Here is an 81,855-nt window from a genome sequence, read left to right as displayed (position 1 = left end):
ACTCGCCTTTGAGCCCGCGCAAGGGATCCGCTGTTTTGGTATCGAGACGGGGGCCTGCCAATTGCAGGTCGCGGGCAAGTCCGCGCCAATATCGCTAGTCGCCGGCGACGTGGCGCTGATGACGGTAGGGGGAGCGGTGCTCCAATCCTCCGACGCGGCAATACCGGTTGATGCGTTTGCTCTGATGACAAGTGTACGGGCCGGGCAGATCGTCGTCCTGAACGGAGGTGGCGAATGTCGCGGGCTAGGCGGCTTTTTTGGGCTTGGCGGGGTCCAAGCCAAAACGCTGCTCGACGCCATTCCAGCGATGATCCACGTCGGTCCTGGTGCAGGCCGAGAGGCATTACTGACCGGGATGCGACGTCTGATGATCGAATTGAGCGATCCTCAGCCAGGCAGTGCTCTTCTGGCGGGCCATCTTGCTCAAGCACTACTGGTCGAGGCTCTACGTGAACATCTGAAAAGCGGTCAGTCTACCAGTGGCTGGTTAGCAGCGCTTGCTCATCCCAATTTACGGCATGCCATGGCCGCGGTGCATAACGACGTCGCACGTCATTGGTCGATTGGCGACATGGCCCGGGCGGCGGGAATGTCGCGATCAAGCTTCGCCTCGCACTTTGAGAGGGTCACTGGCGCAACGCCAATGGCCTATCTGACCCGCTGGCGCATGATGCTGGCGTCAGAACTTCTAATTAGCACCGGCATGTCGCTGCCTGCCGTTGCGGCTTCGGTAGGTTATGAATCGGAGAGCGCATTCGGGGCTGCTTTCAAGCGTATCACCGGTCATTCGCCACGCAGGGCCGGGAAGCAACCTCGCAGCTTGCTGTCCGCGCCTAGGCCTTAGAACCAGAAGTTCGAACACCAAGGAGTACGGAGGCGAGCTGGAGCATGAAATCCGGTTGGAAACCATGGTATCGTTCGTCCTTTCAGATCTTGAAACGATCTGCGGTCACGCCGGAGGCTGCGCATAGGAGCGTAGTTCATCGACGATCGAATGCCGCGACGGGCGCCAACCAAGCTCGAGCACGGCGCGTTGGCCGGAGACTACCTGATCGCATGCGATCGCATCCGCGAAGCTTCCTAGCACCTGCCGAGCTTCCTCCAGTGGCCATTCCGCTAACTGGCCCCCGGCACCTGCTCCCTCGCTGGCGGCCCGTGCAATTTCGATCAGCGGAATAGCGGCGCCGTGAGCCCCGTTGTAGATCGATGCGGCAGGCGCCTTCTCGAGCGCGAGCAGATAAAGGTCCGCTAGATCGTCGGCATGGATGCACGTCCAACGATTCTGGCCGTTGCCGACGTAGCGCGCAGCCCCATGCTCCTGGGCTGAGCTGAACATCATCATCGTGGTCCAAGCATGATTGCCATACACCCAGGCAGGACGGAGAATGATGCCGTGCACGCCACCTGCAGCAGCTTCGAGAATTTCAGCCTCGAGCCTCTGGCGGAAGCGCACCATCTCGAGTGGATGCAATGGGCTGTGCTCGGTCGCGGCCGTATCGCCGGTGGCACCGTACAAGAAGCAGCCGCTCGTATACAAAAAGCGCTTGGTCGTGCCGCGCAACGCATCGAGGATCGCTCGAACTGCGACCTGATCATAGGCCGCACTATTCTGGTCGTTCGGCGATGCGGCGTGAACGACGGCGTCGACGCTGTGGACCGCGTTGACGATGCTATCTGCATCCTCCAGATCACCATAGGCTGCCTGATAGGCCATGCCATTCAGCTTGGCCGCGCTTGCCTCTGAACGCGCTAGCCCGACGACGTCGTGCCCCGCCGTGGCCAATCGACGTGCGACCGCACCACCGATCAATCCCGTAGCCCCCGTTACCAAAACACGCATGTCAGCACCTCATTAGCTCTATGCCAAGAACTAGAGCGGAACGGTGGGCCTGCGTGAAATCACGAGAAGTGATACGGTATGATCGGTTTGGTCGATGACGTCAGGCCGACGCTGCGATCCGGGCAATACAGTCGCGCAGCCATACCGTGGCCGGGTGATCATCCACCCGACGATGCCACATCATCGCTAGCGAAAAGTCGGACACCGCGATCGGTGGCTCATGGACGACGATGCCCAAACTGGCCGCAGCGAACCGCTTGGCGACCCGCGAAGCGAGCGTAGCGATGAGATCGGTCTCGGCGACGACGAACGGGGCAACCAGGAACTGCGGCAGGCTTAGCACGACGCGGCGCGTCAGCCCGAGCACGGCGAGCTTACGGTCCACCACCCCTGTGCGGTCCCCCTCCGGCGATACCAGGAGATGGGGGGCCGCCGCGAACGTCTCGATGTCGGCATCTTTTGCAAAGGCTGGATGGCCGGGGCGCGCAATGCAGGCAAAGCCTTCCCGAAGGAGCAGGCGTGTCATAATGCGTGCCGAAGTGTCGACGGGGACGCTGAGTGCAAGGCTTGCCTCGCCACTGTCGAGGAGGTCGACGACTTCATCCTTGCCGAAAATGCCGCGGATCCGCAGCTCAAGACGAGGCGCCTCAACCGCCAGCCGTGCCAGCAGGGGAGGTAATAGGACAAAGGCAGCGTAGTCAGTCATTGCGATCGTCACGATGTGATCGGCTAACGCAGGATCGAAGCCATCATCTTGCAAGACCGATTGCATGAGCTGGAGCGAAGATGAGATCGGGCCTGCTATATCATCAGCCCGCGGTGTCGGCAGCATCCCCGTTGGCGACCGTACGAACAATTCATCGTCGAACACCTCGCGCAATCTGGTGAGTGCACCGCTCATGGCAGATTGGCTTAGGCCGATGCGCTGGCCAGCACGTGTTACGTGGCGCTCCGCATACAGGGCATCGAACGCCTTTAGCAGATTCAGGTCAAAGCCCGCTACATTCATTCGAGAGCCATAGGAGAATGAGGTCAGCCGGGAAAGCGATCGGAAATAATCTTGATCCCGCCCTTCTGTAAGAGAACGGCCTACCGGGGGCGGAAGCCAGTCCCCGTTGCTGTGTTCGCTGCGATATGAACGAACGGCTGAAGTTGGGCAGCCGGGAATAGCTCGCAAACGTCCACAAATGGGTCTCCTCGGCGGAAGGACAAGGCGGCTGCCCTCGCCCAATCGCGGACATTTCGACGACCCGGGGGTGACCGCGTCCTAACGGCCGGTTAGGTGAGAAGGCTAGTGGCGATCGGAAGTCGATCAGCCGCAAGGAGAGCCCGCATGCTTTTTCACACAATGGTCGGATCGAACGATATTGAACGGTCGAAGCGCTTCTACGACACGGTGCTCGCCACTTTGGGGGCAGGCGAAGGGACGCGGAACATTGCCGACAGCGGCCATACACGGCTGATCTATAATAATGGCAACGGAACCAATTTCATCGTCAGCCAGCCGATTAACGACGAACCGGCAAGCGTCGCCAACGGCAGCACCGTCGCCTTTTCGTGCAACTCGCTTGAACAAGTGAAGCAGCTTCATGATACCGCGGTCACCAACGGTGGCACCTCGATCGAAGCCCCGCCCGGCCCGCGTAATACGGCATCGCTGGGGACAGTCGAACTTGCCTATTTTCGCGACCCAGACGGCAACAAACTATGCGGAATTCATTTCCCTGCCTGATCTGTCCGGCACGGGTCCGCTTTTGACCCTAGCGGACCCGGATTTTGCGATCGCGCGAATGTCCGCTTTCCTCCGAATGCCGGACAACCGGTCGGCCAGCTCGGCTAAGTATGCTCCCAATTGCGAACTGAACGAATGGCAGAAGCTGGGAAGCGGGTAGGGCATCCGGAATGACCGGTTGTGGGTCCTTCCTCCAACGCCGTTTGAACCATCGCGCCGATAGGCTTTCTGGATGCTGGGCTGTTCTCGGGAGCTGATCAAAAGCCTACGCCTGGAGGCGTGCGGCGATCAAAGCTTCAACTTTTGGGCAGTTGCGTTTGAAGGGCGCTTCTTCGGTGCCGAAACCAGTCGGCCACTTTCCGCTATCAGAGAAGAGATTGTGTCCCTCGGCGTGGTGATGTGTGTCGCAGAGATGTTGGATCAAATGTCGCTGATTTCGCCGCGCGACCTGTATGCCATCCGGCCCCGTCACCATGTCGTTGTATGACGGCCGCAGCGTATGGTGCACGTTACAGGCAGGAAGATTGCAGCCGTCGCGCTCGCACTCGGTACCCGCAGGAATGTATCTCCAGCCGGTGCGTTCAGTTGAAATTTCTTCCTGATCCATGGCCGGTATCTCGGCAAGGAGGTGTTACGATTTTCCTAAATTAACAACGCTTTGGTACGTTGGAGATAAATGTGAACGAGAGTCCGCTTCCGAGAAGTGGGCATCGCACTGCGCGTGACCGGGATTGGGTCAACGTGCCGCTTCAGTCGCAAGCGGCATATTAGCCGAGTGCGCAACCTCGAAAACCAGAAAACCCGCGCTAACGTTATGCCGGTGCGACCCCGTCCGCGCTGACCAGTTCGGCACCGACAAGTGTGCCGATCAGCCTTACCCGCTTCTCAACTAGGTCCACAGGCGTACGCTGCAGTTCAAGTTCATAGCGTCCGCCTGCGTCGCGTCGCAGGTAGAAGGCGCCCCCATCCCGAAACAAAGTGCCGGTTTCGTCGATACGGGTTCCAATTTTAATACCGAGCTTCCCGATCCTGATGCGACCTTTAGAATTGGATTAGCGATCATGTTCATGGCGCTTGCGATCGGCTTTACGTGCGCGGCTGATCAGCCGTCCTTCTCGGCGCGCTTGCGATCAGCCTTTTTCGCGCGACGGATGGCGGCGGCATGCTGACGGGCGCGCTTCTCCGAAGGCTTCTCGTAGTGCTTCCGGAGCTTCAGTTCGCGATAGACCCCTTCGCGCTGCAGCTTCTTCTTCAGGAAGCGAAGTGCCTGATCCACGTTGTTGTCACGTACGATGATCTGCATGCTGGCTTTCTCAAGATGTCGTTTAGCGCCGAAGACGCAGCTCGCTCTATGGTCCGGGGCCCTTCAAGCCAAGACCGGATGCGCCGTACCGGTGCCTATCATTAACGTGGATCGGCAACGTGAACAGATGTCTGAAGTTGGGGATCGTAAAAGCACAGCTGGACGTCGCCTTCTGGGTCTTGGCCGCCTTCCCAAAACGCCGTGTCTGAAAGTGCCTTACGTCTTCGCAACTCCGTCTATGCGGTACGGCTTCCGGAAAGGCCAACTGGGGACGGTTTCAAAAAACGGCTCCTAGCGGGGCATCAATGCGCTAGACGCCACCCACTCTCGCCATCGGTTCTCATATGGAATGCGCTCCTGCGACGGTAGCCGGTTCAGCCGACGTTGCGTCAGAAACCATGCAACCCCTAGTATTCCGGTCGCAGCAAAGGAGCGCTGGATATGAAACGTCGAAAGCTGATCCAGACAATTGCCGGCATCATGGCTGTAAGCGCCTTCGCGCCAGCGGCTTTGGCTAAGGCCACTCATTCCGGCAGGCTTCTGTCCATCAACGGCAGGCAGCTTTGGATTGACGACAGCGGACCACGCGATGCACCCGCACTCCTCTATGTCCATGGCGGGCCGGGCATCGGAGCGCTCGACTTCGAACAGTATATGAAAGGCCCGCTTCAAAATCAGGTGCGCTTGATCAGCGTGGATCAACGCGGCGTTCTGCGATCCTCCCCCCTGCCTGCGAGAGCAAAGGTGACAGTGGATGACCTCATCGCCGACTTCGAGGCGATCCGGTCCGCGTTGGCGATCTCCCGTTGGCAGGTACTAGGGCACAGCTTCGGCGGTATGGTCGCCCTTCGCTATGGACTGGCCCATCCGCAGCGGGTGGAACGGCTGATACTGGAATGCCCTTCGATCGATCTAGCCAGTTCGTTTCGTTGGCTCTGCTCGGCAGCGGCGCAATCGCTCAACGGTCACGATGTCGCCGCGGCCGTTCGAGCGGAACGACTGGCCGATCCGGCAACCCCGTTCGACGACGAGTTCATCGAGACGATGGATCGAACTCTGGCGGCGTTAGGCGAGCGTCGCCAGGACCTTTACGTTCGCGCCACCAAAAACCGCGACATCTTTTCCCGGCTCGCTGCGACGTCAGATTTGCCGGAAGCCCGCTGGTCGCAAGGTGCAGTTCCCGGCAAAGCTTTGCTGACGGAACCATCGACCCGGAAACCGATGCTGTCGTCAATCGCACAATGGAAGAAACCGATGCTGTTGGTGCGGGGAGACGGCGACCATGTCACGAGTCCCCAGGAGCTCGCCGCGGTCCAGCAAGCCCGAGGCAAGATCGTCACCGTACCCGACGCAGGTCATTTCGTGCATGTCGAACAGCCCGCCGTCTTGGCCAATTTGATCGTAACTGGTCATCGCTGACGCAACGGGAGGCTAGTAGCGGCTTTCCAAAAATTCGCTTACTTCTAAGGAAAGGTGGCGGGTAGCGGGCAGGCCCGCGGGTCAGCACTTCCTCCGCCGCCAACATGAATCGATGGCGGAAGGTGGGGAGCCAAAAATAAGCCGGGAATGACCGGATGTGAGTCGTAGAGGTTGAAGGGCAGAGGATCCGCGTCCGCCCACCTGGCGCCATTCACTTAAGGAGCTGGCGTAGTCATAAGCGGACCATCGTTAACGGTTGGGTCCCGTAGGTATGTCTCTCATCAATCGGTTCGAACTCTCGGTGCCCTTCATCCAAGCGCCGATGGCGGGGGTCGCCACACCTTCGTTGGCGGCAGCCGTATCCGAGGCAGGAGCCTTGGGGTCGATCGGCGTGGGCGCGACCGACGCCGCCGGCGCACGGGCGATGATCGAGGAGGTGCGCAGCCGCACGACCCGCGCGTTCAACGTCAACGTCTTCGTCCACGCTGGCGCAAAGGCCGATCTCGCACGGGAAGCGCAATGGTTGGATTGGCTTGCCCCGCTGTTCGCCGAGTTCGGCGCAGAACCCCCGACGGCACTCAGGACCATCTACAAGAGCTTCGCGGATGATCCCGACATGGTGGCGGTACTGCTCGACCTCGCGCCGCCAGTGGTCAGCTTCCACTTCGGGTTGCCGTCCACCGACGTGCTCTCGGCGTTGCGAGTGCGCGGTATCTACCTCATGGCGACCGCAACCAGCCTCGACGAAGCCCACGCGATCGAAGCGGCGGGGATCGACGCGGTGGTCGCGCAGGGGATCGAGGCTGGCGGGCATCGGGGTGTCTTCGACCCCACCGCGCCCGACGACGCGCTCGGCATGTTCGCGCTGACCCGACTCCTCGTGCGCAAGACCAACCTACCGGTCATCGCAGCTGGCGGGATAATGGACGGCGCCGGCATTGCCGCGGCGCTCGACCTGGGCGCATCGGCAGCGCAACTGGGAACTGCCTTTGTCGCGTGCCCGGAATCGGCCGCAGACGATGCATACCGGGCGGCCCTTACCGGTGAGGGCGCTTACCACACCGTCCTTACTTCGCTTATTTCTGGTCGACCCGCGCGTGCGCTGGCCAACCGGTTCACGGCTCTGAGTCAGTTGGTCGATGAACGCCGGCCGCCTGATTATCCTATCGCCTATGATGCGGGAAAGGCCTTGCACGCGGCTGCCAAGGCGCAAGGCGAGCACGGTTTCGGGGCGCAATGGGCAGGGCAAGGTGCGCCGCTTTCTCGTGCCATGCCGGCAGCAGCCTTGGTCAGGGTGCTGCGAGAGGAATTTGAATTGCGACGGATGAGAGGCTCGGTGGAGCGTTGCAACGTTCCTTGATCGGAATGGCCGTTTCCCCACTCGAAGCCTTCTAAGTAGGCCGTCCAGCGTACGGAATAGGGCCGTACGGTCGAGATGAACCAATGGCCGAAGTTGGAACACAAAAAATGGGTCGTGGATGGCCAGGAATGGGTCCTAACGGCTGTTTGTCGATCCATCGTGCCGCCGGCCAGCCGGGGTTCTTACAAGCATGCGTGCAAAGAAATCTTTCTGATACGCGGGCGAGCAGCTACCGTCGTCTTAAACACATACCGTTTAACACGAGTAGCTTTGCCTCATGGATGATCGACGATCCTGCCTGATGGGCGGCGGTGAGGCTGGCGCGTTGCTGCGGACGATTGATTGGGTGAGTAATCCGCTCGGGCCAGTGGAGAAGTGGCCCGTGTCGCTGGCATGCGCAGTCCGTATCGTCCTTGGCTCCGAGTTTCCGATGATGCTCCACTGGGGGCAGGAGCTGATCACTGTATACAACGATGCCTACGCGCCCAGCCTGGGGCGTAAGCATCCCGGCAATCTTGGGCGACCCGCGCGTGAATGGTGGGGGGAGATGTGGGATCAGCTGACCCCCATCTTCGACAAGGTGCTCGCAGGCGGATCCTACTTCGTCGAGGATGCGCGGTACACGCCTGACCGGTCCGGTATGCCGGAGGACGCCTACTTCACCCATTGTCACAGCCCTTTGTATGATGATGAAGGGGAGGTCGCTGGCATCTTCCTGGTAGTGACCGAGACGACACGCCGGGTGGCAGCGGAACGAATGCTGCAGGAGAGCAACAGGCGGCTTGCGGTCGAGAACGCGGCATTCCGGGCCAGCGAAGCGCGGCTGGGCGCTCTCGTGACTGCCTCGTCCGAGGTGCTCTACTCGATGAGCGCTGACTGGGGCGAGATGCGACAACTGTCCGGCGGATCGTTTCTCGCCGACACCAGCACCGCCAATCCGAACTGGCTGGCAGAGAATATTCCTGCCGACCAGCATTCTCTCATTCAGGCGGCGATCCGAGAGGCAATCGAGGGCAAGTCGCTATTCAATCTGGAACATCGCGTCCGCCGTGCGGACGGCGGTACTGGCTGGACGCTGTCGCGGGCGATGCCGCTGTTCGACGCAGATGGCGGAATCACCGAGTGGTTTGGCGCCGCTTCGGATGTCACGGAGCGCAAACGTCTTGAGACTGAGCTCCGGGATCGAAACGAACAACTGGCAACCGACGTCACGCTACGGACCGCAGAACGCGACAGGATGTGGGAGACATCTCCCGACCTACTGTTGGTGATCGACTTCGAAGGCGTGTTCCGAAAGGTGAACCCCGCATGGAGCGTCATCCTCGGGTACAGCCCTGAAGAGCTGGTAGGCCATCACGTCAACGAGTTCGTGCTGCCCGAGGATCACACGAAGACGGTGAAAGCCTACAGCGCTGCCACCTCTAGTGTGCAGCCGGCGCTGGAGAACCGATACCGCCACAAGGACGGTTCGCTTCGCACGATCTCTTGGGTTGCCGCTCCAGCTCATGATCTAATCTACGCTACCGGCCGCGACGTTACCGAAGCCCAGGAAGCCGCGAAGGCGCTTCGGCGAGCCGAGGAACAGCTTCGCCAGGCGCAGAAGGTCGAGGCGGTGGGACAGCTGACCGGGGGCGTGGCACACGACTTCAACAATTTGCTCACGGTGATCCGCGGTTCTGTGGATTTGCTACGCAGGCCCGGTTTGTCGGACGAGAAGCGTGAACGCTACGTCAGCGCCATTGCTGAGACGGCGGACCGTGCGACGAAGCTGACGAGCCAACTGTTGGCGTTCGCTAGGCGTCAGGCGCTCAAGCCGGAGGTGTTCGACGTCGGCGATAGCATACGCGCGTTGGCGGGCATGGTCGGTACACTGGCGGGATCAAGGATCACCATAGCCACCGAGCTTGGCGAACGCCGCTGTTTCATCAATGCAGATCGAAGCCAGTTCGATACCTCGATCGTCAACATGGCAGTGAATGCTCGTGATGCCATGTCGGGAGAAGGCAAGCTAACGATCGCGGTTGCACAGGTCACGGGGATGCCGGCCCTGCGGACCCATCCTGCTGTTCCCGGCGAATTTATTACCATCTCAATCACCGATAGCGGCACCGGGATCCCCGAGGACAAGATCGACCGTATTTTTGAACCCTTCTTCACGACCAAGAGAGTCGGTGAGGGGACGGGCCTCGGCCTGAGCCAGGTATTTGGGTTCGCGAAGCAATCCGGGGGCGACGTTGTCGTGGAGAGCACGGTAGGTCATGGAGCAACCTTCACGCTATACCTGCCGCGCGCGGTGGAGCCGGAAGCCCTAGAAACAGCCGTTAACAATGAAGCGGTGCAAACAATTGGAGAGGGGGCCTGCATCCTCGTCGTCGAAGATAACGTTGAGGTGGGTACGTTCGCTACGGCGGCTTTGGGTGAACTTGGCTACGAGACCGTTCTGGCGATGGACGGCCCCAGCGCTCTTGTGGAGCTCGGGACGAATGGAGAGCGGTTCGACGTCGTCTTCTCCGATGTCGTGATGCCTGGCATGTCAGGAGTTGAGTTGGCCCAGGAGCTTCGACGTAAATACCCGGCGCTGCCGATCATTCTGACCAGCGGCTATAGCAACGTTCTTGCCAAGAATGGGACCGACGGCTTCGAGTTGCTGCACAAGCCATATTCGATCGATGAGCTTTCCCGTGCGCTGCGCAAGGTTTCCGACCGACGGAAGCGTAGCCTTTGATCAGACGCTCCGCGCTCGCGGGGTCGTCGATCCCCGTGCTCCCCTCGACCGACGGGCCCGCCTTCCCTTGTGGGTGATCACGTACACTTAGGAGTCCAGCAGGCCGGTTTCGGGCGAAGCAGTAGCTGAATGAGCGGCAGCTTCCGGGAAACGCAGCATGGCGCCTGAATGACGGCAATTGGGTCTTTGGAAACTCGCGTTTCGCAGCGGTTACGTCCAAAGTCGGAAATCCTTTCCAGAGATGCTGTATCTAACAAGCGGACGTTTTTCTGCCTCTTAGTCATTTACGGGACAAAACGTTCAGGCCGCTGTTGAAAGACCTTCAGCCTTGCACTTGGCAGCAACTAGTACGGCAAGATCGGCACGAGAGACTGGTCGTCCGATTAGGTAGCCTTGGATCGTGTCGCAGCCGGCTGCGACTGAGAAGTCGAACTGCTCTGGCGTCTCGACACCTTCAACGGTCGTGGACATGCCGAGGCACTTAGCCATGGTGATGATGGCTTGGACAATGGCCGAACTCTCTGCATCGTCAGGGACCTGGCGTACAAACGACTGATCAATCTTGATTTTGTTAAAAGGAAACTTGCGTAAGTAGCTGAGCGACGAATAGCCGGTGCCGAAATCGTCCATCGAAATGCTGACTCCCAGTGCCTTAAGCTGGTTCAGCGTTTCAAGGGTGCCGGTCTCATCAGACAAAAGGACGCCTTCGGTCACTTCCAGTTCCAGACGCTCTGGAGCCAGACTACTAGCCTGAAAGGCTTGCACAATGTGAGAAACTAACGAGTGATCGCGGAACTGAGCTGGCGACAGATTGATCGCGACGCTCATGCTCCCCGGCCATGTCGCCGCTTCGGTGCAAGCTGTCCTCATTACCCAGTTACCGAGCGGAACGATAAGACCAGTTTCTTCGGCGATGCCAATAAAATCGCTCGGTTGCACCAAGCCGCGGTCGGGGTGATTCCAACGCACCAGAGCCTCAGCTGAGGTGATACTGCCCGTCCTGGCGTCGACCAATGGCTGATAATAAAGCTCCAACTGCCCTTCGGCGAGCGCCAGCCGAAGCCCCGTCTCAATGGCCCGACGCTCGCGCATCTGCTCATTAAGCGAGACATCGTACCGTCGAAAGGCTCCCCGACCGCTTGCTTTTGCAGCATAGAGAGCGAGGTCGGCATTACGCATTATCTCTGCTGGATCGTCACCGTCGTCTGGTGCGATTGCTATGCCGACGCTTGCCCCCAGGTGGATCGCTTGCCCGTTAAGCATGAATGGGCGTGAGCCGACGATATCAACGATGCGTGTTGCCAGCGCTGCGGCTGCATCGGCCTCGTCGGTAGTCAACTGTAGGATCGCAAACTCGTCGCCGCCAAGCCGCGCGATGATATCGTTATCGCGCAGGGTCGACCGCAAGCGATCTGCAACCATGCCAAGCACGATGTCTCCCGCTGGGTGACCGAGGGTGTCGTTGACAGCTTTAAAACGATCCAGATCGAGCATCAGCACTGCGCAGGACCGATCACGGTTGCGACGCGATGCGGTGTGTAGCGCGAGATGATCAAAGAAGCGCGTTCGATTGTCTAGGCCGGTTAGCGAATCCGTAAACGCAAGCAACCGCATCTTGGCTTCTGTCTTCAGACGCTCGCGCTGATCCCTGACGGCTATAACGGTCTGGATTTTGTGTCCCAGTCCAACCTCACGCCGAAGAACGCGGACTGGCACGTGCTTGCCTTCGACGCTGATCAGATCAATCTCGCGCTCTTCGCGTTCTGGCATGCTTGATACGTCGAGGCCGGGGAGCAGGGAGCTGACCGCAAGCCCGGTCAAAGCACCTGGTTCGTGCCCGGATAGAAACTCGATGCTGTCGTTTGCGGTGACGATCACGTCATCTTGGCAGATCAGCAGCCCTTCAAGCGCAACATCAGCCAGCTCGCGAAGCCGCCGCCTATCCTGTCGCAGGCGAACTTTCGCCGCAAGATCAAACCGCCAGCCAAATACGGCCAACACAATAAGAGCAAGCGATACACCTGCGACAACGGGCGTTATCGCTTGGGGAGAAACAGCGTTCTCAGGGAATTTCACCGCCGCATTTGAGTTAAGGGTCATGGCCGCCATGCCACAGAAATGAAGTACGCCGATCGACAGCAGTAGCAGCGGTGCCGCGGTGGAGCGTATCCGCCTATTCCGGCTTCCTACCGCCACCATTGCGAAGCCGGAAACGGGAAGGCTTAGGATGACTGAGGGGACCACCAAGCCCAGATCCCAAGCGACCGTGCCCTGAACAAGATACGCCGCTTGCCCGACATAGTGCAGCATTGTCACGCCAACACCCACGATCAGCCCTGCGATAAATTGCTGCCATTGCTGGCGTGAGCGGATTGATATCCACACACCGGCGCCAATGCCGACGATTGCGCAGGTCAACGATATGGCTGTTAACACGGGCTCAAACGCGGCGGGCATCCCTGGCTTGAACGCGAGCAGGACAATAAAGTGTGTTGCCCAAGCGGTGCTTCCGCTCGCGACGATGCTGACCAGACCCCAGCTAGTTTTGGCGGAGCCACTAGCACGGGCGGCATGGTGGCCAATCGCGAAAGAAGCGTAGATACCAGTCGCGCAGACGAGGGCAGCAACGATCATCAAACGAGTGTCGTGCATCCCATAAATACAGTGAATGACGGCGAGCAAAGAGGCGGGCATCTAGCCGAGATAACGTGAATATCTTAACGAAACCGTGATGCAGGGCTAACCTGCAAATCAGCTAATTTCCCCTTGCGGCCAAATGCGTACGGACGGCTGCCCGCCCGTTTAGGTGGTAAAGGCGGCTGATCAAGACGTCCAAAAAACGCCCCTTAACCAGATGAACGAATGTCCAAAGGTGGGAGGCGGTGAAGTGCAAGTGAATGTCCACTTATGGGTCTTGTCGGCCGCAGAGCGGACCGGCGGTTAGCGCCTAATACCGGAAGATTATCCGCATTAGGGCGGAGCCTAGTGGCGGCGAACAAGACCGCCATGCTCGCCGCCTGTCGGTTAAGCAGGCTCGGCTACCTTTGGGGGCCGACCACGCTTCGTGGTCGATGCAGGGGCCTCGGACTTGGCAGAAGCTTTCTGCCCCGGCTTTCTACCCAGACCAATCTTCTTCGCCATATCACGACGCATTGCCGAGTAGGACGGTGCAGTCATGGGGTAATCGTCCTTCAAACCATAGCGCGCACGATATTCAGCGGGCGTCAGGCCGTTGGTAGAAAGATGCCGCGTAAGCGTCTTGTAGGGCTTTCCGTCGATCATCGAAATAATGACATCCGGATTTGCCAGCGACTTCCGCGCAGTGACCGCAGCAGTAAAATCAGGAGCGGCTTCCTCAGCGGCAGCTTCTGCCGGCACAGCCGAAAGACCGATCACTGCGTCATGCATCGACCTCAAGAATGCCGGGACATCCTCCGCCGACGTGCGCGTATTCGGGTTCGACAGCCATGCCATCGTCAATTCGGCCGCAAGCTCAACAGTGTTCGTAGTTTCATCAGTCAATTGGAATTCCTTTCAAAGGGGGGGTAGCGAGGACATTGTAAACACATCCTGAACATCACAACCTTTCCAGTTGATTGTCAGTCGTTCCTAAAACATCCGAAAGCCGATTTAGGTTGGCTTTTTTGCCCAGCCACTCTCGCCCAATTGTGGACATTGAGAGGGATTGTCATGGTTGCGATTGGCCTATGCATCGGCGCGTCAGGGAGGCGGTTTAGTGGCGGAAAAGTCCTATTTTGATAGCACGCCGCAAGAGAATTATGCGCTGTTTTTGAACGCTTTGGCCGGTCTTGAAGACGATGCTGGAGCCGAGAGCTATTCGCGGGAGGGCATTCACTTTCTCCGCAGAGCTCTGCACGAGTTCTGTTCAGATTATCGCGTGCGGCACGGCAGCTAACCACGAGCTTAGGACGTTCCGTGGGCTAATTTAGGTGCCGAAGAACCGCCGTTCAACCAAATGAACGAATGTCCGAATGTGACAGGTAGAGAAGGGCGTCTGAATGTCCGGGTATGGGTCTTCCCGTCCTAGAAAGCAGCCGGGCGGCTAGCGCCCAATTGTGGACATTGACCAAAGCCGCGAGTTGGCCACAAAGGCACTATGGATGCAGCCGACGCGTTTCGAAATAGAATGGGTGCTGTGGCAGCAGTGCTGGTCGTCATCGGTGTTATGATGGTCGGCGTTTATTCGCTGCTTCACCCGCTTCCGCCTATTTCGGCGAGCTACGCTGATGGAACCTACCAGAATGATGATTGTGGCACGCTGGAACTGCGAAGCGGAGCCATTCATTTCAGGTCATCAAGCGTAAGCTATACGCTGGAGCGTCAAAAACATGGTGTATCAGCGGTCACCCCGCACTTCCTCGGAGTCGAGATAGATAGGGCCGGATGTCACGTGGTTTATGACCCCTCTAGCTATCCATTGTTCCTTTCCTTTGGCCGCAACATCCCGCCGCAGTCGGTATCGCTCAAGCAAGTCGGGCACGACTCAGTGTACGTTTTTTACAGGTTGAATAACCGAATTGCAGGTGTGGATCGGCCTGCGCAACGCCCATAAGCAACGACCGCTTCCCACCACCTCAAGCCTTTCCGACGCATCCGTGCCGATCAGATCGCCCGGAAGCCGACCGGCGGCTATCGGGAAGAAAAGCAGCCGGACGGCTCCCGCCCAATTGCGGACATAGCCGGACGTGCTAGGCTTGGCTCCACAGGGGGCTTCATGACACTCTATCAGCGGTTTCGCATCTGGGTCGACGAGGTTCAGTCCGGAAGCCTCTACGCGGGCAAGCTGCTATATGTTGCTGGTGCGTTCCCGCTATTCGCTACTCCGCTTTTTGGGAACTGGTGGCGCATTCCGGGCGTCGCGATCGCGGTTGGATGGATGGCCTTTCTGCTTTGGAGGCTGTGGCTGATGGCGAAAACTGGTTTGGTCGCCAGTGACGTGCCGCAGGGCCGCTTGATCGAGAAGACGGAAACGGTTCCTACCGACGAGGCGATCTCGAACGGCAGCTAACCACCAGATTGCGACGTTCGGCCGCGACGAACGCGAACACCGAGGCCGAAAGCCGACTGTCCGCTTGGGGCTCTGAAGCGGACGGTCCGGAAACGCCCACTTACGGACATTGCCGTCTATTCGGCTTCCTCGTGTGCATCAGCCTTTGCGCGATCAGCGTTTGCACGCGCCTCTGACGGTCCTGTCTTTATGTCATTCATATACCGCTTGATTTGAGGAATGCTCCCAAACCAAATGACAAGTAGCAGGGCGGGAATGAGCAACAGCGGAAGGTAGCTATCCATTCAAACCCTATAGCATGTGAACGACCGCTCTCCACCACTTTCCCCGTTCCCGCTGGCGATCGACGTTGGATTAAAGCGACCCGTCGGCTCTCGCCCATTTGCAGACATTACGCATCCGAGTACCGTGCCGCTACGGAGGCGAGTCACATGGGACGTTTGTTGTCGATAGCGGTGGGAATGGCGCTGATAGCACTGCTGCCATCGCCGCTCAGTGCTCAAGACAATCCACGTCTTTTTGATGTCTTCAGCATTCGTGCGACCACTGGAGGCTACTACCTCCGTACGGTCTCTCCCAAAGGAGATCGGATCAACGCCACATGTCAGTCAATTCACAAAGGCGCATGGGACTTTGCCGTAGAGGTCTATCCCGCCGGTGGTGCGATTGTGAAATCGGGAACATCACCGGCCCTTAAGTTATCTGGAACGTGGGCATACCCACTCCGGGCTCAAGGCCGCAGTTATTTCCTATGGGCTGCCCCCAATTCTGCGGCGTTTGCGCTATTCCTACAACGGGTGAGCGGTATGGGATGGGGTCAGAACTTCGTGTCCCGTGAGCTCAACGTCGACTTCCAAAGCCATGGGTCAGACGACGCCGGGACAATCGCCGCTTTCGCGCACCTCTGCCGCTTACCGGGCGTCTCGCCCAACGCCTACTGAGAGACCGCGCGCACCCAAACGTCCGGTTTCCACCACATTGCGACGTTCAGCGGTCAGATGTGTGGAAAACCCGGCCTCGATCCCCACTGTGCGACAAACGGGTGTTTTCGGACACCCAAGCAGACCTGTCGGCGCTTAGCGTATATCTGGGCCCGTTCTATGTACCGACCCCAGGTGGGCGAGATTGCGGATCTGGTGGAACAGGATCCGCTCGTCATCGCCGACGACAGATATGCGACGCTGCGCAAGTTCGCCCCCCTTTTGATAGAATTTACATCCCCCTTTATATACCAAATCATAGATTGCATTTAGTATCGGAATTTTCATGATTTACCGCCATGCTGCTGCTACTTGTATTCTTATCGTTTGCAGCCCCTGTTATGGGAAAGATGCGGAAGTAATAAGTTGGAGTAAAAAAGATATAACCTATGAAGTATACAAAAAAGATGCCGTAGAATGTGCTAAGGTTGGGTATTATCGCGATGTTTCCAAAGATGAGCCCGCTAAGAAGTTTCTAAGAGGATTTCGCACAGCAGATGAAGCGATAAATCAGGCGGATATGGGAGGAGCCAGTGTTGATAAGTGGCGTAACTCAATACTTATAACCCAGCCAGATAGAAGCATGCGGGAGGTGCAAAATATCCAGGTAGATGCAGTAGAAAATTGCTTGTTGCAAAAGGGGTACAAGCAGTTTCTTCTAAGCAAAAGTCAAAGGCATGATTTAAAGAAATACAAATATGGATCTGAGGAACGTCGAAATTACCTGTATAGTCTCTCTATTAAAAAGTAATCTTTCGTTGCGGCCGTAGGAGTGGCAGCCCTTGCCTACTGTGTTGGGGGGCTGTCCCGACGGGGAGTACCGGCTTGGAGCGCATACCGTGGTCAAGAGCGACGGTCTCGTTAGGCTTTCCGACGGGCAGATCGCAGCCAGCGTCCTCACGAGCATCGAGGCATTCGGAACGGATCCCCATGCAGTAGCCGATGATGAGCATGCGGATCATCAGCTCGGGGTCGATCGATGGCCGTCCCATCTCGCTGTAGAACGGCTTGAGATGGTCGCGGATGCCCGACAGGTCCACGAACCGGTCGATCGAGCGCAGCATGTGGTCCACCGGCACATGCCGCTCCAGACTGAAGCTGTAGAACAGCGCTTCCTGCGCTACCGTCCGCTCGCCCATCATCGGCCCGTCTCCGCTCACCTTGCGAAGATCGAATCAGACCACCGACACTACGGCAAGGCCGACTTTTTCAACACAATCGCTCAGTTGCAGACGGTCCAATTTCCGCACAATATCGTAAGATGACGCCGCCAAGTAACGATAGGCCACCCTCGCAGAAGCGCATTGGCGGACGTGTCAGGGTGAGGTTAGAACGCGCGAATGATGCTGCGCGACTATTCGAAGCACACGGTTTCGCGCCGATCTACGTCGAGCATAGGGAAGACGGCGACGTTTTTTTCTGGTTCGGGAAAGAGGCAGATGATGTCCTTTACCGCATAGCTACCTGCATCCCGCGTGAGTTTTATGCCGTCCAAAGGGTTGTGGTCGGCGACAGTCCGCCCTTTTCGCCGGGGGCCGGGAACGTCAGCTAGCCACCAATTCCGGACGTTCCGGAGCCGATCGCGTTGAATGACCGCTTACGCCCACTTACGGACATTGCCGTCTATTCGGCTTCCTCGTGTGCATCAGCCTTTGCGCGATCAGCGTTTGCACGCGCCTCTGACGGTCCGGTCTTTATGTCATTCATATACCGCTTGATTTGAGGAATGCTCCCAAACCAAATTACAAATAGCAGTGCGGGAATGAGCATGCGAACGACCGCTCTCCACCAGTTTAGGTCCTACAGGCGGCTAATCTAAACGCCCAAAAACTGCCGTCCAACCGGATGAACGAATGTCCGAAAGTGGGAGGCAGGAAAGGGCACTTGTATGTCCACTTGTGGGTCTGGCCGGAAGCTGTAGGGCAGGGTGCCTTCGCCCACACCCGGACGTTCAGGCTGGCGATCCGGGCTCCCGATAACGGCCATTCGTTAAGCGCAATCGTTCCCGTTTTTCCGTCTCCGATTAGCCATTTCGGGAAAGAGCAATCGGGAACAGATTTTGGGAAAGGGGGTGCCCCGGACGGCTCTCTGTCCGATTGCACGGGCGACTGTCCCGCTGTGGGTTCCTCTGTGAGAATGCGCCGGTGATCCATACAGCCGTTCAATCGGAACGCCCGTAGGGGTGTTTGCTTCTACTCCTGGTTTTGCAGGATCGCTTGAGCGACGATATCAACCAAGTGATCAGCGCGCGAAGCGAAGGCGGGTTGATCGCCAAGCCAGCCCAGCGCGCCGATAATCCCGAAAAGATCAATTCCATCAAAATCCGGGCGTGCGGTTCCGTCTACCTGAGCCCGTTCGAGTAGACGCGCCCCCGCGGCCCGCAAGCTGGTGCAAGAGGCGTGAAGCGCAGAGTCGGCGTCATCCAACGCAGCCGCCATCACGGCAACAACGCCGTTGTAGCTCCGCACGAAGGCGACGGCGTCAGGGAGCCATAGAGCCAAGGCTTTAGCAGGCGCCATGCCGTTCCCAAGATCAGCAGCTTTGCGCGTCAACTCATCAAGGCTGGTGCGCAGCAGCGCCTCCAGCAGCGCCTCGCGCGTTGGAAAATGCCGATAGAGCGTGGCTAACCCTACGTCCGCTCGTCTGGCGATATCGCGCAGCGATGCATCCGCACCCTGCTCGGCAATCACGCCGCGCGCGACGGTCAGCAAGTGGCTGTAATTCTTCTGGGCGTCGGCGCGCATAAGCCTCATCTTGACAAACGGATCACCGCTACGGATATGTGTAGCACTGCCACGCTTCGATAGTCCCTTTTCTCGATGTTGGAAACCGTCATGAACAACGCCCTCCGCTACAAGCTCTTTGGTCAGCACACCGGATTGCGCGTGTCCGAACTCGTCCTCGGCACCGCCAATTTCGGGACGGCCTGGGGTCACGGCACGGATCCTGACGAAGCCCGCCGCATCATCGACACCTACGCTGATGCGGGCGGCAACTTTCTCGACAGCTCAAATGGCTACCAGGACGGTCAGTCCGAGGAATTCATCGGCGACCTGCTGACCGGGCGGCGCGACGAATTCGTGCTGTCCACCAAATATGCCGTGAAGACGAACGCGGCCTCGGGCATCCTCGCCACGGGCAACAGTCGGCAAGCGATGGTGTCGTCAGTCGAGGCAAGCCTCAAAAGGCTTAAGACCGATCGGATCGACCTATACTGGGTTCATGTCTCGGACGGCGTGACGCCGCTGGAAGAAATCGTGCGCGGCTTTGACGACCTCACGCGGGCGGGCAAGATCCTTTATGCCGGGCTCTCGAACTTCCCCGCATGGCGGGTAGCGCGGGCTGCGACGATCGCCGAGCTTCGCGGCGTCGTTCCGATCGCGGGCATCCAGGTCGAGCATAGTCTCGTCCAGCGCGCGACCGAGCAAGAGTTGATTCCCGCCGCGCAGGCCCTCGGGCTTGGCGTCGTCGCCTTCTCGCCTCTGGGTGGCGGCGTGCTGACCGGCAAATACCGTGCCGGCAAGGCGCAGGACAGGCGCGACGAGGCCTGGGCCGGTGCGGGCTTCCAGCCCGAGAACAGCCCGCAGCGTACGGCCATCTTGGATACGCTGATCGTGGTCGCTGACGAAGCAGAGGTGACACCCGGAGAGATCGCTATCGCCTGGGTCGCCGCGAAGGGTTCGCTGCCGATCATCGGGCCACGTACGCTTGCACAACTCGAAGCGAATCTCGCAGCGGCGAACGTTACGCTGTCGGCCGAGCATATCACCCGGCTTGATGCGGTGAGCGCGATCCCGCCTGTCTACCCGTACACGGTCCTCAACGAGCGTCGGATACAGGACCTCATCACGGGCGATATGATTGATAGGATCGATATGCCGGCTGGCCCCGTCGCTTAAGGACTGCATGAGTATTGATGTCGTCGCTACGATGACTTGCGTTCATCAGACCAGACAGTCCTTTTGCGGATAGAATCCCTGGCGTGAAAGCCGCTCTCTCACCAGTCGCACCACCGAATGGCGTGGCGTCTCGGTAGGGAGCGCCTTTCTCTGAATACGATCGTTCACGAGTAGGTCCCATTGGGGGGCGTTGGTCCCGAACTCCGATCGATAGAAACTACACAAGGGTATGAGCCTAGGAGTTAGCGCCTTTCGCCAGATAATGGTGAGCGTTGTTGGCATCCATTCCTCCCCCTCCTAGGGCCGACGTGTGTTACTGGGGTGGCACACATCTTGCTAACCCCAAGCGCGACCCTCGCGGACAGGCGCGGGCGTCTACGGGAGCAGGATATGATACCGACCAACACGAGCAGGGTTTTTGCGGCTGGACTGCTGATTGCATCTCTCTCGATCGGAGCCGCGGCTGCGCCACCGCGCACCAGGACAATAACCGACGACTACAGGGCACGATATGACGAGCGTCGTCATGTTTACTGTATCAAGTTCTTTGCTGACCTACCCGCCGCCATGCCTCAACCGGGCCCATCCAGAGATATATGCAAATCACAGGCTGCTTGGGCCAAAGAGGGGGTCCGAGTGAGCCGCGCCGGTCGATTTACGCCGTCCTAGTAACGGTCCTGACGCGGCAAATGCTGTGAGAGAGATTGGGGGGCACGCAAAGCTTTGATGTGCTAAAATCTGAGCGGCTTAGCTGCCTTCCCAAAATTCGATCCCAGGGGAATGCCTCAGCCGTCTCGCTAGGCGTTCTCTGGGAGATGCCGGGGCGCCTATCGTACGTTTCCGATCGTTCTCCCGCCAGCCGATCCCGGACGAGTGGCTTATGATCGGCCGCTTGGAGCTTAACGCGGGAAGGAGTATATTGCGGGTATGACGAAGCCCCATGCCACATCCACTAGCACGGTCGTCCGCGACACGAAGACAGGCCGGCTTGTCACGGTTCTAGGCGCTGGCGCGCTCAAGGGTCTGCCGCTGAGGAAGGGCGTTGACCTGACGAAGCCGATCGCCTCGCAGGCACTGAAAGGTGGCAAGCCTCGCCGACTGACCACTGCTAAGTCGTAACCGCTTGCCAGGCGTCCTTCTCGACACGCACACCCTCTATTGGCTCGTAACCGGCAACGATCCCCTCACAGAAGAGTCGTTGGTAGCGATCGGCGATAGCCAAGAGTCCGGCGCGCTTTTGGCGTCGCCAATAACGGCATGGGAACTGGCGGTCGCTTCGCAGAAGAACCGGGTGGCCGATCGTCCGCACCTTGGCGATGATGCGCCGGATCAATGGTTTCGCGATGCAGTCGCGGTTACGCGGGCGCGGGTAGTGTTAATCCACCAACGGATAGCCATAGAGGCAGCCAAGGTCGCCGTCGAAACTGGTCATAGAGACCCCGGCGACTGCTTTCTGATTGCAACAGCCCGTGTTCGGAAGGTGCCGTTGGTCACGCGCGACGGGACAATTCGCGCAATATCAGCCGATCGGCCTGATTATCTAACTGTTATCGTTTGCTGATCCGCACGATGAAGGCGATCGGCATAGCCACCTGGCTGTCTCGATAGACGTTCGTTTTTGGGAAGCCCCCCGCCGGGCTATGCTAGAACCGCAAGATTGGTCGAGCGCGTCATGTCTGTGAGCGCCTAGCTGGCGTCGCCACGGAGGACAGGACGATGAAGGCGGCGCTTTCCCACTACCATGCCCGGATGCAGCGGGTGCTGGATCACATCGACCGGCACTTGGATTGCGATTTGGACTTGGACGCGGTGAGCGGGGTCGCGGCCTCCTCGAAGTACCATTTCCACCGGCAGTTCACGGCAACCTTCGGGCTGTCCGTGCATCGCTACATCCAGCTCGCCCGCATGAAGCGGGCATCCCACCGGCTGGCCTATCGGGACGCGCAGAGCGTCACCGACATAGCGATGGATGCCGGTTACGATGCCCCGGATGCCTTCGCTCGCGCCTTTCGGCAACGGTTCGGGCAGTCGCCGTCGTCGTTCAGGAAAGCTCCCGCTTGGGAGCCGTGGCTTGCGGCCTTCGGGCCTCTCGACAACGCGAGGAGCAAGCTCATGCAAACCACCTATACCCCTGACGACGTAACGATCCGCGACGTGGCCCCGACGCCGGTGGCGATCATGGAGCATCGCGGCGACCCGGCGACGATCGGTGCGACCATCCAGCGGTTCATCGCTTGGCGCAAAGCAACCGGGTTGTCGCCGAAGACCAGCCCGACCTTCAACGTCTTTCACTCCGATCCGCGCACGACGCCTCCGGCCGAATACCGCATGGTCCTGTGCGCCGCCGCCGATCGCCCGATCGAGCCGCATGGTGAGCGGATCGAGGCCGGCACCATTCCCGGCGGACGCTGTGCGGTGCTGCGCGTCGTCGGCAACACCGACAATCTGGAACCTGCCGCCCTATACCTCTACCGCGATTGGCTACCGGCCAGCGGCGAGCAAGCGCGGGACTTCTCGCTCTACTGCCAGCGCGTCACCTTCTTTCCGGAGGTGCCGGAACATGAAGCGATCGCGGAACTGTTCCTGCCGCTGAAATAGATTGGTGCAGGGGCGGCATGGCTCCGTAGCGAACAGGCCGCCCTTTCCCAAAACTCGATCCCTTTTGGAATGAGGGCCGGCGGTGTCAGGGGATACGCTGACCAATGTCGATCCGGTTGCCTTCAGGGTCGGCAAATACAAAGGCGCGCTGGCCGTATTCCTTGTCCATCAGCCTCTTGATGATCCGGACGCCTTCAGCTTCGCAGATTGAATAGAGCGCCGCCACGTCGCTCACGAACATGTGCATCACGTTAGCGGTCGAGGCATGGTGGTCCGGCTTCCGGCTCAAGTGGATTTCAGCCTGATCCTTCTTCATCACCATGAACCCGACTGGATCACCGTTCTCGAACACTTTCATGAAGCCCAGGATGCGCGAATAGAAGTCGTGGGCGGCGTGGATATCTCGCACGCAGATGCCAGGGGCGGTTCGGCCAAACGCAACGTCGGATATGGAGGGGGACACCATCTTCTCTTCCTCGTAGGGCAGTGGCGGCGATGCGCATGCCGGGTCAGGAGCAGTGTCCGTTTGTCGAGCGTGAAGAACGCCCGGTAGATTGTCAATGCATACGCCGTTGCGCCCCCGTCTTCCCAATATTCGATCCTTTTGGGGATGCGCCAGACGTGTCACCGAGCCTTCCAAATCGCAAACGGCTAGCCGAGACGGAGCTAGCTTCGCAGATGCGCCGCGAACCCGGTCAGTGCGGGTGCGGCGGCCTCCTCCCGTAGTTCCATGGAGGGGATGGTATAGTCGCCGGCGTTCTGTCGGCGGTATGGAATAGGCTCGTCGGTGAACAGCGCGCGCATCCGGCCGCGCAACTGGCCGGATGTCGCGCGGAACCCGTCGTCGTCCATTCGATCGGCCTGGTAGATGATGAACGGCGGCAGTACGTCGTAGCCCGGATAGAACAGCACACCGTGGTTGATCGGGAACAGCAGGTCGTCGATCGGGCCGTTGATGCCGCGCGCACCGTAATGCGACGCCCAGCCGCCGGCGGTGACGATCAGCATGGCGCGCTTGCCGGCCAGCCTGCCCTCGCCGTAGCGATCGCCCCAGCGCCGGTCGCTATGCTCGCCCACGCCATAGGCGAAGCCGTAGGAATAGATCCGGTCGATCCAGCCCTTCAGGATCGCCGGCATCGAGAACCACCACAAAGGGAAGGCCAGGATCAGCGCGTCCGCCCACATGAGCTTGTCCTGCTCCGCGACGACATCCTCGCTCAGCGTGCCATAGGCGAACGCCGCGCCCGACGTGGCGGGCACGCGCAATCGTTCGGCGGGGTCGAGGCCGGGAAAGTCCTGCCGGTCGACGACGGCCTTCCAGCCGAGGACGTGGAGGTCGCTGACGCGCACGTCGTGCCCGTCGGCGAGGAGCTGGTCGACCGCGATGTCGCGCAGGGCGTTGGTCAACGAGGCCGGTTCGGGATGGGCGGAGACGATCAGGATGTTCATGGGCCACTCGCAAGGTTGGTGTCGTGCCAAGCTAGTCGTCCCGCCATTAATGCTGTAGCCGGATGGAGCGGATAGGACAGTTCCGGATGGCGGATAGATCGGGCGTGACCCTCGAACGGATGCGGACCTTCGTCAGGGTCGCGGCTCGCGGCAGCCTGTCGGCGGTCGCGCGCGAGCATGGCGTCGGCCAGTCGACGGTCACCCGGCATTTAGCCGAACTGGAACAGGCGCTGGGCGTCTCGCTGCTCAGCAGGACGACGCGGCGGATCAGCCTGACCGAGGAGGGTGCCCGCTACCACGCCGAAGCCACCACGATCCTCCGGCTGGTCGATGAAGCCACTGACGAGGCGCGCAGCGCCGGAGGTGCGCCGGCTGGCCGGGTCCGGCTATCCTGCACCGCGGCGCTGGGCGTGCTCCATGTCGTGAAGGGCCTGTCCGCGCTCCAGGACCGGCACCCGCGGATTGCGATCGACCTCGGCCTGTCGGACGTGCGGATCGATCTGGTGCGCGAGGCGGTGGACGTGGCGGTCCGGCTGGGGCCGCTGAACGACAGTTCGCTTCAGTTGAAGCGCATCGGCGTCTCGCGCCGCATCTTGGTCGCGTCGCGTGGCTATCTCGCGGATCACGGCCATCCGCGGGACGCCAATGACCTCGCGCGCCATCAGGCGATCCGCATGAGCAACGTCGCCGGTAGCGACCGGCTCACCCTGCGCGGCGCGGGCACGGATGTGCGGTCGGCGTCGTTCACCGGGCGGCTGACGGTTGACCACGGGCTGGCGGCGCGGGAGGCGCTGATCGTCGGGTGCGGCATCGCGGCGGCGCATTTATGGCTGGTGGACGACCTGCTGGCCTCGGGCGTGGTGGAACGAGTGCTGCCTGACTTTGAGCTGGAGCCGGTCCCCGTCTCGGTCCTGTTCGTGCCGGCGCGGGCGCGGATCGCGAGGGTGCGGCTGGTGATCGATGCGCTGGCTGTGTTGATCGGCCAGATTCCCGGTATCGACCAAGGTGCATGAAGGACGGTGACAGCCAAATGGGCTGATTCCCAATTCGCCATCGTTTTCGAGAAAAGCGGCAGCTTGGCAATGTCGGCTATTGCCGCCTGCCTTCCCGAAAGCGGTCGGACTGGAATCCTTCCCCTTCACGACATCCACGACGGACTATTTTGGGCAAGCGCAGTCAGCGCGGGGGTGAACGAATGTCTGAAGTTGGGAAGCGGGAAAGGGTGCGCGAATGTCCAATTGTGGGTCATGAGAGCCACGGTTCATGCCGGGAATGTGATACTCGAAATCACGAACTCAGCTTAGCTTGACGTCTGCTCACGCCGAAAAGTCGCCGTTCCCGGCGCTTTTCCCGCGTTCCCTACTTCCGACATACATTTATCGGTCCGCGCCCTACAGCGCCGCGGGGATGGCAGAGATTGGGAACGAAGCTTTCACTCCCAACAGCCTTCCAAATGGCGGCCTTTGCCGATAGCGGACATCCGCTCGTTTTCCATTTGCGATAGATGCGCAAACATTCGCGGAGCAGTAGCGGTATGGCTGCTACTGATCCCGTTCGCGCGAACCGCCGCGGCGTTGCCGTTTTCGGGCGAGTCCCTTAGTCCTGCCAAGCCGAAGTACGAATGACCCCACAGAAATTACCGCGATGAAAATGCGGTTCCTTGTCCGCAATGACGTCCGCGTTGACATTGCCAAACGTCGTATCCGGTCGGTGCTTGTTGCCATCGTAAAACGCTTGGATGATGTCTTCCTTGAACGTCTGAGGACGCGGAAAGTTTAAAACCACAGCGTCACGTTCGGCGTCCGAATAGTCGGAATATGCCAGCCCGAGCACATCCATCTCGACGCCCGCCGTCACCAGCGCAACCACTGGATGCATATGCTGCGGAATGCCCGGCGTCGTGTGCAGCGCGATTGCCGTCCAGACGGTAGAGGCATCCGCCTCGGGAACGCCATGGCTGCGCAGGAAGTCGCGTGCCGCGTGGGCACTATCGACCTCGAACCGCTCATCGGCGCTGGAGCGGCCGGCGACCAGACCGATGTCATGGAACATCGCACCGGCATACAGCAGTTCGCGATCGAAGCGCAGACCGCGATGGACACCCGCGATCGCGCCGAAATGAAAGACCCGGCTCGAGTGGTTGAACAGCAGGTCACTTTCGGTATCGCGAATGAATTCGGTGATCGCGCGAGCCAGCTTGGTATCGGGTCTCGCGGCAGCAGAATCGATGATGGCCATTTGCTGAATCCTTAGCTTGAGGACGGTACGGATCGACGGTGCGCGGCAACGGCTTCGGAACGGTCGACCGCCGGGAGCAGCCGCCGCACGGTGCGGCTTTGGCGGCGTCAGGTAAAAATGCTGCGATGCGCCGGCTTCGCCGGGTCGGGCGAAGAGAACAGGCCACGGACGACGGCCTCATACTGTTCCTCCGATGTCTGTCGGCGGGCGTCGAGGAGGGGTCGGACGTCCTCGGTAGGAACGTACCGCAGGCGGTCCAGGCCGTCGGTGGCTGCCTCGAAGACGGCAGCGGCGACTTTTTGAATGGCGTCGGGGTCGGCGCCTCCCGCCATGCCGCCATAGATTTGCGAGATGTGCTCGAGAAACGGGTAATAGTCGGCGTCGATCGGTACGACGCTCCCCTCGGTTCCCGAGCGTGTGACGAAGCCCGTGCTGGGTGCCCCGCCTGGCTCGATAAGCTTCACGCGTATTCCGAGCGCCGCCAGCTCATACGACAGCGCCTCGGAAAAGCCTTCGACGGCGAACTTGGAAGCGCTGTAGGCCGATGCCATCGGCGCGGCGAACACGCCGGCGCCCGAGCTCATATTCACGATCGTGCCTGCGCGGTTCTTGCGGAAATGCGGCAGAATCGCTCGTGTGACGTCCATCATGCCGAATAGGTTGACGTCAAATTGCCGCTGGATCGCCTGGCGCGATACGCCTTCGAAGATGGCGAACAAGCCATAGCCGGCATTGTTGACGAGCGCGTCGATAACTCCGAACCGTTCGATACCAGCCGCGATCGCGAGATCGATGGAATAGTGATCTTCGACATCGAGGCGGGTCACCAAAGTTGTATCAGTCGATTCCAGATGGGCAGCCTTGGCGGTATCGCGCATGGTGGCGACGACATTCCAGCCACGCTCGCCGAAGAGCCGGGCAGACGCCAGCCCGAAGCCTGACGAACACCCGGTAATGAGAACTGTTTTTGCCACGTTCGGCTCCTGATGTTAGATGTGAGAATCGCTTGAGACGCCGGCGCTTGGCGCAACGGCCGTCTCTCGAGTCCCGGATGACGGTATCGCTTTCCGACAACGCCGCGATCGTTTCCGACCGCCGCGAGCCATCATTCGGTCATCTTGACGAAGCCCTGCTGAACGAGCTGCGTCGTCCGCGCCATGGCGTCGGTATTGACCTTGATGTCAGGGAGCAGGTCGGCGTTGACCCAGCCATGGGCCTTTGCCGTGGCGCCACACAGTTCAACCCGGACACCGCGCTGAACCAAGCCCGCCAAGAGCCCTTTGTAGGGATTGCCGGTGGCGATGTTCCGGTTCCCGTCATAGGCCTGGTCGTGGAGCGTGACATGGCCAGCATTGGTGTGAAAGACGGCGACCAGATCCGATCTGGCACCCCAAGTCGCAGCATCGTCAATGATCAGTTGGAGATGAAACAACGAAGCGGGCAAGTCACCTTCGAACGCGAGCGCCCCAATGCTGAAGACTATGCTCACATCCGTAAGCTTGACCGGAATATCAATATGAAGCGTGCGCGCCGGCGTGGTCATAGGGAAATCCTTATTGGGGCGATGTGCCTGATGTGGATAATTTGATCGTCGGGGTGAGCGGTCGGGAGGGGGGGCGACGCATCAGCCCCGACGATCTCCCTCAGCCCTGTCGGGCCTCGGAACTCAGGAACAGGGTCTTGGCGCAGGGAACGCTACCGTCATGAGCAGCCCCCCATCTGAGGAAAACTTAAGCCCGCAGGCTTTTCAGACCCCGCGAAAGACGAGCGCGGTGAAGAGCTTGCCGCTGATGACGGACTGGCCCCATTTCGCGTCCAGATCCTTCGTTGGCGTGGCGGCTTGAGCCTGTTCGACCGTAAGGCCCTTGCGCTTCAGCGCTGCCACCCGGTTGCGGATCGTCACCAGCATGTCGCGAAAGGCGGTCTGTGACTTCAGATCGCCAACCGGGCCATGGCCGGGCACGATGATGGTGTGCGCCGTCGCCATCGCGATATTGGCGTTGGCCGAAGCGATCGCGCCGTCGATGCTGCCGCCCCCGACATAATCGATGAACGGATATTGTCCGTTCCAGAAGGTGTCGCCGGTCGAAAGCACATCGGCCTTCACAAAATAGACCGAGATGTCGCCATCGGTATGACCGGCCCTGTAATGACGGATGCGGATGGTCTCGCCATTCTCCTGCAACGTCCTGTCGCCCTTGATGACGATGTCGGGAAGCTCGGCGACGGGCTTCGGCCGGAACGTGTTGCCCCATTCGACGACTCGGATCGTCTCCTTCAGGCGTTTCAGCGCAACCGGGTCGGCCATGATGCTCGCGCCCTGAGCGTGTACCCAACCGTTGCCGTCGGCATGGTCCCAATGCCAATGGGTATCGACCGCCAATCGGATCTTGCCTGGGCCGATCGAGCGCAATGCATCGAGGATCATCGCCCGCGAGACGGCGATGCCGGTGTCGACGAGAAAAAAGCCCTTGGGTCCGGCCAGCGCGGTGATGTTACCGCCGGAACCATCGAGCATGCTGATGCCGCCGCGCAGCGTATGGACATTGATCGGACCGGCCTTCGCCGCGGCGTTGATCTGGCTGAACGGCGTCGAGACAGGCGTCTTGGCCGGCGCGACATGGGCGAGCATGAGAACGGGAAAGGCGAGAGACAGCGCAACGACAATGCGTTTGGTGCGCTGGGGATCTAGAGGGCTTTTCATGGTATATCCTTGGTTCCGGCAGAAAGCCTGCCGCATCGGATGAGGTTCAGACGCCGCACCAGAGGAGGCAGCGATCAGCTTGGTCTCAGCCTCTGCAATCGTTCGAGTGCCTCGCGAATGCCGGCGCCGTAAGCGGGGTCCGCACGTGCGCAGTTGGCGACATGGCGGTCCTGCACCGGGGGAGTCGCCCCACTGATCGCCCGCGCAGTGTTCGCGAACAGCGCCGCCTGCTGGCCAGCGTCCATCATCCTGAACAGGTTTCCGGGCTGCTCGAAATGATCGTCATCGAGGCGGTGATCCCAGTGCGCGGCGGCACCGTGTATCTCGACCGGCGGTTCTGCGAGATCGGGCTGGTCATGCCATTCGCCGCGGCTGTTGGGATAATAGCTCGTCGCGCCACCCATGTTGCCGTCGGTGCGCATCTGGCCGTCACGGTGATAGCTGTGGAACGGACACTGCGGCGCGTTTACCGGAATGTGGTTGAAGTTGACGCCGAGCCGGTAGCGCTGCGCATCGGCATAAGCGAACAGCCGGGCCTGCAGCACCTTGTCGGGCGAATAGCCGATACCAGGAACGATATTGGCGGGCGAGAACGCCGACTGTTCGGTGTCAGCGAAGAAGTTCTCGGGATTGCGGTTCAGCTCCATCACGCCGACCTCGATCAGCGGGAATTCGCCGTGCGGCCACACCTTGGTCAGATCGAACGGATTGAAGCGGTGTGTGGCGGCCTCCGCGCCGGTCATCACCTGGATGTACAGCGTCCAGCGCGGGAACAACCCGTCCTCGATGCTGTCGTACAGGTCGCGCGTATGCGTCTCGCGGTCGCCGGCGATCAGCGCGCCGGCCTCGGCATCGGTCAGATTCTCGATGCCCTGTTGCGTCTTGAAGGTGAACTTGACGAACGTCCGCACATTGTCGGCGTCGATGAAGCTGTAGGTGTGGCTGCCGAAGCCGTTCATGTGGCGGAAGCTGCGCGGAATGCCGCGCTCGCTCATGGTAATCGTCACCTGGTGCAGCGCCTCGGGCATCAGCGTCCAGAAGTCCCAATTATTATCGGCGCTGCGCAGGCCGGTGCGCGGGTCGCGCTTGATCGCGTGGTTGAGGTCGGGGAAGCGCAGCGGATCGCGCAGGAAGAATACCGGCGTGTTGTTGCCGACGAGATCCCAGTTGCCCGCCTCGGTGTAGAATTTCAGGGCGAAGCCACGAATGTCGCGCTCGGCGTCGGCCGCGCCGCGCTCGCCGGCAACGGTCGAAAAGCGGGCGAACACCGGCGTGCGCTTGCCGATCTCGGAAAATAGCGCTGCCTTGGTGTAGCGCGTGATGTCGTTGGTCACGGTGAAATGACCGTGCGCGCCGCCGCCCTTGGCGTGCATCCGGCGCTCGGGAATGACCTCGCGGTGGAAATGCGCGAGTTTCTCGAGCAGCCAAACGTCCTGCAGCAGCGCGGGTCCTCGCGGACCTGCGGTCTGGATGTTCATGTTGTCGATGACCGGGGTGCCGGTCGCGTGGGTCAGATCGTTCGTCGGCTTGGCGTCGGTCATGGCTATGCTCCCACAGCGCCGTGGCGCCGTATCAGGTGTCGGCGGTGGACCGAGCGAGCGAAGCCGATGCTCCGCCCGCCCCGCCTGCTCAGCTGCGGATGAACGCCAGGATGTCGGGGTTCAGCACGTCGGCATGGATCGTCGCCATGCCGTGCGGATAGCCGGGATAGGTCTTGATCGAACCGTTCTTGAGCAGCTTGACGGCCATCCGCCCGGTCGTGTCGATCGGGCAGATCTGATCGTCCTCACCGTGCAGAATCAGCACGGGCTGATCGATAGATTGAAGGTCGGCGGTGAAATCAGTGTCGGCGAACGCGGTGATGCAGTCATATTGCGCCTTGATGTCGCCGACCATCGCCTGCCGCATCCAGTTCTCGGAGACCGCGGGCAGAACCTTCGCACCAGTGCGGTTGGAGCCGTAGAACGGTCCGGTCGCGAAACCGTTGTAGAAGTCTGCGCGGTTCGCTGCGGTGCCAGCGCGGATGCCGTCGATTGCCTCGGGTGGAACACCGTTGGGGTTGGTCGCTGAGCGCGACAGCCGTGGCGGGATCGCGCCGATCAATACCGCTTTGGCGACGCGGCCGCCACTGCCGTACTTCGCGACATAGCGGATCGCCTCGCCACCGCCGGTGGAGTGGCCAATATGGATCGCATCGCGCAAGCCGAGATGTGCCGTCACCGCTGCGACGTCGGCGGCATAGGTGTCCATGTCGTTCCCCGTCGATGCGGGGCTGGAGCGGCCATGGCCGCGACGGTCGTGCGCGATGACGCGAAAGCCCTTGGCCGAGAAATACATCATCTGAGCATCCCAGTCGTCGCCGCTGAGCGGCCAACCATGATGGAAGACGATCGGCTGACCGGTGCCCCACTCCTTGTAGAAGATCTCGGTGCCATCCTTGACTGTGATGGTGGTCATGGTTTTTGCTCCTGGGGTGCGTCGGGGCAGGGAAAGGGCCGGCTGTGCCAAGGCCATGCCAGCGACCGCAGTGGCGCCGAGCAACACGTCGCGGCGTGAGCCGATCATGGTAGCGACAGAGGCTCGATCGGCGTTGTTCGGCATTTTCCAAGCTCCGAAAGATTTGCGACGATCATGCCGCCGCCAATCTCCTATCGTGCTCACCCCGCCGGGGATCGAACGCCCGTGCTATTCTGGAACAATACGGCTGTTTTCATTGGTCGGCGCGCTGGGCACGTTGCCACGACCCGGGGGGCGTACCGACTTGGCGTGCGAACAACCGGCCAAGATGGCTCTGATCGGCAAAGCCGCATGAGATGGCAATTTCGGCCAAGGAAACGTCGGTGTGTCGAAGCATATCCTTCACCCGCTCGACACGATGCCGTTGAAGCCAGGCAAACGGCGACAGCCCAGTGGATGCCTTGAACGCGCGCGAGAAATGACTGGGGGATAAGGCGCAATGCTGTGCGAGGTCGGCCAGCGAGATGTTCGTGCCGAGGTCGTCTCCAAGGGCCTCTTTTGCTCGGCGAACCTGCCAAGGGGCAAGGCCGCCGCCGCTTGCTCGCCGCGCTGACATGCCACCGTATCGCACAGCCACATGGGACAACAACGTCAACATAAGATGCTCCCGCACAAGCCGATGATGCACGTCGGGATCGGAAAGCAAGTGGAGGATGCTAGATTCCAGACCAACCAGCACGGGATCATGCGTCGGGTCCCTTGTTTGGGTGGCAATCCAGTCGATTGGCGGCACATCGTTGGCGTTTTCGAGGGCCATGAGAGCGGGGCGCGGAATATGAATCAGAAGGAAGTCGAAGCTGCCGCCGACATGCGCCCGCGTATCAACATGAAGATCGACGATCCGAAACGTTGATTTCGGCTCGGCAGCCATTTCGCTGTGCCGACCGTCGTTCCAGACCTCATGGCTCGGCAAATCGCGCAGCTGGTAGGCGATAGCAAAAGCGTCTTCAGCATTGGCGCGCAGATGGATCTCAGGACCTAAATCAAGTGAGTTCGCCCGGCTTATGATCATATTCGATCCGCCGATGCTCGTCACGAGGGAAGGGATAGATCCATGGAAGGTCTTTATCGGTCCTGGTAGAGATTTCATCAGCCAACCTTCCCGATCATCGTCTTCATACTCCAGAATAGGAGCTGAAGGTCGGACAATTGCCCGTCACATACTTCCACCAATAAAAAACCGACGTTGATGTGGAAACGCGGCTGCAGCGGACCGCTCACGCAAGAGACCACGATCGCGGAACGCGATTTCTAGCGCTCACGCCTCCCAGATCGTTCCGGGACCGGTGAGGACGCGATACCCATTAGCACGAGTCAGGCGCGGTTAGCCAATTCCCGCCATCGCGCTTCCTGCCCGAAAAGGTGCCGTCAATCTCCGCCGAGCTTACGCTGACATTTCCGACACTGCATCGGAACGGCGATACTTGGGTCGAGAGCCGCCGCCCTGCCGCGGCAGCCTTAAACGGCTACTTCGGACACTCTGGCGCTTTTCGAAAGCGACGGCTGGTTCAAGTGCCACGCGAGAACCCAGATTTGCTACTTTAGCGCCCAAACACGGCCGTTCCGCTTCACCAAGATCACGACATTTGTCAGTGGGTGGCCGGGATAGCAAGCTGGTCGTTCGCGACGATGAACGAGCGTCCGAAGTTGGGGAGCGGGAAGGGTGGGCTGAATGTCCGATTGTGGGTCTTCCCGTCGCGTGAGCGGCCGGGCAGCTTTTACCCCACGCCCTGTCGGAAAACACACGGTAGTCGCCAATCGAGGTTGTCGACGGCGTTTTGTGACGATTCAGGAGCTGCTGTCCTAAATCACCTGTTTGTCGGCACCGGTGTGCGCAGATCGACAAACTCGATGACGGCACGCTCGAAGGTATTGGGCTGGTCCAGCATGACGAAATGAAAGCTGTCGTCGATGCGTTTGAAGCGGACCTGCGGCGTCGAAGCATAGGCGTTCTGGAACGTGGTATCGATGCTGGCCGGTGGAACACCGTACAGCTTGTCATAGGCATAGATGACCTCGACCGGCGCTGTGATCCGCTTGAGTTCGGAACGAAGATCGGCGGTCATCAACTCGTAGGTGGCATCGGCCACGGTCTTGCGGTCCGAATGAACACCTGCGGCGATCACGGCGGGGCGCGCCACTTCGGTCTTCACCAGGCGATCGATCACGGCGCTCTGCATAGCATTGGCCTGATCGGTCGGCGTAGCCATCATTGCATCCCGGAATGCGACAGCCCGAGGCGTCACAGCTGCGACGGTCGCTGTGGGACTGAACAGCAAACTGTAGAAAGGCAGAGCGTCGGCGATCAGCAGTCGGCCGATTTCCCCTGGATGACGCGCCCCCAGCATCAACGCGACCTCGCCACCCAGCGAATGGCCGATGATGACCGGTGCCTTGATACGTTCGCGTCGTATGTAGGCAGCTATCGCTTCGGCCGATGGAGCCGCCACGCGGTTCCCCGGATTGGCAACTGCCGGTGTTCCCGCAAATCCTGCGATCTGAACCAGGTGCAGCCGGTGCGTCTGCTTCAACTTGTCCGCTAGACCGGACCAGATCTCGCGTGAGGACGCCAGTCCAGGGATCAGGATAACATCCGGCCCCTTGCCCTCGACCACGACCGATATACGCTCCCGGGCGGCAGAGGTGATTGGTCGCGCGACGGACTGCGCAAGCGATGCCGATGGCGAAGACAAGGCGATCCCGATCGCCGCGAGCATGGTTCGCGTGCGCATGTTTCTTCTTCCTGGTGTGACGGTTACGGTTGAAAGACGTCTTCGATCTTGAGGCCGAACACAGCGGCGATAGTGAAGGCGAGCGGCAGACTGGGGTCGTACCGGCCGTTCTCGATCGCATTTACCGTCTGTCGCGAGACCGAAAGCGCCTCGGCGAGATTGCCTTGGCTCCACTCGCGTGAGAGGCGGAGTTCCTTGATGCGGTTGTTCACCGGTAGCGGCGCTGGGCAACGACCATGCCCAAGCCCCACAACGTCCCCATGATCGGCCACACGGCGAATGCTCGCAGGTGTGGCAATCCAGCCCCTTCCGCAAAACCCCATCCGAACGTGATGAGGGCGGTGCCGAGGAAGGAGATCGCGATGGCGTCGAACTGGATGCGGCGCTGCATCTCGTCCATCCGCCACAGCCCGCGCAGGATCGCCCACGCGGCGGCGATCATTCCGATCATCGGAACGAGGTTTATAGCAAGCTTCAGATCACCGACCGGCTGTATCACGCGCTCGGCCGTATTGGCCCCGACCAGCAGGACGGCGTACAGAATGAACGCTCCGCTAAGCTCGAGAAGATATTGTTTTGATCGAAACATGGGGAATGCCTCCTGTAAAACACCTTTTACAGCCTGGCGATCACCTGTCAAATACCCTTTCCATGCCAGAGAGCGTTTGCTTCATCGCAAAGGGCACAATCCGTAAGCGTATATCTGTGCGCGTTTTATGTAGCAGGCCTGCCGTCATCTAGACCGAGTTATGATAATGACGGGCGCGCTTAGAGTGACGCAAAACACACGATTTTCGCTGGCATTGCCCAGGCAAAGGACGCCGTCATTAATCAGGGCTCAGCGTGTGCGACAAACCCTGTCGCTTTGCCCAAGTAGGCGGAAACTCGATTTTGAAGGTTTCCCGTCACTCCCGATCGTTAGCGCAGAACTCGGTCTCTTTTATCTAAAACTCCTTATGAACGAACCGAGCTTGCGTATCGTGGCGGTATCTCGCTGAGCGCGGCCGGAGCAATGCTGGCGGTTGCGCTGCTTCTCGTTTGGTCTTGGCTCCGCCGAAAAGCTCCTCGGGGCTTGGGCGGTCTCTTGCCTGAATACCCATGGACGTAAGCGACGGTCTGTTCGATACGACCGGCAAGGAACGGCACGGCGCGTGCTAGCCGCTCGCATACTCGCTCGACAGCGGCCCTCGGAGCTCGAACCCTGTCGTTTACCGAATGGGCACTACCTTGGCGCCGGCCGCGACGGCAACGTCCTTCCACGCGCGGTCCGCAGTATAGGCCGGTACGCCCAAGCGCTTTGCAAGCGCCAGGCAGAACCGGTCGCCCAAGGAGAGCCCTGCCGAACTGGTGACAGCCCGAAGTACGCCGGCGTCCCAGCCAAGCGCATCGTCCGCGGCCACGACGGCGTAGGGCAGCGCTCCAAGCATCGCCCGGACTTCCTCGATCGGAGCGCCCAGATGGACGAAATGGCTCACCACCTCTGCCTGGTTGAACACACCGACCGCCGCGTCTGCCACGACCCCAGCCACCTTACTTGCTCCACGCTCCCCCTTAAGCAGAGCGATGACCGCAGAGGCGTCGAGCACCGCGCTAGTCATTCGCCGCTGTCCGCGCGCCGGTTGGCGAGAAAGGCGTCGACCGACGCATCGGGATGGCTCGCATACTTCTTCGCGATCGCCTGCGCGCGCGCCACGGCTTGGGTAACGGTACGCAGCACGACGCCTTCGTCCGTTTCCTCGAGTAGGACCGCTCCGCCGCCTTCAAGTCCCAAGCGTTTGCGAATGGCTGCCGGCAGGCTCATGCGTCCGTTGGCAGTGATGTTCACTTGTAGCGTCATCGGGCAGGTAATCTCATTTTTGGCACAGAAGGCCGTCTTTACCACATTTTTTTCAAACGACACAGTAGGGTCGATGGTTCCCGCCCGGCGTCAGCTGGCACGTGTCTTAATTAGCGATAACACTGATTCCCGCTAATTACATGCTGGCGTCAAATTGGCTGATCGGTTAGCGTTTTTGGCGGATCACGCGCCGTCGCCTCCGCGCCGATGCCGATTGGTCGAGTGCGCAGCGTAGGAGGTCGGTTTGGCCGATGAGGATGATATTGCTGATGCGACGCGCGTCGATCGCGCGGACTTGGATAGCATCGTTGCTGATGCGCTGGTCGTCGTAGATCGGGTTCAGTCGCTCGAGCCGTATCTCCCGCAGCTTGCGCCCGACGATCGCGAACGGGTCGACGACTATGTCCGCCGGGCCTCGGCCGACGCGACGCTCCGCGCTTACAAATCGGATTGGCGTCTGTTCTGCGCCTGGTGCCAGGAAAGCGGTTATCGGCCGCTTCCAGCGACGCCGGCGACGGTCGCAGCGTTCCTGACGCTGCTTGCCGAGAGCGGGTTCAGTCCGCAGGAGCTTCGCCGGACGAAGCGCGGGACGGTGCTGCCGCGCAAGGAGCCGGTGCCGCTCGGCCGCGCGACGATCGGCCGGCGGCTCGCGGCGATCGTATTCGCACACCGAGCGGCTGACATAGAGCCGCCCACCTCGCAACCCGACGCATCACGGCTCGAGCGCGCGATGCGCGGCATCCGGAAGGACAAGAAAGGTGACCTGCCCGGCAAAAAGCGGCCCGCCGACGGCGATGTGCTGCGCGACATGGTGCGCGCGATCGTCGGCAAAGATCTGCGCGGCTACCGCGACCGCGCACTGCTCGCCATCGGAATGGCGGGTGCATTCCGGCGTTCCGAGTTGGTGGACATCACCGTCGGGCGCGTCAGTGAGGACAGTCGCGGGCTCCTTGTTCGGATCCCGGCATCGAAGACCGATCAAGAAGGCAAAGGCCACACTGTTGCGATCCCCGATGGGCGGCGGCTCGAGCCAGTGCGGCATTACCGCGCCTGGTTAGAGACTGCCGGGATCACCACCGGTCCTGTGTTCCGCAAGCTGACGCCGCAAGGCCGGCTGACCGATAAGCCTATGAGCGCGCAAGGCGTGGCGCTGGTGGTCAAGGCGGCCGCGGTCGCCGCCGGCTACGCGCCGGAGTTGTTCTCAGGCCACTCTCTCCGCGCTGGGTTCCTTACCGAGGCCGGTCGCCAGAACGCCAATCTATTTAAAATGAAGGAGCATAGCCGGCATTCATCTTTGGAGATGGTAGCGGAATATGTGCGGGACCATGAGCGGTTCCGCGAGCATGCGGGCGAGGGATTCCTGTAACTACGACCCACACCCGGACGTTCAACCCGCAGATTGCCTGCCAAACTTCGGCCATCCGTTCATCGCCTTGCGAACAGTTCCACCACGCTAAGCGGCGCCTCCGATCCAAAAGCGCTGGCAGGTTGCGGTCGCTCAGCTCGATGGTACAAGTGCAACGCGGAAACAGATTGCGCTCGTCTAGTCCTAATTCTCGGTCCAGAACATCGCGGCGGCGCTTGTGCTTCGCAAGGCGCGAGGCCGACCGCTGCCAGCTGTTACCGGATGCCTACTGCCGCCTGTGTTCGAGAGCCGCTATTGCGGATGCCATGGCAAGCGATTTTGAATATGACCTTTCGGCGGCTCTTCCCACGCTGAGGCAGCGCGGCGGGCAGGATGACCTGGTCACCGCGATCGAGCGGGCCTTATCGGTGGCCTCGGCTCATCAGGATTTAAGCGACGCTGCCGATGCGCTCCAGCTGTTGGGTATGCTTACCAAGGGTGACGGCCATGGCGGACTAACCGGAGCGGAGCTCTCGACCGCGGCAGGATGCCTGTTCGCACAGGCCGTCATCCTCTACGCGCGAGCGACCGAGACGAAGCCGATTGAGCGGGAGAAGTGGTTTGGGCGCGAGAAGCTGAAGGGCGACGGTCGCGAGCTCCATCTCGAAGCGATGGAGTTGCGTAATCACGCGCTGGCGCATTTTGGAAAGGCAGCCGATATGGCCGATGGGCCACTGGTCAGGGAGGCGCTGGTGATGCGACGAGTCACCGAGGGCGTGGGGATCGCCTTTTATTCGGCACGCGCGCAGAACCGTGCCCAGTTCGCCCGCCGCCTTATGGGTCTCGTTGAACATGTCCGGTCAATGGCATATGACGCCACCCAAGCGCGTTATGTGGAGCTTGGCACCGTGTTGTCAGCTGCATCGCGGCGGGATGCCGGCGTCGCCGCGCTCATGCGCCGCTACCGCTTTGACCCCGACGCGTTCTGTGCCGTGCCAGGTTGGATCGACGCTTTCGAGGGCAAGCCTGACGCTGGCGCGTTCAACAGCTACGGTGTGATCGAGAAACCGGACGAGTGATGGCTTCCGCATACATCCCGCCGACCTGTCCTATCCTTGAGTTCGACGACGGTCCGCAATGGCTGCCGAGCTTGGTTGCCCAATTCGGCGACCTCCTGCCCGCTGACGCAGGCGAGCAGCTTAGGAAGGCTAATCCTGAAGGCCCCATCAGCGCGCGGTTCGCGCTGTATGAACTCGCCAGTAAGCGCCGACTGTGGGAGGCGACGCGAACCTGGCTGCTGGCGCGCGAAGTCTTCGCGTATCACGGAACCCGGATCAACGAGGCGCAGCACCGCTCCATCGAGCGTGAGGGTCTGCGCCCGCTCGTTGCGGCTGAACGGGTCCCGGCGATCGCAGCCTTTCTAGGCGAACATCGCCTGTGGCCCGAGATTGGCGGTCGCGTTGCCGAGGCGATCGAGTTCGTCTCGAGCCGAGCCGGCAATCGCGAAGGCATGGTCTACGGTCTATTCTCGAGGAGCGGCCTCGTCCGCGGCTGCAACCACTACCTGGTCGAAGGATCGGAGTTTGATCACCACGTCGCCAACTATCTGCTCGGCGACATCTGCCATGATGAGAATCGACGCCGCGGACGGGGTACGCTAGTGCAGTTTCGCCTCACCGGTGCGGAAGCGATTGATGCCGCCAACCCACGCGGCGAGATCGGTGATGAGCCCAACCTGCTGGCTGAGCTGATCGGGGCGGTCGCGTGGTGGCTTGTCACCGGCGACGACGACACGGCTGCGCAGGAGGAAGGCTGCGGTCTCATGCGATACGAGGCTATCCCGCCGGATCGGATCTCGGCCTTCATCGACGTGCCTGACGAGGAACTCTGGCCGCATTACGACAATCGCGCACACTGATTGGAATATTGCTCAAGTGGAGTTGAGAGCCCAGCTAGTGACCTTGATGATCGCAAAAATTATGGCGGCAGCATGATTGTTCGAGAATATGCTTCCTGCGACGAGTGCGGGACCGTCCATGTGCTCAGGATCGGGATGGGCGCTGAGCCGGTCCAGGCCCATCATTTCTAGTGTCGGAACTGCGGCCAAGAGATGGGAATTCTGATCGAGGAAAAGGTCGGCATGTCGTTCGGGCCGAACGCTGCGCGGGCGGCGCGCGACGACAGCGGTCCGGTGGTCAATCTCCATCCGAGCTTCGTGTTTCCTAAAGATCAGATCAGTAGCGCCGACGCCTTTCCCAGCATCGAGCTCGGCCGCAAGCTTGTCGATTCGATGCTTGCGGCGCGTGCGCGCGTGGGCCTGCCGGACGACCTCCCAGCCTTCTCTGCTGACGAACCTCGAAGAGCGCGCATCACGGAGGAATGGCCGCAACTTCTGGCGGCTTGGTCCCTCACCCGCAACGGCAAGTTCGATCTAGCCCAGAAGCGGATGGAAGCTTTCGTTGGTACAGCCGGCTATGAAGATACCCCCAACTCCATCCAAGATTGGATCTTCCAGTTCATCGGCGACCTGACCCGCCCCTATTACGAGCGCCTTTGGGAAGGACTGTTCGAGCAGCTCAGCGTCGCGGTTCAAAAAGACGATTTCGAGCGCTTCGTCGTCTATTACGGCGCTGAATTGAGTGCAACGCATGGGCGGCGCTACTTCGAAATCTGCAAGGCATATCTTAGCGCCTTCTCCGAATTCTCGCAGGTGCATCAGCTCGTTGCATCGGACATCGCCGTTGACGATCGCCATGTTGCGGCATCGTCCAACTTCGATCTTACCCGCATGTTCTACGGTAATGCGTTTGAGGCGTTCGGCGACAATATCGAGGTCGTGACGGCAGTGAATAACCTAATCGAGGATCGCCCATTCGACCGACTGCGCTCGATTACCTTTGACGCTTATCGGACGACCGACAAAGCCGGCCGCGCCAAGGCCTTCGCCGACAATCCGCCACTGGCGATGGTTGCAGCAGAGTTCGACAATCAGCTACGCAACGCCTCGCACCACGGCGGCATGACGTTCGATCGCGCGTCGGGGATGGTCGAGTATCGCGCCGGTAAAGGCGGTCAGGGCGACGTCAACACGATCAGTTATGCCGCCTACCTCGCCCGCAGCTCTCGCATGTTCATCCAGTTGATGTTGATTTTCCGGCTCGAGATGCTGATCGCTAACAAATTTGGCGCGCGCCTGCCGGTTTAAGATCGTAGCAGGCGAGCAGCGGCTGCTGTCGGGTTACCAGGACGGCATCTTAAATAAACGGCCGCTCTCGCCCTCGTCGTGCAGGAGCAGCACGATCTCATCGTCTTCAAATAAGGGCTGGTCGGCAGGCCGCTTCGGCAGATCGGAGTCGATCAGCGTGACGATCGATTGGATCCCCATGCCCGTGTAGCGCCGCAAGACGGAGATCAGCACCTCCTTTTTGCGGTCGTCGAGCGACTCAAGTACTCCATCATGATAGGCGAAACGAGGAAACGCCTCACCCAAGTGCGCGCGGATCAGCGCGAGGTCGAACGCGACGCAGAGTAGCTTGCGGTAGCTATGCCCACGATCGGCGCTGGTGGCGTTGCCGGCTTCATCGAGCAGCTCGGCCTTGAATTCCAGATGGCCCATCCGATTGACCGAGACGTTAAGCAACGCTTTGCTGTCGATGACCTCTTCTACGATTTCATTGAAGTAAAGCCTGATCGCGGAGAAAAGGCTGTCGGCATTCGCGCTCTTCGCCTCAACGTCGGCTTCGATCGCGCTTTGCAGATGGATCTTCTCCTCCTGCAGCGAGCGGATGTCGGTCCGCAACTGCTGCAGGCGGTGAACGAAATCGCGCTGCCGCTGAAGCGACTGGATGTCGGCCCGCAGCGTGACCAGCTCGCTGCTGAACCGCTTGTACTTCGCAAAGCTGTCGGTCTCGCTGAGAAACGCGAGCATCTCGGCCCGGCGCTTGCCCAGGGCGGTGAGCTCGGCGTTGACCGCCTTCAGCTCGACGTCGATGTCTGCCCTCTCCTCGACGAGATAGCCTTGGCGCTCTTCAGTGATTGCCCTGTTGAACTCGATCAGCTGCTGGAAGTCACGCTTGATCTGCCCCCCGAATAGAACGCCGGCCTCTTCGAATAGCTCGGCGGCCTCATCGGGATTGAAGAGGATCTGATCGTCCTGCAGCGAGGCAGCGATCTTCTTGCGGTTGGCCATCAGCGAGTAGCGGCGAGCATTGAGCACCGCGATCCGCTCGTCGACCTTATCGACCAAGAGCTTACTCTCGGATTTGTCCTCACTACGAAAATCGAAGCGGTCGAGCAGCGCCTGCTTCTTCTCGACTTCCTGCGTTTTCAGTAAGAGAATGCCGTCGATCTTGCCAGCGTCCTCGATGTTCCCACCCCCAAGCTCCTGCCGGATGGTCGCCGATTTGCTCTCCATGTCGTCTAGCGCCGCTTCCTTGGCATAATGCTCGCCGATGAGGGCGGCATCGAAGCCCAATATATGGGCTAGAAACGGCTTCCAGTCGGCATGCGAGTTCGCGAAGCGCCGAAGTTGGAACACGTCGCCAAAGTCTTCCTGCGAGCGAAGGAAGTAGCCGAGCCCCTTTCGGTAATGCCACGGCTTTAGAGCGCGCCAGTCGAGATAGCTATCGAGGAGTTCCCGCGCCCGCTCGAATGGGACGTCGAGATGGTCCCAGTCGCGATCAGGCAGGGCGGAGAAATCCTGATGACGTACGACATGCTTCTTGAAGGCTATCCGGCTATGCCCAGCGACGGCGCGGCGCACCGTGACGTAGCTGCCGTCGAGCAACTCCACCTCAAGAAAGAAGACGAACTCTCCGAACCGATCCTCATGCCGGAACAGGAAGAAGTTCTGATCCCTGCCGGCGAGAAAACCAAAGTCGAGCAACCGACCGAGCGTCGTCTTACCAAGGTTGTGTGTGTCCCGATCCTGATTCTCCGGCAAACGGATCTCCGCCAGAACCACATTCAACTCGGGCGTAAACTCGACCGCGGCGAAACGGTCTGGCTGGTCGGTGTAGAGCTTAGACGGTTTCATTCAGACCAACATATTCGAACGAGTCCGTCTTCGGATGGTAGATGACCAACCCAAGTAGAAACAGGAAATTGAGCGAGGGCAGGAATAGCACGTCGCCTCCCGACACGCTCTTGCGCGCGTAGGCGTGCAACGAGCTATAATCGACAAGCCGCTTCGCCTTGAGTCGCTTCAACAAAAGCATGGCGACGTTGACGACCGTGCGGTCGGGATGCGCATGCTTGCTAGGCCGTAACATCGTCCGCTCCGAGGCCGATGTCGCAGTTCCAATACATGTAGAAGACGACCGCGCGGGTTAGCCGCTTGTGCTGCCGCAGCACCGGGTCGCGATCGAACAGCAGGTCAACCAGGTAATTCATCACCGCGTCGAAGTTTTGGTACTCCTTGCGCTTCGCGATGATCTTCAGCTCGAATTCGTCGACTGCCGTCTCATAGGCCTTCAGGATATGCTGGTTCTCGGGTGCGGCGAGAAAGGCGCGGATCTGTGCGGTGTCTTTCAAGTAACGCCGGCGCTGAAGCTTCGCATATTCCGGCGTCATCTGGTTAAGGACGTTCTTCACCTCATAGGGTGTGCGCGCCTCCGGCGGCGCGTCGATCGTATCCTCGATCAGCGCGCTGTGCGTGGCGAACGCCTCGACCACCTCCGCCAACTCGTCGGGCGACACGATCAGCGGTGAATCGACTGGATCGAGGTATGCGAGCTTGGCGGCTTCCGGGAATTGCTTCAGCCAAGATTCGAGTTGCTCGATGCCGCACAGATAAATCGAGCCCTCGGGCAGGCAGGTCGTTTCCGCGAGATAGGCCGTGATCGCCTGCTCGGCATTGCCAGCGAGCTTGCGATTCGAGAACAGCATATAATGATCGAGCTGCCCGGCCTCGCGCAGTTTTTTGACGCGCGGCACCTCTTCGCCGATCACCGTATTTTCGGATTTGGTGCTGTAAAACTCGGCTTCGGAAAAGCTCTTGTTGTAACCGTTGGTATGCTTCGCCTGGACGATTACGGTGCCGACCCATGGACCCGCGGTGCTCGGAAACAGCTGCGCGGTTCCGACAAACTTAGCGTCGCGGCCGCCATCCGGACCCTTTGCAAAGCCCTTCACGCCGACGCCGAGCAGATAGCGGCAGAGGAGAACGATTAACGTCTCAAACTGATCGTCGCCTAGGTCTTCATACCGGTACATCATCCCACGACGCGCAGCGCTGGGGGATTCTCGGGCTTACCCGCCTCGCAAAAATGATCGCCCGCGCGCTCCATAGATCGTCCTTCTATCCGAACCGCACGCCGCGCCAAGCGTCGAATTGGGCGATTGCAGTGACCAACCTTGGGCCTGCCTAGATGCCCGCGGCCTCGGCACCCCTTCTATAGATGCCGGGTGACGGGTGTCGGGTCCGGATGATGCGTCCGGCGAAACGGCCATGACGATCCGGTCCAGCCAACCGATCAAGGACCAGCCGCGTGCCCGGCCCACTCGGTCAGGCGCTGATCCTGCTGCAGCCGCAGCCGACGCCAGCTCAGCCCCTCGAACGCAAGCTCGCTGGTGCACCCGGCGGAAACGGGCAACGCCGCCCGCACCTCCCGCTCGAAGCGAGCCTCGAGCGCCGGGCTGTCCCGCCACGCGGCCTCCCACCATTCGATGATCGCGTGGCGCGACCCGGCGAGCGCCAACGCGCTGGGCAGCAGGTCGCGCTTCTGCCGCTGGTTCACCGTCCGGTGAGCAGGCATGAGGTTCCAGAGATCGCCACAGGACCACGCAGACCACGGCAGACAGTGGTCAATGTCGAGGGTGTCTGGCGTGAGGTCTCGATGTGACCAGACGCAGCGGACCGCGCCACCCGTCGACAGCCTCGCGATGGCCGCGTCCCTCGCGACCTTGACGCTGCGCGCGGGTTCGATCCAGGCCAGCGCCGCCTCGACGGCCCCGGGGCCAACAGTGTCGCCCCGCCTCTCGAGGTAGCCTCGCACCATCCGTGCCCACTCCGCCGTGAGAACCGGATCGATCCACGAACCCAGCCGCTGCATCGCGCGCCAGACATGACCGGGAACGCCAATGGTGCCGAATGCCGCGAGCGTATCGGCGTCAAGCGCCAGTTCCACGCCCGGCCTGAAGCCTGCAGCCGATGCCGCGAACACGCGTTCGGTCGAGTTGGGATAACGGGTGAAGTTCGCCGGCATCGTGGCGATCGTGCGCGAGGCATCTCGAAGCGCTCCCGCCACGGCCACCGCGCGCGCGCAGGAGAAAGTTGATCCGACCCGGAGGTCGAGGGGCGCGAAGTCATCGGCGAGAAGGGCCCGGAAGCCGAACTTCGCGAAGCCGAGACCGTCCGGGCCGGCGTTGCGCGGCATCTGGGGGAGGCCGCCGCGCACCAGCGGCAGATACATGCGCACCCAGTTCAGCGCGACCGCGCCCAACGGCAGCTCGACCACGTCCTCGCTGGGATGCGGCCGCGCGAGGCCCGGCGTGAGATCGGCGACCTTCGCCACCGCCCTCAGCAACCCGAGCTTGTAGGTAGCGGACTTGTCATCGTTGAGGATAATGCCGCGCAGGAGAGGCAGCGCGCCGGCGCCATCGTCTGGCAGCGAGAGCGCAACCGTGATCCAGTGGACTCCCGGTCGGCGGCGGGCATCTCCCTCGCGCCGTTCCACTCGCACCACCGATAGCCCATATCCGCGCGCCAGACCCTCAATCTCCCCGAGAGAGACCTCGTGCATCGGCCGGTCGGCCGGCGCAGGGCCGAACCGCAGCGTGACCACCATCAGACCACCGGGCTTCAGGAGCGTCGCCAGCTTGCGGAAGGCGCGCTGGCGTTCGCCGGGCGAAACGTGCTGCCACACGGCGGACAGCAGCACGACGTCGAAGGACAGTCCGAGGGCGTGCGTGGCGTCGAGCGCCGGCAGACGGTCGTCGACCCAGCGCACTCCCGCGTCGCGGTGGAGCCGCTTTCCGGCCTCGCGCATGCCGGCGGCCGGCTCGGCCGCGACGACCTCGAACCCGAGCCCGGCAAGCCAGACCGCGTCCCTGCCCGAGCCGGCGCCGACATCCAGGGCGAGCCGGTCCCGCCCCGCCGGAAGCAGCGAGGCGAAGGTCGCGCGGTAGCCGGTCGGATCAAGCGCCTCGTACTCGGCCGCAAGCTTGGCGGCGCGCAGGTCGTATACGGAGATAGGATCGTGGTCGCCGACGCTCATCCCAAGACGTGTCGAGCAAGCCGTTCTCAGACGCAACAGATGTCGTCGGGAACCCCGACTGAACCGCAGGCGGATTAGGTGAGAGCGACGATTTAAGGGAAGAAGTTGACATCGAAGCGGCCCCGTCATCCATTCACCGGATGGGGATGATAACGAACATCAAGTCGATGCAGGGCCTGGGCATCTATGCCGACCGAGGTGCGAAGGCGCCCCCGCTCCAGTTCCGTCGATACAATTTGGTCTACGGCTTCAACGGGTCGGGTAAAAGTACCCTTTCGCGGCTGTTCCCCAGCCTGCAGGCTGGCGAGCCCCATGCGAAATTGCCGGAAGGCGCGGCGTTCGAGGTGTCGCTCGACGATGGGACCGCCTTTGGCTGCCCGTCCAATCCGAATGGCCTGGAGCAGCGCCTGCTGGTGTTCAACTCGGACTACATCGAGCAGAATCTGCAATGGGCCGCGGGCCGTGCGAACCCGGTGTTCTACATCGGCGCCGACCAGGCGGAGGCAGCCAACGAGCTGACTAAGATAGAGGGGCAAGTCGTCACCGCCGAGGCGGACCGCAACGTGGCGGCGGCAACCGAGAAGGCAGCGGAGAAGACCTTCGCTAACTTCAAGAAGGAACGGGCGAAGTCGGTCGCCTCCCGCCTTCACCTCGGGAGCCGCAAGTACGAGGCGCCGGCGCTGGCGAAGGACTACGAGAAATGGAAAGGCGACGACCGCCCGAAGCTGAGCGATGACCAGCTGAAGGCCGCCGAGGACACGCGGCGGCTAGACGAGCCGATGCCGCGCCGCGAGGCGCTCACGTTCGACGAGGCCACCATCGGGACGGCCTACCGCTTCATATCCGAGGTCTGCGGCCAGTCGCTGGCGATGGTGGCCCTCGACGAGGTGCAGCGCTACCCGGACATGCTGCTCTGGCTGAAGCACGGACACGAGTTCCACGAAGCCCAGAGCATCGAGGACTGCCTCCTTTGCGGCAACGCCATCTCCAGTGAGCGGCGCGCCCTCCTCAGCTCCGCCTTCGACGACCGGGTCGACCAGTTCGTGGCCCGCCTCGCGAAGACGTCCGATCGGTTGAACGAACTCGTCACGACAGTCACCGGTCTGGAGGGCCAGGTCCCGGCATCCGACGACCTCGTCACGGAGCTGCGGGCGCAGTTCAAGGTCGCCCGACAGACCACGCTCGCGGACACGGCGACGCTCGTCGCGCAGCTTTGTACCCTGCAGGCCGTCCTCGCGTCCAAGCGGGAACGGCCCGCAACGCCTGCCGACATGACCGGCGTCGTCTCCGAGGCAGACGTGCTCGACACGGCAGGGAGGATGGGAGCCGGGGTTTCGGCGATCAACGCTGGGATCGCCGCCCACAACCAAGCTGTCACCGACTTCAAGAAGCATCAGGAGGAAGCCGAGACGTCCATCTGCCGGCACTTCATCGCCGACTGCCGCGAAGATTTCGCCAAGAGCGCGAAGGAGGTCCATGACGCGACTGCGGATGTTCTTCGCCGAACCGAACAACTGGAGGGGCTCAGGAAGTCCGCTCGGGACCTGCGCGAGCGGATCAGGACCCATGGCCCGGCCGCAAATGTAATCAACAAGCTGATCGCGGCCTATCTCGGCCACGGTGAGCTGACGATCAACCCGGTCGACGATGGCTACCAGCTGCAGCGACATGGCACGCCGATCAGCGGCGTCCCGAGCGAAGGCGAGAAGACGGCCATCGCCATCTCCTACTTCCTGTCGTCCATCGAGGCGGACAACCGCAAGTTGAGGGACGCGATAATCGTCGTGGACGATCCCGTCTCAAGCCTTGACACAAAGGCCCTCAACTTCGCCTGCTCCCTCGTGCGAACACGGCTAGACAAGGCCGGCCAGGTATTCGTCCTGACGCACAACCTGCAATGCATGAACGAATTCCGGAAGGGCTGGAAGTGGAAGGCCCGGCCACCCGAAGGCAAGGATCCGTCAGCGACGTTCCTCTTCATCGACGTCACCATGCCCGAAGGGCAGACGCGCCGATCGTCGATGATCGTCGAGATGTCGAAGCTACTGCGCGAATACGATTCCGAATACCACTTCCTCTTTAGCCATGTCCCACGGTTCGTCGAGCAGCCAGACGCCTACGACGACCACGGATACATGATCCCCAACGTGCTTCGTCGGGTCCTCGACGTATTCCTCGCATTCAAGTGTCCGGGCGGGTCAGGGCTTCCCAACCAACTCGACAAGCTGTGCGCCGACCATCCGGATCTTGATCGCGATCGTCTTGCCGCGCTCGAACGACTGGCCCAGGTGGAATCCCATTCGGACAACCTTGACGACCTACTTTCGTTCTCGACGATGACGTTGGAGGAGACGCGTGCCCGCCGCCGGCGCACTCTTCGCCATGATGGACCATGTCGACGCCAACCATCTCAAGAACCTGAAGCGCCTCTGCCGCCTATCTGCAGCCAGCGCGACGGGCATCCAGTCGAGCTGACCCAGAAAGTTGGTCGACCGGCCCACCGTCAGATTGCGAACCATGTTGTCGACGGCAACGCGGTAGAACTCGGCTAGCACCCCCATCGCCGCGTCGGTTTGCATCGATGCCTCGGTACCAGCCGAGCCACCAGCTATCGCAAGCGGCGCTGCGCTATGCGCCGCTCCTCCTCAGTGAAAATACCATCCCAGCGCGGCTCGAGCACGAGCGACTCCACCGCGAGGTCGATGCGCTCTAGCAACGCGAGGCGCGCGAACCCCTCGGACGGCGGAAGCTCCAGCAACCTGCGGGCAGTCCCGATGCCGCCGAGCCGGTCGATCATCTGGAGCATGCCGGTCGGATGATAGTCCAACGCCGCGCACTGGGCGTAGATGTCACGGAGAGCGTCGGTGAACTCGCGATCCAGCGAGGCGGCGTTCCGCGCCGTGGCGGCGGCCGCGCGCGGTGCCGGAGTGCCGCCCTGTAGGACCACCGCGAGCTTCGGAGCGTTGCCCTTCAGCCAGTCTACCAGTGCGGCCATGGCGTCCAGTCCGGCCACGACGGCGTCGCGCTGCGAGGCGAACGGGGACTGCGGGTCGATCCCCGGCGTCCGGGCACGGATCGCGAGCGACTTTCCCGCCTCCTCGGCCGAGTAGGGCGTTCCGGCCAGGATCCCGGAGGCGCGCGCGGCCGGCGCTAGGTGCGCCAGGCCCGAGAACTGGGCGTTGACCCATTTCCAGGAAACCGCGTTCCCGAACTCGTGCCGCAGGGCCGGGACCGGCAGCCCCGGCAAGGTAAGCCCCTCGAATATCCGCGTGATGGCCTTGGGCCCGTCCGTCGATGGGCGCACACGCAGGGCCGGCAGGCGTTCGCGCGCGAGCGCCGCATAGGCCTCGGCGAAGTCCCGCTTCTCCGGAACGGTCCGGGCGATCCAGGCGGTGGACACACGCTTGCCGCATAGAGCCTCCAGCAGCTGGACGCGCACGGCGAGCCGAGCATCGACCTCGACGGGAACGTCCTCGCCACGACGCGCCTCGAGTGCGTCAGCGATGTCCTCAATCGACACGCTGGCGTCGAAGGTCGAAGCGTCGAGCAGGGTGCAGAGCCTGCCGGCTGGCGCGACCAGCACCGACGCGGCCCGTCTAGCGCCCAGTTCCGAACGGGCCGCCGCCACCTCCGCCGCATAGGCCTCAGCCTGGCCGGGCTGAAAGTCGGCCGTGACCTTGCTCTCGATCAGGACGCGCGCCGTTACCGCACCGGTCGGATCGAACCACCCGATCTGAACGTCTGTCTGCCGGCTGTCCTGGAGCCGGGTCGGCGACTTCTGCAACCTGACCTCGCAACCTTCGGGAGCATCGAACCGCGCGGTGAGATGCCCGAGCAGCCAGCTCCGGAACTCGGGCGAGGCGTGCAGCTCCTCAACGAGGAAGTTGTCGAGGTCGCGCTCGCGGACCCGGTCCCTGAACAGCTCGTCGCTCATGCGGTGCCGCCTCCGGTCCGCGCCGCCGGGCTGACGTAGCCGCCATCCGCCTGGTCGACGATCCCGCAGTCGGAGGCGAGTTCCAGCAGCGTGTAGAGGCGGTCCGGCGTGGGATTGGATTGTCCCGCGCCACGCAGGGCGATCCAACCGCCCTCGTCGAGCACGATCCGCAACCGCTGCGTGTCATCGCCGCTGCGACCTACTGCCCAGTACACGTGCTGGCCGATCAGGAGCTCCGACACGATCAGCTCGCAGGCGTCCCGCATCGGCAGACCGGCGGCGCTTCGGAAGCGTGCCGAAAGACGTGTCAGCGGCAGCCGGTCGGGCTGACCTGCGAAAAGGTCCTCGGCCTCGTCCATCGCCCTGCAGATGGCGATCGCTGCCCGAAGGCCGGATGCGCAGAGGGCGGGGTCGTCCCACTGGCGGGATCCCTCGATCGCGTCGAGCAACGCCACCGGCGACACCACCGCGTCATCGCCCTCGTCACCACGGTCCCGTCGATCCAGCCACTCCCCGAACGGCAAGTCGGGAGAAGCGCCGAGCGCCTCGAGCAGCCAGTCCACAAGCTCGTCGAGCGTCACCGGTCGATCCGACGCCATCGCCAGGACCCAGTTCAGGAGCCCCTCCAGCGACAGCCGCATCAGCTGGCGCGTCTGCATGGCACGCCACAGGCGCGCGGTCGGCCATTCCGACCACTCGCGGTCGGACCGCGCCGCGAGCAGCCTCAGCTGGCCGGTGTCGAGCGGTCCGGTCGCGGCACCGAGGATCGATCCGACAAGCTCCACGATCCGGGCGCGGGGCGAGACGCCACCCGATCCGACAAGCGCCAGGCGCCCGACCTCGGCTTCCGCCGGGGTCAGATCCCGCATGTCCCATAGCGGATGCCAGTCGACCATGAGGTCAAGTGGCACCCAGCCGCACTCCAGCGAGGCGAACGCCTCATGGCCAAGCGCTGGCGCCAATCTGGCGTCGAGCGCGAGGACCGCCGGCATGACCTCGTCTACCGGCGCGAACAGCCCGCCCGACGATCTGAGGAAGCCCATCCCAAGCCCCTCTTTCACCGAGGGACCATACGAGACCGGGGACATGAGCGAGCCTTGGTCGCGCCGCCGGAGGTGCCAGTCCTCCCACTCGGGCGTCGAGAAGTCGTAGCCCTGCTTTGCGACGACGCGTGCCTGCAGACCCTCCACACCCGGAAGGCTAGAGAAGTCCCCCGCCATCAGCTGGCCCGTCTGGAAGATGACCTCGATCCGGTCGGTGAACCGCCGCCCGACCGGCACGGGTAGCGACTGCAGCCCGGCGCGCTCTGCCAACCGCGCTGCCTGCCACCACGCCCACGCCATTACCACGTAGGGGCGCAGCCGCCACGCCGCGTTGTTGAGGCCCGGGATGCAACGGTCCATCATGTCGAAATTTAGCTGCCTCAACCCAAGCGGATCCACGCCCCCGGTCTCGAGCGGCAGGATCGGGACCGGGCGCGGACGATCGGCAAGGGCGATCACATCGTCCAGGTCCTGGAGCGTGCGGATCCGCGACATCAGAGATTCCGATCCAGAACGACGACGCTCGAGCAGCAGTTTTGCGCAGCGACCAGACCGATGGCGCGCAGCCGCTGGATGTCGGCCTCGGGCAAGCCGATGCTGCACTTGGGACAGGACGTGTGCCATGGACCGGCGATCGGTATGCGGGCGGCGAAGCCGTCCGCGATCCGCCGCCGGATGCGGTCCATCTCCGGCTCGCGGTCGAGACAGGGCAGCGGCGGCGGGGCCTCGCCGGCGCGGATCGCGGCCAGCAGGACCGGCAGCTCCTCAAGGACGGAGCGCTCGCCCTGGACCTCGGCCACGAACGCCTCGAGCGCCTCGCGGCCCGCCGTGGCTTCGGCAACCAGGCCGCTGACGACCGGCGTCATCGCGTCCATGCAAGCGTCAAGCGCATCTTCCACCGGTCCGACCATCGCCGCGATCCTGCGTCGCGCGCGGATCGGCGAACGCGCGGCCATCGCGTCGATCAGCACCAGCGCCGTCGCGAGGGAGCGGAGCTCCGCGCGTTCCGGGTCGCAGCGCAGCCTGGGCGACGCGAGCGTCGTCCACCACGAGGCGAACTCCGAGACCCTCGCGGCGTCGGGGCGGCGAGCGAGCACACACAGGCCGAGATCGGCCAAGCGGTGGAGCTCCGTCTGAGGATCATCGTCGATCCTCGAGGCGAAGGCCTCCCGGATCACCTCGAACACCTTCTCGGTCCGCTCCGGCGGCGGCGCGGCCGGACGACCGCCAGCCCCCGCGTCCTCCGCATCGCCGGCGGCCGAGCCGCCGCCGCCAGTGCCGCCGCTCACAAGGCTGCGGCGCACCGCTGCGATCAGCCGGTCGATCGCGCTGGCGCCCCAGCCGGCGAGGTGGGGGGGTGTCCCCTCGGCGCGTGGCCGCACATCCAGTTCCGCAAGCGACACGCTCCGGTCGTCAACCACGCGATGGGTCGGGCGGACGGCGGAACCGTTGCTCCACGGCGCGGCCGTCTCGTCGGGGTGCCGGGCGAAGTACTCCAGCACGCCGGCGAGATCCTCGTCCTCCGCCGAGCCGCCGACGACCCGGATCATGCTGCCGGCGCTCGAACCCCATCGGCGGTTCAACTCGAGCAGATCGGGGAAGGTCACGAAACCGGCGACACGCCGCCCATCGCGCGACAGCGCAAGGATAGCGCGCCGGCTGCCGAAGCCGATCTCGTCCCCTCCGCGGATCTCGACCGAGAAGCGGCGGTCTGGCCCAACCTCAAGATCGCCCAGCTCGCGGAACTCCCCCGTCGCGTCGAGACGCGCCGACCAGGTGCCCTGGGCGTCGGCACCCATCACGATCCCTGACAGGTTACGGCCGACGAGATTCGCAAGCAGGATCGCGTCGTCGCTTCCGGACCCCTCCGTCTCGACCACCGGAAGCGGAGGCAGCGAGCCGACGAACGCCCGCACCGGCGTGCGCTCAGGTCCCGCGCGCACGACCGCGAGCTCGACGTTCACTGCTCGGGAAAGCGCCGGTCCGCTCGCGTTCACACTGCCGCTCACGGTCAGCACGCGGTCGCGGCAGATAATCTCGATGAGCTTGGCATGCATGGGACGCTGCCGCGGCTCCTCGTTGAGGCCCTCGACGACGACCCGGTCCGCTCGGGGATCGTGTGCGAAGTCGTAGTGCTGACCGGCCAATGCCAAGGCGGTGGACACATGGACCGCGAACCGCTCCAGCCCCAGCCCGTCGGCCAGTCTGCGGACCGCGCCGGCTGACCCGAAGTATGGCGACGCGACGAGAAGCCCGGTTGCCCCGCCCGCGGCGTCCGCCATCTCCACGAGCTGGTCCGCGATTGGCCGGTCGACGCTGTGGAGGAGCCGCACGTCTGACCCGCCGCCCATATCTCCCGACCGCCGCAGCGCGCCCGCCCAGGACGCGGCGATTCCTGCGTTCGGGAAGTCGAGGCGGGGCGACGTGGCAAGCGCCTCGAGGAAGTCGGCCATGTCGCCGAACGCCCGCGGCGACGTGCGCGGACTGAGTATCTCGCAGAGCTCGAGGTTGCGCCCCCAGCCCCCGAACGTGAGGTTCCCCGAACCGATCACGAGGCGCGGACCATCCTCGCCATCGAGCAGGACGAACTTCGGATGGAAGCATCCGCCGGGCGCGCCGATCGCGTCCACGGCGTAGGTCCGGCCAACCTCGCGCGCCCCGGCCTCGCCGAGCGAGGCCGCCACACCCGACACGTCGGCGAGGATCCGGATGTCGTTGGCGCCGACCCGACGCAGCGCCCGCAGCGGTGCCGCCTCGAAGAACCCAAGACTAAGTGCATAGGTGCCAAAAAGCGCCCGCGTCCAACGCCCGGCCCGGACAACGTCCAGCGGATGCGCGGTTGCAGATGCAGCCTCAGCAGCCGTCACCACTTTATTGGCACGTCGATGGATCCCCCCCGTACCGCGGCCTCGCCTGCGACGCACCGATCGTGACCCACGCGGGCGGATGAGGCAAGGCCGACGAGGAAACCTCAGCCCAGAGGCGCCGGGATGCTCGACGGCTGAAGATAGCTGAAGATGATAATAGGGGGCGAGAGTTATGTGTACGAAGCCAAGCGACGTGTCGGCCTTTTGTGTTGATGGTCCGACTAACGGTCGAGCCAAGTGAGTCACATCGGCAGAATCGGACGCCAGGACTTTCGGTATCCTGCAGCGGATCCCTTTTTCGACGGAGACGACTGCGTCGCGACCGCCGTGCTGCTGGACCGAGTTAGGGCCTCGCCAACGATAATGCCGTGGACCGCCTTGCCGGCGCTGTACGCGGCGCTATCGTCCGGCAATGTCAAAACAACGCATGGTGTCGGCGACCATCCTCGTCGGACGACCTGACCTCATCGATCTCGGCGACGACGTCGACTACGTCGAGCTTGACGAGGCCCTCGAGGCCGCGGCCTCGTCCGCCACCGAGATCACAATCCTTGGCGGCTTCTACAGTGTCGAGCCGATCATCGCGCTGTGCAAGCAGGTCAGACGGTCCAGGCGTAGCGCTTGCAAGGTCAGGATCGCCGTCGGGATCGAGGCGAAATCGGCAATCCCAGCGACCTGGGCAGACATGCGTCGGCTGAGGGACAAGCTGCTCAAGAGCGGCTTCCGGGACGTCGTCGTGGCGGTAGTGAGAAGCTCGCCGGTCCACTTCCATACCAAGCTCTTCCGGTTCCTCAATACCACCCGACCGGTTTGGTTCGTGGGCTCCGCCAATCCGGGAAGCACCCGCCACGAACTCATGGTCCGGCTATCCGGCCGGCACGAGGCGCTGTCGGCATACGTCGCAGCCGTATTCGCCAAGGCCGTCGACGTCGCGCTGTCGCCCCCGGCGGCCGAGATCACGACGCTGCGGGACTTTTTTATGGCGGGGCTGCTCTGCCACAAGCCGCCGGCGCAACGACTGTTCACGTTCGACGCGTTCCGGTTCGACGCCCGGCATCACGAGCGGCTCGCCGAGGCGCTCGCGGGATCGTCCGCCGTCAGCCATGCCAATCCGCGGACGCAGGGATTCGGCTTCGACTTGAGAAGCCCGTTGCAGATCGCGGACGTTGACGACGACCTCGACGGTGACGGCCCGTCCGGCAGTCGGGTGCAGATTCGACCATACTCGATCGACACGGTGTTCGGATGGTGGATGCCCCAGGCCTACGGCGACTACGTCCGCGGCAAGGTGGCGCAGGACGAAGCCGCCAGGGAGCGGCGTCTCGCGGAGATCGGCGCCACGCTGCGGACGCCCGAAGGCGAGCGTTCCGTGCGCGAGGCCTTCGCCAGCCACGTCGAGACGTTGGGGAGGTTCCTCGAGACGCACGGGATCGACGCCCGTCCCGTGAGCAACCGCGAGCTGCGCTTCGAGCGGTTCGTGACGTCCCGCACCAAGGCGCTGAGCGATCCGGTCACCGTCCAGCGCCACGCCCGGTCCATGACGCTGACCGGAATGCCGGACATCTGGGAAGACGGCGTAGCGGTGGAGGAGTTCGAGCGGTCGTTCTTCGAGGACCTTGCGTTCCGGGCCGGCGGGACGACCCAGCCAACGATCGTCAAGTCGATCCTCGCGCGGCTGGACGACGACACACTCTCGATCGGCTCGGAGTTTGAGGACGCGCTGCGCGACACGATCGCCGAGGAGCCATGGAGCGACGACGATTGGGAGTGACAAGTCCCGCGGACGGTGCTGACAACCAAGTCCCGACCGGCGGCAAAAAACTTTCGGTTTCCGGCCCTGGTGCACTCCCACAAGACTTATTCGTCCCCGCCGCTTCGGCAGCGGCACGGTAGCTAGTAGGACGGCGGTCACGACCGGGAACCGATGGACTACGGGCGGCTCGACAGGCTGATCGGTTCGGCCAGCTGTTAATATCACCCTGCCGATGACGGAGCGTGTCCGACCGGCAGTAGCACCCGTTCCCTCGAATTTGTGTCAATCGACAACATGCTGCAAGGTGTCTTAACATTACCAACCAAGGCGACACTTGAACCGCGACACGTGGGGGACGACCGATTACTGATTTTCGCTTTCTCCATGCGGCCGACATCCACCTCGACAGTCCGCTTCGCGGACTCTCGCGCTACGAGGGCCTGCCGGAGCAGGAAATCCGCGGCGCAACCCGTGCGGCGTTCGACAATCTGGTGCGCTTCGCCATCGACGAGGCGGTGGACTTCGTCCTAATCGCGGGCGACCTTTTCGACGGCGAATGGCGTGACATGGGCACCGGCCTTTACTTCGCCCGCGCGATCGGGCGGCTCGACCAGGCAGGCATCCCGGTATTCCTCCTCGCCGGCAATCACGACGCGGAATCGGTCATCACGAGGAGCGTGCCGTGGCCGCCTAACGTGCGACTGTTCGGCACGAAGAAGCCGGAAACCCACATCCTCGCGGACATCGGGGTCGCCATCCACGGCCAGGGCTTTCCTACACCCGCCGTCACCGACAACCTCGTGCTCGCCTATCCCGAGGCCGCCAGCCACCACTTTAACATCGGCATGCTGCATACCGCCCTTGCCGGACGGCAGGGTCACGCTTCCTATGCCCCGTGCAGCCTCGATGACCTGAGGTCCAAACGATACGATTACTGGGCGCTCGGGCATGTCCACGAGCACGAGATCGTATGCAAGGAGCCGCACGTCGTGTTCCCGGGCAACACGCAGGGACGCACGATCCGCGAAACCGGACCGAAGGGCGCGGTGATCGTCACCGTGGAGGACGCACGGGTCGCGTCGGTGGAGCGCATCGAGCTCGACGTGCTGCGCTGGGCGGTAGTCGAGGTCGACTGCACCGACGCCATGGCCGACGCGGTCCCGGCGCTGATACGCGCCGCGCTGCTCACGGCATGGCGGGGCAGCGCCTCGGGACTTCCCCTCGTGGTTCGCGTGACGCTCACGGGGCTGACGTCCGACGCGGGCACGATGCACGATCGCGCGGGCCCGCTCCGCGACGACACCCGGGCGGTCGCCGCGTCCATCTCGCCCGACCTGTTCATCGAGAAGGTGAAGGTGCTCGTCGCCTCCGAAAGCCAAGCCGACGAGGTAGTCATCGGCGACGACCTCGCGGCGCTGATCGCGCGCGCACCGACCGACGCGGCGCTCGCTGAAATGCTCGCGGACGATCTCGGCCCGTTCCTCCTGGCGGCGCAGATGTCACTGGGGCCCGACGAGGACGGCGAGCTGCGCAACGCCGCCACCACCGGCGACTGGAGTTCCGTCCTCCAAACCGCGACGCTCGCACTCCGCTCGCGCCTGACGAGCGAGGCCTAGGATGCGTTTCGCCAGCCTCGCCCTCGAGCGATACGGCCACTTCGAGGGCTGCGAACTCACCTTCCGCCCCGGCGCACCCGACCTGCACGTCGTCTACGGTGCGAACGAGGCGGGCAAGACCACCTCGATGGCCGCGGTGTCCGATCTGCTCTTCGGCTTCCCGACCCGTTCACCATACAACTTCCGCTACGACTACTCCCTCCTGCGCGTCGGGGCCGTGATCGAGGACGACGGCAGGACGCTCGCCTGCCGCCGTAAGAAGGGCACCAGCGGCACGCTGCTCGGCCCGGACGACCGAACACTCGACGAAGGCACGCTGCTGGCCATGCTGCGCGGCCAGACGCGCGAGACGTTCGGCCTGTCATTCAGTCTCGACCAGGAGGGCCTGCGCGCGGGCGGGAGGGCCATGGTCGAGGCACGCAACGACCTCGGGCGCGCCCTGTTCGCGGCAGGCTCCGGCCTTACCGGCGTGTCGGACGAACTTTCGCGCATCGAGGAGGACGCGGACGCAATCTGGGGTCCGCGAGCGTCCAGCAAGCGGTCCTTCACCATCGCGCAGCGCGAATTCGAGGCACAGACGCGTGCGGTGCGGGACCAGTCGCTACGTCCGAAGACATGGCTCGATGCACGGGCCGCGGTGGCGGCCGCGCAAGCCGAGCTGGACGACGCGCAACGACGGCGGGACGAGGTCCTCGCGGAAGTGAGCCGCGTCGAGCGGACACGACGCATCGCGCCGTCGGCGCGGCTCCTCGCGGACCAGCTCGCCTCGCTCTCCGATCACGCGGAGACCGTCGACATCGCTCCCCAGCGCGAGGACGCTGCGGAGACGACGATGGCCGAGATCGACCGCGCCACGCTGGCGAAGGCGATGGCCTTGAAGCTGGCCGACGAGGCGACCGGGCGCATGAAGGCGCTCGTGCCGGATCCGACCGTGCTCGCGCAGGCCGATCAGATCGACGAGATCGGTGCTACGGCCGGCGCGGTGGCCAAGGCGAGGCACGACATGGTCCGCCTCGCGGCGGCGCACGCCACCGGGGACGGCCTCGTCGCCCGGCTGCGGGAGGAGGTCGGCGCGGCGGAGCCGCCGACCAGGATCGTCAGTTCGAAACTACGCGAGCTGGCGCTGGCCCACGTGCAGGATGTCTCGGCGCTCGACCAGATCGCCGAGAGCGAGGAGGACCTCGCCCAGCGACGCAAAGCCGTGTCGGAGAGCGTCGACGAGACGCCCAAGACGGTCGAACTCGCCGCGGTCGTCGCAGCCGTCGACGCGGCCCGGGCGCTCGGCGTGGACGCGGACGCCAGGTGCGACGCGGCGGAGCGTAAGGCCTCACTCGCCGCCACGGCGGTCGAACAGGCGCTCGCACGTCTGGCGCCCTGGAAGGGCGACATCCCGCACCTTCTGGCTCTTCCGCGCATCGCCGCCACCGAGATCGAGGCGGCACGCACGGCTCTCACGGACCTGGCCGCGACGGCGAGCCGCGAAACGGCCCTCGCCACCCGGGCGCGCGAGGAGGCGGCGGCCCTCGAGCTGCAGATGAGGCAACTCTCGTCGGGTCCAGCCGTCTCGGCCGACGAGATCGTGGCCTCGCGGACCCAGCGCGACGACCGCTGGCAGCCGATCCGCGACCATGTCCTCAGGCAAACCGCCCTTCATGCCCCGGATGACGCGGTCGCTGCCTTCGAGGCAACCGTCGCCGGGGCGGACGAACGGAGCGATCTCCGGTTCGCCGCAGCGGACGAATCGAGCAGGCTGGCCGACATGGGCCAGCGCGCCGCGAAACTGCTGTTGGACGCCGAACAGGCCGAGGCCCGTGCCACGACTGCAACCGGGCATGGCGCAGCGTTCCGTGCCGACTGGACGGCGCGACTGACCCGCGCCGGCTACGCAACGATGGGGCCTGAGCAGCTCACCAGCTGGCTCGACGACCGCGACGCGGCGGAGACGGCGCACGAGACCGCGACATCGCTCGAGGACGAAGCCGCGGCCAGCCGCCGACGGCGCGCCGGTGTCCGTGCTGCGCTCGTCGCGTGCCTCCCGGTGGACTCAGCGGCGCACGAGGCCACCGAAGTGGCACCCGTCCTCGCCAGTGCCGAGCGGATCCGCTCAGATGGCGAGGCGGCGGAGCAGGCCGCCCGGCTCGGCAAGGCGGCGGCGGAACAGCTCGAGCAGGACGCCGACGCGCTCGCCCGACGCAGGAAGAGGCTCGAGGATGCGGCAACGGTCCGGGCCGCCGCCTGGCAGGACCTGCTGGCGGATGCTCAGCTCGAGATGGACATCGCCGGCGCGATCGCCACCTTGGACCTCCTCGAGGAGCTGCGGGTGGCGCTGGCGGCGCAGACGGAGCGCAAGGCCCGCATGGACGGAATGGCGCGCGACGCCGACGACCACGACGCGCGCATCGCGTCGATCGTTGACGCGCTCGGCATCGACGCGTCGGGAAGGCCCGCCGAACGCCTCCAGGTCATGCGCGAACGGCTCACAGCGGCGCGCGCGACCGCGAACGTGATCGCGTCGATAGAGGAGATCGTGGCCGAGCGAATCGGGGACGCCGCGGCTGAGGACACCAAGCTCGTGGTGGCGCTCGCATCCCTCGGCCCCCTCATGGACGAGACCGCCTCGAAGGACACGTCCGAGCTCGGACCCGCCATCCAGAGGTCGCGCGAGGCACGCGCTCTGCGCATCGCCATCGCGGCGACGGAGACGGCGATTAAGTCGGCGGGCGACGGCAAGGGTCTCGAGGAGCTGCTGGCGGCGCAGGAGGGTATCGACCCCGACGGTTTGGCTGGGCGCACGCAAACCCTCTCCACCGAGCTAGCCAGTCTCAACGGCAAAGTCGCTGCCGCAGCGGCCGCGCATGGCGACGCGCGGACGGCGTTCGCCGCCCTCGAGACGACCGGCGCCTCGGCGGTGGTCGCGGCCACCGACGCCGGGCAGGCGAGGTCGGAGCTTGGCGTGCTCACCGAGCAGTACATCCTCAAGCGCGCCCAGGCGGTCACGCTGCGCTGGGCGATCGAGCAGTACCGCGAGCGCCACCAAGACCCGATGCTGCTGCGCGCCAGCGAACTCTTCTCCTCGCTGACGATCGGGCGCTACTCGGCGCTGCGCATCGACAACGACGGCACGAGCCCCAGGCTGCTCGGCCTGAGAGACGACGGCCGCACCGTGGTCGACGTGGGTGCGATGAGCGAGGGCACGACGGACCAGCTCTTCCTGGCTCTGCGCCTCGCTGCCGTCGAGCAGTCGGTCGCCTCAGGGATTCGGCTCCCGTTCCTCGCGGACGACCTTTTCGTGAACTTCGACGACGAGCGGTCGGAGGCGGGCTTCCGCGTCCTCGCCGAGCTGGCCAAGTCAACCCAGGTGCTGTTCTTCACCCACCATCCGCATCTGGCGTCGATCGCCCGGTCGGTGGTTGGGGCCGATGTCCACTCGGAGTGCTCGCTCGCTTGAGGACCTCACCACCCGGAATCCTTCCAGCATTCAAGCCCGACTGGAAGGCCGCCAGTCTGTTGAACGAGCGGCTGCGCTTCGTCGATCCGACCGCGCTGATGCACCTCTCGCGCGGCCTGACCTTCAACCCGCTTCGCTCCGCCGAGGTTCTGGACGATGTCCTCGCCGCGTTCGACGAGAAGAACGGCTACGTCTCGGACGTGCAGGCCTGGGTCCGCGGGGGCGGCCTGCAAAACGGCCCGTGCCCGACCTTGCCATCGGGCCGCATCGTTGCCGACGTCACCGAGACAATGAACGCGGAGCGCAAGGTGCTCCACGCGGCCGCGATCCTGAAGTTAGAACGGGAGGCCGGGATCGCGCCGGGCGTGTTTCTCAGCATGGTCTCCCCAACGCTCGACGTGGGGATGCGCGTCGAGCTGCCGATGCGCGCCCTGCTCAAGGGCAATCTGCCGCTTGAGGGGACCTACACGGTATACCTCCACGTGCTCATGACGAGCGATGGCAGAGACCTCGTCTACTACGGCATCACGAAGCGGGGTTGGAGCCTGCGCTTCCAGGAACACACCCGTTCTGCCATCAGCCGGGAGTCTCACCGCCTGTTCGCGCGGACGCTAAGGGACCTGACGGCCGCCCGCGCGCGGGAACTTCACGGCGTGCTCGACGAGCGTCCAAAGCTCCGCGGCCTGATAACGACCATCTGCGCGACGGGTCTGTGCCATGGCGAGGCGCTCGACGTCGAAGAGGCCATGGTCGAGAAGTACAGCCTTGCTTCGAAGCATGCTAACGGCCTGAATATGATACCAGGCGGCGCCGCCGGTCTGCGCGCGGCGCAACGATTCAAAGGGACGCACTGATGTCGCGCGCCCCAAGTCTGCCCGCGCCCGTGATCACCGCAACCTGGCGGCGGCGCTGCCGTTCAGCATTTCGGCCGCCGCTTGGGCCGATTTACTCGGCTAAGCGAGGTCAGCGGCGATCTTGGTGTTCGTCTCGACCACACGACTGGCCGCTAGGAAGTGACACCGTTTCATCAGAGGCGGCGTGGTGCGGCGGCCCACGATACGGAATTTATGGCGAACGACCCTCTGATGGGCCATAGCGTCGGGATGATCGAAGATGACATCGCCGCGCTCGTGGCCGACTATTACCAGAAGCCGCACTCCGGAGTGTTGATGCTTTCCAACGTCGGGGCTCTGCTCTCAAAGGTCGACAAATGGCCGCTTGCCGACGACGATACACGTACCCTGACTCAGATCGTGGAGGGCACGCCGGGCGTCAGGCTCATTCGCGATCCTAGCGCGACGTCCTTTATCGCGGTCGTTTTGAATGGCGACGAACACCTTGCGGAAGCAGCGATCGCGCAACGCAAGACCCGCTACTTCCTTCGCGGTCTGCCGCGGGCGTTGATTCTAGCCTTTTGCCTGGAAGTCGCGGCCGGCCAGGATATGTACCTGCGCCTCGAGCCAAGCGTGAGCTACCAAGCCGGACCAGACGCAGGCCAGGAAGGTTTCATTCTGGTCGACGAGGACCTCAGGCTTCCTGGTCTCCCGGTAGATGACATGGCGGCGCTAGGCGGTGAGGATGTAGCAGCGCTCGAGACCAATATAAGGACATGGTGCGATCGACACGGTATCGTAGCAGAAACGCTTGGCAAGAAGCGCACGCGGTCGCCGACTGCTCCGGTGCTGCCGGTCGAAAAGCGAACTTCTTCGGCGCTTGAGCGTCTTTATGCCGCTCAGTCGCAAGAACTTGCCGATCGCTTGATCGTACCGATAGATATCGCGCTGATGTTGAGTCGACTGCCCTGATGGCGAAGAAGGACAGGCGGCGGCACCTGGTGCAGCCGCGCGGACCGCAGCAGCTGTACGTGATTGCCGGGTTGCCGTTGGCTACCGTCAGGGGCGCCTCTGAATGGCTTCGCGCCAATGTGAAAGACGCGATCGTCCAAGCCATTCCGTCATCGAGCGATGACGGCCCGCTATATCCTGAGGCTCTTGTCGGTCAGATCGTACGTTCAGTAGGAAGCTTCGCAATTCGGCGACGTACCAAGGGTCCGGAGCGTCCAGCGACGCCTGCAACGATCACGCTTCTGTATGTCCCGGCGTCCGACGACGAACGGTTGCTCGCCGCCTTTGATTTTGCGGTGATGGTCGCCCCACTGACCAGTCTTGTCAGCCGTGACGACAAAGCGCGGCAACGTCGGCACATTCTTAGTGCGATTGAGCAGGAACTGGCCGACGCAAGCGACGCTGCAGGCGCGGTGCGCCAAGGTCTTTACGAGGTTGTTCAACGTCTGGGTCGGCAAGCGGACAACGAGGCAATGCTTCTTCCGCCACGGAACTTCGCCGTCGGCGACCACGATCTCGTTCCTGCTTTTCGTGCGTTCCGGCTTAACGAGCGCGCTTGGACCGATCGGCTGCCTGATCTCGGTCCAACGGACCTTACCCACGACGACATTGCGCGCATACCTGCCAAACGGACCCGGCGCGTATTCGTTGACAGCCGGGGGATGGCCTTTCTGATCGCACATCAAACTGCGTATGACGGCCCACCGCGTGAGGCTGAAAACAACGAAGATATCGACGAGCTGCTTAGTACATTGCGATCATTGTACAGGTTTGGCGGCGCTCTGGCTCCCGGACTGCACCATGACGCACAGCGCAGCGACGGCTCGGTTTTAGACGGAGCGATTTTTCATTGTGATCGAGACGGGCGCGTTAGTGCCAATGGCGACTATGCCAACATCTATCCGAATGACTACGTACGGGTTCATAAGAAGACAAAGGTGGAATAGATAATACGCCGACACCGAATTGGTGTACGGCGCTATTATCCAATTTTCACCCTATCGCCCATCAGCCGGTCGAGGATCCTAGAGAGGATCATCGTCCCGTTTCAGCCGTAACCGAAACGGGAGGTCCTTTCGGACCAGCGGGTCTTGAAGCCGAAGCTCCAGCGCTTTTTCCTAATTGCCATTAAGATCCGCGCGATGCCCATAGGGGCATTAGATATGCCCTTAATGGCGCCTAACGAGAAAATGTCAACATAAAAGGCCCTGACTAGCAAGGGCAGCGCTGCTACCGCCTTAGCGCGGCGCAACCGTCGAGATAATCGGTAATGCAGCAAACCGACACTGCCGACCTCGTCGCCTACCATTATTCGAACCTATACGAATCGCCAATTCACAACGAAGTTGGCGGCTTTGGCCGGCGGACCCGCTGAGGCATCCGCTCGACGTCAAGTAACAAACCCTGTTCGTCATTCCTGACGTCGAGGATCTCTCCAAGGCTTTCGCCAAACCCTAGAACGAAGAACGTCATGGCGTATGTGCCAAGAGAGACGGTGGGATCGCCTTTCTCCAGCTTGAGATAGGTGCTCTTGGCTACACAGATCCGTTCGGCCATCATGACCACCGTGAGGCTGCGCTTCTTCCGCGCCAGCGCGATATCGGCGCCAAGCTTGGTCAAACTGCGCCTTACGCGAGATGGAAGAATATCAACGACAGCCGACCGCATTTAATGTCTCATATAATGGCCCATAGGGACGATAGGGGACGTTATATACGACCTTACGCGAGAGTTGAATATGGCGGAGTCCGAGGAGGCATCAGGAATTCCACAGTACAAATCGCACAGGTTAGTTCGTGCGACATCAACAGACACGGCAATCTGTCACGAAGCGCCTACCGTAGTTACTGCCCTCCCGCCGACAGCGCCACGAAGTGGGGTACGTGCAAGTCGCACGGCGCAAAGCTATATCGCATCTATACCCATCAGACCGCGCAACCTTCACGAGGTAGAATGAAGGCCCTAGACGCCCTGAAGGCTGCACCGCCTGAGGTGCGCGCAGCAGCGCTTGCCGTCCTCGATCAGGTGTCGGCGCCCTTGACCAAGCGACAACTCGCCAGCGCCCTTCGCGCGCATGGCATCGGGCTGCTCGATGCCAAACGCATGGCGCGAGCCCTGCGCAAACTCGATATCATCGCGGTCGCCCCTCGCGGCCCTTGAAGCTCAAGCATTGTGAGCTTCGGACTGGCACGGAAGCGCCCTGTCAGGCTACATTCGAAATTGCGCCAAGAACCAGACGCGAGAAGGTAGACGATCATGACGGAAGCGACCTGGGGCGAAAGCGCCAAGACCCCCGAGATCAATTGGCGGATGAGCGCGTCGCTCGAAAACGTCCCGCGCGGCGATAACGACGTCGCTGAAGTCACCAACCTCGAGCGGGCAGTTCGTGATTGGCGGGAGCTGGACCCCCAGCATCAAGCTGCGGCCGTCCTGACGGTTGAGCATCCCGTCCAGATCGACGGCGCTGCCAGCACGACCTTTGCCGGACAAGGCATTGCGGCCCTGGCGGACCATCTGCCTGCTTCCAGTCCGACCGCGGAGTAAGCTCGAATGGCCAACCCAAGCGTCCTTTTCGAGATGGGGGACTATTACTGGGTTGCCGAACGCGAGAGCGTCGGCTTCACAGGTACCACTAATTTGGGGTTGGTGGAGTTCCTCATCACCAGCGAGGCCTTGACGCAGCTCCTCGATCCCGATCGCGATACACTCGATTCGGAAACGGCCCACGAGGTCTTCATCGAGTTCGAGAGCGACATTCACCGCATAGCACAGCGCGAGTTCGTCAAGCGGCTCGGCGGGGAGCCCCCGATCCTACTGACCGCGGCCGACGTAGAGGGCTGAAGCGAAGCAGAGGGGCAACGTCAGCCGGATCGATCCATGGCATCCGACGGGCACATCACTCCCGGGTGCCTCAGCCGACGATGCGGGCGGGACTCTTTCTCACTGATCCAGCACTTCCTCATATCGGCCTGCGCGGCGCAGCTGACGGACAATGCCGTTGAACGCGGCGGTCACCCCCTGCGCCCTGCCAATCTCATTTTCCTGGCGCGCCGCATCCCAATAAAGCTCGAGCGGCCAACGCTCCGGGCAATGCGGAAGGAGGCAACGCAGCGCCAAGCGAACCTCTACGCCGTCCACGCGCGCGTCCGAGCAGCGGGCGACGCCGCTCCGCAGGATATGGACCGATAGCGCGATGACGACGCGCTGGTGGCGAGCGAGCTTTGCCATCGCTCAACGAAAGTCATGCAATTTGAAGCGGACGGCGTCCTCGGGATCCATGCCCTCAGCGTGCGGCGGCCAGTAGCAGTTCCGCGGCTCCGGCTTCCAACCCGGGTCACCCCGGTCAGGCGATCCGGCATGCTTGGCCCCGTCGCCGCGGCCGGTCCGATGGGGGAACGACATCTCGCCCACACGGTGCAGCAGGTCACCATGGTCGATGATCCGGTCGCAGATGACGTGGATCACCTCACCCTCTTTCTGCACCCTGCCCTTCATGCCGATCATCGACGCGGACATGATCGTGCGGCGTTGCCGCTCGAACCGATCCGGCCACAGAATACCGTTGGCGATCCCGGTTTCGTCCTCGATCGTAATGAACAGCACGCCCTTGCCGGAGCCGGGCTTTTGGCGGACCAGAATGATCCCGGCGACCTCGACGTGCCGGCCATCCCAAATGTTCGCGAGTTCCGCGCATTTGGTCACGCCACGCCTGGCCAGCTCACCCCGAACGAACGTCAGCGGATGCGCCCGCAGCGACAGCTGAAGCGAGCGATAATCCTCGATTACCTCGCGCCCGTCCGTCAACGCACGGAGAGCGACGGACGGTTCGATCCCTTCGGCGCTGATCGCCGCCATCGGCCAGGATCGTCAGCCGGTCGCGGACCGCATCCGCGATCGGCGGCAACGCGCGCGCGGTCGAGGGAACGCCGTCGAGCTGGCGCCCGCCATGGTTGGACACGACGATCCCGTCCGCGCCCAGCGACGCCGCCGCGCGTGCATCCTCGACGTCGAGAATGCCCTTGATGATCAGCGGGCCATCTCAACGGTCGCGAATGAATTCGAGATCCTGCCACGACACGGTCGGATCGAAATTGTCGCGCATCCACGCGAAGAAATCCTCCAGCCCGGTGTTCTTGCCGAGCACCGGCGCGACGTTGCCGAGCTGGTGCGGACGCCCCCGCACGCCGACGTCATACGCCCAGCGCGGCCGCCGCAACGCCTGCAGCATCCGCCGCGCGCCGCCGAGCAACCCGGACGCGCCCGCCAGCCCCGAGCGATAGTCGCGGTAGCGCGAGCCCGGCACCGGCATGTCGACTGAACACCAGCGCGGAACAACGCGCCGCCTTCGCCTGCGCGAGCAGCGACCGCATGAACCCCCGATCGCGGATCATGTAGAGCTGGAACCAGAGCGGCTGCGCCGTCGCCGCGGCAACCTCGGCGATCGGACAGGCGGAGACGGTCGACAGGCAGAACGGCACCCCCGCGGTCTGCGCGGCGCGCGCAGCCTGGACTTCGCCGCGCCGCGCGTTGAGCCCCGCCAGCCCGATCGGCGCGAGCGCGACCGGCAGGCGCTGGGGACGGCCGAACAGGGTCGTCGTCAGGTCTAGCGTCGAGACATCGGTCAGCACGCGCTGGCGCAGCGCGATATCTTCGAGATCGGCGACGTTCCGGCGCAGCGTCACTTCGCCGTAACTGCCGCCATCGATATATTCGAACAGGAAATGCGGCAGCCTGCGCCGTGCAAGATCGCGATAGTCGAGCGCCGATGCTGCCTTCAAGATGCCGTCCTTCGCGTGTCGCCCCTGAGGCAGCGGGTCGCTGGAGCCCGAGGCAAGCGCCACCGTCTACCAGCAGAGTCGCCCGCGCGACAGGGCGTGCACGACGATCCTGACCGGGCCGTGCCCCGCCGCATCCGCCGCGACACCGGTCGCGTTCGGCGCGCAATGGCGCGACCAGCGACTGCCGCCGCCAGCGCCGACGTCGAGACGCCTGCCATCGGGTGGATCAGCGGCACAGTCAGCCCGAGCCGGTCTGAGATCCTTTGCAAGTCCGTCCATCGTCAGTCCCTCCGCCGATGGCTGCGGAAGCGCCGCGTGGTGATGGTTGCCGCACGAGGTTCGTCCGCTTGCCGTAACGATCACGACCTCCTAGCGTCCGGCCCGGGCACCAAGGGGAAAATCGATGCGCACCGGAATTCTGTTGCCGTTTGCAGCGCTGCTATCGACCGCGGCGTTCGCCCAATCGACCGCGACGCGAGTTGTGCCAGATCCGGACGCACCGAAAGGACGGCTTTCCGATGCCGCGGTGCCAAAGGCCTATCGCCTGGACCTGACGATCCTCCCCGAAAGCGACGGCTTCGATGGCCATGACGAGATCGACGTCATCCTGAAGGACCGCACGACCAGGCTCTATCTCCACGGTCGCGATCTTGCCGTTTCGAAGATCTTTGCCCGGGTCGGCAAGACGATCGTCCCCGCGACCTTCACCCAGGTCGATGCGACGGGGACCGCGCGGCTCGATTTCGCCAGCGCCGTCCCCAAGGGTGCAGCGACGCTGGTGTTCGCGTATCGCGGCAAATTCGGCGACGATGCGTCGGGTCTGCACCACGTCAAGGTTGCCGATCGCTGGTACAGCTGGACTCAGTTCGAGAGCATCGATGCCCGCGCGGCGTTCCCCGCGTTCGACGAGCCGGGGTTCAAGCAGCCGTTCACGGTGACGGTCACCACCCATCCGGGGATGACGGTCGTCAGCAACAGCCCCCAGACCGGCATCGTCAAGGGCGGCAATGGTCTCGAGACGCATCGGTTCGCCCCCACCAAACCGCTGCCGACCTATCTCGTCGCGATCGACACCGGCCCCTTCGTCCGACAGTCGGGCACGATCGCGCCGACCCCGGAACGCGCGCACGCCATGCCGTTCGGCGCGGTCGCGACCCAGGCGCAGAAGGACAAGATGGGGTATGTGATGGCGGAAACGCCACGCATCGTGAGCCTGCTCGAGAACTATTTCGGCCAGCCGTTCCCGTTCCCCAAACTGGACCAGATCGGCTCGCCGATCATGCCCGGCGCGATGGAGAATGCGGGTGCCGATACCTATGGCGACGGGATCATCTTCCTGGACCGCAACGCCACCACCAGCGACAAGCAGGCGTTCGGCATGGTCGTCAGCCACGAACTCGCGCACCAATGGTTCGGCGATCTGGTTTCGCCGGCATGGTGGAGCGACATCTGGCTCAACGAAAGCTTCGCCAACTGGATGGGCTATCGCATCGGCAACGAATGGCGCCCCGAGCTCGGGATCGGGGTCGGCGCGCTTGCCGAAGGGTTTGGCGCGATGAACACCGATGCTCTGGAAGTCGGCCGCCCGATCCATCAGCCGATCACCGAAAACAGCCAGATCGACGGTGCCTTCGACAGCATCACCTATGGCAAGGGCGGACAGGTCGTCGCGATGATCGCGGCCTATCTCGGCGACGACCGGTTCAAGGCCGGCGTACGGCTCCATCTGCAGCGCCATGCCTATGGCAATGCCACGTCCGAACAGTTCTTCCAGTCGATCGCCGATGCCGCGCACGACCCCAAGGTGCTCGCCGCGCTGACGAGTTTCGTCGATCAGCAGGGTGTGCCGGTCATCGACGTGCGCCGTGACGGCGGCAAGTTCACCGCCACCCAGGCGCGCTACGCCTTCCTCGGCTCGAACCCGCCACCGCTCCGCTGGACGATCCCCTTCTGCGTCCGCGTCGACACCAGCAAACAGTGCACGCTGCTCGATGCGAAGACCACGACGGTGACCGTATCCGATGGGCGCGTGCTGATGCCGAACGTCGGTGGCACCGGCTATTACCGCTTCGATCTGTCGCCGGCGGACTGGCAGGCGCTGATCGCGACGGCTGCCACGCTGTCGCCCGGCGAAGCGGTTGCGACCACGGACAGCCTGTGGGCATCGTTCCGGGCCGGAAAGGCCCCCGCGGCGTGGCTGATCGCCGAAGCGCGCGCAATGGCGGCGAACCCGGATGCGGCGGCGAGCATCGGCCCGGGCGAGCGGATCGCCGGGTGGCGATCGCGCGGGCTGATCGCGCCGGCATCGCTGCCGGCATACCGGTCGCTGATGGCGTCGATCTACACGCCGCAATTGACCAGGCTCGGCTTCGATCCGGCGGTCGGTGCCCATGCGACCGACGATCCCGGACGGCAGGACCTGCGCCACAAGCTCATCGGACTGGTCGCCGACGACGCCCGCGATCCCGCCGTACGCGCGAAGCTGGCGAGTGCCGCCAACCGTTTCCTGGGCGGCGACACTGCCGCGCTCGACCCGGGTTTTCTGGCCAACGGTCTGACGGTGCTGGCGCAGGACGGCGGCCTGCCGGTCGTCCGGACGCTGATCGAGCGCGCGCTGGCGAGCGAGGACGCGACGGTGCGATCGAGCGCGCTGGCGGCGGCGGCGGCGAGCGGCCATGCCGATGTCGCCACCTATCTGTTGACGCTCGACGACAAGCGCCTGCGCGGTTTCGACCGGCTGCAATTGATCTTCGGTGTCGTCGGCACGGTCGAAACGCGCGATCTCGGGACCGACTGGGTGCTGGCCAATTATGACCAGCTCATTGCGGGTGCGAACGGCGTCTTCATCACGAGCCGGTTGCCATCGGCCTTCGTGACGCAATGCGGTGCCGATCGCGCCGCTAGGATCGACGCCAAGGTCGGTCCCGCCGTCCGAAAGGCGAATGTCGGGCTGCTGGCCTATCAGCGGGCGCTGGAGGCGATCCGGCTGTGCGGCACGCTGCGGATCGCGAAGGAAGCCGAGATCGCGGCGGCAGTGGCCAAGCCGGCCTAGCCGCCGGGCCGGGTCGGCGTTCCGCCAGGTTCTTCGCGACGGTCGGGAACAAGAGACGGGGCGGGGCTGGCACCCGCGCCCGTCGCTGCCTGCGCGGCGGCGTCTAGCCGGGCCGCCCGGGGAGATCGTGCGATGTCGCTGCCGCCAGCATCGGCCGGAACGACAGTTCCGGGGCGAGGCGGGATATGTGGACCGGGCCGTCGGTGACACGCCAGTCGCGATTGATGGCCATGGACATGAACGCAGCAGGGTCGAACCCCCCGGCCGTATCCGCCATGATGTCCTTGATGCGCTTGAAGGGGATGGCACCGTCCTGCATGTCATGCTCGACGGCCTGCGCCTGGGCGGCGTCATAGGGGCGCATCGCCAGATCCCGCAGCGTCCGGCCACGGGAATCGATCATCAGATACCCGATCCCGCGCGGCTGCAGATATGCGATCGCGGCCAGCGCCTTGGCGAGCGTGCGCTGCCGGAACATGGTGAAGACGGGCTTGACCTCGACGACGATGAGCCTGCCGTCCGTACCCAGCACGACCGCATCGGGATAATAGCGTCTCGCCCGGCCGCCGTCCGAATAATCGATCGCGATCGGCTGCTCCTGATACGCCTGGACGTCGTCCGACGCTTCGAGCCATTGATAGACCGAGAATTCCATCCCCGATTCGCACTCGACCATGCGCCGGAGCTTCCGGCTCTGGAACGTCAGGGCGTGTCGCCCACCCCCCTCGCCGGTCGAGCGTCGGGCGGTCGCCATGTCGTCGGGCAACGTCCCGAAGCGTTCGAACCGTCCGTTCAGCACTGCCTTTGCGGTCGCATCGGACCAGCGATCCAGCTGCCATCGGCCGAAGACGGTCGGGTCACGACAGGCGTCCCGGGCTGCCGCCTCCGCGCTGTGGCGCAACCGCGCGGTATCGCCCGATGCGCCCGCCGCCAGCATCAGCATGACGGTCAGCTGCTGCGCCGCGGCCAACCGATCGTTCACCAGCCTGACGACCGTGCGCGCCGCCTGGTCGGGCTGCGTCCAGTCTGCGTCGCGGGATACGTCCGCCAGCACCGCGCGCAGCCGCGCGGCGCTTGCGATCCGCCTGGGCAGCGCGGCCGCAATATTCCGGAACGCGCGATTGCGACGCTGCCGGATCCGCTCCCTGCTCACGCCCAGGTCGTCGCCGACCTGTTGCAGGGTCAGGCGTTCGCCATCGCCATCGAGGCCGAGCAGGGTGCGGGCGATATGGCGGTCCTGGACGTCGGGAACGCAGGCGGCGACGATACCGCCAAAAGCGTCGCGCAGGCGATCGGGCAACGGATCGTCGGCGGGAAGGTCGGCATCGCGCGGCGCAGCCGGCACGACCGTTTCCAGGAGCATCGCGTCCAGCCTGTCATAGGCCAGCGCCACCGCTGCGACCGCGCGTCGCGGCGGCGCTGCACGATGCGATTGCGCCTTCAGGCGGTTGAGCGCTTCGATCAGGCGGTCGATCCCGTCCGACAAGGCCGCCGTCGGCGCACCCGCGGTTGCGCGCGCCGGAGGCTCGCCATCGCCGCCGTCGGGGCTCGCGGCAGGGTCCGGTTCCACCAATCCGAGCCGATGCAATCGCGCTCGGATCGCGCCATCGCCGCGTGCGTGCCGCTGCGCAAGCGCGCTGACCGAGGCACCGGCGTGAAAGCCCGCGACCAGCCGCGCGTCCTCGGGCGGAGACCAGGCTTTCCCGTGGCGCGGTGCCGTTTCTGCCATTCGCAATGCCGCCCGTCGTTATCGATATACGGAAAGCTACATTTTTTCAGGGCTTTGACACAAGCAACCGGTAGGCATGCCCGGCGTGCCGCCTGCTAACGATTCGTCAGAGCGGCAGACCGACGTAATTTTCCGCAACCGAAGTCTGCATCGCGATCGATCCCGCGAGATAATCCAGTTCGGCGGATTGCATGCGGTGCTCGAACGGGCCGTCCTCGGGGAAGCGGTGCATCAGCTTGGTCAGGAACCAGCTGAAGCGCTCCGCCTTCCAGATCCGCGCGAGCGCCTTGGCCTGATAACCGTCGAGCCCGCTATCGTCGGCGCAGCGGTAATGCGCGATTATCGCCCGGCTGAGATAGGCGACGTCGGACGCGGCGAGGTTGAGCCCCTTGGCCCCGGTCGGCGGGACGATATGCGCCGAATCCCCGGCGAGGAACAACCGGCCGTGGCGCATCGTCTCGAACACATAGGAGCGCAGCGGCGCGATCGACATTTCGAGCGCGCGCCCGCGCGTCACCGGCCCGGCGGCGAGCGGCGCGAAGCGTTCCTCGAGCTCGTCCCACAAGCGCGCTTCGGGCCATTGCTCGATCCGGTCGGTCAGCGGGACCTGGATATAGTAACGGCTCCGCGTCGGCGAGCGCATCGAGGCGAGCGCGAAGCCCTTGGGGCCGTTGGCGTAGATCAGTTCGGGATGGCACGGCGGGACGTCGGCGAGGATGCCGAGCCAGCCGAACGGATAGACGCGCTCGAACTCGCGCCGCTCCGCCGCCGGGATCGCCTTGCGCGAGGGGCCGTGGAAGCCGTCGCAGCCGGCGATGAAATCGGCCTCGATCCGCTGCTCCACGCCGTCGACGCCGAAGGTCACCGCCGCCCGGTCGCCGGTCAGATCATGCAGCGCGACATCGGTCGCGCCATAGACGATCTCGATCCCGCGCGCGGGTGCCGCATCCATCAGGTCGCGCGTCACCTCGGTCTGGCCGTAGACCGTGACGCGCTTGCCGGTCAGCGCGGCGATGTCGATGCGGATCAGATGCTCGCCATCGGCGAGGTTGAAGCCGTCCTCGACCATCCCCTCGGCAGCGAGCCGCGCGCCGAGGCCGAGCTGGTGGAGCAGATCGGTCGTCCCGCGTTCGAGCACCCCGGCCCTGATCCGCCCGAGCACGTAATCGGGCGTCTGCCGCTCGATCACGATCACGTCGATCCCCTCGGCGCGGAGCAGATGCGCGAGCAGCAGCCCGGCGGGCCCCGCGCCGATCACGGCGACCTGGGTGCGGCGCGTGCTCATGACGCGGCGAGCTGGCGTTCGAGCTGGTCGAGGATGCGGTAGCACGGCATGACCTGCGCGACGCTCGAATTGGGCGCGCGCCCCTCGCGGATCGCCGCGACGAATTCGCGGTCCTGCAGCTCGATCCCGTTACTCGACACCGCCACGCCCGACAGGTCGATCGGCTCCTCGCGGCCCGTCACGAGATCGTCGTAGCGCGCGATCCAGGTGCCGTTGTCGCAAATGTAGCGGAAGAAGGTGCCGAGCGGCCCGTCATTGTTGAAGCTCAGCGACAGCGTGCAGATCGCGCCGCTCTCGGCCTTGAGCTGGATCGACATGTCCATCGCGATGCCGAGTTCGGGATGGAGCGGCCCGGCGATCGCATTGGCCTGGACGATCGGCCCGGCCTGATAGGCGAACAGGTCGACGGTGTGCGCGGCGTGGTGCCAGAGCAGGTGATCGGTCCAGCTGCGCGCCTCGCCCTTGGCGTTGATGTTCTTGCGGCGGAAGAAATAGGTCTGCACGTCCATCTGCTGGACCGACAGGTCGCCCGCGACGATCTTGTCGTGGATATATTGGTGCGACGGGTTGAAGCGCCGCGTATGCCCGACCATCGCGACGAGGCCGGTCTCCTCGGCCTTCGCCAGCACCACTTCGCCATCGGCGAGGCTGTCGCACAAAGGGATCTCGACCTGGACATGCTTGCCCGCCGCCATGCACTGGATCGCCTGTTCGGCGTGGAGCTGCGTCGGAGTCGCCAGGATCACCGCGTCAAGCCCGGGCTGTTCGAGCGCTTCGGTCAGCTCGGTGCAGGCATGCTGCACGCCATATTTGGCGGCGACCGCCTGGGTCGGCTCCAGGCGGCGGCCGACGATTGAAACGACCTCGACTCCGTCGATCTTCTGCAGGGCGTCGAGATGCTTTTCCCCGAAAGCGCCGGCACCGGCGAGGGCGATCTTCATGGCAATGGCTCCAGAACGATGTGGCCGACGGCGGTGTTCGACGCCGGCACGTGATAATGACGGTGCAATTCGCGCACCTTCGGCCCCAGCGCGCCGCGCATGATGAGCCACATGACGAGTTCGATCCCCTCGCTGCCCGCTTCGCGCAGATAGTCGATGTGCGGCATGTGCCGCAGCGCCTCGGGATCGGCGGTGAGCTTGTCGAGGAAGGCGGTGTCCCATGCCTTGTTGATCAGCCCGGCGCGCGGCCCCTGGAGCTGGTGGCTCATGCCCCCCGTGCCCCAGATCTGCACGTTGAGATCCTCGGGATAACTCGCCACCGCCCGCGCGATCGCCTCACCGAGCAGCCAGCAGCGGTTGCCCGAGGGCGGCGGATAGGTGACGACATTGACCGCGATCGGCACGACCTTGACCGGCCAGGCGTCGACCTGCCCGAACATCAGCGACATCGGCACGGTCAGCCCGTGGTCGACCGCCATCGCGTTGATGATCGTCATGTCGAATTCGTCGAGGATGCAGCTCTGCGCAATATGCCAGGCGAGATCGGCATGGCCCTGCACTTCCGGCACCGGGCGCGGGCCCCAGCCCTCGTCGGCGATCGGGAAGCTGTCGGCGCAGCCGATCGCGAAGGTCGGGATGAAGGTCATGTCGAACGCCGAGGCGTGGTCGTTATAGACCAGGATCACGACGTCGGGCCTGGTGTCGCGCTCATATGCCCTCGCAAACTCGTACCCGGCGAAGACCGGCTGCCAATAGGCCTCGTCGGCCTTGCCGTTGTCGAGCGCGGCGCCGACCGCGGGGATGTGGCTGGTGGTGATGCCGGCGGTGATGCGGGCCATGTCAGTTCTCCGCCGTCGGCGCGTTGGGGATTTCGGCGGCGATCTCGGCCACCTCGGCGAGCGCCGCTTGCTCGGCATGCGAGCGCAACCCTTCGGGCGAGCGCCCGCCGCCGAGCATCATCGCGGCATATTCTTCCTGGGTCATGCCGGTCATCGTGCCGGCGGCATATTGGAAGCTCTTGCCGTCGGTGGAGAAGATCTTCGCCAGGAAATAGATGTTGCCGCCCGCGTCGAGCATCGCATTGTAATCGCGCGCCAGCACCGCCGCCTTTTGCGCGTCGGTCAGCGGCCAGCCGTCGAGATAGGCGCGCTCGTCGTCCTTGAAACGTTCACGGTTTCCGGCCTGCATCAGGCTGAACGCGAACTGGTTGAGGTGAAAGCCCGTGCGCGCCCGCGCGGCGGTGTAGACGCGCGTGCCGGGGATCGTCTCGAGCTCCGCCAGATAGGCGTGAATGTCACGTGGCGCCGTCATGCCCTTGCCTCCTCGGCGGCGATCAGGCGGCGGATGATCTGCCGCGCCCGCGTGCCACCCTCGTCGATATTATACGCGTTGAGCCTGAGATCGGGGTTGCGCGCGATTGCGCGCTGCTGCGCCTCGAGGATTTCCTTGTCCTCCAGGAACACCCCGCCCTGCGCGCGCTTGAACCGCGCGGTGAAGCCCGGATCGTCGATGTCGAAGCTGCGCGCCATCCCCCAGAAATAATGCATCGTGCCGTCATGCTCGGGGGTCATGCAATCGACCACCATCCCGCGAACGCCCTGGTCATGGCTTTCGAGCGTCGCGCCCGCGCCGACCGGTGCCACGCCGACGTCGATCATCACCGACGAGGGCGCGAGAAATTCGCAGATCTGCCAGCGGTCGACCGGTCCCGGCTGCTTGAGCGCACCGCGCCAGAAGGGCGGCGCATCGACCCCGGGCATCCAGCGCGCGACATAGGCGCGGTCACCCTCGACCCTGGTCTGGAGCGGCGCTTCCATCAGTTCGGGCTGGCCGATCGAACCGGAATGGACGTGCGTCTCGTGTGTCAGGTCCATCAGATTGTCGATCATCAGCCGGTAATCGGCCTCGACGTGATAATAGCCACCGTCGAAGGTCCAGCCCGGCGTCGAGCATGGCCAGAGATCGGGGATCAGCGCTTCGTCGGCGCGGGCCTTGTCGCCCACCCACAGCCACACGAAGCGATGCTTCTCGACCACGACATAGGTTTCGGCGCAGACGCGCGTGTTCACCCGGTCGGTCTTGAGCGGCATCTCCTCGGCGACGCCATCCGGCCCGAGCTTCAGGCCGTGATATTTGCAGCGGATCGAATCACCTTCGCGGATCCCCATCGACAGCGGCAGCAGCCGGTGCGGACAGGCGTCGCGCATCGCGACCACCTGCCGGTCGAGCCTGCGATAGAGCATCACCGGCACGCCGCAGATGGTGCGGGCGAGCGGCGTGTGGTCGATCTCGCTGTCCCAGCCGGCGACGTACCAGGCGTTGGTGACCCAATTGCTCACAGCCCGCGCTCCTTCAATCTGGCGTCGAGCCGCGGGAAGACGCGGCGCGCATTCCCCTCGAAGATCGCCGCGCGCGCCGCCTTGGGAATGGCGAGCGCGTCGACATAGCGCTTGGTGTCGTCGAAATACTGCCCGGTCTGCGGGTCGATCCCGCGCACGGCGCCGACCATCTCGCTGCCGAACAGGATATTCTTGCTGTCGATCACCTCGGCCAGCAGGTTCACGCCGGGCTGGTGGTAGACGCAGGTGTCGAAGAACACGTTGTTCATGACGTGCGTCGCCAGATCGGGCTGCTTGAGCATGTCGGCGAGCCCGCGATAGCGCCCCCAATGGTAGGGCACGGCGCCGCCGCCATGCGGGATGATGAAACGCAGCGAGGGGAAATCGCGGAACAGGTCGCCCTGGATCAGCTGCATGAAGGCGATCGTGTCGGCGGCGATGTAATAGGCGCCGGTCGCATGCATCGCCGGATTGCACGATCCCGAGACGTGGATCATCGCGGGCACGTCGAGCTCGACCATCTTCTCGTAGAAGGGATACCAGAAGCGGTCGGTCAGTGGCGGCGCGGTGAAGTGCCCGCCGCCGGGATCGGGGTTGAGGTTGCAGCCGATGAAGCCAAGCTCGGTAACGCAGCGCTCGAGCTCGGCGATCGAGCCGGCCATGTCGGCCTGCGGGTTCTGCGGCAGCATGCAGACGCCGACGAAGGTCTCGGGATAGAGATCGCAGACGCGCGCGATCAGGTCGTTCGACACCTGCGCCCATTGCCGCGCGATGCTCTCGTCGCCGACATGCGGCGCCATGGTCGAGGCGCGCGGGCTGAAGATCGTCATGTCGGCGCCGCGCTCGCGGATCAGCTTGAGCTGGTTCGCCTCGATCGTCGCGCGGATCTCGTCGTCGCCGATCGCGGGGTAGGCCGGGACCGGGGTGCCCGCCTTGAACGCCGCGGTCTGCGCGGCGCGCCACGCGTCATGCTGCGGCGGGGCCGTGGTGTAATGGCCATGGCAGTCGATCACGAGGGTCATGCAGCACATCCGACAGCAGGAGAAAGCCGCGCATTGAGCAGCGCGAGCGTGGATTCGAGGGTATCGGTGGGGGCCACGCCGAGCGCGCCGATCGCGCGCTGACGCTCGGTGGTGGCGCGCGCCATCGCCGAGCCGGTGCCGAGCGTGTCGAGCGTCTTGACGACCTCTTCCATTTCCTCGGCGCGGCGGCCGCCATGGACGATCATCCGTTCGAGATTATAGGCACCGCGCTCCGCCCAGGGCCGCGCGCGTTCGCTCGCGTCGAGCGAGGCGAGCACGTCTTCGCGCACCCCCGCCGCTTCGGCGGCGAGCAGGCATTCGGCGGTGAGTGCCTCGAGCCCCTTGACCATCACCGAGCGGATCATCTTGATCGCACTCGCCGCACCGATGCTGGCGCCGACGATGCGGACGTTGGTGAAGCCGATCGCGGTGAGCGCGGCGGCGCCCGCTGCGGCATGCGGACCCGCCACGAGCAGCGGCACCTTGCGGCCGAGCGGATGGACCGGCGCCATCACCGCGACATCGACATAACGGCCGCCGGCCTGCTCGATCGCCTGCGCGGCGTGGCGCTTGGTTTCGGGGGCGACCGAGTTGAGATCGCAGAACAGCGCGCCGGGCGCGATCGACAGCGCGGTTTCCTCGGCCGCGGCGCGCGCCTGGTCGGCAGTGACGAGCGACAGGATCACCGCCTTGCCCGCGACCGCCGCGCGATTGGTCATCGCCGCCTGCACCCGCGCCGCTGCGAAATCGGCCAGCTTGCCGGCGCGAGTCGCCGGATCGGCCAGCTTGCGATCATAGCCCGACGCCGCAAGGCTGTCGGCGAATGCCATCGCCGCCTCTCCGAAACCGATGAAACTGGGATTTTGCGTCACCATGTGGCGACGGTGGCAAAGCCCGGCAGGCCCCGCCAATCACAATTGCCGATCGCTATCGGTTTTCCGGAAGTCTCGTTGCGCGCACGGCGGCGTGCAGCAGCTGGAGGAAATGGTCCTGCTCGGGCGTGGGCCGCCAGTTCTGCCGGACCGTCAGCCCGATCGTGCGCACCGCATTGGCGATCGGATTGCCGATCTGGCGCAACACGCCGGTCGCGAGCTCGGGCGCGACCTGATCGGGGGAGAGCAGCGTCAGGAAATCGCTGTCGCGCAGCACCCCGCGAATCACCATCACCGATCCGCATTCGATCGGCGCGGCCGGAAGCGCCGCCTCCGCGAACATCGCCTGCCACAGCGTGCGCAGCGGTGATCCATGCGGGGCTACGACCCATGGATACCGTCGCAGGTCGGCCAGATCGGGCGTCCGGCCGGCAAGCGGATGGTCGACCCGCCCGACGATCACCAGCCGATCCTCGAACAGCGGCGTCTGCGCGAGACCCGCGGGGGCGACGTCGCGCAACGCACCGATCATCACGTCGATCTCGCCGTCCAGCAGCGGATCGACCAGTTCGCGCCACGATCCTTCACGCACGTCGACCGCGACGGGCGCCACGCTCCGCGCGAACGCCGCGATCGCATGCGGCAGCACCAGCGCGCGGCACAGCGGCATCGCGCCGATCGCGATCCGGTCGGCGGCCCCGTCCGGCAGCGCCTCCACGAGCCCGGCGGCGAGTTCGAGCACCGCCAGCCGCGCGCCGCGGGCGAGCCGTCGCCCGGCGTGCGTCAGCGCCACGCCGCGCCCGCGCCGCTCGACCAGCGGGACGCCGTACAGGCTTTCGAGATCGCGCACCGCGCGGTGCACCGCGGGTTGCGACTGCCCCTGCAGCAGCGCTGCCGCGGCGAAGCTGCCCGCGTTGGCCAGCGCCAGATAGGCGCGGAGTTGCGTCGCGGTGATCAGCCGTTCGGGCCGCGCGAACCCGCGTGCCCCGCTGCGCGTGCTCGCGCGCGAACCGTCGGCCAGCCGGGCAAAGCCCGCGCGGACCCGCAGGATCAACGCGGTGCCGGCCACGGTCGGCGTCACTCCGTCGGCGCGGCGATCGAGCAGCGCGACGCCGAGCTGCCGCTCGACCTTGGCGATCCCCTGGGTGAGCGCGGGTTGCGAAAGGTTTTCCGCCTCCGCCGCGAGGCTGATGCTGCCGAGCTCGGCGGCGGTCGCGAGCGCATGCAGGTGGCGCAGGTTGAGGTCGAGCGGATCCATGCGCTCGCATAGTATAATCTTATGGCCGTGCACGACAATTGATTTGGGTTGGCGCGGCCGCGCCGGGCACTCCACGGCCACAAGGAGAATGCGCATGGGCGGACGCGTGGTACGCGACATTTCGCGAGTCGAGCAGAGCGTGATCGACGGTCTCGCTCACGCCGGCGTGGCGACGGTGCACGAAGCGCAGGGGCGGATCGGGCTGCTCGCGCCCCATATGCGACCGATCTATCCGGGCGCGCGGATCGCGGGGTCGGCGGTCACCATCTCGTCGCCGCCGGGCGACAATTGGATGCTTCATGTCGCAATCGAGCAACTTCGTGCCGGAGACGTGCTCGTTCTTGCGCCAACCTCGCCCTGTTCCGACGGCTATTTCGGCGATCTCCTCGCGACCAGCGCGATGGCACGCGGGTGCCGCGGCCTCGTGATCGACGCCGGCGTACGCGACCTTCGCGATCTTCAGGCAATGGGTTTTCCGGTCTGGTCGAAGGCGGTGTCCGCACAGGGCACGATCAAGGCGACTTTGGGGTCGGTCAACGTGCCGATCGTCTGCGCCGGTGCGGCGATCGAGGCGGGGGGCGACGTGATCGTCGCCGACGACGATGGCGTCTGCGTCGTCAGGCGCGCCGACGCGCCCGCCGTGCTCGAAGCCGCGCGCCAGCGCGAGGCGAACGAGGAATCGAAGCGCCAGCGGCTGGCGGCGGGGGAGCTCGGGCTGGACATTTACGACATGCGCGGCAAGCTCGAAGCGCTGGGGCTGCGCTATGAGTGACCCCGCCACGCCGGGCGTGCGCTGCCTGTGGATGCGCGGCGGCACGTCGAAGGGCGCGTTCTTCCGCGCCGAAGACCTGCCCACCGACGCCGCCGCGCGCGACGCCTTCCTGCTGCGCGTGATGGGTTCGCCCGACCCCCGCCAGATCGACGGCATGGGCGGCGCCGACCCGCTCACCTCGAAGGTCGCCGTGGTCGCGAAATCCACGCGCGCGGGGGTCGATGTCGATTATCTCTTCCTCCAGGTGTTCGTCGATCAGCCGATCGTCAGCGACAGCCAGAATTGCGGCAACATGCTGGCGGGCGTCGGCCCCTTCGCGCTCGAGCGGGGCCTGGTCGCGCCGACGGGCGACGAAACCCGCGTCGCGATCTTCATGGAGAATACGGGCCAGGTCGCGGTCGCCACGCTGCAGACGCCGGGGGGCCAGGTGCGCTACGACGGCGCTGCCGCGATCAGCGGCGTCCCCGGCACCGCCGCCCCGATCCCGCTCGCCTTCCGCGACACCGCCGGATCGTCCTGCGGCGCTTTGCTGCCGACCGGCAACGGCGTCGACACGATCGACGGCGTGGCGGTTACGCTGATCGACAACGGCATGCCCTGCGTCGTCTTCGCCGCCACCGATGTCGGCGTCACCGGTTATGAAGACCGCGAAACGCTCGACGCGAACCATGCGATGAAGGCCAAGATCGAGGCGATCCGCCTGAAGGCCGGACCGCTGATGAACCTCGGCGACGTCGCCGAAAAGTCGGTCCCCAAGATGATGCTCGTCGCCGCGCCAAAGGACGGCGGCGCGATCGCGGTGCGCTCGCTCATCCCGCACCGCGTCCACGCCTCGATCGGCGTGCTCGGCGCGGTCAGCGTCGCGACTGCCTGCCTGATCGACGGCTCGCCCGCCGCAGTGCTCGCGCACGTGCCCGATGGCGACACCAAGACGCTCGGCGTCGAGCACCCCAGCGGCGTCACCGAATGCGTCGTGACGATCGACGCCAACGGCCAGCCGGTCGAGGCAGGCATGCTGCGCACCGCACGCAAATTGATGGACGGAGAGGTTTTCGCATGAGCCGCACCAAGACCTGGGTCGACCAGCCGAGCACGCCCGCCTACGCCCCGCCCCCCGGCGCGGTCGATGCGCACGTCCACGTCTTCGGCCCCGAGGCCGACTTCCCGTTCAGCCCCAAGGCGAAGTACCATCCCGAGGACGCCACGCCCGAAATGCTGTTCGCGCTGCGCGACCGGCTCGGCTTTTCGCGCACCGTGATCGTCCAGGCGAGCTGCCACGGCACCGACAATGCCGCGACGCTGAACGCGATCGCCAAGTCGGGCGGCGCAGCGCGCGGTGTCGCGGTGGTCAGCCCCGATATCGACGATGCCGAGCTGCA

At 63.5% G+C, this 81,855-nt stretch carries 73 protein-coding genes and 3 pseudogenes (1 of these 76 cut by a window edge); 32 read left to right on the top strand and 44 right to left on the bottom strand.

Annotated features, from left to right (window positions below; translation table 11 throughout):
- Window positions 1-844 (top strand): helix-turn-helix transcriptional regulator (locus tag ABIC16_RS19880; protein ID WP_354292582.1); only part of this gene is annotated, 844 nt, incomplete at its 5' end.
- 105 nt (window positions 845-949) lie between these two features.
- Here the strand turns inward: ABIC16_RS19880 and ABIC16_RS19875 are convergent.
- Window positions 950-1,840 (bottom strand): NAD-dependent epimerase/dehydratase family protein, encoded by an 891-nt coding sequence (locus tag ABIC16_RS19875; protein ID WP_354283659.1) that lies wholly within the window; start codon window positions 1,838-1,840, stop codon window positions 950-952.
- A gap of 100 nt (window positions 1,841-1,940) precedes the next feature.
- A complete protein-coding gene (locus tag ABIC16_RS19870; RefSeq protein WP_130327342.1) occupies window positions 1,941-2,849 on the bottom strand; it encodes a LysR family transcriptional regulator in 909 nt (302 codons plus the stop codon).
- 324 nt (window positions 2,850-3,173) lie between these two features.
- Here ABIC16_RS19870 and ABIC16_RS19865 point away from each other — a divergent pair, with 324 nt between their 5' ends.
- Complete coding sequence (locus tag ABIC16_RS19865; RefSeq protein ID WP_354283661.1) at window positions 3,174-3,572, top strand: VOC family protein; 399 nt, start codon at window positions 3,174-3,176, stop codon at window positions 3,570-3,572.
- 265 nt (window positions 3,573-3,837) lie between these two features.
- Here ABIC16_RS19865 and ABIC16_RS19860 read toward each other — a convergent pair whose 3' ends face one another.
- From ABIC16_RS19860 to rpsU, 3 genes are all read right to left on the bottom strand, one after another.
- Window positions 3,838-4,179, bottom strand: coding sequence for a hypothetical protein (locus ABIC16_RS19860; protein WP_354292581.1), 342 nt, complete (start codon window positions 4,177-4,179; stop codon window positions 3,838-3,840).
- A gap of 205 nt (window positions 4,180-4,384) precedes the next feature.
- On the bottom strand, window positions 4,385-4,549 hold the full coding sequence (locus tag ABIC16_RS19855) for a DUF5818 domain-containing protein (protein ID WP_502958365.1): 165 nt from the start codon (window positions 4,547-4,549) through the stop codon (window positions 4,385-4,387).
- A gap of 125 nt (window positions 4,550-4,674) precedes the next feature.
- Complete coding sequence (rpsU, locus tag ABIC16_RS19850) at window positions 4,675-4,875, bottom strand: 30S ribosomal protein S21 (RefSeq protein WP_354292580.1); 201 nt, start codon at window positions 4,873-4,875, stop codon at window positions 4,675-4,677.
- A 441-nt stretch (window positions 4,876-5,316) separates the two neighbouring features.
- On the opposite strand from rpsU, the gene ABIC16_RS19845 reads away from it, so the two are divergent.
- The 3 genes from ABIC16_RS19845 (at window position 5,317) to ABIC16_RS19835 (ending at window position 10,379) form a co-directional block, all read left to right on the top strand.
- A complete protein-coding gene (locus tag ABIC16_RS19845) occupies window positions 5,317-6,294 on the top strand; it encodes an alpha/beta fold hydrolase (RefSeq protein WP_354292579.1) in 978 nt (325 codons plus the stop codon).
- A 271-nt stretch (window positions 6,295-6,565) separates the two neighbouring features.
- On the top strand, window positions 6,566-7,654 hold the full coding sequence (locus ABIC16_RS19840; RefSeq protein WP_354292578.1) for an NAD(P)H-dependent flavin oxidoreductase: 1,089 nt from the start codon (window positions 6,566-6,568) through the stop codon (window positions 7,652-7,654).
- Window positions 7,655-7,955: 301 nt separating this feature from the next.
- Window positions 7,956-10,379 (top strand): hybrid sensor histidine kinase/response regulator, encoded by a 2,424-nt coding sequence (locus ABIC16_RS19835; RefSeq protein WP_354292577.1) that lies wholly within the window; start codon window positions 7,956-7,958, stop codon window positions 10,377-10,379.
- A gap of 300 nt (window positions 10,380-10,679) precedes the next feature.
- Here the strand turns inward: ABIC16_RS19835 and ABIC16_RS19830 are convergent, their stop codons facing one another.
- Entirely contained in the window at window positions 10,680-13,073 is a 2,394-nt protein-coding gene (locus ABIC16_RS19830; RefSeq protein WP_354292576.1) for a bifunctional diguanylate cyclase/phosphodiesterase, read from the bottom strand.
- Window positions 13,074-13,403: 330 nt separating this feature from the next.
- The gene (locus ABIC16_RS19825; protein WP_354292575.1) at window positions 13,404-13,901 is read right to left on the bottom strand and encodes a Ros/MucR family transcriptional regulator; all 498 of its coding nucleotides are present in this window, start codon (window positions 13,899-13,901) and stop codon (window positions 13,404-13,406) included.
- Between the two features lie 178 nt (window positions 13,902-14,079).
- Between ABIC16_RS19825 and ABIC16_RS19820 the strand changes: the two genes are divergently transcribed.
- The 5 genes from ABIC16_RS19820 to ABIC16_RS19800 all read left to right on the top strand — a co-directional run bounded on the left by ABIC16_RS19820 (window position 14,080) and on the right by ABIC16_RS19800 (window position 17,139).
- Window positions 14,080-14,295, top strand: coding sequence for a hypothetical protein (locus tag ABIC16_RS19820; RefSeq protein ID WP_354292574.1), 216 nt, complete (start codon window positions 14,080-14,082; stop codon window positions 14,293-14,295).
- 201 nt (window positions 14,296-14,496) lie between these two features.
- Complete coding sequence (locus ABIC16_RS19815; RefSeq protein WP_354292573.1) at window positions 14,497-14,952, top strand: hypothetical protein; 456 nt, start codon at window positions 14,497-14,499, stop codon at window positions 14,950-14,952.
- A 162-nt stretch (window positions 14,953-15,114) separates the two neighbouring features.
- On the top strand, window positions 15,115-15,408 hold the full coding sequence (locus ABIC16_RS19810) for a hypothetical protein (protein ID WP_354292572.1): 294 nt from the start codon (window positions 15,115-15,117) through the stop codon (window positions 15,406-15,408).
- Between the two features lie 461 nt (window positions 15,409-15,869).
- Window positions 15,870-16,349, top strand: coding sequence for a hypothetical protein (locus tag ABIC16_RS19805; RefSeq protein WP_354292571.1), 480 nt, complete (start codon window positions 15,870-15,872; stop codon window positions 16,347-16,349).
- A 325-nt stretch (window positions 16,350-16,674) separates the two neighbouring features.
- Window positions 16,675-17,139 carry a hypothetical protein gene (locus ABIC16_RS19800; RefSeq protein WP_354292570.1) on the top strand — a complete coding sequence of 155 codons (465 nt, stop codon included), beginning with the start codon at window positions 16,675-16,677 and terminating at the stop codon, window positions 17,137-17,139.
- Between the two features lie 163 nt (window positions 17,140-17,302).
- Here the strand turns inward: ABIC16_RS19800 and ABIC16_RS19795 are convergent.
- Together ABIC16_RS19795 and ABIC16_RS19790 are read right to left on the bottom strand one after the other, a co-directional pair.
- Window positions 17,303-17,530, bottom strand: a pseudogene (locus ABIC16_RS19795) (transposase); the annotation flags it as partial.
- Between the two features lie 1,050 nt (window positions 17,531-18,580).
- On the bottom strand, window positions 18,581-19,132 hold the full coding sequence (locus ABIC16_RS19790; RefSeq protein WP_354292569.1) for a TetR/AcrR family transcriptional regulator: 552 nt from the start codon (window positions 19,130-19,132) through the stop codon (window positions 18,581-18,583).
- Between the two features lie 90 nt (window positions 19,133-19,222).
- On the opposite strand from ABIC16_RS19790, the gene ABIC16_RS19785 reads away from it, so the two are divergent.
- From ABIC16_RS19785 to ABIC16_RS19775, 3 genes are all read left to right on the top strand, one after another.
- Window positions 19,223-20,287 carry an aldo/keto reductase gene (locus tag ABIC16_RS19785; protein ID WP_354292568.1) on the top strand — a complete coding sequence of 355 codons (1,065 nt, stop codon included), beginning with the start codon at window positions 19,223-19,225 and terminating at the stop codon, window positions 20,285-20,287.
- Between the two features lie 1,123 nt (window positions 20,288-21,410).
- Window positions 21,411-21,848, top strand: a complete 438-nt coding sequence (locus tag ABIC16_RS19780) for a type II toxin-antitoxin system VapC family toxin (RefSeq protein ID WP_354292567.1) — start codon at window positions 21,411-21,413, stop codon at window positions 21,846-21,848.
- 155 nt (window positions 21,849-22,003) lie between these two features.
- On the top strand, window positions 22,004-22,885 hold the full coding sequence (locus ABIC16_RS19775; protein ID WP_354292566.1) for an AraC family transcriptional regulator: 882 nt from the start codon (window positions 22,004-22,006) through the stop codon (window positions 22,883-22,885).
- Between the two features lie 85 nt (window positions 22,886-22,970).
- On the opposite strand, the gene ABIC16_RS19770 is transcribed toward ABIC16_RS19775, so the two are convergent.
- On the bottom strand, window positions 22,971-23,513 hold the full coding sequence (locus ABIC16_RS19770; RefSeq protein ID WP_354292565.1) for a VOC family protein: 543 nt from the start codon (window positions 23,511-23,513) through the stop codon (window positions 22,971-22,973).
- 38 nt (window positions 23,514-23,551) lie between these two features.
- Window positions 23,552-24,334, bottom strand: a complete 783-nt coding sequence (locus ABIC16_RS19765; RefSeq protein WP_354292564.1) for an NAD(P)H-dependent oxidoreductase — start codon at window positions 24,332-24,334, stop codon at window positions 23,552-23,554.
- Between the two features lie 86 nt (window positions 24,335-24,420).
- Here ABIC16_RS19765 and ABIC16_RS19760 point away from each other — a divergent pair, with 86 nt between their 5' ends.
- A complete protein-coding gene (locus ABIC16_RS19760) occupies window positions 24,421-25,347 on the top strand; it encodes a LysR family transcriptional regulator (RefSeq protein ID WP_354292563.1) in 927 nt (308 codons plus the stop codon).
- 583 nt (window positions 25,348-25,930) lie between these two features.
- On the opposite strand, the gene ABIC16_RS19755 is transcribed toward ABIC16_RS19760, so the two are convergent.
- From ABIC16_RS19755 to ABIC16_RS19700, 12 genes are all read right to left on the bottom strand, one after another.
- The gene (locus tag ABIC16_RS19755) at window positions 25,931-26,572 is read right to left on the bottom strand and encodes an HD domain-containing protein (protein ID WP_354292562.1); all 642 of its coding nucleotides are present in this window, start codon (window positions 26,570-26,572) and stop codon (window positions 25,931-25,933) included.
- Window positions 26,573-26,679: 107 nt separating this feature from the next.
- Window positions 26,680-27,546: an SDR family oxidoreductase gene (locus tag ABIC16_RS19750; protein ID WP_354292561.1), complete on the bottom strand. Its 867-nt coding sequence runs from the start codon at window positions 27,544-27,546 to the stop codon at window positions 26,680-26,682.
- 131 nt (window positions 27,547-27,677) lie between these two features.
- Window positions 27,678-28,115 carry a DsrE family protein gene (locus ABIC16_RS19745; protein WP_354292560.1) on the bottom strand — a complete coding sequence of 146 codons (438 nt, stop codon included), beginning with the start codon at window positions 28,113-28,115 and terminating at the stop codon, window positions 27,678-27,680.
- A gap of 204 nt (window positions 28,116-28,319) precedes the next feature.
- Window positions 28,320-29,276, bottom strand: coding sequence for an MBL fold metallo-hydrolase (locus ABIC16_RS19740; protein ID WP_354292559.1), 957 nt, complete (start codon window positions 29,274-29,276; stop codon window positions 28,320-28,322).
- 74 nt (window positions 29,277-29,350) lie between these two features.
- Window positions 29,351-30,817, bottom strand: a complete 1,467-nt coding sequence (locus tag ABIC16_RS19735; RefSeq protein ID WP_354292558.1) for a catalase — start codon at window positions 30,815-30,817, stop codon at window positions 29,351-29,353.
- 88 nt (window positions 30,818-30,905) lie between these two features.
- Window positions 30,906-31,733: an alpha/beta fold hydrolase gene (locus tag ABIC16_RS19730; RefSeq protein WP_354292557.1), complete on the bottom strand. Its 828-nt coding sequence runs from the start codon at window positions 31,731-31,733 to the stop codon at window positions 30,906-30,908.
- A gap of 253 nt (window positions 31,734-31,986) precedes the next feature.
- Window positions 31,987-32,829 carry an AraC family transcriptional regulator gene (locus tag ABIC16_RS19725; protein ID WP_354292556.1) on the bottom strand — a complete coding sequence of 281 codons (843 nt, stop codon included), beginning with the start codon at window positions 32,827-32,829 and terminating at the stop codon, window positions 31,987-31,989.
- 772 nt (window positions 32,830-33,601) lie between these two features.
- Window positions 33,602-34,525, bottom strand: a complete 924-nt coding sequence (locus tag ABIC16_RS19720) for an alpha/beta fold hydrolase (protein ID WP_354292555.1) — start codon at window positions 34,523-34,525, stop codon at window positions 33,602-33,604.
- Window positions 34,526-34,548: 23 nt separating this feature from the next.
- Window positions 34,549-34,737 carry a helix-turn-helix transcriptional regulator gene (locus tag ABIC16_RS19715; protein WP_354292554.1) on the bottom strand — a complete coding sequence of 63 codons (189 nt, stop codon included), beginning with the start codon at window positions 34,735-34,737 and terminating at the stop codon, window positions 34,549-34,551.
- The gene (locus tag ABIC16_RS19710) at window positions 34,734-35,165 is read right to left on the bottom strand and encodes a hypothetical protein (RefSeq protein ID WP_354292553.1); all 432 of its coding nucleotides are present in this window, start codon (window positions 35,163-35,165) and stop codon (window positions 34,734-34,736) included. Before ABIC16_RS19710 ends, ABIC16_RS19715 begins: the two co-directional genes overlap by 4 nt.
- A gap of 568 nt (window positions 35,166-35,733) precedes the next feature.
- Window positions 35,734-36,123 carry a type II toxin-antitoxin system VapC family toxin gene (locus ABIC16_RS19705; protein WP_209570681.1) on the bottom strand — a complete coding sequence of 130 codons (390 nt, stop codon included), beginning with the start codon at window positions 36,121-36,123 and terminating at the stop codon, window positions 35,734-35,736.
- Window positions 36,120-36,362, bottom strand: coding sequence for an AbrB/MazE/SpoVT family DNA-binding domain-containing protein (locus ABIC16_RS19700; protein WP_209570734.1), 243 nt, complete (start codon window positions 36,360-36,362; stop codon window positions 36,120-36,122). The genes ABIC16_RS19705 and ABIC16_RS19700 overlap by 4 nt, the downstream gene beginning before the upstream one ends.
- Window positions 36,363-36,657: 295 nt before the next feature.
- Between ABIC16_RS19700 and ABIC16_RS19695 the strand changes: the two genes are divergently transcribed.
- From ABIC16_RS19695 to ABIC16_RS19680, 4 genes are all read left to right on the top strand, one after another.
- Window positions 36,658-37,728 carry a tyrosine-type recombinase/integrase gene (locus ABIC16_RS19695; RefSeq protein ID WP_354292552.1) on the top strand — a complete coding sequence of 357 codons (1,071 nt, stop codon included), beginning with the start codon at window positions 36,658-36,660 and terminating at the stop codon, window positions 37,726-37,728.
- A 305-nt stretch (window positions 37,729-38,033) separates the two neighbouring features.
- Entirely contained in the window at window positions 38,034-38,786 is a 753-nt protein-coding gene (locus tag ABIC16_RS19690) for a hypothetical protein (protein WP_354292551.1), read from the top strand.
- Window positions 38,786-39,625: a hypothetical protein gene (locus tag ABIC16_RS19685; RefSeq protein WP_354292550.1), complete on the top strand. Its 840-nt coding sequence runs from the start codon at window positions 38,786-38,788 to the stop codon at window positions 39,623-39,625. Before ABIC16_RS19690 ends, ABIC16_RS19685 begins: the two co-directional genes overlap by 1 nt.
- A 192-nt stretch (window positions 39,626-39,817) precedes the next feature.
- Window positions 39,818-40,912 (top strand): hypothetical protein, encoded by a 1,095-nt coding sequence (locus tag ABIC16_RS19680; protein WP_354292549.1) that lies wholly within the window; start codon window positions 39,818-39,820, stop codon window positions 40,910-40,912.
- A 33-nt stretch (window positions 40,913-40,945) separates the two neighbouring features.
- On the opposite strand, the gene ABIC16_RS19675 is transcribed toward ABIC16_RS19680, so the two are convergent.
- The 4 genes from ABIC16_RS19675 to ABIC16_RS19660 all read right to left on the bottom strand — a co-directional run bounded on the left by ABIC16_RS19675 (window position 40,946) and on the right by ABIC16_RS19660 (window position 45,923).
- Window positions 40,946-42,742, bottom strand: a complete 1,797-nt coding sequence (locus ABIC16_RS19675) for a DUF2326 domain-containing protein (protein WP_354292548.1) — start codon at window positions 42,740-42,742, stop codon at window positions 40,946-40,948.
- Window positions 42,729-42,977: an ABC-three component system middle component 8 gene (locus tag ABIC16_RS19670; RefSeq protein ID WP_354292547.1), complete on the bottom strand. Its 249-nt coding sequence runs from the start codon at window positions 42,975-42,977 to the stop codon at window positions 42,729-42,731. The genes ABIC16_RS19675 and ABIC16_RS19670 overlap by 14 nt, the downstream gene beginning before the upstream one ends.
- On the bottom strand, window positions 42,964-43,923 hold the full coding sequence (locus ABIC16_RS19665) for an ABC-three component system protein (protein ID WP_354292546.1): 960 nt from the start codon (window positions 43,921-43,923) through the stop codon (window positions 42,964-42,966). Before ABIC16_RS19665 ends, ABIC16_RS19670 begins: the two co-directional genes overlap by 14 nt.
- 257 nt (window positions 43,924-44,180) lie before the next feature.
- Complete coding sequence (locus ABIC16_RS19660; RefSeq protein WP_354292545.1) at window positions 44,181-45,923, bottom strand: DUF8808 domain-containing protein; 1,743 nt, start codon at window positions 45,921-45,923, stop codon at window positions 44,181-44,183.
- Between the two features lie 146 nt (window positions 45,924-46,069).
- Here ABIC16_RS19660 and ABIC16_RS19655 point away from each other — a divergent pair, with 146 nt between their 5' ends.
- Window positions 46,070-48,475, top strand: a complete 2,406-nt coding sequence (locus tag ABIC16_RS19655; RefSeq protein ID WP_354292544.1) for an AAA family ATPase — start codon at window positions 46,070-46,072, stop codon at window positions 48,473-48,475.
- 56 nt (window positions 48,476-48,531) lie between these two features.
- On the opposite strand, the gene ABIC16_RS19650 is transcribed toward ABIC16_RS19655, so the two are convergent.
- The 3 genes from ABIC16_RS19650 to ABIC16_RS19640 are packed head-to-tail and all read right to left on the bottom strand — an operon-like array spanning window position 48,532 to window position 53,767.
- Window positions 48,532-49,857, bottom strand: a complete 1,326-nt coding sequence (locus ABIC16_RS19650; protein WP_354292543.1) for a hypothetical protein — start codon at window positions 49,855-49,857, stop codon at window positions 48,532-48,534.
- A complete protein-coding gene (locus tag ABIC16_RS19645) occupies window positions 49,854-51,395 on the bottom strand; it encodes a hypothetical protein (protein ID WP_354292542.1) in 1,542 nt (513 codons plus the stop codon). Before ABIC16_RS19645 ends, ABIC16_RS19650 begins: the two co-directional genes overlap by 4 nt.
- Entirely contained in the window at window positions 51,395-53,767 is a 2,373-nt protein-coding gene (locus tag ABIC16_RS19640) for a hypothetical protein (protein ID WP_354292541.1), read from the bottom strand. The genes ABIC16_RS19645 and ABIC16_RS19640 overlap by 1 nt, the downstream gene beginning before the upstream one ends.
- 412 nt (window positions 53,768-54,179) lie before the next feature.
- On the opposite strand from ABIC16_RS19640, the gene ABIC16_RS19635 reads away from it, so the two are divergent.
- From ABIC16_RS19635 to ABIC16_RS19610, 6 genes are all read left to right on the top strand, one after another.
- A complete protein-coding gene (locus ABIC16_RS19635) occupies window positions 54,180-55,538 on the top strand; it encodes a restriction endonuclease PLD domain-containing protein (protein WP_354292540.1) in 1,359 nt (452 codons plus the stop codon).
- Between the two features lie 344 nt (window positions 55,539-55,882).
- On the top strand, window positions 55,883-57,136 hold the full coding sequence (locus ABIC16_RS19630) for a metallophosphoesterase family protein (protein WP_354292589.1): 1,254 nt from the start codon (window positions 55,883-55,885) through the stop codon (window positions 57,134-57,136).
- 1 nt (window position 57,137) lies between these two features.
- Complete coding sequence (locus ABIC16_RS19625; protein ID WP_354292539.1) at window positions 57,138-60,584, top strand: ATP-binding protein; 3,447 nt, start codon at window positions 57,138-57,140, stop codon at window positions 60,582-60,584.
- A 59-nt stretch (window positions 60,585-60,643) separates the two neighbouring features.
- Complete coding sequence (locus ABIC16_RS19620) at window positions 60,644-61,438, top strand: hypothetical protein (protein ID WP_354292538.1); 795 nt, start codon at window positions 60,644-60,646, stop codon at window positions 61,436-61,438.
- Between the two features lie 249 nt (window positions 61,439-61,687).
- On the top strand, window positions 61,688-62,389 hold the full coding sequence (locus ABIC16_RS19615) for a hypothetical protein (RefSeq protein ID WP_354292537.1): 702 nt from the start codon (window positions 61,688-61,690) through the stop codon (window positions 62,387-62,389).
- Window positions 62,389-63,375, top strand: a complete 987-nt coding sequence (locus ABIC16_RS19610; protein ID WP_354292536.1) for a hypothetical protein — start codon at window positions 62,389-62,391, stop codon at window positions 63,373-63,375. The genes ABIC16_RS19615 and ABIC16_RS19610 overlap by 1 nt, the downstream gene beginning before the upstream one ends.
- Before the next feature lie 388 nt (window positions 63,376-63,763).
- Here the strand turns inward: ABIC16_RS19610 and ABIC16_RS19605 are convergent, their stop codons facing one another.
- Window positions 63,764-64,048: a helix-turn-helix domain-containing protein gene (locus ABIC16_RS19605; RefSeq protein WP_354292535.1), complete on the bottom strand. Its 285-nt coding sequence runs from the start codon at window positions 64,046-64,048 to the stop codon at window positions 63,764-63,766.
- A gap of 333 nt (window positions 64,049-64,381) precedes the next feature.
- Between ABIC16_RS19605 and ABIC16_RS19600 the strand changes: the two genes are divergently transcribed.
- From ABIC16_RS19600 to ABIC16_RS19590, 3 genes are all read left to right on the top strand, one after another.
- Window positions 64,382-64,588 (top strand): hypothetical protein, encoded by a 207-nt coding sequence (locus tag ABIC16_RS19600; protein WP_354292534.1) that lies wholly within the window; start codon window positions 64,382-64,384, stop codon window positions 64,586-64,588.
- 96 nt (window positions 64,589-64,684) lie between these two features.
- The gene (locus tag ABIC16_RS19595; protein WP_354292533.1) at window positions 64,685-64,972 is read left to right on the top strand and encodes a hypothetical protein; all 288 of its coding nucleotides are present in this window, start codon (window positions 64,685-64,687) and stop codon (window positions 64,970-64,972) included.
- Between the two features lie 6 nt (window positions 64,973-64,978).
- On the top strand, window positions 64,979-65,269 hold the full coding sequence (locus ABIC16_RS19590) for a DUF1488 family protein (RefSeq protein ID WP_354292532.1): 291 nt from the start codon (window positions 64,979-64,981) through the stop codon (window positions 65,267-65,269).
- 99 nt (window positions 65,270-65,368) lie between these two features.
- Here ABIC16_RS19590 and ABIC16_RS19585 read toward each other — a convergent pair whose 3' ends face one another.
- The 4 genes and pseudogenes from ABIC16_RS19585 to ABIC16_RS19570 all read right to left on the bottom strand — a co-directional run bounded on the left by ABIC16_RS19585 (window position 65,369) and on the right by ABIC16_RS19570 (window position 67,569).
- A complete protein-coding gene (locus ABIC16_RS19585; RefSeq protein WP_056626057.1) occupies window positions 65,369-65,656 on the bottom strand; it encodes a hypothetical protein in 288 nt (95 codons plus the stop codon).
- A gap of 3 nt (window positions 65,657-65,659) precedes the next feature.
- A pseudogene (locus tag ABIC16_RS19580) lies at window positions 65,660-66,271 on the bottom strand (OB-fold nucleic acid binding domain-containing protein); the annotation flags it as partial.
- 4 nt (window positions 66,272-66,275) lie between these two features.
- A pseudogene (locus ABIC16_RS19575) lies at window positions 66,276-67,206 on the bottom strand (L-lactate dehydrogenase); the annotation flags it as partial.
- 66 nt (window positions 67,207-67,272) lie between these two features.
- Entirely contained in the window at window positions 67,273-67,569 is a 297-nt protein-coding gene (locus tag ABIC16_RS19570) for a hypothetical protein (protein WP_354292531.1), read from the bottom strand.
- 40 nt (window positions 67,570-67,609) lie between these two features.
- On the opposite strand from ABIC16_RS19570, the gene ABIC16_RS19565 reads away from it, so the two are divergent.
- A complete protein-coding gene (locus ABIC16_RS19565) occupies window positions 67,610-70,258 on the top strand; it encodes a M1 family metallopeptidase (protein ID WP_354292530.1) in 2,649 nt (882 codons plus the stop codon).
- Window positions 70,259-70,361: 103 nt separating this feature from the next.
- Here the strand turns inward: ABIC16_RS19565 and ABIC16_RS19560 are convergent, their stop codons facing one another.
- The 9 genes from ABIC16_RS19560 to ABIC16_RS19520 all read right to left on the bottom strand — a co-directional run bounded on the left by ABIC16_RS19560 (window position 70,362) and on the right by ABIC16_RS19520 (window position 79,704).
- The gene (locus ABIC16_RS19560) at window positions 70,362-71,987 is read right to left on the bottom strand and encodes a sigma factor-like helix-turn-helix DNA-binding protein (RefSeq protein WP_354292529.1); all 1,626 of its coding nucleotides are present in this window, start codon (window positions 71,985-71,987) and stop codon (window positions 70,362-70,364) included.
- 106 nt (window positions 71,988-72,093) lie between these two features.
- A complete protein-coding gene (pobA, locus tag ABIC16_RS19555; protein WP_354292528.1) occupies window positions 72,094-73,272 on the bottom strand; it encodes a 4-hydroxybenzoate 3-monooxygenase in 1,179 nt (392 codons plus the stop codon).
- Complete coding sequence (locus ABIC16_RS19550; protein ID WP_354292527.1) at window positions 73,269-74,213, bottom strand: Gfo/Idh/MocA family oxidoreductase; 945 nt, start codon at window positions 74,211-74,213, stop codon at window positions 73,269-73,271. Before ABIC16_RS19550 ends, pobA begins: the two co-directional genes overlap by 4 nt.
- Window positions 74,210-75,052 (bottom strand): class III extradiol dioxygenase subunit beta, encoded by an 843-nt coding sequence (locus tag ABIC16_RS19545; RefSeq protein ID WP_354292526.1) that lies wholly within the window; start codon window positions 75,050-75,052, stop codon window positions 74,210-74,212. The genes ABIC16_RS19550 and ABIC16_RS19545 overlap by 4 nt, the downstream gene beginning before the upstream one ends.
- A gap of 1 nt (window position 75,053) precedes the next feature.
- The gene (gene ligA, locus ABIC16_RS19540; protein WP_354292525.1) at window positions 75,054-75,524 is read right to left on the bottom strand and encodes a protocatechuate 4,5-dioxygenase subunit alpha; all 471 of its coding nucleotides are present in this window, start codon (window positions 75,522-75,524) and stop codon (window positions 75,054-75,056) included.
- A complete protein-coding gene (locus ABIC16_RS19535) occupies window positions 75,521-76,552 on the bottom strand; it encodes a Rieske 2Fe-2S domain-containing protein (protein WP_354292524.1) in 1,032 nt (343 codons plus the stop codon). Before ABIC16_RS19535 ends, ligA begins: the two co-directional genes overlap by 4 nt.
- Window positions 76,549-77,574: an amidohydrolase family protein gene (locus tag ABIC16_RS19530; RefSeq protein WP_354292523.1), complete on the bottom strand. Its 1,026-nt coding sequence runs from the start codon at window positions 77,572-77,574 to the stop codon at window positions 76,549-76,551. Before ABIC16_RS19530 ends, ABIC16_RS19535 begins: the two co-directional genes overlap by 4 nt.
- Window positions 77,571-78,446 (bottom strand): NAD(P)-dependent oxidoreductase, encoded by an 876-nt coding sequence (locus ABIC16_RS19525; RefSeq protein ID WP_354292588.1) that lies wholly within the window; start codon window positions 78,444-78,446, stop codon window positions 77,571-77,573. The genes ABIC16_RS19530 and ABIC16_RS19525 overlap by 4 nt, the downstream gene beginning before the upstream one ends.
- Before the next feature lie 55 nt (window positions 78,447-78,501).
- Window positions 78,502-79,704 (bottom strand): LysR family transcriptional regulator, encoded by a 1,203-nt coding sequence (locus ABIC16_RS19520; protein WP_354292522.1) that lies wholly within the window; start codon window positions 79,702-79,704, stop codon window positions 78,502-78,504.
- A 94-nt stretch (window positions 79,705-79,798) separates the two neighbouring features.
- Here ABIC16_RS19520 and ABIC16_RS19515 point away from each other — a divergent pair, with 94 nt between their 5' ends.
- The 3 genes in view from ABIC16_RS19515 to ABIC16_RS19505 are tightly spaced (each overlapping or abutting the next) and all read left to right on the top strand, a layout consistent with a single transcriptional unit that may run on beyond the window.
- Window positions 79,799-80,476: a 4-carboxy-4-hydroxy-2-oxoadipate aldolase/oxaloacetate decarboxylase gene (locus tag ABIC16_RS19515; RefSeq protein ID WP_354292521.1), complete on the top strand. Its 678-nt coding sequence runs from the start codon at window positions 79,799-79,801 to the stop codon at window positions 80,474-80,476.
- Entirely contained in the window at window positions 80,469-81,536 is a 1,068-nt protein-coding gene (locus tag ABIC16_RS19510; RefSeq protein ID WP_354292520.1) for a 4-oxalomesaconate tautomerase, read from the top strand. The genes ABIC16_RS19515 and ABIC16_RS19510 overlap by 8 nt, the downstream gene beginning before the upstream one ends.
- On the top strand, window positions 81,533-81,855 hold the start of the coding sequence (locus ABIC16_RS19505; protein WP_354292519.1) for an amidohydrolase family protein. Its footprint extends 556 nt past the window's final position; 323 of the gene's 879 nt are visible here — the first part of the coding sequence; its start codon is at window positions 81,533-81,535; its stop codon lies off the right edge, out of view. The genes ABIC16_RS19510 and ABIC16_RS19505 overlap by 4 nt, the downstream gene beginning before the upstream one ends.

Origin of the sequence: Sphingomonas sp. PvP055 (assembly GCF_040546365.1) — a bacterium.
Lineage (GTDB): Bacteria > Pseudomonadota > Alphaproteobacteria > Sphingomonadales > Sphingomonadaceae > Sphingomonas > Sphingomonas echinoides_A.
The sequence above is the reverse complement of the archived record's forward strand: the minus strand, read 5'-3'. Positions and strand labels throughout refer to the sequence as shown.

Excerpts from the sequence above, each read along its gene's own strand:
- ABIC16_RS19875 (WP_354283659.1), bottom strand. The coding sequence starts at position 1,840 with ATGCGTGTTTTGGTAACGGGGGCTACGGGATTGATCGGTGGTGCGGTC.
- ABIC16_RS19870 (WP_130327342.1), bottom strand. The coding sequence starts at position 2,849 with ATGAATGTAGCGGGCTTTGACCTGAATCTGCTAAAGGCGTTCGATGCC.
- ABIC16_RS19865 (WP_354283661.1), top strand. The coding sequence starts at position 3,174 with ATGCTTTTTCACACAATGGTCGGATCGAACGATATTGAACGGTCGAAG.
- ABIC16_RS19860 (WP_354292581.1), bottom strand. The coding sequence starts at position 4,179 with ATGGATCAGGAAGAAATTTCAACTGAACGCACCGGCTGGAGATACATT.
- rpsU (WP_354292580.1), bottom strand. The coding sequence starts at position 4,875 with ATGCAGATCATCGTACGTGACAACAACGTGGATCAGGCACTTCGCTTC.
- ABIC16_RS19845 (WP_354292579.1), top strand. The coding sequence starts at position 5,317 with ATGAAACGTCGAAAGCTGATCCAGACAATTGCCGGCATCATGGCTGTA.
- ABIC16_RS19840 (WP_354292578.1), top strand. The coding sequence starts at position 6,566 with ATGTCTCTCATCAATCGGTTCGAACTCTCGGTGCCCTTCATCCAAGCG.
- ABIC16_RS19835 (WP_354292577.1), top strand. The coding sequence starts at position 7,956 with ATGGGCGGCGGTGAGGCTGGCGCGTTGCTGCGGACGATTGATTGGGTG.
- ABIC16_RS19830 (WP_354292576.1), bottom strand. The coding sequence starts at position 13,073 with ATGCCCGCCTCTTTGCTCGCCGTCATTCACTGTATTTATGGGATGCAC.
- ABIC16_RS19815 (WP_354292573.1), top strand. The coding sequence starts at position 14,497 with ATGGATGCAGCCGACGCGTTTCGAAATAGAATGGGTGCTGTGGCAGCA.
- ABIC16_RS19810 (WP_354292572.1), top strand. The coding sequence starts at position 15,115 with ATGACACTCTATCAGCGGTTTCGCATCTGGGTCGACGAGGTTCAGTCC.
- ABIC16_RS19805 (WP_354292571.1), top strand. The coding sequence starts at position 15,870 with ATGGCGCTGATAGCACTGCTGCCATCGCCGCTCAGTGCTCAAGACAAT.
- ABIC16_RS19800 (WP_354292570.1), top strand. The coding sequence starts at position 16,675 with ATGATTTACCGCCATGCTGCTGCTACTTGTATTCTTATCGTTTGCAGC.
- ABIC16_RS19790 (WP_354292569.1), bottom strand. The coding sequence starts at position 19,132 with ATGCGCGCCGACGCCCAGAAGAATTACAGCCACTTGCTGACCGTCGCG.
- ABIC16_RS19785 (WP_354292568.1), top strand. The coding sequence starts at position 19,223 with ATGAACAACGCCCTCCGCTACAAGCTCTTTGGTCAGCACACCGGATTG.
- ABIC16_RS19775 (WP_354292566.1), top strand. The coding sequence starts at position 22,004 with ATGAAGGCGGCGCTTTCCCACTACCATGCCCGGATGCAGCGGGTGCTG.
- ABIC16_RS19765 (WP_354292564.1), bottom strand. The coding sequence starts at position 24,334 with ATGAACATCCTGATCGTCTCCGCCCATCCCGAACCGGCCTCGTTGACC.
- ABIC16_RS19760 (WP_354292563.1), top strand. The coding sequence starts at position 24,421 with ATGGCGGATAGATCGGGCGTGACCCTCGAACGGATGCGGACCTTCGTC.
- ABIC16_RS19755 (WP_354292562.1), bottom strand. The coding sequence starts at position 26,572 with ATGGCCATCATCGATTCTGCTGCCGCGAGACCCGATACCAAGCTGGCT.
- ABIC16_RS19745 (WP_354292560.1), bottom strand. The coding sequence starts at position 28,115 with ATGACCACGCCGGCGCGCACGCTTCATATTGATATTCCGGTCAAGCTT.
- ABIC16_RS19740 (WP_354292559.1), bottom strand. The coding sequence starts at position 29,276 with ATGAAAAGCCCTCTAGATCCCCAGCGCACCAAACGCATTGTCGTTGCG.
- ABIC16_RS19735 (WP_354292558.1), bottom strand. The coding sequence starts at position 30,817 with ATGACCGACGCCAAGCCGACGAACGATCTGACCCACGCGACCGGCACC.
- ABIC16_RS19730 (WP_354292557.1), bottom strand. The coding sequence starts at position 31,733 with ATGACCACCATCACAGTCAAGGATGGCACCGAGATCTTCTACAAGGAG.
- ABIC16_RS19720 (WP_354292555.1), bottom strand. The coding sequence starts at position 34,525 with ATGCGCACGCGAACCATGCTCGCGGCGATCGGGATCGCCTTGTCTTCG.
- ABIC16_RS19705 (WP_209570681.1), bottom strand. The coding sequence starts at position 36,123 with ATGACTAGCGCGGTGCTCGACGCCTCTGCGGTCATCGCTCTGCTTAAG.
- ABIC16_RS19700 (WP_209570734.1), bottom strand. The coding sequence starts at position 36,362 with ATGACGCTACAAGTGAACATCACTGCCAACGGACGCATGAGCCTGCCG.
- ABIC16_RS19690 (WP_354292551.1), top strand. The coding sequence starts at position 38,034 with ATGGCAAGCGATTTTGAATATGACCTTTCGGCGGCTCTTCCCACGCTG.
- ABIC16_RS19685 (WP_354292550.1), top strand. The coding sequence starts at position 38,786 with ATGGCTTCCGCATACATCCCGCCGACCTGTCCTATCCTTGAGTTCGAC.
- ABIC16_RS19680 (WP_354292549.1), top strand. The coding sequence starts at position 39,818 with ATGGGAATTCTGATCGAGGAAAAGGTCGGCATGTCGTTCGGGCCGAAC.
- ABIC16_RS19675 (WP_354292548.1), bottom strand. The coding sequence starts at position 42,742 with ATGAAACCGTCTAAGCTCTACACCGACCAGCCAGACCGTTTCGCCGCG.
- ABIC16_RS19670 (WP_354292547.1), bottom strand. The coding sequence starts at position 42,977 with ATGTTACGGCCTAGCAAGCATGCGCATCCCGACCGCACGGTCGTCAAC.
- ABIC16_RS19665 (WP_354292546.1), bottom strand. The coding sequence starts at position 43,923 with ATGATGTACCGGTATGAAGACCTAGGCGACGATCAGTTTGAGACGTTA.
- ABIC16_RS19660 (WP_354292545.1), bottom strand. The coding sequence starts at position 45,923 with ATGAGCGTCGGCGACCACGATCCTATCTCCGTATACGACCTGCGCGCC.
- ABIC16_RS19655 (WP_354292544.1), top strand. The coding sequence starts at position 46,070 with ATGATAACGAACATCAAGTCGATGCAGGGCCTGGGCATCTATGCCGAC.
- ABIC16_RS19650 (WP_354292543.1), bottom strand. The coding sequence starts at position 49,857 with ATGAGCGACGAGCTGTTCAGGGACCGGGTCCGCGAGCGCGACCTCGAC.
- ABIC16_RS19645 (WP_354292542.1), bottom strand. The coding sequence starts at position 51,395 with ATGTCGCGGATCCGCACGCTCCAGGACCTGGACGATGTGATCGCCCTT.
- ABIC16_RS19635 (WP_354292540.1), top strand. The coding sequence starts at position 54,180 with ATGTCAAAACAACGCATGGTGTCGGCGACCATCCTCGTCGGACGACCT.
- ABIC16_RS19625 (WP_354292539.1), top strand. The coding sequence starts at position 57,138 with ATGCGTTTCGCCAGCCTCGCCCTCGAGCGATACGGCCACTTCGAGGGC.
- ABIC16_RS19615 (WP_354292537.1), top strand. The coding sequence starts at position 61,688 with ATGATCGAAGATGACATCGCCGCGCTCGTGGCCGACTATTACCAGAAG.
- ABIC16_RS19610 (WP_354292536.1), top strand. The coding sequence starts at position 62,389 with ATGGCGAAGAAGGACAGGCGGCGGCACCTGGTGCAGCCGCGCGGACCG.
- ABIC16_RS19600 (WP_354292534.1), top strand. The coding sequence starts at position 64,382 with ATGAAGGCCCTAGACGCCCTGAAGGCTGCACCGCCTGAGGTGCGCGCA.
- ABIC16_RS19595 (WP_354292533.1), top strand. The coding sequence starts at position 64,685 with ATGACGGAAGCGACCTGGGGCGAAAGCGCCAAGACCCCCGAGATCAAT.
- ABIC16_RS19590 (WP_354292532.1), top strand. The coding sequence starts at position 64,979 with ATGGCCAACCCAAGCGTCCTTTTCGAGATGGGGGACTATTACTGGGTT.
- ABIC16_RS19585 (WP_056626057.1), bottom strand. The coding sequence starts at position 65,656 with ATGGCAAAGCTCGCTCGCCACCAGCGCGTCGTCATCGCGCTATCGGTC.
- ABIC16_RS19565 (WP_354292530.1), top strand. The coding sequence starts at position 67,610 with ATGCGCACCGGAATTCTGTTGCCGTTTGCAGCGCTGCTATCGACCGCG.
- ABIC16_RS19560 (WP_354292529.1), bottom strand. The coding sequence starts at position 71,987 with ATGGCAGAAACGGCACCGCGCCACGGGAAAGCCTGGTCTCCGCCCGAG.
- pobA (WP_354292528.1), bottom strand. The coding sequence starts at position 73,272 with ATGAGCACGCGCCGCACCCAGGTCGCCGTGATCGGCGCGGGGCCCGCC.
- ABIC16_RS19550 (WP_354292527.1), bottom strand. The coding sequence starts at position 74,213 with ATGAAGATCGCCCTCGCCGGTGCCGGCGCTTTCGGGGAAAAGCATCTC.
- ABIC16_RS19545 (WP_354292526.1), bottom strand. The coding sequence starts at position 75,052 with ATGGCCCGCATCACCGCCGGCATCACCACCAGCCACATCCCCGCGGTC.
- ligA (WP_354292525.1), bottom strand. The coding sequence starts at position 75,524 with ATGACGGCGCCACGTGACATTCACGCCTATCTGGCGGAGCTCGAGACG.
- ABIC16_RS19530 (WP_354292523.1), bottom strand. The coding sequence starts at position 77,574 with ATGACCCTCGTGATCGACTGCCATGGCCATTACACCACGGCCCCGCCG.
- ABIC16_RS19520 (WP_354292522.1), bottom strand. The coding sequence starts at position 79,704 with ATGGATCCGCTCGACCTCAACCTGCGCCACCTGCATGCGCTCGCGACC.
- ABIC16_RS19515 (WP_354292521.1), top strand. The coding sequence starts at position 79,799 with ATGGGCGGACGCGTGGTACGCGACATTTCGCGAGTCGAGCAGAGCGTG.
- ABIC16_RS19510 (WP_354292520.1), top strand. The coding sequence starts at position 80,469 with ATGAGTGACCCCGCCACGCCGGGCGTGCGCTGCCTGTGGATGCGCGGC.